General features: G+C 60.8%; 119 protein-coding genes and 7 pseudogenes (1 of these 126 only partly in view). 68 read left to right on the top strand and 58 right to left on the bottom strand.

Annotated elements, in window-relative coordinates:
• Both ACTORR_RS00630 and ligD read right to left on the bottom strand, forming a co-directional pair.
• Positions 1-676, bottom strand: the 5' portion of a protein-coding gene (locus tag ACTORR_RS00630) for an acyl-CoA dehydrogenase (protein WP_441343424.1). 368 nt of this gene lie to the left of the window's left edge; only the first 676 of its 1044 coding nucleotides appear in the window; its start codon is at positions 674-676; its stop codon lies off the left edge, out of view.
• A complete protein-coding gene (gene ligD / locus ACTORR_RS00625) occupies positions 673-3153 on the bottom strand; it encodes a DNA ligase D (RefSeq protein ID WP_313364452.1) in 2481 nt (826 codons plus the stop codon). The genes ACTORR_RS00630 and ligD overlap by 4 nt, the downstream gene beginning before the upstream one ends.
• Before the next feature lie 128 nt (positions 3154-3281).
• Between ligD and ACTORR_RS00620 the strand changes: the two genes are divergently transcribed.
• Together ACTORR_RS00620 and ACTORR_RS00615 are read left to right on the top strand one after the other, a co-directional pair.
• Positions 3282-3749 carry a phosphotransferase system, HPr-related protein gene (locus tag ACTORR_RS00620; RefSeq protein ID WP_313364451.1) on the top strand — a complete coding sequence of 156 codons (468 nt, stop codon included), beginning with the start codon at positions 3282-3284 and terminating at the stop codon, positions 3747-3749.
• Entirely contained in the window at positions 3746-3976 is a 231-nt protein-coding gene (locus ACTORR_RS00615) for a metallothionein (protein WP_054884505.1), read from the top strand. The genes ACTORR_RS00620 and ACTORR_RS00615 overlap by 4 nt, the downstream gene beginning before the upstream one ends.
• Before the next feature lie 20 nt (positions 3977-3996).
• Here the strand turns inward: ACTORR_RS00615 and ACTORR_RS00610 are convergent, their stop codons facing one another.
• From ACTORR_RS00610 to ACTORR_RS00590, 5 genes are read right to left on the bottom strand one after another with little or no spacing between them, the layout of a single operon-like run.
• Positions 3997-4413 carry a hypothetical protein gene (locus ACTORR_RS00610; RefSeq protein WP_313364450.1) on the bottom strand — a complete coding sequence of 139 codons (417 nt, stop codon included), beginning with the start codon at positions 4411-4413 and terminating at the stop codon, positions 3997-3999.
• A gap of 18 nt (positions 4414-4431) precedes the next feature.
• On the bottom strand, positions 4432-5379 hold the full coding sequence (locus tag ACTORR_RS00605; RefSeq protein WP_441343423.1) for a lysylphosphatidylglycerol synthase domain-containing protein: 948 nt from the start codon (positions 5377-5379) through the stop codon (positions 4432-4434).
• Positions 5379-6581 (bottom strand): cardiolipin synthase ClsB, encoded by a 1203-nt coding sequence (clsB, locus tag ACTORR_RS00600; protein WP_313364448.1) that lies wholly within the window; start codon positions 6579-6581, stop codon positions 5379-5381. Before clsB ends, ACTORR_RS00605 begins: the two co-directional genes overlap by 1 nt.
• The gene (locus ACTORR_RS00595; protein WP_313364447.1) at positions 6578-7363 is read right to left on the bottom strand and encodes an endonuclease/exonuclease/phosphatase family protein; all 786 of its coding nucleotides are present in this window, start codon (positions 7361-7363) and stop codon (positions 6578-6580) included. Before ACTORR_RS00595 ends, clsB begins: the two co-directional genes overlap by 4 nt.
• Positions 7360-8277, bottom strand: a complete 918-nt coding sequence (locus ACTORR_RS00590; protein ID WP_313364446.1) for a DUF72 domain-containing protein — start codon at positions 8275-8277, stop codon at positions 7360-7362. Before ACTORR_RS00590 ends, ACTORR_RS00595 begins: the two co-directional genes overlap by 4 nt.
• 171 nt (positions 8278-8448) lie before the next feature.
• Here ACTORR_RS00590 and ACTORR_RS00585 point away from each other — a divergent pair, with 171 nt between their 5' ends.
• Entirely contained in the window at positions 8449-8823 is a 375-nt protein-coding gene (locus ACTORR_RS00585; protein ID WP_054884499.1) for a low affinity iron permease family protein, read from the top strand.
• A 22-nt stretch (positions 8824-8845) separates the two neighbouring features.
• Positions 8846-9397, top strand: a complete 552-nt coding sequence (locus ACTORR_RS00580; RefSeq protein ID WP_099814952.1) for an ATP-dependent Clp protease proteolytic subunit — start codon at positions 8846-8848, stop codon at positions 9395-9397.
• A 12-nt stretch (positions 9398-9409) separates the two neighbouring features.
• Here the strand turns inward: ACTORR_RS00580 and ACTORR_RS00575 are convergent, their stop codons facing one another.
• Both ACTORR_RS00575 and ACTORR_RS00570 read right to left on the bottom strand, forming a co-directional pair.
• Positions 9410-9808, bottom strand: a complete 399-nt coding sequence (locus ACTORR_RS00575; protein WP_054884497.1) for an NUDIX hydrolase — start codon at positions 9806-9808, stop codon at positions 9410-9412.
• Between the two features lie 82 nt (positions 9809-9890).
• A complete protein-coding gene (locus tag ACTORR_RS00570; protein WP_313364445.1) occupies positions 9891-13655 on the bottom strand; it encodes a CheR family methyltransferase in 3765 nt (1254 codons plus the stop codon).
• A gap of 324 nt (positions 13656-13979) precedes the next feature.
• On the opposite strand from ACTORR_RS00570, the gene ACTORR_RS00565 reads away from it, so the two are divergent.
• On the top strand, positions 13980-14192 hold the full coding sequence (locus ACTORR_RS00565; RefSeq protein ID WP_054884495.1) for a general stress protein: 213 nt from the start codon (positions 13980-13982) through the stop codon (positions 14190-14192).
• A 147-nt stretch (positions 14193-14339) separates the two neighbouring features.
• On the top strand, positions 14340-14609 hold the full coding sequence (locus tag ACTORR_RS00560; RefSeq protein WP_054884494.1) for a DUF6555 family protein: 270 nt from the start codon (positions 14340-14342) through the stop codon (positions 14607-14609).
• A 4-nt stretch (positions 14610-14613) separates the two neighbouring features.
• Here ACTORR_RS00560 and ACTORR_RS00555 read toward each other — a convergent pair whose 3' ends face one another.
• Positions 14614-14784 carry a hypothetical protein gene (locus tag ACTORR_RS00555; RefSeq protein WP_156351914.1) on the bottom strand — a complete coding sequence of 57 codons (171 nt, stop codon included), beginning with the start codon at positions 14782-14784 and terminating at the stop codon, positions 14614-14616.
• A 151-nt stretch (positions 14785-14935) separates the two neighbouring features.
• Entirely contained in the window at positions 14936-15550 is a 615-nt protein-coding gene (locus tag ACTORR_RS00550) for a response regulator transcription factor (protein WP_313364444.1), read from the bottom strand.
• Positions 15551-15675: 125 nt separating this feature from the next.
• Between ACTORR_RS00550 and ACTORR_RS00545 the strand changes: the two genes are divergently transcribed.
• Positions 15676-17337, top strand: a complete 1662-nt coding sequence (locus ACTORR_RS00545) for an ATP-binding response regulator (RefSeq protein ID WP_099814956.1) — start codon at positions 15676-15678, stop codon at positions 17335-17337.
• Here the strand turns inward: ACTORR_RS00545 and ACTORR_RS00540 are convergent.
• Positions 17324-17623: a hypothetical protein gene (locus tag ACTORR_RS00540; protein ID WP_054884491.1), complete on the bottom strand. Its 300-nt coding sequence runs from the start codon at positions 17621-17623 to the stop codon at positions 17324-17326. The two genes, ACTORR_RS00545 and ACTORR_RS00540, sit on opposite strands and share 14 nt — an antisense overlap.
• Before the next feature lie 429 nt (positions 17624-18052).
• Between ACTORR_RS00540 and ACTORR_RS00535 the strand changes: the two genes are divergently transcribed.
• Complete coding sequence (locus ACTORR_RS00535) at positions 18053-18367, top strand: hypothetical protein (RefSeq protein ID WP_099814957.1); 315 nt, start codon at positions 18053-18055, stop codon at positions 18365-18367.
• 3 nt (positions 18368-18370) lie between these two features.
• Here ACTORR_RS00535 and ACTORR_RS00530 read toward each other — a convergent pair whose 3' ends face one another.
• The 10 genes from ACTORR_RS00530 to ACTORR_RS00485 form a co-directional block, all read right to left on the bottom strand.
• Positions 18371-19966: an ArnT family glycosyltransferase gene (locus ACTORR_RS00530; RefSeq protein WP_441343422.1), complete on the bottom strand. Its 1596-nt coding sequence runs from the start codon at positions 19964-19966 to the stop codon at positions 18371-18373.
• A complete protein-coding gene (locus ACTORR_RS00525; protein ID WP_441343421.1) occupies positions 19963-21336 on the bottom strand; it encodes a UDP-glucose dehydrogenase family protein in 1374 nt (457 codons plus the stop codon). The genes ACTORR_RS00530 and ACTORR_RS00525 overlap by 4 nt, the downstream gene beginning before the upstream one ends.
• Positions 21333-21746, bottom strand: a complete 414-nt coding sequence (arnF, locus tag ACTORR_RS00520) for a 4-amino-4-deoxy-L-arabinose-phosphoundecaprenol flippase subunit ArnF (RefSeq protein WP_054884488.1) — start codon at positions 21744-21746, stop codon at positions 21333-21335. Before arnF ends, ACTORR_RS00525 begins: the two co-directional genes overlap by 4 nt.
• On the bottom strand, positions 21743-22087 hold the full coding sequence (gene arnE / locus ACTORR_RS00515) for a 4-amino-4-deoxy-L-arabinose-phosphoundecaprenol flippase subunit ArnE (protein ID WP_099814959.1): 345 nt from the start codon (positions 22085-22087) through the stop codon (positions 21743-21745). The genes arnF and arnE overlap by 4 nt, the downstream gene beginning before the upstream one ends.
• Complete coding sequence (gene arnT / locus ACTORR_RS00510) at positions 22084-23733, bottom strand: lipid IV(A) 4-amino-4-deoxy-L-arabinosyltransferase (protein WP_441343420.1); 1650 nt, start codon at positions 23731-23733, stop codon at positions 22084-22086. Before arnT ends, arnE begins: the two co-directional genes overlap by 4 nt.
• The gene (gene arnD, locus ACTORR_RS00505) at positions 23730-24614 is read right to left on the bottom strand and encodes a 4-deoxy-4-formamido-L-arabinose-phosphoundecaprenol deformylase (protein ID WP_054884485.1); all 885 of its coding nucleotides are present in this window, start codon (positions 24612-24614) and stop codon (positions 23730-23732) included. Before arnD ends, arnT begins: the two co-directional genes overlap by 4 nt.
• Positions 24614-26620 (bottom strand): bifunctional UDP-4-amino-4-deoxy-L-arabinose formyltransferase/UDP-glucuronic acid oxidase ArnA, encoded by a 2007-nt coding sequence (arnA, locus tag ACTORR_RS00500; RefSeq protein WP_441343419.1) that lies wholly within the window; start codon positions 26618-26620, stop codon positions 24614-24616. Before arnA ends, arnD begins: the two co-directional genes overlap by 1 nt.
• Positions 26617-27639, bottom strand: a complete 1023-nt coding sequence (gene arnC, locus ACTORR_RS00495; RefSeq protein ID WP_441343418.1) for an undecaprenyl-phosphate 4-deoxy-4-formamido-L-arabinose transferase — start codon at positions 27637-27639, stop codon at positions 26617-26619. Before arnC ends, arnA begins: the two co-directional genes overlap by 4 nt.
• A complete protein-coding gene (arnB, locus tag ACTORR_RS00490; protein ID WP_441343417.1) occupies positions 27636-28784 on the bottom strand; it encodes a UDP-4-amino-4-deoxy-L-arabinose aminotransferase in 1149 nt (382 codons plus the stop codon). Before arnB ends, arnC begins: the two co-directional genes overlap by 4 nt.
• Before the next feature lie 370 nt (positions 28785-29154).
• Positions 29155-30705 carry an ArnT family glycosyltransferase gene (locus tag ACTORR_RS00485; RefSeq protein WP_441343416.1) on the bottom strand — a complete coding sequence of 517 codons (1551 nt, stop codon included), beginning with the start codon at positions 30703-30705 and terminating at the stop codon, positions 29155-29157.
• Positions 30706-30972: 267 nt separating this feature from the next.
• Between ACTORR_RS00485 and ACTORR_RS00480 the strand changes: the two genes are divergently transcribed.
• The 5 genes and pseudogenes from ACTORR_RS00480 (at position 30973) to ACTORR_RS00460 (ending at position 36084) form a co-directional block, all read left to right on the top strand.
• Positions 30973-31809, top strand: a complete 837-nt coding sequence (locus ACTORR_RS00480; RefSeq protein WP_441343415.1) for a hypothetical protein — start codon at positions 30973-30975, stop codon at positions 31807-31809.
• Between the two features lie 464 nt (positions 31810-32273).
• Positions 32274-32822 (top strand): annotated as a pseudogene (locus ACTORR_RS00475) (TetR/AcrR family transcriptional regulator); the annotation flags it as partial.
• Between the two features lie 460 nt (positions 32823-33282).
• Entirely contained in the window at positions 33283-34563 is a 1281-nt protein-coding gene (locus ACTORR_RS00470; protein WP_441343414.1) for a tyrosine-type recombinase/integrase, read from the top strand.
• 68 nt (positions 34564-34631) lie between these two features.
• Entirely contained in the window at positions 34632-34862 is a 231-nt protein-coding gene (locus tag ACTORR_RS00465; protein WP_313365074.1) for a hypothetical protein, read from the top strand.
• 319 nt (positions 34863-35181) lie between these two features.
• Positions 35182-36084, top strand: a complete 903-nt coding sequence (locus tag ACTORR_RS00460; protein WP_313365073.1) for a LysR family transcriptional regulator — start codon at positions 35182-35184, stop codon at positions 36082-36084.
• 63 nt (positions 36085-36147) lie between these two features.
• Here ACTORR_RS00460 and ACTORR_RS00455 read toward each other — a convergent pair whose 3' ends face one another.
• Together ACTORR_RS00455 and ACTORR_RS00450 are read right to left on the bottom strand one after the other, a co-directional pair.
• The gene (locus tag ACTORR_RS00455; protein ID WP_441343413.1) at positions 36148-37431 is read right to left on the bottom strand and encodes an OprD family porin; all 1284 of its coding nucleotides are present in this window, start codon (positions 37429-37431) and stop codon (positions 36148-36150) included.
• A gap of 80 nt (positions 37432-37511) precedes the next feature.
• Positions 37512-37814 (bottom strand): annotated as a pseudogene (locus ACTORR_RS00450) (3-(3-hydroxy-phenyl)propionate transporter MhpT); the annotation flags it as partial.
• On the opposite strand from ACTORR_RS00450, the pseudogene ACTORR_RS00445 reads away from it, so the two are divergent.
• From ACTORR_RS00445 to ACTORR_RS00395, 11 genes and pseudogenes are all read left to right on the top strand, one after another.
• A pseudogene (locus ACTORR_RS00445) lies at positions 37812-38636 on the top strand (OmpA family protein); the annotation flags it as partial. The pseudogenes ACTORR_RS00450 and ACTORR_RS00445 sit on opposite strands and share 3 nt — an antisense overlap.
• Positions 38637-38780: 144 nt before the next feature.
• Entirely contained in the window at positions 38781-39299 is a 519-nt protein-coding gene (locus ACTORR_RS00440) for an Hcp family type VI secretion system effector (protein ID WP_054886875.1), read from the top strand.
• Between the two features lie 95 nt (positions 39300-39394).
• Positions 39395-40492: a type VI secretion system protein TssA gene (tssA, locus tag ACTORR_RS00435; protein WP_054886876.1), complete on the top strand. Its 1098-nt coding sequence runs from the start codon at positions 39395-39397 to the stop codon at positions 40490-40492.
• Positions 40493-40650: 158 nt separating this feature from the next.
• Positions 40651-43158, top strand: a complete 2508-nt coding sequence (gene uvrA, locus ACTORR_RS00430; protein ID WP_313365070.1) for an excinuclease ABC subunit UvrA — start codon at positions 40651-40653, stop codon at positions 43156-43158.
• 185 nt (positions 43159-43343) lie between these two features.
• The gene (locus tag ACTORR_RS00425; RefSeq protein WP_262109216.1) at positions 43344-45098 is read left to right on the top strand and encodes an L-lactate permease; all 1755 of its coding nucleotides are present in this window, start codon (positions 43344-43346) and stop codon (positions 45096-45098) included.
• A 155-nt stretch (positions 45099-45253) separates the two neighbouring features.
• Entirely contained in the window at positions 45254-46903 is a 1650-nt protein-coding gene (locus ACTORR_RS00420; RefSeq protein WP_313365614.1) for an MFS transporter, read from the top strand.
• Positions 46900-48042, top strand: coding sequence for an HlyD family secretion protein (locus tag ACTORR_RS00415; protein ID WP_313365615.1), 1143 nt, complete (start codon positions 46900-46902; stop codon positions 48040-48042). The genes ACTORR_RS00420 and ACTORR_RS00415 overlap by 4 nt, the downstream gene beginning before the upstream one ends.
• Before the next feature lie 111 nt (positions 48043-48153).
• Entirely contained in the window at positions 48154-48786 is a 633-nt protein-coding gene (locus tag ACTORR_RS00410; protein WP_313365616.1) for a hypothetical protein, read from the top strand.
• Between the two features lie 321 nt (positions 48787-49107).
• Complete coding sequence (locus ACTORR_RS00405) at positions 49108-50406, top strand: MFS transporter (RefSeq protein ID WP_262109210.1); 1299 nt, start codon at positions 49108-49110, stop codon at positions 50404-50406.
• A gap of 110 nt (positions 50407-50516) precedes the next feature.
• Complete coding sequence (locus tag ACTORR_RS00400) at positions 50517-50822, top strand: hypothetical protein (protein WP_099814071.1); 306 nt, start codon at positions 50517-50519, stop codon at positions 50820-50822.
• 48 nt (positions 50823-50870) lie between these two features.
• Positions 50871-51422, top strand: coding sequence for a YbhB/YbcL family Raf kinase inhibitor-like protein (locus ACTORR_RS00395; protein ID WP_313365617.1), 552 nt, complete (start codon positions 50871-50873; stop codon positions 51420-51422).
• 122 nt (positions 51423-51544) lie between these two features.
• Here ACTORR_RS00395 and ACTORR_RS00390 read toward each other — a convergent pair whose 3' ends face one another.
• Complete coding sequence (locus ACTORR_RS00390; protein ID WP_262109209.1) at positions 51545-52477, bottom strand: LysR family transcriptional regulator; 933 nt, start codon at positions 52475-52477, stop codon at positions 51545-51547.
• A 124-nt stretch (positions 52478-52601) separates the two neighbouring features.
• Between ACTORR_RS00390 and ACTORR_RS00385 the strand changes: the two genes are divergently transcribed.
• Positions 52602-52862, top strand: coding sequence for a DUF2790 domain-containing protein (locus ACTORR_RS00385; RefSeq protein ID WP_054885797.1), 261 nt, complete (start codon positions 52602-52604; stop codon positions 52860-52862).
• Between the two features lie 192 nt (positions 52863-53054).
• Here the strand turns inward: ACTORR_RS00385 and ACTORR_RS00380 are convergent, their stop codons facing one another.
• Positions 53055-54065, bottom strand: a complete 1011-nt coding sequence (locus tag ACTORR_RS00380) for a tyrosine-type recombinase/integrase (RefSeq protein ID WP_077747747.1) — start codon at positions 54063-54065, stop codon at positions 53055-53057.
• A gap of 186 nt (positions 54066-54251) precedes the next feature.
• On the opposite strand from ACTORR_RS00380, the gene ACTORR_RS00375 reads away from it, so the two are divergent.
• Positions 54252-55301 carry a DNA-binding protein gene (locus ACTORR_RS00375; protein WP_011154388.1) on the top strand — a complete coding sequence of 350 codons (1050 nt, stop codon included), beginning with the start codon at positions 54252-54254 and terminating at the stop codon, positions 55299-55301.
• Positions 55302-55436: 135 nt separating this feature from the next.
• Complete coding sequence (locus ACTORR_RS00370; RefSeq protein WP_033979952.1) at positions 55437-55706, top strand: hypothetical protein; 270 nt, start codon at positions 55437-55439, stop codon at positions 55704-55706.
• Positions 55707-55742: 36 nt separating this feature from the next.
• Here the strand turns inward: ACTORR_RS00370 and ACTORR_RS00365 are convergent.
• The 8 genes and pseudogenes from ACTORR_RS00365 to cadR form a co-directional block, all read right to left on the bottom strand.
• Positions 55743-56503 (bottom strand): annotated as a pseudogene (locus ACTORR_RS00365) (OprD family outer membrane porin); the annotation flags it as partial.
• Between the two features lie 159 nt (positions 56504-56662).
• The gene (locus ACTORR_RS00360) at positions 56663-56995 is read right to left on the bottom strand and encodes a DUF2790 domain-containing protein (RefSeq protein ID WP_033979951.1); all 333 of its coding nucleotides are present in this window, start codon (positions 56993-56995) and stop codon (positions 56663-56665) included.
• Positions 56996-57309: 314 nt separating this feature from the next.
• A pseudogene (locus ACTORR_RS00355) lies at positions 57310-57506 on the bottom strand (IS3 family transposase); the annotation flags it as partial.
• A gap of 308 nt (positions 57507-57814) precedes the next feature.
• A complete protein-coding gene (locus ACTORR_RS00350) occupies positions 57815-58681 on the bottom strand; it encodes a sterol desaturase family protein (protein WP_024015049.1) in 867 nt (288 codons plus the stop codon).
• A 68-nt stretch (positions 58682-58749) separates the two neighbouring features.
• Positions 58750-59496 carry a helix-turn-helix transcriptional regulator gene (locus ACTORR_RS00345; RefSeq protein WP_024015048.1) on the bottom strand — a complete coding sequence of 249 codons (747 nt, stop codon included), beginning with the start codon at positions 59494-59496 and terminating at the stop codon, positions 58750-58752.
• The gene (gene lspA, locus ACTORR_RS00340) at positions 59496-60005 is read right to left on the bottom strand and encodes a signal peptidase II (RefSeq protein WP_003452327.1); all 510 of its coding nucleotides are present in this window, start codon (positions 60003-60005) and stop codon (positions 59496-59498) included. The genes ACTORR_RS00345 and lspA overlap by 1 nt, the downstream gene beginning before the upstream one ends.
• Positions 60002-60349, bottom strand: coding sequence for a DUF3703 domain-containing protein (locus tag ACTORR_RS00335; RefSeq protein WP_024015047.1), 348 nt, complete (start codon positions 60347-60349; stop codon positions 60002-60004). The genes lspA and ACTORR_RS00335 overlap by 4 nt, the downstream gene beginning before the upstream one ends.
• 130 nt (positions 60350-60479) lie before the next feature.
• Positions 60480-60887 carry a Cd(II)/Pb(II)-responsive transcriptional regulator gene (gene cadR, locus ACTORR_RS00330; RefSeq protein ID WP_024015046.1) on the bottom strand — a complete coding sequence of 136 codons (408 nt, stop codon included), beginning with the start codon at positions 60885-60887 and terminating at the stop codon, positions 60480-60482.
• 100 nt (positions 60888-60987) lie between these two features.
• Here cadR and ACTORR_RS00325 point away from each other — a divergent pair, with 100 nt between their 5' ends.
• The 4 genes from ACTORR_RS00325 to ACTORR_RS00310 all read left to right on the top strand — a co-directional run bounded on the left by ACTORR_RS00325 (position 60988) and on the right by ACTORR_RS00310 (position 63084).
• A complete protein-coding gene (locus ACTORR_RS00325) occupies positions 60988-61881 on the top strand; it encodes a cation transporter (protein WP_033902376.1) in 894 nt (297 codons plus the stop codon).
• A gap of 170 nt (positions 61882-62051) precedes the next feature.
• The gene (locus tag ACTORR_RS00320) at positions 62052-62315 is read left to right on the top strand and encodes a type II toxin-antitoxin system RelB/DinJ family antitoxin (RefSeq protein ID WP_020303033.1); all 264 of its coding nucleotides are present in this window, start codon (positions 62052-62054) and stop codon (positions 62313-62315) included.
• Complete coding sequence (locus ACTORR_RS00315; RefSeq protein WP_011282522.1) at positions 62302-62583, top strand: type II toxin-antitoxin system YafQ family toxin; 282 nt, start codon at positions 62302-62304, stop codon at positions 62581-62583. Before ACTORR_RS00320 ends, ACTORR_RS00315 begins: the two co-directional genes overlap by 14 nt.
• Positions 62584-62799: 216 nt before the next feature.
• Positions 62800-63084 (top strand): hypothetical protein, encoded by a 285-nt coding sequence (locus ACTORR_RS00310; RefSeq protein WP_425311902.1) that lies wholly within the window; start codon positions 62800-62802, stop codon positions 63082-63084.
• Positions 63085-63139: 55 nt separating this feature from the next.
• Here ACTORR_RS00310 and ACTORR_RS00305 read toward each other — a convergent pair whose 3' ends face one another.
• Together ACTORR_RS00305 and ACTORR_RS00300 are read right to left on the bottom strand one after the other, a co-directional pair.
• Positions 63140-63844 (bottom strand): methyl-accepting chemotaxis protein, encoded by a 705-nt coding sequence (locus ACTORR_RS00305; RefSeq protein ID WP_370588167.1) that lies wholly within the window; start codon positions 63842-63844, stop codon positions 63140-63142.
• 228 nt (positions 63845-64072) lie between these two features.
• A pseudogene (locus ACTORR_RS00300) lies at positions 64073-64183 on the bottom strand (hypothetical protein); the annotation flags it as partial.
• Between the two features lie 1596 nt (positions 64184-65779).
• On the opposite strand from ACTORR_RS00300, the gene ACTORR_RS00295 reads away from it, so the two are divergent.
• From ACTORR_RS00295 to ACTORR_RS00285, 3 genes are read left to right on the top strand one after another with little or no spacing between them, the layout of a single operon-like run.
• On the top strand, positions 65780-65992 hold the full coding sequence (locus ACTORR_RS00295) for an NTP-binding protein (protein WP_024015044.1): 213 nt from the start codon (positions 65780-65782) through the stop codon (positions 65990-65992).
• Complete coding sequence (locus ACTORR_RS00290; RefSeq protein ID WP_003465063.1) at positions 65989-67206, top strand: TniQ family protein; 1218 nt, start codon at positions 65989-65991, stop codon at positions 67204-67206. The genes ACTORR_RS00295 and ACTORR_RS00290 overlap by 4 nt, the downstream gene beginning before the upstream one ends.
• 60 nt (positions 67207-67266) lie before the next feature.
• Positions 67267-67881 (top strand): recombinase family protein, encoded by a 615-nt coding sequence (locus ACTORR_RS00285; RefSeq protein ID WP_000904941.1) that lies wholly within the window; start codon positions 67267-67269, stop codon positions 67879-67881.
• A gap of 52 nt (positions 67882-67933) precedes the next feature.
• Here the strand turns inward: ACTORR_RS00285 and merE are convergent, their stop codons facing one another.
• From merE to merT, 6 genes are read right to left on the bottom strand one after another with little or no spacing between them, the layout of a single operon-like run.
• Positions 67934-68170, bottom strand: coding sequence for a broad-spectrum mercury transporter MerE (gene merE, locus ACTORR_RS00280; protein WP_001087809.1), 237 nt, complete (start codon positions 68168-68170; stop codon positions 67934-67936).
• On the bottom strand, positions 68167-68532 hold the full coding sequence (merD, locus tag ACTORR_RS00275; protein ID WP_003465059.1) for a mercury resistance co-regulator MerD: 366 nt from the start codon (positions 68530-68532) through the stop codon (positions 68167-68169). The genes merE and merD overlap by 4 nt, the downstream gene beginning before the upstream one ends.
• 16 nt (positions 68533-68548) lie before the next feature.
• Positions 68549-70195: a mercury(II) reductase gene (gene merA / locus ACTORR_RS00270; RefSeq protein WP_441343412.1), complete on the bottom strand. Its 1647-nt coding sequence runs from the start codon at positions 70193-70195 to the stop codon at positions 68549-68551.
• Positions 70192-70437: a mercury resistance system transport protein MerF gene (gene merF / locus ACTORR_RS00265; protein ID WP_000654684.1), complete on the bottom strand. Its 246-nt coding sequence runs from the start codon at positions 70435-70437 to the stop codon at positions 70192-70194. Before merF ends, merA begins: the two co-directional genes overlap by 4 nt.
• Positions 70438-70439: 2 nt before the next feature.
• A complete protein-coding gene (merP, locus tag ACTORR_RS00260; protein WP_000735441.1) occupies positions 70440-70715 on the bottom strand; it encodes a mercury resistance system periplasmic binding protein MerP in 276 nt (91 codons plus the stop codon).
• A gap of 15 nt (positions 70716-70730) precedes the next feature.
• The gene (gene merT / locus ACTORR_RS00255; RefSeq protein ID WP_441343411.1) at positions 70731-71081 is read right to left on the bottom strand and encodes a mercuric ion transporter MerT; all 351 of its coding nucleotides are present in this window, start codon (positions 71079-71081) and stop codon (positions 70731-70733) included.
• 71 nt (positions 71082-71152) lie between these two features.
• On the opposite strand from merT, the gene merR reads away from it, so the two are divergent.
• The 7 genes and pseudogenes from merR to ACTORR_RS00220 form a co-directional block, all read left to right on the top strand.
• On the top strand, positions 71153-71587 hold the full coding sequence (merR, locus tag ACTORR_RS00250; RefSeq protein WP_000429838.1) for an Hg(II)-responsive transcriptional regulator: 435 nt from the start codon (positions 71153-71155) through the stop codon (positions 71585-71587).
• A 370-nt stretch (positions 71588-71957) separates the two neighbouring features.
• A complete protein-coding gene (locus tag ACTORR_RS00245) occupies positions 71958-72314 on the top strand; it encodes a cupin domain-containing protein (RefSeq protein WP_003465043.1) in 357 nt (118 codons plus the stop codon).
• 254 nt (positions 72315-72568) lie between these two features.
• A complete protein-coding gene (locus ACTORR_RS00240) occupies positions 72569-72895 on the top strand; it encodes a hypothetical protein (RefSeq protein WP_003100858.1) in 327 nt (108 codons plus the stop codon).
• Positions 72892-73392: a hypothetical protein gene (locus ACTORR_RS00235; RefSeq protein WP_003100856.1), complete on the top strand. Its 501-nt coding sequence runs from the start codon at positions 72892-72894 to the stop codon at positions 73390-73392. Before ACTORR_RS00240 ends, ACTORR_RS00235 begins: the two co-directional genes overlap by 4 nt.
• A complete protein-coding gene (locus ACTORR_RS00230; RefSeq protein ID WP_003100853.1) occupies positions 73389-73760 on the top strand; it encodes a hypothetical protein in 372 nt (123 codons plus the stop codon). The genes ACTORR_RS00235 and ACTORR_RS00230 overlap by 4 nt, the downstream gene beginning before the upstream one ends.
• Positions 73754-74311, top strand: coding sequence for a recombinase family protein (locus ACTORR_RS00225; RefSeq protein ID WP_003100847.1), 558 nt, complete (start codon positions 73754-73756; stop codon positions 74309-74311). The genes ACTORR_RS00230 and ACTORR_RS00225 overlap by 7 nt, the downstream gene beginning before the upstream one ends.
• Positions 74278-74775, top strand: a pseudogene (locus tag ACTORR_RS00220) (ABC transporter ATP-binding protein); the annotation flags it as partial. The gene ACTORR_RS00225 and the pseudogene ACTORR_RS00220, both read left to right, overlap by 34 nt.
• A gap of 4 nt (positions 74776-74779) precedes the next feature.
• Here ACTORR_RS00220 and ACTORR_RS00215 read toward each other — a convergent pair.
• From ACTORR_RS00215 to ACTORR_RS00205, 3 genes are read right to left on the bottom strand one after another with little or no spacing between them, the layout of a single operon-like run.
• Complete coding sequence (locus tag ACTORR_RS00215) at positions 74780-76102, bottom strand: aspartate aminotransferase family protein (RefSeq protein WP_016487050.1); 1323 nt, start codon at positions 76100-76102, stop codon at positions 74780-74782.
• The gene (locus ACTORR_RS00210) at positions 76099-77166 is read right to left on the bottom strand and encodes a phosphotransferase (protein WP_016487049.1); all 1068 of its coding nucleotides are present in this window, start codon (positions 77164-77166) and stop codon (positions 76099-76101) included. Before ACTORR_RS00210 ends, ACTORR_RS00215 begins: the two co-directional genes overlap by 4 nt.
• A 53-nt stretch (positions 77167-77219) precedes the next feature.
• Positions 77220-78251 carry an ABC transporter substrate-binding protein gene (locus tag ACTORR_RS00205; protein WP_060501537.1) on the bottom strand — a complete coding sequence of 344 codons (1032 nt, stop codon included), beginning with the start codon at positions 78249-78251 and terminating at the stop codon, positions 77220-77222.
• Positions 78252-78479: 228 nt separating this feature from the next.
• Between ACTORR_RS00205 and ACTORR_RS00200 the strand changes: the two genes are divergently transcribed.
• The 8 genes from ACTORR_RS00200 to ACTORR_RS00165 all read left to right on the top strand — a co-directional run bounded on the left by ACTORR_RS00200 (position 78480) and on the right by ACTORR_RS00165 (position 85087).
• Positions 78480-79214 carry an SDR family NAD(P)-dependent oxidoreductase gene (locus tag ACTORR_RS00200; RefSeq protein ID WP_016487047.1) on the top strand — a complete coding sequence of 245 codons (735 nt, stop codon included), beginning with the start codon at positions 78480-78482 and terminating at the stop codon, positions 79212-79214.
• A gap of 69 nt (positions 79215-79283) precedes the next feature.
• Positions 79284-79961 (top strand): GntR family transcriptional regulator, encoded by a 678-nt coding sequence (locus tag ACTORR_RS00195; RefSeq protein WP_016487046.1) that lies wholly within the window; start codon positions 79284-79286, stop codon positions 79959-79961.
• Positions 79962-80042: 81 nt separating this feature from the next.
• Complete coding sequence (locus ACTORR_RS00190; RefSeq protein ID WP_003465041.1) at positions 80043-80633, top strand: TetR/AcrR family transcriptional regulator; 591 nt, start codon at positions 80043-80045, stop codon at positions 80631-80633.
• Positions 80634-80723: 90 nt separating this feature from the next.
• Complete coding sequence (locus ACTORR_RS00185) at positions 80724-81425, top strand: cysteine hydrolase family protein (RefSeq protein WP_003465039.1); 702 nt, start codon at positions 80724-80726, stop codon at positions 81423-81425.
• Between the two features lie 54 nt (positions 81426-81479).
• Positions 81480-81704 (top strand): DUF2798 domain-containing protein, encoded by a 225-nt coding sequence (locus ACTORR_RS00180; protein ID WP_003465037.1) that lies wholly within the window; start codon positions 81480-81482, stop codon positions 81702-81704.
• Positions 81705-81984: 280 nt separating this feature from the next.
• On the top strand, positions 81985-83037 hold the full coding sequence (locus ACTORR_RS00175; RefSeq protein WP_441343410.1) for an ABC transporter substrate-binding protein: 1053 nt from the start codon (positions 81985-81987) through the stop codon (positions 83035-83037).
• Between the two features lie 325 nt (positions 83038-83362).
• The gene (locus ACTORR_RS00170; protein WP_003465031.1) at positions 83363-84292 is read left to right on the top strand and encodes an ABC transporter permease; all 930 of its coding nucleotides are present in this window, start codon (positions 83363-83365) and stop codon (positions 84290-84292) included.
• Entirely contained in the window at positions 84293-85087 is a 795-nt protein-coding gene (locus ACTORR_RS00165) for an ABC transporter permease (RefSeq protein WP_003465028.1), read from the top strand.
• A 349-nt stretch (positions 85088-85436) separates the two neighbouring features.
• On the opposite strand, the gene ACTORR_RS00160 is transcribed toward ACTORR_RS00165, so the two are convergent.
• The 10 genes from ACTORR_RS00160 to ACTORR_RS00115 form a co-directional block, all read right to left on the bottom strand.
• The gene (locus ACTORR_RS00160) at positions 85437-86468 is read right to left on the bottom strand and encodes a methyl-accepting chemotaxis protein (RefSeq protein WP_075723273.1); all 1032 of its coding nucleotides are present in this window, start codon (positions 86466-86468) and stop codon (positions 85437-85439) included.
• Positions 86469-86504: 36 nt separating this feature from the next.
• Positions 86505-87533, bottom strand: a complete 1029-nt coding sequence (locus ACTORR_RS00155; protein ID WP_441343409.1) for an IS30 family transposase — start codon at positions 87531-87533, stop codon at positions 86505-86507.
• 24 nt (positions 87534-87557) lie between these two features.
• Positions 87558-88184 carry a DNA methyltransferase gene (locus tag ACTORR_RS00150; RefSeq protein ID WP_003465024.1) on the bottom strand — a complete coding sequence of 209 codons (627 nt, stop codon included), beginning with the start codon at positions 88182-88184 and terminating at the stop codon, positions 87558-87560.
• 348 nt (positions 88185-88532) lie between these two features.
• Positions 88533-91154, bottom strand: a complete 2622-nt coding sequence (gene traN / locus ACTORR_RS00145) for a conjugal transfer mating pair stabilization protein TraN (RefSeq protein WP_441343408.1) — start codon at positions 91152-91154, stop codon at positions 88533-88535.
• Positions 91155-91295: 141 nt separating this feature from the next.
• Positions 91296-91493 carry a hypothetical protein gene (locus tag ACTORR_RS00140; protein ID WP_013100883.1) on the bottom strand — a complete coding sequence of 66 codons (198 nt, stop codon included), beginning with the start codon at positions 91491-91493 and terminating at the stop codon, positions 91296-91298.
• A 142-nt stretch (positions 91494-91635) separates the two neighbouring features.
• On the bottom strand, positions 91636-91767 hold the full coding sequence (locus ACTORR_RS00135; RefSeq protein WP_255311629.1) for a hypothetical protein: 132 nt from the start codon (positions 91765-91767) through the stop codon (positions 91636-91638).
• A 1-nt stretch (position 91768) separates the two neighbouring features.
• Positions 91769-91975 (bottom strand): hypothetical protein, encoded by a 207-nt coding sequence (locus ACTORR_RS00130; RefSeq protein ID WP_011077965.1) that lies wholly within the window; start codon positions 91973-91975, stop codon positions 91769-91771.
• 271 nt (positions 91976-92246) lie between these two features.
• Positions 92247-92381 (bottom strand): hypothetical protein, encoded by a 135-nt coding sequence (locus ACTORR_RS00125; protein ID WP_262384244.1) that lies wholly within the window; start codon positions 92379-92381, stop codon positions 92247-92249.
• Between the two features lie 431 nt (positions 92382-92812).
• Positions 92813-93985 (bottom strand): group II intron reverse transcriptase/maturase, encoded by a 1173-nt coding sequence (ltrA, locus tag ACTORR_RS00120; RefSeq protein WP_441344112.1) that lies wholly within the window; start codon positions 93983-93985, stop codon positions 92813-92815.
• A protein-coding gene (locus tag ACTORR_RS00115; protein WP_441343407.1) for an IS3 family transposase occupies positions 93963-95131 on the bottom strand; the annotation gives its coding sequence in 2 pieces (ribosomal slippage) (positions 93963-94870 and positions 94870-95131; 1170 coding nt in all). The genes ltrA and ACTORR_RS00115 overlap by 23 nt, the downstream gene beginning before the upstream one ends.
• A gap of 566 nt (positions 95132-95697) precedes the next feature.
• On the opposite strand from ACTORR_RS00115, the gene ACTORR_RS00110 reads away from it, so the two are divergent.
• Positions 95698-96579 carry a prohibitin family protein gene (locus ACTORR_RS00110; RefSeq protein WP_060763796.1) on the top strand — a complete coding sequence of 294 codons (882 nt, stop codon included), beginning with the start codon at positions 95698-95700 and terminating at the stop codon, positions 96577-96579.
• 73 nt (positions 96580-96652) lie between these two features.
• The gene (locus ACTORR_RS00105) at positions 96653-96883 is read left to right on the top strand and encodes a hypothetical protein (RefSeq protein WP_441343406.1); all 231 of its coding nucleotides are present in this window, start codon (positions 96653-96655) and stop codon (positions 96881-96883) included.
• 503 nt (positions 96884-97386) lie between these two features.
• Here the strand turns inward: ACTORR_RS00105 and ACTORR_RS00100 are convergent.
• The gene (locus ACTORR_RS00100) at positions 97387-97737 is read right to left on the bottom strand and encodes a hypothetical protein (protein WP_441343405.1); all 351 of its coding nucleotides are present in this window, start codon (positions 97735-97737) and stop codon (positions 97387-97389) included.
• A gap of 425 nt (positions 97738-98162) precedes the next feature.
• Between ACTORR_RS00100 and ACTORR_RS00095 the strand changes: the two genes are divergently transcribed.
• From ACTORR_RS00095 to ACTORR_RS00065, 7 genes are all read left to right on the top strand, one after another.
• A complete protein-coding gene (locus ACTORR_RS00095; protein WP_441343404.1) occupies positions 98163-98906 on the top strand; it encodes a hypothetical protein in 744 nt (247 codons plus the stop codon).
• 313 nt (positions 98907-99219) lie between these two features.
• Positions 99220-99675: a hypothetical protein gene (locus ACTORR_RS00090; RefSeq protein ID WP_441343403.1), complete on the top strand. Its 456-nt coding sequence runs from the start codon at positions 99220-99222 to the stop codon at positions 99673-99675.
• A gap of 104 nt (positions 99676-99779) precedes the next feature.
• On the top strand, positions 99780-100091 hold the full coding sequence (locus ACTORR_RS00085) for a hypothetical protein (protein ID WP_169715572.1): 312 nt from the start codon (positions 99780-99782) through the stop codon (positions 100089-100091).
• Positions 100060-100386, top strand: coding sequence for a hypothetical protein (locus ACTORR_RS00080; RefSeq protein ID WP_441343402.1), 327 nt, complete (start codon positions 100060-100062; stop codon positions 100384-100386). Before ACTORR_RS00085 ends, ACTORR_RS00080 begins: the two co-directional genes overlap by 32 nt.
• A gap of 66 nt (positions 100387-100452) precedes the next feature.
• Positions 100453-100806 carry a hypothetical protein gene (locus ACTORR_RS00075; protein ID WP_441343401.1) on the top strand — a complete coding sequence of 118 codons (354 nt, stop codon included), beginning with the start codon at positions 100453-100455 and terminating at the stop codon, positions 100804-100806.
• Positions 100807-100920: 114 nt separating this feature from the next.
• Positions 100921-101178 (top strand): hypothetical protein, encoded by a 258-nt coding sequence (locus tag ACTORR_RS00070; RefSeq protein ID WP_441343400.1) that lies wholly within the window; start codon positions 100921-100923, stop codon positions 101176-101178.
• Entirely contained in the window at positions 101175-101621 is a 447-nt protein-coding gene (locus tag ACTORR_RS00065) for a hypothetical protein (protein WP_441343399.1), read from the top strand. Before ACTORR_RS00070 ends, ACTORR_RS00065 begins: the two co-directional genes overlap by 4 nt.
• A gap of 15 nt (positions 101622-101636) precedes the next feature.
• Here ACTORR_RS00065 and ACTORR_RS00060 read toward each other — a convergent pair whose 3' ends face one another.
• On the bottom strand, positions 101637-102356 hold the full coding sequence (locus ACTORR_RS00060) for a hypothetical protein (RefSeq protein ID WP_441343398.1): 720 nt from the start codon (positions 102354-102356) through the stop codon (positions 101637-101639).
• A gap of 121 nt (positions 102357-102477) precedes the next feature.
• Here ACTORR_RS00060 and ACTORR_RS00055 point away from each other — a divergent pair, with 121 nt between their 5' ends.
• The 8 genes from ACTORR_RS00055 (at position 102478) to istB (ending at position 107269) form a co-directional block, all read left to right on the top strand.
• Complete coding sequence (locus ACTORR_RS00055; protein WP_169838420.1) at positions 102478-102978, top strand: hypothetical protein; 501 nt, start codon at positions 102478-102480, stop codon at positions 102976-102978.
• Positions 102979-103031: 53 nt separating this feature from the next.
• The gene (locus ACTORR_RS00050; protein ID WP_033045051.1) at positions 103032-103271 is read left to right on the top strand and encodes a hypothetical protein; all 240 of its coding nucleotides are present in this window, start codon (positions 103032-103034) and stop codon (positions 103269-103271) included.
• Between the two features lie 13 nt (positions 103272-103284).
• Positions 103285-103569: a hypothetical protein gene (locus ACTORR_RS00045; RefSeq protein ID WP_102685589.1), complete on the top strand. Its 285-nt coding sequence runs from the start codon at positions 103285-103287 to the stop codon at positions 103567-103569.
• A 14-nt stretch (positions 103570-103583) separates the two neighbouring features.
• Complete coding sequence (locus tag ACTORR_RS00040; protein ID WP_033045049.1) at positions 103584-103859, top strand: hypothetical protein; 276 nt, start codon at positions 103584-103586, stop codon at positions 103857-103859.
• 12 nt (positions 103860-103871) lie between these two features.
• Positions 103872-104222, top strand: coding sequence for a hypothetical protein (locus tag ACTORR_RS00035; RefSeq protein ID WP_169838419.1), 351 nt, complete (start codon positions 103872-103874; stop codon positions 104220-104222).
• A 58-nt stretch (positions 104223-104280) separates the two neighbouring features.
• Complete coding sequence (locus ACTORR_RS00030; RefSeq protein WP_441343396.1) at positions 104281-104889, top strand: DUF4942 domain-containing protein; 609 nt, start codon at positions 104281-104283, stop codon at positions 104887-104889.
• Between the two features lie 84 nt (positions 104890-104973).
• Positions 104974-106473, top strand: coding sequence for an IS21-like element ISPst3 family transposase (istA, locus tag ACTORR_RS00025; protein WP_024012635.1), 1500 nt, complete (start codon positions 104974-104976; stop codon positions 106471-106473).
• Entirely contained in the window at positions 106466-107269 is an 804-nt protein-coding gene (gene istB / locus ACTORR_RS00020) for an IS21-like element ISPst3 family helper ATPase IstB (protein ID WP_010454871.1), read from the top strand. The genes istA and istB overlap by 8 nt, the downstream gene beginning before the upstream one ends.
• Positions 107270-107464: 195 nt before the next feature.
• On the opposite strand, the gene ACTORR_RS00015 is transcribed toward istB, so the two are convergent.
• Positions 107465-109003 carry an IS3 family transposase gene (locus tag ACTORR_RS00015; protein ID WP_039615185.1) on the bottom strand — a complete coding sequence of 513 codons (1539 nt, stop codon included), beginning with the start codon at positions 109001-109003 and terminating at the stop codon, positions 107465-107467.
• Positions 109004-109048: 45 nt separating this feature from the next.
• On the opposite strand from ACTORR_RS00015, the gene ACTORR_RS00010 reads away from it, so the two are divergent.
• Complete coding sequence (locus tag ACTORR_RS00010; RefSeq protein WP_441343395.1) at positions 109049-109441, top strand: molybdopterin-dependent oxidoreductase; 393 nt, start codon at positions 109049-109051, stop codon at positions 109439-109441.
• The coding region (locus ACTORR_RS00005; protein ID WP_441343394.1) for an FAD-binding oxidoreductase at positions 109434-109794 on the top strand (361 nt) is incomplete at its 3' end. The genes ACTORR_RS00010 and ACTORR_RS00005, both read left to right, overlap by 8 nt.

Here is a 109794-nt window from a genome sequence, read left to right as displayed (position 1 = left end):
AATCCGCAAGAGCTTCCGCTGCACCGTACCAACAGGCGGCAATACCGGCGCCGCCATGCCAGAACCCCGGGCGCGACAAGTATTGCCCGGGGCGGCCGATGGCAGTGCCAGGGGAGTTGTCGAAGGTCACTTCGATGCTGGCGGTAGTGCCCATGCCCACTGCCTGCCAGCTTTCGATGTTCAGGCCCTGGCTGGGTTGCGACAGTTCGATGGCCACCAGCTGCGGCTGGTCACCCTCGGCCCAGGCGGTGATCAACGCCCGGTCGATCTGCAACGCACCTGAACACCAGGCCTTGCGGCCGGCCAACCGCACGCTGTCACCCTCACGCGCCACGATCTGCGCGCGCGCTTCGGGCGGCTCAGCAGCCCAGACGCCCCATATGCCGTCGGCGACAAGGTGGGCGGCCCCGCATTCGGCCAATATCGCCATCGCGTCGGTATGCCCTTCATACAACTTGGCCAAGGCCAGGTCGCACCCTGCCACCCGGGCCAGGGTCTGCCAGCGCTTCAAGGTGCTGCCCTGACCAGGCAATGGCAGCAGGTCCAGCTGATCGGCGCGTAACGCCTGAATCAGTTGCGGCAGCTGCGTGTCGAGGTTCAAGGGTTGTGGTCGCTCGCAGAAGTCGCGAAGCAAACGATCGAGGTTGTTCAGGTCGAAATCCTGGATGATGCTCATGCCAGCCCCATTTTCTTGCGCATGCCTGCGGTGATGGTTTGACGGGTCTTGCCCATCTGCGCCCATGGGTCGTCCACCTCGGCCAGGCGTTCGCGCAGGTTGCCGATGTGCCATTGGTTGGCGCCCTTGAGCAGGCCCAGTTCCTCACGCCAGATCGGTACCGAAACCGGCAGCCCCTCCCGCGCCCGCAACGAGTAGGCGCAGACGGTAGTGGCACCCTTGCCGTTGCGCAGGTAGTCGATGAAGATCTTGCCGACCCGATTCTTGGGCCCTGATACGGCACTCAAGCGGTCGGGGAACAACTTGGCCAGGTAATTGACGATGGCGTGGCTGAAATCCTTGACTTCATCCCAGCCGGCACGCCGTGTCAGCGGCACCACCAGGTGCATGCCTTTGCCGCCGCTGGTTTTCAGAAAGACCTTGAGCCCGAGCTCGTCGAGCAGGGTGAGCGTCAGTTGCGTGGCCTCGAGCATGGCTTTCCACGGCAGCGCAGGGTCGGGGTCGAGGTCGAGCACGAAGCGGTCAGGCTTGTCGAAGTCCTTGTCGGTACCGTTCCAGGTATGCATCTCCAGCATGTTCATCTGTACGGCGCCGAGCAATGTGTCGGGGCGATTGATGACCATTGCCGCCTGGCCAGCCTCGGCCTTGTCATAACTGACCACGTTCGGGATGTGCAACTGGCCGGCGTTTTTCTGGAAGAACAGCTCGCCGCCCAGGCCATCGGGGGCGCGCACCAGTGCGACCGGGCGGCCCTTGAGCTGCGGCAGTATCCACTGGCTGACTGCCGCATAGTACTCGGCGACCTGGCGTTTGGTGGCACCCACAGTGGGGTCGATGACGCGGTCAGGGTGGGTCAGGCGCAGTTCACCGAGGTCGTCCGGCAGCTCGGCTTGCTTGCGTTTGGGTACGCTCTTGCCAGGCATGGCGCGCTCCAGGTCGATGTCGGTGGCTGGCTTGTCGTCGCGCAGCCCGTGGAATACCGAATGGCGCACCACGCCGTCGCGGGTCATCTGGGCATAGGCAACTTCAGCCAGCAACTGTGGCTTCAGCCAATGTACGCTGCGCGCCTCGGCCCCGGTAGGCGGCTTGGGCAGGGCAGGCTTGTCGATCTCCAGGGGTTTGAGGCGGGCAAGGATGCTGTCCAGGGTGGTGGCGCTGAAGCCCGTACCGACCTTGCCGGCGTAGCGCAACTCGCCGCTGTCGTCGTCATGCAACGCCAGCAACAACGCGCCGAAGCCGGTGCGGCTGCCCTTGGGGTCGGTGTAGCCGACAATCACGAATTCCTGGCGTTGCTTGCACTTGAGCTTGACCCAGTCGGCACTGCGCCGGCCGACATAGGGGCTGTCGGCGCGCTTGCCGATGAGGCCCTCGAGTTCCAGCCGACAAGCGCTGTCGAGCAACGAGTCGACAGGCTGGTCGAAATCCTGCGAGTACCTGAGCAGCTCCGATTCACTGTGCTCGAGCAAGCGGCGCAAGGCCTCACGCCGCTCCTGCAAGGGCACCTTGCGCAGGTCCTGATTGCCTAGATACGGCAGGTCGAAAACGTAGTAGCAGATCTGTTCATCACGCTCGGTATCGAAGGCGTTCTGCAGGGCCTGGAAGTCGGCCTTGCCGTTTTCGTCGTTGACCACCATCTCGCCATCGAGCCAGGCGCGATCCACCCCCAATGCCCGCAGCGCCGCGACTTGCCCAGGCATCTTGGCCGTCCAGTCGTGGCCATTGCGGGTGAACAGGCGGACATCGTCACCGTCTATCCGGGCAAGTATGCGATAACCATCGAATTTCACTTCATAGTGCCAGTCACCCGCTGGCGGCGAGTCGACCAGGGTTGCCAGCTGGGGTTGCAATCGATCGGGCAGCGTCGCCTTGGCCGCGTTGCCGGCGCGCTTTTTGGCCGGCTTTGCAGGCGCAGCACGCGGATGCAGGGTGCGGTCGCTGATGACGCTGTCCGGTTGCGCCTCGACGATGCGGTAGTCGTCTTCGCTGCGGGCTTCGCCGTCGTGGGACTTGACCAGCATCCATTGCTCTTTCTTGCCCGCCAGGTGGGTGCGAAAGAGGTTCCATACGCCCGCCAGCTTCTCACCCTGCAAGCGAAAGCGCAGCTTGCCCTTGGCATAGGCCTGCCGAGGATCGCCTTCGGGCTCCCATACCCCGCGGTCCCAGACGATGACATCGCCGGCACCGTAGTGCCCCTCCGGGATATGCCCCTCGAAGTCGGCATAGTCCAGCGGGTGATCCTCGACGTGAACCGCCAGGCGCCGCACCTTTGGATCGAGCGAAGGGCCTTTGGGTATCGCCCAGCTCTTCAGGGTGCCGTCCAGTTCCAGGCGGAAGTCGTAGTGCAGGTGGCTGGCATCATGCTTTTGTATGCAGAACTGCAATGCGTGAGCGCGTTTGCCTCGGCCTCCCTTGCCGCTGGGCTCGGGCGTGGCGTTGAAATCGCGCTTGCGCTCGTATTCTTCGAGAGGTTTGGCCATGGCGGGCTCCGAATCATCCCCTGTCTGTAGGTTGGGAGATGGCCAGTCGCCCGGTAGTTCAAAAAAACTCTGAATCATCCGCAGCTTGGCGCAGTCGACCGCAGGTAAGCCACAGAAGGAGAGCCGATATGTCCGGACCAGATGACCCCAAGCCATACACCCCGACTGAGATCGATGACACGCAAGACCGCATGGGCAGTGTCCATGAGCTGGACTTCAGTGACCGCAACGACGACCGCGTGGGCCGGGTAGGTGACGAGCGGCCTGCACAGGAGGTCGACCAGGAGTTTCCCCCCCGGCGCGTTGCCGAAAGTGGCATGAGCGGAGGGGAAGCGTTGAGCGACAGCTTGCACGAAGACAATGTCACCTATGACGACCTGAGCCCTGACACGCTGCTGGACGAAACCGTTGCCCGCGACCCCCATGAACCGGGTGATGGCAGCGGGCCTGCGGACCAGACCCTGCGTCATGTGGATGCCGAGGAGATCGGCGGTGGCATTGGCCTCGATGAAGCGGAGCTGGCGCGCTCCGCGCCGTTGGACGGCGAGCCGTGGACAGACGACGTCATAGACGATGAACAGGGGAAAACACCATGAACGAGCAACGTTGTGCCTGCAACCATTGCAGTTGCACTGTCGACGCCAACGCCGTGCAGCAGGGCGGCAAAGCCTACTGCTGCGAAGCCTGTGCCAGCGGCCACCGCAATGGCGAGCCCTGCCGGATGGCCGATTGCAAATGCGGCGATATGGAGCAGCCGAAGGAGACCAACGTCGACAATGCCCTGGATGAGACCTTTCCGGCCAGCGACCCGATCTCACCCTGACAGGCGGGTCAATGGGTTTGTCAGATGCCTGCGTTACGCTCGCAATCGGCCCGGGCCTGGCCAAGGCTCGGGGTGTCGTAATAGTAGGTAATCACCCTGGCATCCTTGGGCAGGGCCGGCCTCGATGAAGGCTGGTCCTGCCCGGCCGCTTTGGGATTGGCCAGGGTTTCCTGGGTCAACGGCGCAATGCAGCTGCCCACGCTGCCATCGGCACAACGCGCCACCTTGTGTTTTTCCGTGCTGAGCATGTCCTTGCTCTCGTTGCTGCACGACCAGTTGATGGCTTCGGCGGGCATGTTGCTGAAGCTGTAGCAGGTACGCTGCTCGACGGGCTTCACCGCCTCGCTGGAAGAGCGGGTCAGCACATCGCAAGCCTCTGCGAAGGCTTCGCCGTTGGCCAGGCTGACGAGCATCAGCATCATTGCAGGAACGCGCATGATTACCTCCCAGGCCCTCTAGGCCGGTTTGTCGCGCTGGCGCATGGCCTTGGCGCGCTTTTCCAGGATCAGGTAAGTGAGTACGGCTGCCACCAGCGGGATCAGGTAATACAACGTCCGATAGCCCAGCAGCGCCGCCACCAGCGTGCCTTGGCCAAGTTGCCCGTGCAGCAGCGCAAGGAACACCGTCTCGAGCACCCCAAGGCCGGCGGGTATGTGGGCGACCACCCCGGCCACGCAGCTGATAAGCAGAATGCCGAGGATCGATGGGTAGAACGCCTCGCCAGGCAGCAGCCAGAAAATCAGCAAGGCCATCATCGCCCAGTTGCTGGCGCCCAGCGCAACCTGGCACAGGGCCAGACGCAGCGAGGGCAGGGTGACTTCATGCTCACGCCAGCGCCAGGTGCGCTTTTTCGCCAGGCCGCAGGCCAGCAGGTAGCCGATCGCGATCGCCAACAACAGCACGCCGATCAACCGCAGGCCGCCGGCCCCGACCGCCCAGTCAGCCGGCAGCTTGACCAGGCCCAGGGCGAACACGCTACCGGCCAGCAGCATATAGCCCATCCAGTTGGTCAGCAGGCCCAGGGTGAGGATGCGGGTGATGGTTGGTGTATCCAGGCCCAGGCGGCTGTACAGGCGGTACCGCAAGGCCACACCGCCTACCCAGGTGGTGAAGTTGAGGTTGAAGGCATAGCACACGAAGGCTATCGGCAGCACCTGGCGGGCGGGCAACGAGTGGCCGGTGTAGGACCGGGCCAGCAGGTCGTAGCTGGCGAAGATCAGGTAACTGCAAAGCGCCAGGGCCAGGCCGATGGCCAGCGTGCTCGGCTTGTAGGCCAGCAGTGAATGGCGCACCTCGTTCCAGTCAAGGTTGCGCGCAAGCACGTACAGCAGCACCGGTATCAGGATCAGGAATGCCACGGTGAACAACCGCTTGCCCCAGATTTGCCAGTTTTTTCGCGCCATCAGGTGTTGCCCTCATGCAGATCGCCTTCGGCCTCGACTTCCGGCTGCAGCGAATGCAGGCGCTGGCGGTGGGCGGGAAACCAGCCAGCGATCCGCGGAAAATGCCGGATAACGTGAAAACACACGAAGATCAACGGTGCCCGCCACCAGTAGCCACGGATCATGCGCTCCAGCGTCACCGGCTTGCATTGCTCGTCTGCCAGTGCCTGCAGGTGTTCGTACAATTGCTGGTTGAATGCCGGGTCGCGGATGAACAGGTTGGCCTCGAGGTTGAAGGAAAGGCTCAGGGGGTCGAGGTTGCTGGAGCCGACCGTGGCCCACTCGTGGTCGACCAGCGCCACTTTGCCGTGCAGTGGTCGCTGGCAGTATTCGCGAATGCGTACGCCGTCGCGCAGCAAGTAGTTGTAGAGCAGGCGCGACAAGGCGCGTACCCAGCGCATGTCGGGCTGGCCCTGAAGGATCAAGGTGACGTCGACCCCACGGCGGGCAGCGTTGCGCAGTTCTCGCATCAGGCGGTAACCCGGGAAGAAATAGGCATTGGCCACCACCACCCGCTGGCGCGCCGAGCGCAGGGCTTGCAGGTAGTGGGCTTCGATGTCGGTGCGGCGCAGGCGGTTGTCGCGTTCCACCAGCACCGCCTTGCTCGAGCCGGTCGGTGCCGTCTGCGGCCGTACCTCGCTGGGCGGCTCCAGCACCGGAGCCATCAGCCTGCGGCTGGCGGCATGCACCTGCGCCACCACCGGCCCGGTCACCTCCACGGCATAGTCCTGCTTGGCCATGGGACCAAAATCGCCCAAGTGGTCAGCGCTGTAGTTGATCCCGCCGATAAAGGCCCGCGCACCATCGATCACCACGATCTTGCGGTGCAGGCGCCGGAACAGGTTGGTGCGCATGCCGGCGACCCTGGGTTGCGGGTCGAAGGCGTGGAAGCTGACACCGGCATCGGTCAGTGCTGCCACGAAGCTGTCAGGCAGGTCGGCGGTACCGTAGCCGTCCACGGCGACCTCTACCCTTACGCCGCGCCGGGCGGCATCGATCAGCACGCCCTGCAATTGCTGGCCGACCTTGTCGTCGAAGATGATGAAGGTTTCCAGCAAGATTTCTTCCTGTGCCTGGGCCATTGCCTCGAATACACGGGGGTAATACTGCTCGCCGTTGATCAGCAGTTCGATACGGTTGCCATCGAGCCAAGGTCGGTTCACAGGTTGATCTCCGCAGCCAGTGGAGCATGGTCGGACAGATGCGACCAGGGATACATGGACAGCACTTGAGCCTTGGTCGGCATGGCATTGCGCAGGTAGATGCGGTCCAGGCGCAGTAACGGCAGGCGCGCCGGGAAGCTGCGGGCAGGGCTGCCGAAGTGTTCGCCAAACGCCTCCACCAGGCGCCGGGAGAGCACTGCGTCGGCCTTGAGCCGCCAGTCATTGAAGTCGCCGGCGATGATCACCGGCGCTTGTGCCGGCAGCCGGTCGAGCACCTGCAGCAACAGCTGCACCTGGCTTTGCCGGTGCGCTTCGCGCAGCCCCAGGTGCACGCAGATGGCGTGCACCTGCTCGTGCCCCGGCACCTCCAGGCGGCAATGCAGCAAGCCGCGCTGTTCGTTGCCCTGGATCGACACGTCGAGGTTTTCATGGTGAGTGATCGGGAATTTCGACAGCAGGGCATTGCCATGGTCACCATCCGGGTATACCGCGTTGCGGCCGTAGGCGAATTGCGGCCACATGCTGTCGGCGAGAAATTCATACTGCGGCGTCTCTGGCCACGCAGGGTGGCGCAAGGCGTGCTGCTGATGGCTGCCATGGACTTCCTGGAGAAACACCAGGTCGGCATGGGTGGCGCGCACGGCTTCGCGCAACTCGGGGAGGATGAAGCGGCGGTTGAACAAGGTGAAGCCCTTGTGCACGTTGATGGTCAGCACGTTCAGCCGGTGCACGGCGGTGACCTTGTCGATGATGCAGCGCGGCGAGGGCAGGGTCTTGTTCACAGCGCCACCTCCGGCTCGACGCCTGGCTCGGTGAGCAGGTGGTAATCGAGCTTGAGCTTTTCCAGCAGGCGCCGCGCATCGTAGGGTGCGTGGACTTTCTGATCGTTGTCGAAGTAGCAGTAGACATCGCGCGACGCCCGTTTTGGCGGCGCCTTGGCCACGACCAGTTGCGCATCTTGCACCTGGCCACCTGCGGCCCAGGCCTGGATGCGCTGCTTCCAGCGCTTCAGGGCACGCGCCGTGTAACCACTGCTGTAGAGTTCGACGTCACCGTGCAGGCGCATGTAGACAAAATCGGCGGTCACATCCTCGACATAGGGCCACTTGCCTGCGCTGTCCGCCACGACCAGGGCGACGCGGTGCTTGCGCAGCAGTTTGATGAAGCGCTCGCAGAGAAAGCTCTCATGGCGGATCTCCACGGCGTGGCGCAACCGTGCATTGCCCTTGATCGCCGTGCCACCGTTATCCTTCAGGCGCTCGGCACAGCCTTGCGCGCAGGCGCGAGCAGCCTTGCGATCCTTGGGCAGCAACTCCAAGAAATGGCTGAACCGTGCTTCGTCGAACTTCATGTTGGGCGGGAATTGCCACAGGAACGGCCCCAGTTTGTCCCCCAGCAGCAGCGGGCCGGACGCGTAGAAATTGGCGATAGCCTCTTCGATCTCCTTAAGCCGTCGCACATGGGTGATATAGCGCGGGCCTTTGACCGAAAAAACGAAGTCCTCCGGTGTTTCGTCACGCCAGTTCACATAGCGCTCAGGGGTTTGCAGGCTGTAGAACGAGCCATTGATCTCGATGCTGTTCACGGCTCGCGACGCAAACGCCAGCTCGCTGTCCTGGCGCAGGCCCTTGGGGTAGAAGTCCTTGCGCCAGGGGCCGTAGCGCCATCCGGAAATACCGATGCGGATATCGCTCACGCTGTTCTCCTCATAGCCTGCTCCATTGCACGTCACTTGAATGTGCGACCGGGGCAGCGCGGCAAGGGTTCAGCTCAGATGATCGAAGGCAAGCCGGGCGCCCTGAGTTGAACTTTGCCGGCCTGGGCGATTCCACCGCATAGCAGATATGCAGCACAGGAGTCCGTCGGTATGAAATTCGACCGTTTCTGTCAGGGGCTGGCCAACTGGACCGGTCGGCCGCTGACGTTTGGCATCGCGTTCCTGATGATTCTGGTGTGGGGCATCACCGGGCCGCTGTTCCACTTCAACGATACCTGGCAACTGGTGATCAATACCTCGACCACCATCATCACCTTCCTGATGGTGTTTCTGATCCAGAACACCCAGAACCGCGACAATGACGAACTCCATATCAAGATCGACGAATTGCTGCGCACCACCCAGAAGGCGCACATGGCATTGCTCGACCTGGAACACATGGACCCGGCCGAACTGCATGCCTTGCGCAAGCAATACCAACAGATGGCGGAGCGCGACGACGAAGGGCAGAGCCCCAAGGAATGACCTGCCAGAAGCGGAGGCAAGCATGGCCAGACATATCATTCACTTTACCGGACCGATCAACTCATCCACCTGCGGCAACCTGATCAACACCTGCTCGCGCGCCATGCAGCAGGGCGCCGACGTGTTGCAGCTGAACATTGCCACCATGGGCGGCGAGTGCAGCTACGGCTTTACCCTGTACAACTACCTGCGCGCCTTGCCGATCAGCGTGCACACCCACAACCTCGGCACCGTCGAGTCCATGGGCAATATCCTGTTTCTGGCGGGCGAACACCGCACGGCGTGCAGCTACAGCAAGTTCCTGTTCCACCCGTTTCACTGGACGCTGCATGGCTCAGTGGATCATTCACGCATGGCCGAATACGCCATGAGCCTGGATTACGACCTGCGCCTGTATGCGCAGATCGTCGCCGAGCGCACGGAGGGCAGCAGCGAAGTGCTGGATGTACCCCGTTACCTCATGGCCTACCCGCGTATCCTGGGCCCCAGGGAGGCGCTGGAGAGTGGCATGATCCACGCCATCGACGAAATGCCGATTGCCAGCGAGGTCTGCCAGTGGAGTGTGCATGCCTGAAGCCGGGCATGTTCAGCGTACCGACGCGGCGACCGTGCGGTCGCACGCCAGCAGAGAGCGGATCACTGTTTTGATCTCGGCGTTGATGGCCGACATCTGGTCCAGGTGCTGAAAGCAACAGTCGGCGATCTCGTGGTCGGCGGTCGGCTTCGGCGCGTGGGCGAAGTCGGCCTCGAACACATAGTGCATGCGCTCACCGGTTTCAAAGCGCATGAGCAAGGTCAAGGTTTCGGCCTGCAAGCCCGTCTCTTCCCGTAACTCCCGCTCGGCCGCCTGCACCGGTGTCTCTCCCGGCTCGATCTTGCCGCCGGGCAAGGTCCACGGTGCCTTGGGTTTTCTCACCCACAGCCATTTCTGTGATTGCTTGCCATGCCGGCAAATGATGGTGGCGCGGTGTTTGACTGGCTTCATGCAGCCTCCTGCGGCAAATCCCTGGTTCATATGGGTTTGTCCGCAGGCGTGCAATGAACGTTCTGTTTAACTGGCTAACGGTTCAGCAGGGCACCGAGCCGCTGAGCGCCTCGATGGTCTCGACCAGCTCGTCATAGCCCACCGGCTTGTTCAGGTGACGATCGAAGCCGGACTGGCGCGATTTGTACTGGTCGGCACTGGCACCGTAGCCGGTGAGGGCGATCGCTGGCGTATGACGCAGGTGGGCGAGGCCGCGCAAGGCCTTGATCAGTGCGTGACCGTCCATGCCTGGCATGCCGATGTCCGAGATGATGACGTCATAGTCGCCACTGGCTGCGGCCTCCAGCGCCATCAGCGGATCGCTGTACGCCGCGACCTCGGCGCTTTCCATCTCCAGCAACGCCTGCATCACTTCCAGCACTTCGGGTGAGTCGTCGACCAGCAAGATCGTCGTGCCTTGCAGCCGTCCTTCACTGACAGGCTCTGCAGCGTCTGGACGCAATTGCACACCTGGGTCGCACAACGGCAGGCGTACGGTAAAGGTGCAGCCCTTGCCGAGCCCCGCCGAGCTGGCTTCGACACTGCCGCCATGGGCTTCGGTCAGCTGGCGCACGAGTGAGAGGCCGATGCCGAGGCCTTCACGGCCATGGCTGGCCACCTGCGGCGCCGCCTGGCTGAACAGGTCGAAGATATGCTCCAGGTTATCGTGGCTCACGCCCACGCCCTGGTCGATCACCTGCAGGCGTGCCTGTGTCTGGTCGTGGCTCAGCACCAGGCGAATTTCATTGCCCGCCGGGCTGAACTTGAGCGCGTTGTTCAGCAGGTTCCAGATGATCTGTTCCAGGCGCGTCAAGTCGCCCTCGATCATCAGCGGCTGGGCGTCGGCTGGCATTTCCAAGCGTACCTGGCAAGGGTGCTGTTCGCTCAGCACCACCGCATGGATGCCCTGAACAATGGCGCCGAGGTCCACGGGTTCAGTCTTGAGCTTGAGTTTGCCGGTGCGAATACGCGCCACATCGAGCAGGTCATCGATGATCCGGGCCTGGCTGGACACCGCTTCGCAGATGGTGCCCACGGCCTTGCTGGCGGCGCCGATGCTCTTGATCGACGGCAGCCGGCGAAGGATTTCGGCATTGAGCTGGATCAGGTTGAGCGGGTGTTTGAGTTCATGGGACATCACCGCGAAAAACTCGTCCTTCATGTGGCTGGAAGTCTGCGATTCGGCCAGTTGCTTGCTCAGGCGCTCTTCACCCAGGCGCACGCGCTCTTCGGCGGCGCGGCTCTTGCTGATGTCGATGAAGGTAAGCACGGTGCCGTCGATCTCCTGCTCGCTGGAGCGATACGGCAGCAAGCGTGCCAGGTACCAGTGGTTGTCCTGGGCGCCGATCTCGCGCTCGATGATGGTTTCACCCTTGGCCACGGCGCGGGCGTCATCGGCCAGTGCCGGGTAATCGAGGCGGTGGGTGATGTCCAGCAGCGAGCGGCCGGTGTCCATCGGCAGCATGCTGAACAAGTCGGTGGCGCGCGGGGTGAACCAGCGAATGCGCAGGTTGCGGTCGACGAACACCGTGGCGATGTCGGTCGAGGCGATCAGGTTGCTCAGGTAGTCGTTGACCTTGTCGGTTTCCTCGACCTTGTTCTTGAGCTCGTAGTTGACGGTGAGCAATTCCTCGTTGATCGATTGCAGCTCTTCCTTGCTGGTTTCCAGCTCTTCGCTGGCCGAACGCAGTTCTTCGTTGATGGCCTGCATTTCTTCGTTGGAGGCGGTCAGGGCTTCGCTGGAAACCTCCGACTGTTCGATGGTTTCCTGCAGTTGCTGGCGGGTACGCTGCAGTTCGCGCTCCAGGTTGTTCAGCACCATGCTGTCGGTCTGGCGGATGACCCCTGGCAGCGGCAAGGACGGGTCCGGCGCACGCTCTTCGAACACCACCAGCAGGCACTCGCCGGTGCTGAGTTCGTCCTTGAAGGGCTGCACGGTGATCTCGGCTTGCTGCCTCTGTTCACCTTCGCCAAGGTCGACCGGCCGCGAGGTGACGGCCTCGGTGCCCTGGCGGGCCTGGAACAGGGTAGTGCGCAAGGCCAGGCGCAGGCTCGGCAGCACCAGGTTGAGCAGGTTACGGCTCGGCTCGCCTCCTGCCAGCTGCAGGTAGCGCCCGACGCCGTCGCTCATGTGCAGGATATTGCCGTCGCCGTCGATGATCAGGCTTGGCGGCGTGCGCCGGGCCAGGGCACGCTGGTGCATCTCGGCATAGGACGGCTTGCGTCCGGGCTTGGCCTTGGCCTGAAGGTCCTGGGCGATGCTGGTCATGTTCGCCCCGGGCAGCTGCCGGCCTGAGCGACGGCCGGCCGGGCTGACGTCACGGGCGCGGAAGATGCGGTTGCGCTTGTCTACCGGGGCGAACAGTTCACCGGCTACATCGGCCGATTCTGAGGTGCCGAGGAACAGGTAGCCACCGCTGCGCAGGGCATAGTGGAACATCTGCAGGATATCGTGCTGGACTTCGCGGTCGAGGTAGATCAGCAGGTTGCGGCAGACGATCAGGTCGATCTGCGAGAACGGCGGGTCGGACAGCAGGTTGTGGCGGGCGAACAGCACCTTCTCGCGCACCTCCTTGCGCACCCGGTAATGCTGGTCTTCCTTGACGAAGAACTGGCGTAGCCGGGTGGGTGGCACGTCGGTAACGATCGCCTCGGGATAGGAACCCGCGCGGGCAATACTGATGGCGCGTTCGTCGAGATCGCTGGCGAACACCTGGAGCTTGCGTGCGCGCTGTTCCAGGGCCAGTTGCTCACACACCAGCATGGCCAGGCTGTAAGCCTCTTCGCCGGTGGAGCAGCCCGCTGACCAGATGCGGATCTCGCGGTTGTCCTCGCCTTCGCTGGCCAGTTGCGGCAGCACGTGACGTTCCAGCGATTCAAAAGCCTCGCGGTCGCGGAAGAAATTGGTCACACCGATGAGCATGTCGCCGAGCAAGGCAGTCGCTTCGCTGCCGTGTTGCTCCAGATAGTTCAGGTAACTGCCCAGGTCGGTCTGCCCGGTGACATGCAGGCGGCGCTCGATCCGTCGTAGCACGGTGGCGCGCTTGTAATGCTGGAAGTCGTGGCCGGTGGCGGTGCGCAGTTGCAGCAGGATTTCTTCGAGCAATGGCTCGGCGGCCTGGGCATCGCCGGCCCGGGTGCCCAACGGCGGCGGCAGGGTATCGTCTTCGATCTCAGGTAATTTCACCTGCCGCGCCGTACGCCACAGTTCCGTCAGCTTCTGCGGCATCTCGGCAGCCGGCAGCACCAGGTCGACCATACCGGTCTCGATGGCGGCGCGCGGCATGCTGTCGTACTGGGCGTCGTCCGGGGTCTGCGCCAGGGTCACGCCGCCTTGTTCCTTGATCCGCGACAGACCCACCGCGCCGTCGGCACCGGTGCCCGACAACACCACGCAGAAGGCGTGGTCCTTGTGCACGTCGGCCAGATCGCGGAAGAACAGGTCGATGGCCACATGGTCGCCGCGTCGGCGGTTGGCCGGGGTGACGCGCAGGTAGCCGTCGTTGGTGGAAAGACGATTGGCCGGCGAAATCACATAGACATGGTTGCGTTCGATCGGCACTGGCTCGGTGACTTGGCGCACCGGCATCGGCGTGGCTTCCTGGATGATCCTGTCGGCCACGCTCTGGTGGTCGGGCGACAGGTGCAACACCACCACAAAGGCTGCACCGCAATCACCGGGCATCTGCTGGAAGAAGGTGCGGATGGCCTCCAGCCCTCCAGCCGACGCACCAATACCGACCACCGGGAAATCCAGGTGGCTTGGGCTCAGCGCGGGGTTTTGCGGCGATGCGGGTTGCTCAGTCATGAAGATGCCTTGTGCAGACCTTGAGGATGGCCCTTTGAAGCATCGCCGGGCAGATGAGCGAGCATTATAGGCAGCTCGTCGGTTCTGCTGCGAGGCTTGCCAGTGGTAGGCCGTTTGCAGTTGTGACCATGCAAGTGTGACCCTTGAGCAGGAGAAAAATTGCCCGTCCAAAACCCGCCACACGATCATTTGCCGCGGGGGCCTTTGGCGCCACCGGTCAGCCACTTGCAATCCGATTGAGCAGTGCCTGGCATCGCCTGTTCGGAACCTAGGCAGGGCACCGTTTCATTCGCCCAACCCATCCGCATGGCAAGGAGACAGGACATGGCTGGTGATCAACAACGGACCGGACAACGTGGCGGCACAAAGGAGACCAACCCAGGCAACTTCGCCAATGACCGCGAACGTGCCTCCCGGGCTGGCCACAAAGGTGGCCAGGCGTCGGGCGGCAACTTCGCCAACGACCGGCAGCGGGCATCGGAAGCCGGCCGCAAGGGCGGGCAGAACAGTCACGGAGGGGGCCGCCAGCAGCAATGACAAGGGGCTCGCCGAGGCCCGCCGGCATCAGGGTGCCTGGCAAGGACCCTGATGCATCCCTTTGAATTGTTCGACAATCTTTTTGAATCTTTCGCGGACGGCATCACTCAATGAATAGTCATCCATGGAGAAGAGGAGGGCCGCGTGATGCCTAGTCCCCAGCTATACATTATCGATTACCTGCTGCACGGCCAGCCGCGCAGTTTCATTATCCGGCTCGAGAAAATCGATAACGCCGAGGCTTGGCACTGGGCCAGTTGTGATGCAGGGATCGGCATCATCCCGAAGTTCGGCCGGGAGAGGATCAAGAAAGTGAGCCGGCCAATGGCCGAGCGTTACGGCATAACCGCAGTGACCTGGCGGCCGTCAGGCAGCAAGCCCAGCCAGACGGTCAGCGACTCAAGTATGACCAGCTGATCCTTCATGCACCGGATTCGGGGTCGCTCGCAGGCACTCCGGGCCGGTTCTGCTCGTCCTCAGTCAGATCAGGATCGGCGTCCGGGTCAGCTGCCCGGTCGTTGCGTTCTTCTGGGTCCAGTTCGGGCCAATCGTCCTGAGCGCTACCTCCGCCCATTTGCAGTATCTGGTTCATGATGGCGCCCTCGCTTGGCGAAAAAGGCCCACCCGAGGGTGGGCCAAGCACAGGAGTGATGAGCGATGATGATTGACCACCGTTCATGGATTGAGAGTGCCGGGCGCCCCCGCATGATCAGTTGCATTGCCATCGGCACCGACCGACGGTATCAGGTTCCGCTGTACTTGACGGCCGCGGCCGTGCGCGAGGTGACATTCAGCGCCTTGAGCAACGATGACACGTGAATACGGACGGTGAACGGCGATATGTCCAGGGCGCGGGCAATTTCCTTGTTGGTCTTGCCTTGGGCGATAAGGCGCAGTACCTCGTGCTGGCGGTGAGTGAGGTGTTCCAGCTCGTTGCCGCTGCCCAGGTTCGGCAACAGGCCTGAAGGGCTGTACTTGACCAGCACCTCGCCGTCCCGGATCGCCAGGATCGCTGCGCCGAGTTCATCAGGGGCGATGCTTTTACCAATGAAGCCATCCACGCCGCTGGCCATGACGTGTTCGATCAGCGCCGGCTCGTCGACCATCGACACGATGATCAGGGTAGTGCGGCGTAACAGCTGGCGCAGTTCGGTCAGGCGTTCGATGCAATCGAGCCCGGGGAAGCGCAGGTCGAGTATCAGCGTGTCCGGCACCTCGCCCTGGCGGGCAAGCGCCAGCACCTGCTGCAGGTCCCCGGCCTCTTCCAGTTGTGCTTGCGGCAATACCCGCTGCACGGTACGGACCATGGCCTCCCTGAACAGCGGATGGTCGTCCGCCACGATGATGCGGCACGTCACGATCTGGCACTCCCTGTGAACGGCGTTGTTGCCACCATGCTAACTTAGCAGCCTGCTGCCGCAAACGCCCGTAAGCGCTGCGCCAGGCAGGCGCCTATGCGGCCCCGTGCACAAGGACGTTTACCATGGACTACAACAAGAACAACGAGCTCGACCAGGCCAACCTGCGCGTCATCGTCGCCAGTTGCGCGCTGGTCTACATTACCGTTCTGGGTTTCCTGCCGGGTGAATCGATCGCCAGCTACCTGCCGGTGATCTACTACATCATCAGTTTCATCCTGCTGTCGATCGGCCTGCGCCAGGCCATCGCCCGCTGGCCTGGACACTACCCATGGCGTCGGGTGCTGGGCATCGTGCATGACTACACCGGCACCTGTTTCGGCCTGGTGCTGGGCGGCGAAGCGGCGTTGCCGCTGTACGCGGTGATGGTCTGGGTCAACCTCGGCAACGGCATGCGCTTCGGTACCCGCTACCTGGCCATTGCCACGGTACTGGCGCTGACAGCGCTGGTCGCGGTGTACCAGCTCAACCCCTACTGGCAGGCCAACCCGTTCATGGTACTGATGCTGCTCACCACCAGTACGGTCATCCCGCTTTACGCCCACATGCTGCTTGAGCGCACGCGCAAGGCCTCGGAACTGGCGATGGCGGCCACCCAGGAAAAGTCGCGTTTTCTGGCCCAGGCCAGCCATGACTTGCGCCAGCCGATCCACTCCATCGGCCTGTTCACCGCCTGCCTGCGCGAGGCGCCGCTGGCCGAGCAGGAACGGCGCCTGGTGGACAGCATCGACCGCTCGCTGCTCAACGTATCGCAGCTGTTTCGTTCGATCCTGGACCTGTACACGCTGGACAACGGCAGGGTGCAACCGAAGTACGAGGCCTTCGCCCTGCACGAGTTTCTCGCCGAACTGCTGCGGCAGAACGCCGAGGCGGCGCGCTGGGCTGGCGTCGAGATGCGCTTGCGCCCATGTGCCTACTGGACCCGCGCCGACCGCGGCATGCTCGCGACGATGGTGCAGAACGTGCTGTCCAACAGCTTCAAGTACGCAGCCCAGCGGCCGCTGCTGATCGGCGTGCGGCGTCATGGCCAGGCGCTGGCCATCGTGGTCTATGACCAGGGGCGCGGGATCGATCAGGTGCACCTGGGTCTGGTCTTTGAAGAGTTCTACCGGGTACGTCAGGTGCGTGACAAGGATGTCGAAGGCGTTGGCCTGGGCCTCTCGATCGTCAAGCGCCTGGGGCATTTGATGGGCATGCAGGTTCAGCTGCGTTCGCAGCTGGGGCGCGGTACGGCGGTGAGCCTGCAAGGCTTGCCGCGCCTGGCGGCGCAACCGGTCGCCCGGAGCAGTGAACAGCAGGTGTTGCAAGGCGCCATGTTCGGCGGCCTGAAGGTGTGCCTGGTGGAAGACGATCACAACGTCCTGCGCGCCACCTCGGCGTTGCTGCAGCGCTGGGGCTGCGAAGTTGAAGCGCATGGTTCCCCCTTGGGGCTGGTCAGCGAATGTGACGTGATCGTTGCCGACTACGACCTGGGCCAGGAGGCCACCGGCGTCGATTGCATCGAGCGTTTGCGGGCACAGCGGGGCTGGGAGGTACCGGCGTTGATCATGACCGGGCATGACCTGGAGAAGATCCAGGCGATCGTCCAGGGGCGCAATATCGCGCTCTTGTCCAAGCCGGTGCGCCCGACGGAGTTGCGTGCAGCCCTGCGGGAACTGCGCGAGGTGCCGGCGGCGCCGGGAACAGAGGTCGGCGCCGACGGCAGAGGCAGCATCACTGCAGGATGATTGCCTGGCCTTCCTTCAGGCAGGACGGGGTGGGCTCATACAGGCCCATGCTGCCCACGGCAACGATGGCGCCGCTGGGCATCTGGCAGTTGTACTCGCCTTTTGCGGTGGTGGCGGTGTAGTAGGTGATGGTGCTGTCGCTACGGACGTTGGCGACCTTGCTGACCGGAGTATTGAGGGCGAACTCGGCGCGTTCCTTGAGGGTCTGCTCGGAGGGTTTGATGGTCTGGCAACCGGCGACGGTGAACAGGACGGCGGCGCTCAGCAGGAGCTTGGCGGGTTTCATGAGGGTGGGCTTCCTTGGCGTGGGGGGGTGTTGAATGGCCGGACTATAGCGCCGAGGAGCGGGCAGGGCATTAGGGCGGATGTGCGAGGTGGCCTTGTGCCTTTGTCTGGCGCCTGTACCGGCCTCTTCGCGACTAAAGCCGCTCCCACAGGTGCTATGCAGGTCTCAGGCCTGAGGCGATGTCCCCAGCCAGCCCAGTTCGCTCAGCTCCGCTTGGCCAGCTTGTGCGCCATGAACTGATGCGCAGGCGAAAACAGCCGGTTGTAGGAATTCTGCGGGCCTTTCAATGGTGAGGTTCCTTGACGCCGAATAGAAAAAGGTATTTTAAGCAGTCCAGGTCACAAGGTCAGGTTTTTTTGACAGAACTTTCACTTTGAATGGCTTAAATCAGCGCTAACGCAATACGCATATTGAGCAGGGCTGCCCATCATGCACACATCGATGTTTGGTCATCACTTATTGTTTCTGGCGTTGTTCATTGCCTCTGTAGTGAGCTGGCTTTACCTGTGGTTGGTAGGCTTTCTGCATCCTTCGGTGGCAAGCAGCGATTGCCCGGTACTCAAACCGGATGCCTTGACGGTGGTCGGGCTGTTGTTGACCCTGGGCTGCGCGGTGCTGGAATTCTTCAGCCCGTTCGAGGGGGTCACGTTGTTGATCGTGCTGCTGGTGATCGGCCTGATCATGCCCTGGGGCGGCGCATTGGGCGGCCGCTATCACGAGCGCCTGCGCGCACGCAGATCCTGATCTTCAGCGCCCGAGATACACCAGCACATAGTCGTTGTTGTCGAAGCGCCCGCTCAGTTGCGGCTGCAGCGCCTGCATCGGTGTGCCTTGCAGGGCCTGGAAGTCGTGCCGATCCATCATCAGCCACGCCGGACCCTGCACGGCCTGCAGCTGCTCGGGAGTCTCGGTGAACTGCGGCCGCAGGTCGTAGTCAAGGTTGACCATGAACTTGATGGCCTTGGCATCCTGGCCCAGGCGGTACAGCACCAGCGGGGCAGGTTGCTGCGCGACCTTGGTGACTACGGCCTGGGTAAAGCTGCGGGTGTCATACAGGCGGCGCTCCACCGGCTCGAACACCGCGACATACACCAGCCACAACGCCATCACCGCACAGCCGGCAGTCACCTCGGCACGCCAACGTGACTGCACCAGCCGTGACAGCGCCCACAACTGCAACGCTGCCAGCACCACCATCAGCACTGTGATGGAGCCGGTTTCCTCGGGAAAACGGCGCTGAGCCATGAGCAAGGCAATCATCATCAGCCCCGGCATCAGCAGCCATAGCCCCTGAATCACACCGCGCAGCCAGGCGAACAGCCGCCCCTGTGCGACCTGGAACGGGTAGGCGGCAATGATCGCCACCATTGGCAGCATCGGCAGCAGGTAGCGGGCCTTCTTGGCCAGCGGGATGGACAGGCCGAGCATGACCAGCAGTGCAGCAGCCGCGCAATAACCGACCAGGCGCAACGCCGGCCCCTGCAGCTGCGCACGGCCCAGCCAGGCGGCAACCAGGGCCAGCAATGCCAGAGGGTAGGCCAGCGCATAGTTGCCCAGCGCGCTGGTGAAGTAATACAGCGGGCTACTGGCACCTTCGCTACCGTCCATACGCCCCAGGAACTGCATGCGTATCACGTCATCCAGAAACGCCTGGCCACCGCTGGCCTTGGCCAGCCACAGCAGCAGGCAGACACTGGCGACCAGCAGCAGGCTGGCGAGTACACCAAACAGCAGCATCCTCCGCCATTGGCCGGTCAGCAGGTAATAGCTGCACAGCATGCCGGTCGGCACTACCAGGCCGATCGGTCCGCGAATGCCAAAGCCCAACAGCAACAGGGCGAACACCAGCGGCCAGCGCCGCCCGGCAGCCCGCTGGTCGTGGGCGTAACCCAGGTAGAACACGCTGAAGGCGACGGCCGCCAGCATGAGGTCCTGTGACACCGCGCGGACTTCGCTGACGAAGGTGGCCGTCAACAACAGCAGGGCAGTGCTGCTCCACGCCCAGCGCAGCGAGAACGGCGCCAGTAGCCGGTACATCAGGGCCACGATCACCGCGCCAGCGATGGCACTGGGCAACCATGCGCTCAGACCGTTGACCGTCCCGAATGGCAGTGACGCCAGCCAGATGAACAAGGTCGAGAGCGACGTGTAGTCGGCATAGGGCTGCCCGTAGGTGGTCGGGAACACCGTTGGCCCATGGCGCAGCATCTCCTGGGCGAACAGCACGAAGCGCGAATCGAAACCGATCGGCGCCTGCCCGTACACCCCGGCGCAGAACAGCAGCAGTGCCAGCAGCCCCGCGACCAGGGACTGCCGGCGAACGGTGACGGACAGTGCCTTCACGCCGCTTTCGAACCCTGGCGGGGTAGTTGCGGGGAGACCGGCAACTGGCAGGAGTCGCCACGGCCGATCGGGAAGTATTTGAACCCTTTACGCGACAGGCGCTCGGCATCATAAAGGTTGCGCCCGTCGAAAATCACTGGAGCTTTCAGGCGTTGCTGGATCAGGTCGAAATCCGGTGCCTTGAACTGCTGCCACTCGGTACAGATGATCAATGCATCGGCGCCGTACAGCACCGATTCCGGGGTGCCCATCAACATCAGTTTGTCTTCATCCGGATATAGGTGCTGGGTTTCCTGCATGGCTTCGGGGTCAAAGGCACGCACGCTGGCGCCGGCTGCAAACAGCGACTCAAGCAGTACGCGGCTGGGGGCATCGCGCATGTCGTCGGTGTTCGGTTTGAACGCCAGGCCCCACACGGCAAAGGTCTTGCCGGCCAGGTTGCCGTTGTAGAACGCATTGATGCGTTCGAACAGTTTGTGCTTCTGGCGTTCGTTGATCGCTTCGACCGCCTGCAGCAGGTCGCTGGAGCAATGCACCTGCTCGGCACTGTGGATCAGCGCACGCATGTCCTTGGGGAAGCATGAGCCGCCATAGCCGCAGCCTGGGTAGATGAAATGGTAGCCGATGCGGGTATCGGCACCGATGCCCTGGCGCACCGATTCGATATCGGCGCCCAGGTGCTCGGCCAGCTCGGCGATCTGGTTGATGAAGCTGATCTTGGTGGCGAGCATGCAGTTGGCGGCGTACTTGGTCAGCTCGGCGCTGCGCAGGTCCATGAACATGATGCGGTCATGGTTACGGTTGAACGGGGCGTAGAGGTCGCGCATGACATCGCGCACGTCTTCACCCTCGCACCCGATGACGATACGGTCCGGCCGGCGGCAATCGGCAACCGCCGAACCTTCCTTGAGAAATTCCGGGTTGGAGACGATATCGACGCGCAGTTCACGGCCCGCGAGCGCGGTATTGATGTGGGCCCGCAGGGTGTCACCGGTGCCGACCGGCACCGTGGACTTCTCGACCAGGATCAGCGGCTGTTGGCGATGGCGAGCGACTGCATCGCCGACCGACAGCACATACTTGAGGTCTGCCGAACCATCCGGGCAGGAGGGGGTGCCAACGGCGATGAAGGCGACCCGGCCATGTTCGACGGCAAGCTTTTCATCGGTGGTGAACTGCAGGCGGCCGCCATCCAGGCCTTCGCGCACCAGGCTGGAAAGGCCCGGTTCGAAGATGCTGACATGGCCTTGGCACAGCAACTCGACCTTCTTCTCGTCGATATCCATGCACACCACATCATGGCCGACCTCGGCCAGTACCGCGGCTTGCACCAGGCCGACGTACCCGCTACCAAACACTGTAATTTTCATGGAGCACTCCTTAATGCGGGCGAACGGGCCGGACGCGTGTTGATCGTAATGACGCCGAGCATGACCAGTGCCACGCCCAGCGATTTGCTCAAACTGAAGGACTCGTCGAACAGCGGCAGGCTGGCCGCCAACAGGTAAACCAGGGCGTAGCTGAGGCTGAGCAGCGAGTAGGCGCGGCCCAACGGCAGGTCGCGCAGGGCCAGCAGCCAGCAGAGCATCGACAGGCCATAGGCGGCGATCGCAGCCAGCACCACGGCCACGGCAACGGCATCCACGCCCTGGCCGGTCAGTGCCGTCAGCCACTGGCCGGGTTGCGGCAAGCGGGTCATGCTCCAGCGCATGGCCAGTTGGGCAGTGCTGACCAGCAGCACGCTGCCCAGGGCAAAGCTGATACCCAGGCGCTGGTTCATGCTTGCTGCCCCAGCAGGGCGACACCGGCGATGACCAGGGCCACCCCCAGCCAGTGACGGCGATCGACCGGTTCATGGAAGCCGAAGCGGGCGATCAGGGTGATCACCACGAAGTTCAGGCTGAGCATCGGATAAGCGACGCCCACCTCCATGCGCTGCAGTACCAGCAGCCACACCAGCAAGCCACTGCCAAGTGCGAGGAGGGCCAGCCACAGCCAGGGCGAACGCAACTTGTCCGTCCATGGCCCCGCTTGCCCGCGCCAGCCTTCCACGGCGAACTTCTGCGCCACCTGGCCCAGGCAAGTCAGCAGGCAGGCCGCGACCAACAGCAGCCAGCTCATGGCGATACCCGGTGGAGAATGAGGATCACCATCTTGCCCTGGTGATAACGGGTGCCATCGTCGGGCAGCAGCGCCAGTTCACGCTGCTCATCCTCGCCCTTTACCCGCATCACCACGGCGACCGTGCCACTGCGGCGGGCATCATCGACCCATTGGCGAACGTTCTTGTCGTTCAGCCGACGACCTTGGCCTTCCGGGGTCGCCAGGCCGTACTTCAGTTCGCCAACGGTGTTGTAGAACGCCACGTTCGGTTGTTTTAGGCGCCAGGCCAGTGCCGATGCGGCGCCGAGGTCGTTGCTCATCAGGTGCGTGGCACCTGCCAGTTCGTCGAGGTGCTGCAGAATGAACTGGTCGGGCATCTTGTTGCCTTCCACCGATTTGGGCAATGCCGCCGGCAGCAGGGCCATCAGCAACAGGCTGCCGAGCACCGGGGCGGCCCAACGGCGCACCGGCGACAGGGCCTGGGCCAGGCTGGCGAGTGTCCACCCGGTCAGTGCCACGCACATCAGCAGCAGGCCGGTCGGCTCATGGCCGTACACGGGCTTCTTCAACTGCAGCCAGGCCAGTGCGATCAGGGCAAGCGCGCCCATCACCACGTTGAGCCAGCCGTTGATGCGCAACGCGCGACCTTGATGCAGGCGCAGGCGGTCTTCGACTGCATGGCCGATCAGCAGGGCCAATGGCAGCAGGCACGGGAAGATGTAGGTTGGCAACTTGCCCTTGCTCAGGCTGAAGAACAGCAATGGCATCAGCAGCCACAGCAGCAGGAACACGACCTTGGCCTGGGCAAGGCGCTGCCAGGCCTGTTTCAGCGCCAGTGGCAGGAGGGCGATCCAGGGCAGGCTGTAAGCCACCAGCAGTGGCAGGTAGTACCAAAAGGGCGCGCTGTGCTGGGCATCGTCACCGGCAAACCGGCGAATGTGCTCATGCCAGAAGAAGAACCGCCAGTAGTCGGGTTCCTGCACATGCACTGCCAGCACCCAGGGCAGGCTGACGACGATCGCCACCACCACGGCCACTGGCCCGTACACCAGCAGTTCACGCCAGCGCTTCTGCCAGAGCATCCACGGCAGCGCGATCAGTACCGGCAGCAGCCAGGCGAGAAAGCCCTTGGTCATGAAGCCCATGGCGCAGGCCAGCCCCAGTACCGCCCAGGCTGCCAGGCGCTGGCCCTTGCCGTGGCTGTCGATGGCGAACCACAGGGCCACCAGGCTGAGGTTGACCCACAGGGTGAACTGCGGGTCGAGGTTGGCATAGACGGCCTGGCCCACCATGACGCAGAAGCTCATGTAGACCAAGGTGCAGATCAGGCTCTTGCGCGGGTCATTCCACAGGCGGCGTGCCACCAGGTAGCAGAGGATCAGGCTCAGGCCGACGCTCAGCGCCGAGGCAAAGCGCACGCCGAACAGGTTCTGGCCGAACAGCCCCTGGCTGAGGGCGATCATCCAGTAGCCGGCGGCGGGTTTTTCGAAGTAGCGCAGCCCCATGAAGTGCGGCGAGACCCAGTTGCCGGTCAGCAGCATCTCCTGGCTGACCTGGGCGTAGCGGGTTTCGTCGGGGATCCACAAGCCATGCCCGCCCAGTGGCAGCAGGAAGGCCAGCACGAACAGGCCGAGCAGCAGCGGTAGCGTCCAGCGTCTGTTCATGAACCTTGCACTCCCAGCCAGCCCTCACGGCCTTGCAGGGTGCCGCGTTGCACACGGGCAACGGGCAGGGTGTCGAGCGAGGCGGGGAGCAACTCGCCCAACGGTTTGAACGCAATCTCGCGCTGGCGTGCATCGGCCAGCAATTGACGGAAGTCCTGGGCCATCAGAATCCCTTCTACCTCTGCATGGATGGTGTAGACGTTGAGTGCCTGCGGGCGGAATTGCCCGAGCATGAATGCGTTGAAGTGCGCGGCAGCCACTTGCGGGCCGACGACCTCGTCGAAGGTCGGCATGTCCACCGGAATCTGCGGCGTCCCTGGCGAGCCGTCAGCCAGCCGGGGGCGGAACAGGTTGCTACCCCGGCAATCGCTGTTGTAGCGGAAACCGAAGGCCTGCTTGGCCTCGACCACCCGTTCGTCGGCGCGCCAACCGGCGACTGCCGAGCAGTCGACCGGTGCACCGAGGATGTCACTGAGGGTGTCGACGCCCCGACGGATCTGCTCAGTCAGTTGCGCCATGCTCCAGCGCCCGGCATTGGCCTGCCAGCCGTGGTGATCCCAGGCATGCAGGCCGACCTCGTGGCCGGCGGCGCGGGCCTGACGCATCAGGTGCCCGAGGTCGCGGCCAATCGGTTTCCCGGGCCAGGCGGTGCCGGCCAGGAGGATGTCCCAGCCGTACAGCCCGGCGGCATTGGAGCGCAGCATCTTCCACAGGAACTGCGGGCGAATCAGGCGCCACAAGTGGCGCCCCATGTTGTCTGGCCCGACACTGAAGAAGAACGTCGCCTTGACCTGCGCCTCGTCGAGCAACTCCAACAGGCGCGGCACACCTTCGCGGGTGCCGCGGTAGGTATCGACATCGATGCGCAACCCTGCCTGCATCAGTGTGCTTCTTCTGCCGGACGGGCCTCGATCTCGCGCATCGCTTCACGCAGGAAGAAGTCCAGGGTGTTGCCGATGGTTTCGCGCATCTCCACGGTCGGCTCCCAGTTCAGCAGGCGTTTGGCGTTGGCGATGCTCGGCTTGCGGTGGGACACGTCCTGGTAGCCGCCGCCATAGAACGCCTTGCTCTCGACGTCGCGGAAGCCGGCGAACGGCGGGAAGTGGCTGCGCAGCGGGTGGGCTTCGAACTGGCGCAGCAGTTCTTCGCCAAGCTGGCGGATGCTGGCTTCGTTGTCCGGGTTGCCGATGTTGATGATCTGGCCGTTGCAGGCATCGTTGTCGTTGTCGATGATCCGTGCCAGGGCCTCGACGCCGTCGGCGATGTCGGTGAAGCAACGCTTCTGCGCGCCGCCGTCGAACAGGCGGATCGGTGTGCCTTCCACCAGGTTCAGGATCAGCTGGGTGATGGCCCGGGAACTGCCGATACGCGCCGAGTCCAGGCGGTCCAGGCGTGGGCCCATCCAGTTGAATGGGCGGAACAGCGTGAAGTTCAGGCCTTTCTGGCCATAAGCCCAGATGACCCGGTCGAGCAGCTGCTTGGACACCGAGTAGATCCAGCGCTGCTTGTTGATCGGCCCGACCACCAGGTTGGAGCTGTCTTCGTCGAAGTTCGTGTCCTGGCACATGCCGTAGACTTCCGAGGTCGACGGGAAGATCACGCGCTTGTTGTACTTGACGCAGTAGCGCACCAGGCGCAGGTTTTCTTCGAAGTCCAGCTCGAACACGCGCAATGGGTTGCGGGTGTACTCGATCGGCGTGGCAATGGCCACCAGTGGCAGCACCACGCCGCACTTCTTGATGTGGTACTCGATCCACTCGGAGTGGATGCTGATGTCGCCTTCGACGAAGTGGAAGCGGGGGTGGCTGCGCAGGCGCTCGATGGCGTCGGAGCCGATGTCCAGGCCGTAGACTTCGTAGCGCTCATCGCTGAGCAGGCGCTCGGACAGGTGGTTGCCGATGAAACCGTTGACGCCAAGGATCAATACACGGGTGCGGCGCGCACTGCGGCGGGCGTCGGCGCCACGCAGCAGCGAGCCTTCGACCAGGCCCAGCTCGTTGGCCAGTTGCGGGCCGCTCAGGTACAGGCCGTTGTCGTTGCGCTGGCCGGCGCTGATCATCAGCGAGTCCTCGCCACAGGCGATGCGCAGCGGGTCGGTGCTGATGACCCGGCCTGGGGCCAGGCCTTCGTTGCCCTTGACGACGTCGGCGCTCCAGACGATCAGCTTGTGCTCGCCGACCTGGCAGAAGGCGCCAGGGTAGGGCTGGGTCACCGCGCGCACCAGGTTGAACAGGGTTTCGGCAGGCGCTTGCCAGTCCAGGCGGCCATCGGCTGCGGTACGGCGGCCGAACACGGTCGCCTTCGATTCATCCTGTGGGGTTTCGCTGACCTTGCCCTGGCGCAGGTTCGGCAAGGTGTCACGCAGCAGGTCGGCGGCGGCGGCGCGCAGCTTGCCGTGCAGGCTCAGCGCGGTGTCGCTGCGTTCGATGGCCACACGCAGCTGGGCGACGATGGCGCCGGCATCGGCGCGCTTGACCATGCGGTGCAGGGTCACGCCGGTTTCGGTTTCACCGTTGACCAGCACCCAGTTGGCCGGTGCGCGGCCGCGGTAGCGCGGCAGCAGCGAGCCGTGCAGGTAGAACGCGCCGTTGCGGCCGGTGGCAAGCAGCGGTTCGCTCAGCAGGTTGCGGTAGTAGAACGAGAACAGGTAGTCGGGGTCGAGCTGGCTGATGCGCTCGACCCACAGCGGGTGGTTGACGTCCTCCGGCGCATGCACCGGGATGCCTTTGCGGGCGCACAGCTGTGCGACCGAGGCGTAGAAGGTGTTTTCCTTGGGATCGTCGGCATGAGTGAACACCGCTGCGATGTCATAACCGCTGTCGAGCAGGGCTTCAATGCCGGCGCAGCCGATATCGTGGTACGCGAAGACAACCGTTTTTGCACTCATGAGTGAACCTGACCAGAAGTAGAGGAATTGAAACCATCAACGGTGACGCTTGCTGCAGGTGCAGGCGGGGGGCCGCTGCGCAGCACTCTTTCGATGAAGAACCGCGGGCGGGCGCGCACATCGCTGTACATGCGCCCCAGGTACTCGCCGAGCAGGCCCATGCCGATGAACTGGCCACCGGTGAACACGAACAAGACGGCGAACAGCACGAACAGGCCGTTGCCGGCCCAGCCCGGGCCAAACGCCAGGCGCAGCACGACCAGCCCGAAGGCGAACAGCACGCCGAGTGCGGCCATGCTGAAACCGACGATGCTCAGCAGGCGCAATGGCGTGGTGGTCATGCAGGTGATCAGGTCGAACATCAGGCTGATCAGGCGCATCGGGCTGTATTTCGAATCGCCGTGCTCTCGCTCGGCGTGGGTCACCAGGATCTCGGTGGTGTGGCGGGCGAAGCTGTTGGCCAGGATCGGGATGAACGTGCTGCGCTCGCGGCAGGCGAGCATCGCGTCGATCACCGTGCGCCGGTAGGCACGCAGCATGCAGCCGTAGTCGCTCATGGCGACACCGGTGGAGCGCTTGACTGCGTAGTTGATCACCTTCGACGGCCAGCGGCGCAGGGCCGAGTCCTGGCGGTTGCTGCGTACCGTGCCGACCACGTCGAAGCCACGTTCGGCTTCGGCAACCAGCCGCGGGATTTCTTCCGGCGGGTTCTGTAGGTCGGCGTCGAGGGTAATGACCACGTCGCCCTTGCACTGCTCGAAACCGGCCATGATCGCTGCGTGCTGGCCGTAGTTGCGGTTGAGGATGACCGCGACGAACGGGCTGTTCTCGGCTTGGGCGGCGGCCTCCAGGATGTGCGCGGAGTCGTCGCGGCTGCCGTCGTCGACCAGCACGATTTCATAGGGGTGGCGCAGTTGCTCGCAGGCTGCGCCAGTACGACGCAGCAGCTCGGGCAGGCTTTCCTGCTCGTTGTAGACCGGGATGACGATGGACACGCAATGGATCGGGTAAGGTCTCACGAGCGATTTCCCACAAGCTGTTCTATGGCGGTGACGACGCGGTCGAGGTCCTGGTTGGTCATGTCGGGGAACAACGGAATGGAGCACAGCCGCGCTGAGTTCCATTCGGTGTTCGGCAGCGACAGCTGCGGATCACGCTGGCGGTACCAGGTGTGCAGGTGGGTCGCGATGAAGTGGATGCCGGTGCCGATGCCGCGCTCCTGCAGGCCTTTCATGAAGGCTTCGCGGTCCAGGCCGCAGCGTTCGCTGTCGATGCGCAGGATGTACAGGTGCCAGGCGTGCTGCTGTGGGTAGTCCGGCACGGCCAGGGGCTGCACCGGCAGGCCTGCCAGGCGTTGCTGGTAGCGCGCGGCCAGCTCGGTACGGCGGGCGTTGATCGCATCCAGACGCTCCAGTTGCACCAGGGCGATGGCGGCGTTGATGTCGGCGAGGTTGTACTTGAAGCCGGGCTCGATGACCTGGGCCTGGGGCTTGCGACCGTGGGTCATGCGGTCATAGGCATCGACACCCAGGCCATGGAATTTGAGCATGCGCACGCGGCTGGCCAGGGCTTCGTCGTCGCTGACGAACATCGCACCTTCGGCGCAGGTCATGTTCTTGATCGCATGGAACGAGAAGATCGCCGTACCTCGAGCCCCTATGTGGCGGCCCTTGTAGCGGGTGCCGGCGGCATGGGCGGCGTCTTCGATGACGGCGATGCCGTGCTTGTCGGCAAGGGCGTACAACGGGTCGAGGTCAAAGGCAGCGCCGGCATAGTGCACCGGAATGATGGCCTTGGTCCGCGGTGTGATGGCGGCTTCGATGCGTGCCGCGTCGGTCATCAGGGTGTCCCGATCAACATCGACAAACACCGGTGTGGCGCCGAGCAGCGAGATCATGTTGGCCGTGGACACCCAGGTCTGCGATGGGGTGATGACTTCATCCCCGGGGCCGATACCCAGTGCCAGCAAGGCAATATGCATACCGCCAGTGGCCGATGACAAGGCTACCGCATGGCGGCAACCGACGTACTGCGCGAACTGCTCTTCCAGGGCTTGGTTCTGCGGCCCGGTCGTGATCCAGCCCGAACGCAGGACTTTTTCAACAGCCGCTATTTCTTCTTCGCCCATACTCGGACGTGAGAAGGGGAGAAACGCCTCACTCATGAGCACCTCGGTGATACAGGAAAAGTGACAGAACCCATTGATTTCATTGGTTCAATTGCCAGCGTAGACGCAAAGAAAAGTTTTGCATCCCGTGCACAGGCTAAAAGTTGCTGCGTTGCGCTAAGTCAAAGTTTTCTGCGGGGCTCAGTCATCCATGCCGTAGTGATGGTCAAGGGCTTATCCAGCCAAAGGGTATGCTCGATTTTGTGAAAGAAGTATAAAAAAAGGGTCGCGTTATCATTACATTGCACAGGCAGACAGCTGAGGTTCAGGTTGCCGGCCAAGTGTGAAGCTAACAATAATTTTGAAACCCATAAACATCCATTTGGATGGCTGTGAAACTGTACTTTAGTTGCCTGAATAGAGGCTGTTAGTTGTCGCTTGGCAGCTTTGCAAGGGGCGTGTCTGGGCCTTGGGGAATATAAGCCACACTTTGATCATCATGGCTATGTAACCACTGCTCGCCACGACTGGGTCGGGTGGTGACCACCTGATGATCGTTGTGCAAGTAGTCAAGGGGAGGCGTCTCGCCACGGCGGTAATGCGCGACGATGATCGTGCGCTGCGGGTCCCAGTGCTTGCCGCTGGTGCGCTCCAGCCAGGCCATCAATGTCGCGGTGTTGCCTGTGCGGGGATAATTGTCGGTCTGCGCCACATAGTAGAAGGGGGCACCACCCGTTTGCAGGTACATTGGCACCTTGTTGTCCACCTCGACCATGACCATCTGCCATTGCGCCAAGGGAGCCTGACGGCTCGCCTGTTCGCGCACCGCCTCGCCGAAGCGGATCACGCCGCCGCCGCCATTGCTCCAGGGCACCAGGATGCCCAGCACCGCCAACAGCAACACGGCGGTAACCGCGAAGCCGGCCTGCAGATGCTGCCCGGCGGACTCGCGCTGGGCCACGCGACGGGTGATCCACCAGGCACCGAGCAGGTGCGCGAACGGCACCAGCGGCAGCACATAGTAGCTGCGCCTGCTGCCGCTGGCGGTGAAGAACAGCATCAGCAGGCCAAGCCCCTGAAGCAGCCAACGGGTATCCGGCTCGATCTGCCGCCAGTGGCGCAGGGCAACCCACACGGCGATGATCCAGCAGGGTGCCCAGGGTAGGGTATAGACCGGCAGGTATACCAGGTAGGTGTAGATCGGCCCGAGGTTGTCGAATGGCTGGAAGAACCGCACCACGTTCTCCCGCAGTACCAGCCCCAGGCCACTTTCGCCGTAGTTGGGCGCGCCGTACAGGTGCGAGAGTAGAAACGGCAGCATGTACAGTGCTGCGGCCAGCAACAGCGCAGCCAGCAGGCGCAGGTTCAGGTGGCGGCGCCAGCGGCCTTCGCGCAGCAAGTGCGGCAGCAACACCAGGCCAGGCAGGATGAAGCCGATCAAGCCCTTGAACAGCGACGTTAGCGCCAGTAGGCCGAAGAACCCGACGTAGCGCCAGAAGCGGGTATCGTCCGGCCCGCGGCAATACCACCAGACCGCTGCCAGTACGCCGCATACGGTAAGGATGTCGGCAGTGGCGACCCGTGCCCAGAACACGAAGTAGAAGGTCGTGGCCAGCATCCAGCCGGCGACCAAGCCGGTGCCCTTGCGGAACAGGCGCTCGCCCAGCAGATAGGTCAGCCAGACACTCAACCATGCCGCGACCACCGAGGACAGGCGCAGCGACCAAGGCCCCAGGCCACCGGAAAGCCAGGCGCTGGCCGTGATCAGCCAGTAGGACAGCAGGGGTTTGTCGTAATAGCCGCCGCCTTTGAGGTAGGGGTCAAAATAATCTCCGCTTTGTAACATCTGCAGGGAAATGTTGGCCCAGCGAGTTTCTGCTCCCCATAACTCGCGACTGCCCAGGCCCAGCGTCAATAACAAGGCGGTGACGGCCAGCAGTAGCAGCAAGGCGCGTTGGTCGGTTGTTTTCAGATTCATCACTGGCTCTGCGGGTGGGCAAATTGTCGGCGAATCCTAGGTGGAGAAAAGTGCGGGGGGAGTGAAGGATTGGTGAAAAAGTTGCTGTTTGCGCTGCACAATCATATAACTACACTAAATGAATATTTAGTTGAGTTATGCCTTTGTGGAATATTATAAGGGCAGGGTACCAGCCCATTCGTTGATATGCGAGTCATAGCCTGTTGCTACTAGCAACAGCTCCAGGCTACTTTCATGCGAATCCATCCTGAATCAACGGAGCTTTTCGTGAGAGAGAACGGTGATACCGATTATTCGAAAGAGCTTGCTGAAGTCCTGTCGCCGTATGCAAAGCAATTCTTCAACGCTTTTTTGCCTGTAGTGGACGTTATCGTTTCCACTGTCATACCTAAGACATTGGAGGCTCTTTCACGTTTGCCCGAGGATTGGCCAGCTCGGTTTAATCAGTTGGCCACTCTTTCCACCAGGTCTAAGCAAGCGATGCAGCTCGCATTGGACAGGGGTTGGTTTTTCGGATGGCACGTCTCGTTGAGGGAGGTCCTCACGCTCGTAAAGGCCATTGAGGATCTAGAGCCAGGTGACCTCGATGCCTACATGGCGGACTATTTTCGTGAAAGCTTGAATGCTTTTGCCTGCGCTCTGATCGAAAAATATCCTGATCGAGAAAAGCCCATTTCTGCAGCTGTGCATGCTCATCAGGAGCTAGGAGATGATGGCTACTTACTTTCCATACCGGTTTTTATTGCTCAGGCTGACGGGATCTGCGCTGAATGGCTTGGCATTGAGCAACCGTTATCTAAATCGAAAGGACCAGGCGCCTCTATACGCGCAGCTACTCATGCGCAGCAAGTAATTCAGGGGGATTCTCACTCGGCAGAGCTCTTGCATCCGCTTTTCGAGCTGCATAACTCTGACTTTCTCAAGGGAAGCAAGCAGCGAGGCGCTGGTACTTTTGACGCTCTCAACCGTCACCAGGTGATGCATGGAGAAACCTCTGACTATGGTTCCGAGGTGAATAGCCTGAAAGCGTTTTCATTCCTTGTGTTCGTGGGGCTTCATCTTCCATCTGTTCTTGAGCGAAATTCGGCTAGCAGTCACCCTTAGCCGTCGGTCGTTAGTCGTCAAAAGGTGTATTTAGATGACCAACGACCAGCGCCGCGGCTGTGCACCAGGGCAACCGTTGGGTGTTGCTACTAGCAACACTTGGTGCTGGCCAAGCAGGCCATTTTTCGCGCCCGCGAAAATCTCAGTACGATCTGGCTGCAGGAATTTCACCGTGAAAACCCTGGTGCCAAGCAGTGTGCAGCGACTGGCCTTAGGTCTGCTGAGTGTTGCTAGTAGCAACACCTGGGCCGATCGAGCAGGTCGATTTTTTCGCGTCCGCGAAAATCGCAGTGCGATCTGGCTTCCGATCTGGCCAACCCACGCCCCGGCAGCTCCATACGAATGTGCGCATAATGCATATTATGTTAAATCTGATAATGAGCTTACCCGGCCTGTGCAACCAAGTCCTATTCACGGCTGCGACTTACAAGCCTTGGTTGAATCATTATTTGCTCAATGTTCTGATGCACCTCCCTACCGATGAGCGCTTGCTCAAAGCGCTGGCCGACGCGATCGTCCTCCACCCCCGTGCCACCTTGAAAGAGCTGGCTGAGGCGGCGGGCGTGAGCAAGGCGACCCTGCACCGTTTCTGCGGTACCCGTGACAACCTGGTGAACATGCTGGAACGCTATGGCGATCAGGTCCTCTCCCATGTCATCGACAACGCTGACTTGCACGGCAGCGACCCGGCCGCAGCCCTGCATCGCCTCATCGTCGAGCATCGTGAGATGATGATCTTCCTACTCTTCCAGTACCGCCCGGACTCGTTCGACGACAGCGAAGCGAACCGCCCATGGCGGGCCTATGCCGACGCCCTGGATGCCTTCTTCCTGCGTGGCCAGCAAGCGGGCGCTTTCCGTATCGATATCAGTGCGGCGATCTTCACTGAAATGTTCCTGAGCATGGTGTACGGCATCGTCGATGCAGAACGACGCGGACGCGCGGCCAGCGCAACATCCGTGCACACGCTGGAACTGCTATTTCTCGATGGCGCTGCGGCACCTGCTCGGGCCGATTCCTTGCGTGCCTCGGCCAGGCTGAGACCGGAGTACGCGGCAGTAAAAATTGGTACAAATCGTGAAGTAATTGGCTGACAGTGGCTCTCTATGCCTTGTCAATTTCTTGCTCCGAGTTAGATTTCCCCTTGTGTGCGATCTGACTCCATGTCCAATAGTTGGTTAAATCTGCGCCCTTGTCTTCTTTTTGATTTAGTTTGATTCCTTGTCAGATTATTTGTGATGTTCACTGCCACTCAAGCTCAGCGTGGTGAGACTTACGCAGCCTCGCCAACCCCAGCCCGTTATCGATAGTTAGTAATATCCTTATTGTTGCCCGAAGCTCGCACGGCTGCGTTGCGCGGTTACGGCCTTGCCGGTAACATCAATAGGTTGAGGCTACCCTGAAAAATTCCTCAGACTTCCGATTACTGTCATAACTGGAAGTCTATTGTCTTCAAAATCTGGCTGGTATTCCATGGCGCGCGCACCCCAACCCTTGTTCGAAACCTACGACAACTTCATCGAGCAAGACTTCAGTATGTACGGCTCACCGTTGGCCTGCGTCGCGTCCTTCTTGAATGAGTGTGAAGCTGCGTTGGAACCTGACCGGGGCTACGCGGCGGTGCGTGCGTTCCTGCGCGCGTTTTCCGACAACGCGCAGACGTTCAATTCGTACCGCAGTCATACCGAGCGCTTGTTGCTGTGGGCACTGCTGGTCCAGGGCAAGCCGCTGAATCATTTGAAGCGCCAGGATGCGCAAGACTATCTGGATTTCTGCCGAAACCCGCCAGCTGACTGGGTCGGTCCGGTGACCCGCAGTCGTTTTCTGAACAACCCGAGCGCGGTGGATGCACGCGAAGCCTGGATGCCTAATCCCAAATGGCATCCCTTCAACATGAAGTCCAGCAAGGCGATGGCTGCAGAATCTCTTGGCACCCAGCACTATCAAGCGGCGAACGGCACATTAAATCAGGTGTACACGGTCTGCAGCCGGTTCTATGAGTTCCTCATTGAAGATGGCTTCACCCAAGCGAATCCTTTTCGACTCCTTAAAAAAGGCAACCGATTTTCCACGCAAGAACTCGAAGTTGCTTCTTCGCGGGCGCTCACGCCGCTGCAGTGGGACTTTGTCCTGGATACCGTTGAGGACATGGCGAACGCCGAGCCGGAGCGGCATGAGCGAACCTTGTTTATTGTTGCCACGCTGTTCGCCATGTACCTGCGGGTTTCAGATCTCGCCGGTCGAAAAAATTGGAAGCCCACCATGGGAGACTTTCGCTTAGATGATGAAGGCAACTGGTGGTACTTCACGGTGGGTAAAGGCAACAAGGCGGCCAAGATTGCCGTGCGGGATGTTTACGTAGAGCGCTATTTGAAACGTTATCGCCGATTCCTGGGGCTTTCCGAATTACCTTATCTTGGGGAAAGTACGCCGCTGATCAAAACGCTCAAGGGTCGCGCAGGTTTGTCTGACCGACAGATCCGCGCCCTCCTCCAGGCTGTTTTTGATAAAGCCGTAGAGAAGATGCGCAGCGAAGGCCGCGCGAACCATGAGATAGAAAGTCTGCGCTGTGCGTCTGCGCACTGGCTGCGACACACCTCTGCCACCTTTGACGCGCCGCTGCGCAATCCTAAAGACCTGCAGGAAGACCTGCGGCACAGCAACCTCAGTACGACCCAGAACACCTATTATCACGCGCATGATCAGGAGCGCGCGCATTCGGTTAAACGCATCGGCATGCGCGACCGCGGTTGAGCTCGGATCGCCTGCCGATTCCCAGCCTAGCGATCCACAGGATCGAAGCCTTTTTCTAGGAGCCAAGAGTGAAAATTACCGGGCGAGTCGAGATTGAGGCCATTACTGATGTCACGTGTGACGTCTGCGGTATTTCTACGCGCATGGCTGCGGGCAGTTACCAGTACGGAACCCTGCAAGCCCACTGGGGGTATGGCAGCGACCACGATGGTCAGCGCTTTGAGGTACACCTCTGTGAGCACTGCTTTTTTCAGACCCTGGCGTACGTGAAGCAAGAGCGACGTGTTCAGCACCTGTAAGGCTTATGGAGCGTTTTGCAGAATGCGTGGATTCCGAAAGGCGAGCAATGCCTCCCGCCGAGAGGCCATTCTACAGTCCAAGGCCCAATCGAGGATCATGGCCAGCGGAAACTGGCTCACCTGGCCAGAGCTACATGCGCTGTTGCCCGCATCGGTTAAGGGGCGAAGTGACAGCTGTCCTGACCGACTTCTGGAGGGTGCGATCTTTTCTATTAGCTACGAAGGTGTGGAGTATTTCCCGCGTTACGCCATTGAATCAGGCGGCTTGGCTGTAGCGCAGCGGGGAATGTAGCGCGTTATCGCTGCGCTGGCCACCAGGATGAGTGGCTGGAGCATGGCTTTATGGTTTGAATCATCCAATTCGTATTTGGCGGGTCAGCTGCCGAAGGATCTGCATCTGAGCCAGCCCGCAACCAGCGCGGCTCTCGCCCGCTTGCGCGATTATTTCGAAGACGACTTGCTGGTCCAGGTGGGCCGCAAGATGATTCGCACCCCGGTAGGGGATGGCCTGGCGCTTCCGATACGCGAATTACTCATTCAGATGCGCGCCACCCTCGAGAACCGTGCGCTGTTCAAACCCGCAGACTCAAACAGAAAATTCAGCCTGATCGTGTCTGACTATGTCGGCACCGTGTTGATGCCTGAGGTGAGCCGCAGAATCAATCAGGCGGCGCCGCTATGCTCAATCGAGATGTTCCCGCCACATAATGCGCCCACCGAGCAAATCGAAAGAGGAGAGATCGATCTTCTCTTGTTACCCGATTTACAGACCACGACCCAGCACCCGTCTCAGCCACTTTTCCAGGACGAATTCGTTTGCGTGATGTGCCAGGACAATCCACTGACCGAAGCCACTTTAGACTTCGAGCGGTTCAGGCTCAGCAAACACGTGTTGGTACGCTGGGGCGAAAAGCGGATTCCTACCGTTGATGAATGGTTCTTGAACAAGTTCGACGTGGAGCGGCGTTATGACGTGGTCACCAACACGTTCAACAGTGTGCCCTCCTATCTTTTCGGTACCGACCGGTTGGCAACCATGCATCGACTTCTCGCCGAACGCTGGGTTGGCTACTTGCCGTTGAAAATCCTGCCACTGCCATGGGGAGCACCGCGTCTGACTATTGCCATGCAGTGGAACAAATACCAGCAGCACAACCCGGGGCTCATCTGGTTGAGAGGGCTGGTCGCCGAGGTAGCCAACCGCCTGAGCGTGTCGGCTTGACTCTCCTCGACAGTGTATCGGACGACTCAGCCCATGGTGCTGCTTGCCCAACGACCGGATGGCCTACCAAAGCTTGACCGTGTAGTCCACATTCACCCGCAGCTCATTGTCATTCCGGTGCGTGGCACCGGGCAGGAAGTCGTTGCGGTACCAGGCATGCCGCAGGCGCAGCGCCACGCCCTTGAACGTGCCCTGCTGCACGGTGTACGAAACTTCTACGTCCTTTTCGCTTTCGCTCAAGCCTGTACCACCCAAGCGGGCCAACTCGATGTTGTCGCCACGGACATCGCGCAGCATACCCTTGAGCCCAGGCACGCCGAACGGGGCGAAGTCCTGGTCGAACTTGACCTGCCAGCTGCGCTCCTTGGGGTTGATGAACTCGGAGCTGAGCGTGCCTTCGGTGATCACCAGCGGCTCGGTGCCGTACAGGTAGGGCATCGCGGTATCGCCGTCGAGCTGCATGTAGCCCAAGCCCAGGCTGCGGCTGGCCCAGGAGTAGGTGAGCATCATCGCGATGTTGCGGTTGTCGACCGGGCCAGCCTTGGCGGCGCCGTCCTCGCCGGTGATGAACAGGCGGAAATCGCTTTTCAGGCGGCCCGGTCCCAGCTTGCGGTCGTCGACGAAACCGAAATAGTCCTTGCGATACAGCTCGTCCAACTCCGCGTGGTAGTAGCGCAGGGTCAAGGCATCGGACCAGGCGTAGTCGCCACCGAGGAAGGTGAAGCGGTCGGAGGTGGCGGCGCCGTTGAAGCGGCCGTTGGGCGCGGCGACGCTCATTTTCTGGTAGTCGGTGGAATCGCGCAGGTTGATGCGGTCGAGCCAGCCGGCGTGCAGGCTCAGGCGCTCGATGTCGCTGGAACGCAGGTAGGCGCCGCGGAAGGTCTGCGGCAACAACCGGGTGGGGCTGGCGAAGGCGATCGGCAGGAAGGTGCTGATGGTGCCGCCTTGCAGCTCGGTCCGCGAGATGCGCATCTTGCCGGTCAGGCCCAGCTCGGAATAGTTGTCGGCGGGCTCGCGGGTGGCCGGGTCGAACGGCAGCAAGCCAGTGCCGGTGCGGTCTGGCGAGGAGTCGAGCTTGACGCCGAGCATGCCCTTGGCGTCCAGGCCGAAGCCCACTGGGCCTTCGGTGAAACCGGAGCTCACGTTGAGGATGAAGCCCTGGGCCCACTCGCGGGCGGCCGATTGTGGCGTCTCGCCCACGTAGTTGCGGTCGAAGTAGTAGTTGCGCAGTACCAACTCGGCATGGCTGTCCTCGACGAAGCCGGCGGCGTGGCTGGAGTTGGCGCAGAACAGGCCGATGGCCAGGGCCAGGGCCAGGGCCAGGCAGGTATTTTGGGCCTTGTGCATGGTCACTTCACTTTCTTGTAGTTGTAGGAAGCCCTGCCGCGGACGCAGCAGGGAGCACAGCAAGGTCGAACAGCGGGGAATCAGGCCGGGCGGCGGCCGATCAGGCGGAACAGCGCCAGGGCGGCGATCACCACGCCGGGCGCCGAGGCCATCAGCACGCCGGCGGAACCGGCGCCCAGGGCCAGCAGCTGGCCGGCCACCAATGGCCCACTCATCGCCCCAAGGCGCCCGACCGCCACCGCCGCGCCCACGCCGGTGGCGCGCACTCGGACCGGGTAGAAGTGCGGCGCCAGGGCATACAACACGCCCTGCCCACCGGTGGCGAAGAAGCCGGCGAAGAACCCAGCGACGAGCATCGCCGGCAATGCGCTTGCCAAGCCCAGGCCCTGTACCTGCTGACCACGCTCAAGGTCTACCAGCGCAACGCCCGTGAGCTGCAGCCGGTGAGCGGGGTCGACAGCGTCCAGGTCGAAGCGCTGCCGCATGACAACCGCGCCCAGTCGATCGCCGACTTCGGCAAGGCGACCCTGGACACCTACGTGATGCTGTCGCCAGCCCAGCGCGAGAAGGCCGACCCGGCGTTCCTCAAGGCACGGCTGCCGGACTACTGGTACCCGGCCATTGCCCGCCAGACTGGCAAGAGCATGGCGGCGTCCGGCAGCGAGGGCGGCAACCAGGACTACCTGTACGCCAGCCGCCAGATCGACTTCTACAGCGACCAGATCCGTGAGCCGGACGTGCCACGCATCCTCGACAACGCCTTCCTGATGTCCAGTTCGCGCAACTACATCGACAGCCTGCGCGCCCAGTCGCTGCGCTCGATCGAGACCATCACGCTGGAGTCCGACACGCTGTTCGCCTTTGGCCGCGCCGACTTCCAGAGCCTGAAGAACGAAGGCCAGAACCAGCTGAGCGCCATCGCCAGCAAACTGCTCAATACCCCCAACATCGGCAAGATCGTCATTTCTGGCCACGCCGACCAGCTCGGTGACAGCCAGGGCAACCTGCAGGTGTCCAGGCAACGGGCACAGACCATCCGCACCTACCTGGTCGGCAAGGGCGTGCCCGCCGAGCTGGTGGTCGCCCAGGGTGAAGGCAGCCGCAAGCCGCTGGTCAACTGCGACATGCAGCAGCCACGGGCGCAGCTGATCAAGTGCCTGGAGCCCAACCGAAGGGTGGAAATCGAAGTGCGCGGGCTCAACTGAGGCCGCGTCGCAAGAACCGGCCACCCGGGCCTCACAGGAGGAGGCCCGGAGGGCGGCAAGCTACCTCTGCCGACGTGTTCGGCGAGGTCAAAACCAAGGGGTGCATGAGCAACCCTTCAAATGATGTTAATGGAGAGTTTCACAATGGCTTTTGACGCGTATATCCAAATCGACGGCATCCCAGGCGAAGTACTGGACGACAAGCACAAGGACTGGATCGAAGTGCTGGGCTACGAGTACGGCGCCACCCAGGCCACCTCGGCTACCGCCAGCTCCTCGGGTGGTGCGTCCTCCGAGCGTGTTGCCCTGAGCGACTTCAAGATCCGCAAGGCAGTCGACAAGGCTTCGGCCAAGCTGTTCGAACACTGCTGCACCGGCAAGCACATCGCCAAGCTGAAGCTGAACGTCAACCGTGCCGGTGGCGACAAGGTCACCTACCTGACCATCGACATGGAAGAAGTCGTGGTGTCGTCGGTCAAGTTCGTCGCCGGTGGCAACCAGAACGGTGAAGACAAGTCGGTGAGCGACCTGCCGGTCGAAGAGATCAGCTTCAACTTCGCCCGCATCAAGACCACCTACACCCAGCAGAACCGCACCGACGGCCAGGCTGGCGGCAACATTGTCGGTGGCTGGGACCGCACCAAGAACAAAGTGTTCGCCTAAGTACTTGCTTGCCCATGGGCCGCGCAGGCGGCCCATGTTCCGCAGCGTGCCGGCTGGCCCGGCGCGCTGCTTCCCTCCCCTGACCAGAGTGTTTTATGCCTGAAATCCTCAATGACCTTTCGCTGGCCGAGCTGGCCGCACCGATCGACGGTGGCAGTGGCGAAGACTTGAGCTTCTCCGCCTTGTTCGACCAGATCAAGGAGGCGCGCCGGGCAGACCCTGACTACCTGACCCAGGGCGACTGGCAGACCGACCTGAAAACCGCCGACTGGGAACAGGTCATCGCCCTTTCGGCCCAGGGGCTGGCGCAACAGAGCAAGGACCTGATGCTGGTCGCCTGGCTCTGTGAAGGCCTGGCCCAACGCGAGCATTTCGAAGGCATCAGTTTCGGCCTGGAGCTGACAGAACGCATCCTCGACACGTTCTGGGACAGCGTCTATCCGTCGCTCGAAGACGGCCTGGAGGAGCGCGCCGCGCGACTTTCCTGGCTCAAGACCACGCTCACCGACATTGCCGGTGGCTTGCCCATTACCCAGGGGCAGAATTTTGGCGTGCTGCGCTATGACGAATCACGCCATGTAGAAAACCTCGCCTTGCAGAACCCCAAGGCGATGCAGACCGCGCTGAACGAAGGCAAGATCAACGCCGAGATCTTCCAGCGCTCGGTCGCCCTCAGCGATACCGAGCACTTGCGCGCCAAGGCCTTGCAGATTGCCGCCAGCCTGCAGGCCTGCAACCGCCTGCAGGCCAGCACCGACCGCCTGTTCGGCCACGAAGCCCCAAGCTTCGCCAGCCTAGCCGACATGCTGTCGCGTGCCAGCCAGCTGGCGGAAAAACTGCTCAAGGACCGCGGCGTCGAACTGCACCCGGTTGTCACCCCGGCCGCAGAACCCGTCGCCACCGTTGCCCCCTCCAGCGAAGCAGGTGAACCGATGAACACGCCCGTCCAGGCCACCGCGCCTGCGCCCATGCGCACCACGCCCCTGACCCGCGACGAGGCCTTCACCATGCTCGCGGGCATTGCCCAGTTCTTCAAGCAGAGCGAGCCGCAAAGCCCGGTGCCCTACCTGATAGAACGCGCCATCAAGTGGGGCAACATGCCGCTGGAAGGCTGGCTGAGCGACGTGATCAAGGACAGCAATGTGGTGGACAACATCCGCGATGTGCTTGGCACCCGCGAGCCAAGGTCCTGATCCTGTGCAAGGCTTACGGGCCTCTTCGCGGGCAAGCCCGCTCCCACAGTCTGAAACCTGTGCAGTACGTGTGGGAGCGGGCTTGTCCCGCGAAGAGGCCGGCACAGCCAGCATAAATACTGCTACCTTGAGCGCTCTTCACTGCCAAGGACCGCCCCATGTTGCACACTCCCCCCGGCTTCATCCGCGTCCGTGGCGCCCGCGAGCACAACCTCAAGAACATCGACGTCGACATCCCCCGCGACGCCCTGGTGGTGTTCACCGGGGTGTCCGGCTCGGGCAAGTCTTCGCTGGCCTTCTCCACCCTCTACGCCGAGGCCCAACGCCGCTACTTCGAATCGGTCGCCCCCTATGCCCGGCGCCTGATCGACCAGGTCGGCGTGCCGGATGTCGATGCCATCGAAGGCCTGCCCCCGGCCGTTGCCCTGCAGCAGCAACGCGGCACGCCCAGCGCGCGCTCGTCGGTGGGCAGCGTCACCACCCTGTCCAGCTCGATCCGCATGCTCTACTCCCGCGCCGGCAGCTACCCGGCCGGGCAGCCGATGCTGTACGCCGAGGACTTTTCGCCCAATACCCCGCAAGGCGCCTGCCCCGAGTGCCATGGGCTGGGGCGTGTATATGAGGTGACCGAGGCGACCATGGTCCCCGACCCGTCGCTGACTATCCGCGAGCGCGCCGTGGCGGCGTGGCCGATGGCCTGGCAGGGGCAGAACCTGCGCGACATCCTGGTGACCCTGGGCTATGACGTCGACATCCCCTGGCGCGACCTGCCACAGGCACAGCGCGACTGGATTCTCTATACCGAGGAGACACCGACGGTACCGGTGTACGCCGGCCTGACACCGGCACAGACCCGCGCAGCGCTCAAGCGCAAGCTCGAACCGAGCTACCAGGGCACCTTCAGTGGTGCCCGACGCTACGTGCTGCATACCTTCATGCACTCGCAGAGCGCACAGATGCGCAAGCGCGTGTCGCAGTACATGCGCCCCAGCCCGTGCCCGCTGTGCCAGGGCAAGCGACTCAAGCGTGCGGCGCTGGAGGTGACCTTCGCCGGCCGCGACATCGGCGAGCTGTCGCGGCTGCCGTTGCAGGCATTGGCCGAGGTGTTCCGCCAGGTTGCAGCGCCGGGCTACCTGGAGCAGCACGACGACAACCTGACCCTGGAAAAGCGCCTGGCCGCACAACGCATCGCTCATGAACTGCTGGAACGTATCGACACCCTGATCGACCTGGGCCTGGGTTACCTGGCACTGGAACGCAGCACGCCGACGCTGTCGTTCGGCGAGCTGCAACGCCTGCGCCTGGCCACCCAGCTCAACTCGCAGCTGTTTGGCGTGATCTACGTCCTCGACGAGCCTTCCGCCGGCCTGCACCCGGCCGACAGCGAAGCGCTGTTCGATGCCTTGCAGCGGCTCAAGCAGGCCGGCAACTCGGTGTATGTAGTGGAGCATGACCTGGACACCATGCGCCGCGCCGACTGGCTGGTGGACGTCGGTCCCGCCGCGGGCGAGCATGGCGGGCAGATTCTCTACAGTGGCCCGCCGGCCGGCCTGGCACAGGTCGAAGCCTCGCGCACTGCCGCCTACCTGTTCACCGAGCAGCAGCGCCATGCGCGCACGCCACGCCAGCCACACGACTGGCTGGTGCTGGAAGGCATTACCCGCAACAACCTCGACAATCTCAGCGCCCGCTTTCCAGTGGGCTGCTTCACCTCGGTCACCGGCATTTCCGGTTCGGGCAAGTCGAGCCTGGTCAGCCAGGCTCTGCTGGAGCTGGTCGGCGCCCACCTCGGTCATGCCGGGCAGAAGGCCGAGGCTGACGAACAAAGCCTTGAAGACGAACCCGAGCAGTACAGTGCCGGGCGTGTGACTGCCGGGCTCGACAGCATCAAGCGGCTGGTGCAGGTGGACCAGAAGCCGATCGGCCGCACGCCACGCTCCAACCTGGCAACCTACACCGGGCTGTTCGATCATGTGCGCAAGCTGTTCGCCGCCACCGAACAGGCCAAGGCCCGCGGTTTCGATGCCGGGCGTTTCTCGTTCAACGTGGCCAAGGGCCGTTGCGAGAACTGCGAGGGCGAGGGCTTCGTCAGCGTCGAACTGCTGTTCATGCCCAGCGTCTACGCGCCCTGCCCGGTCTGCCACGGCGCTCGATACAACCCCGAGACGCTGGCGGTGAGCTGGCAAGGCATGAACATCGCCCAAGTGCTGCAACTGACAGTCGAGCAGGCGCTAGAGGTGTTCGCCGAGCAGCCGGCGGCGCGGCGTTGCCTGCAGGTGCTGCAGGATATCGGCCTGGGCTACCTGCGCCTGGGGCAACCGGCTACCGAACTGTCCGGTGGCGAGGCGCAGCGGATCAAGCTGGCCACCGAGCTGCAGCGCGTGGCCCGTGGGGCGACCTTGTACGTGCTGGACGAACCGACCAACGGGCTGCACCCGCAGGATATCGACCGCTTGCTGGTGCAGCTCAATCGGTTGGTCGAGGCCGGGCACAGCGTGGTGGTGGTCGAGCATGACATGCGTGTGGTGGCGCAGAGTGACTGGGTGATCGACATCGGGCCGGGGGCTGGAGAAGCCGGCGGTCGGGTGGTGGTCAGCGGTACCCCGCAGGCGGTGGCTGGGTGTGGGGAGAGTCGTACTGCCGAGTTTCTGGCTCGAGCCTTGTAGCGCCAGAGCCGGCCTCTTCGCGGGCACGCCCGCTCCCACAGGGATGGTGTGGATCCTGTGGCAGCGGGCGTGCCCGCGAAGAGGCCGGCGCAGGAGAAAAATTCCTTCCTATACTCCCCTTGGCATCCTTGCATGCCGTCTGCCCAAAAATCGCGATACCTCAATAACAACAAACGAGGTGGCAAATGGTCTGGCAGCAAATCTACGATCCGTTCGCAAGCCCCGTGCTCTCGACGCTGATGGCCGCCGTACCGGTGGTGGTGATGCTGGCGGCATTGGCCTTCTTCCACATCAAAGCGCACATCGCTGCCCTGCTCGCCCTGGGCTCGGCGCTGCTGATCTCGATCTTCGCCTTCGGCATGCCGGCCAGCATGGCAGGCTCGGCGGCGTTGTACGGCGCGGCCAACGGCCTGCTGCCGATCGGCTGGATCGTGCTCAACATCATCTTCCTGCACCGGCTGACCACCGAGAACGGCTCGTTCAAGGTGCTGCAGGATTCGCTGGCGCGCATCACCGACGACCGCCGCCTGCAACTGCTGCTGATCGCCTTCTGCTTCGGTGCCTTCTTCGAGGGGGCGGCCGGCTTCGGCACGCCAGTGGCGGTGACCGGGGCGATCCTCATCGGCCTGGGCTTCTCGCCGCTGGCCGCGTCCGGGCTGGCGTTGATCGCCAACACTGCGCCGGTGGCATTCGGCGCGCTCGGCACGCCGATCATCACCCTGGCCAAGGTTACCGGGCTGGATGAAATGGAGCTGTCGGCCATGGTCGGTCGGCAACTGCCCTTCTTCTCGGTGATCGTGCCGTTCTGGCTGATCTGGGCCTTTGCCGGCTGGCGCAAGATGCTCGAAGTATGGCCGGCGATCCTGGTGGCCGGGGTGACGTTCGCAGTGCCGCAGTACCTGGTGTCGAACTTCCACGGGCCGATGCTGGTGGACGTGATCGCCGCACTGATCTCCATGGCCTGCCTCACCGGCTTCCTGCGGGTGTGGAAGCCGGCCAGCGTGCATACCTCGGCGGCGCTGACCGGGCGGGTCGACAATTCCAAGGTCGAAGACGACGGCAAGGCCGCTGCCGCGACGACCTTTACCCAGAGCGGGCAGCGCAGCGTGTTCAAGGCCTGGTTGCCCTGGATCATCCTGACCGTGTTCGTGTTCGCCTGGGGCACGGCGGGCTTCAAGAACCTGTTCGACACCCGCCCGGCACTCGACCCGGCCAGCGGCACGGCGATGCTCGACCCGCAGGGCAAGCCGCTGCGTGAAGCCAACCCGGTGTTCGCCCCGGTGTTCACCTTCGACTCGATCCACCAGCAGATCGAGAAAGTGCCACCCGTAGTGCCCGCGCCGAAGAAAGAAGACGCCCAGTACAAGTTCACCTGGTTTACCGCCACCGGCAGCGGCATCTTCCTCGCGGCCATCCTCGGCGGATTGCTGATGGGTTACTCGCCTCTGGAGCTGGGGCGGCAATATTTACGCACGCTGTGGGTGGTGCGCTATTCGCTGATCACCATCGTCGCCATGCTCGCGCTGGGCTTCCTCACGCGCTACTCGGGGCTGGACGCGACCATGGGCCTGGCGTTTGCCGCCACAGGCATCTTCTACCCGATGTTCGGCACCCTGCTCGGTTGGCTCGGCGTGGCGCTCACCGGCTCGGACACGGCCTCCAACGTGCTGTTCGGCGGCCTGCAGCGGGTGACGGCGGAGCAGCTGGGGCTGAGCCCGGTACTGATGGCGGCCGCCAACAGCTCCGGTGGGGTGATGGGCAAGATGGTCGATGCCCAGTCGATCGTGGTGGCCTCCACCGCGACCCGCTGGTACGGGCATGAGGGCGAGATCCTGCGTTATGTGTTCTTCCACTCGATCGTGCTGGCGGTGCTGGTGGGTGGGCTGGTGACCTTGCAGGCCTATGTGGCGCCGTTCACCGCCATGGTAGTCGGTCACTAGGCCATTGTAGGAGCGGCCTCGTGTCGCGAAAGGGCTGCGAAGCAGCCCCAGCAATCTCTGCGTTCATGCTGATATCTTGGGGCCGCTTGGCGGCCCTATCGCGACGCAAGGCCGCGCCTACAAAAAACGCTTAAGGCAGTGCTAGAGTCAGCCCCATGGACAAATACACCCCACGCCAGTGGCTCCCGCACGAGAAGCCCAGCCTCCCCGGCTCCCCTTCCACGCCCCTGCACACGCCGGCCAAGCGCCTGGCCTATGGCGTGGTCGGCCTGCTGGTGGCCATTACCGGTGGCCTGGGTAACGCACTGGTCACCGCCAACCTGGTATTCCTGCAAGGCGCGTTGGGCGCGACCAGCGCCGAGATGGCCTGGTTGCCGGCGGCCTATGTGATGACCAACGTGTCGATCAACCTGCTGCTGGTCAAGTTTCGCCAGCAGTTCGGCCTGCGCGCCTTCACCGAGGTGTTCCTGGTGCTCTACGCCCTGGTCACCTTCGCCCACTTGTTTGTCAACGACCTCAACTCGGCCATCGCCGTGCGCGCCGCCCATGGCATGGTCGGCGCAGCGCTCAGTTCGCTGGGCCTTTACTACATGATCCAGGCATTCCCTGAGCGCTGGCGGCTCAAGGCCATGGTGCTGGGCCTGGGTGCCTCGCAATTGGCCCTGCCGCTGGCGCGAATCTTTTCCGAAGACCTGCTGCAGATCGCCGAATGGCGCGGCCTGTATCTGTTCGAACTGGGCCTGGCACTGGCCGCGCTGGGCTGCGTGTTGCTGCTCAAGCTGCCACCCGGTGACCGCTTCAAGACGTTCGAGCCACTGGACTTTCTCACCTTTACCTTGATGGCCGGCGGCGTCGCCCTGCTGTGCGCCGCGCTGTCGCTCGGGCGTATCGACTGGTGGCTGGAAGCGCCCTGGATCGGCGTCGCCCTGGCCGCTTCGATCGCCTTGATCTTCACTGGCCTGGCGATCGAGCACAACCGCCAGAACCCACTGCTGATGACCCGCTGGCTGGGCAGTGGCGCGATCATCCGCCTGGGCCTGTGCGTCATCCTGATCCGCATGGTCACCTCGGAGCAATCCACCGGCGCCGTGGGCTTTCTGCAGCTACTGAACATGGGCAGCGAACAGATGCGCTCGCTGTACTGGATCATGCTGCTCGGCGCCGTGGCGGGCCTGGCCACCAGCGCATTGACCATCGACCCCAGGCACCTGGTGATCCCGCTGTTCATCTCGTTGTTGGCGATGGCCACCGGGGCGTTCATGGACAGCAGCTCGAGCAACCTCACACGCCCGGCACAGATGTACTTCAGCCAGTTCCTGCTGGCCTTCGGCAGCACCTTCTTCCTCGGCCCGTCCATGGCCCTGGGCATCAGCCACGTGCGTGCCAACCCACGCAACCTGGTGAGTTTCTCGGTGCTGTTCGGCATCTGCAACAACCTCGGTGGCCTGATCGGCGCAGCGCTGCTGGGCACCTTCCAGACCTGGCGCGAGAAGTTCCACTCCAGCCACCTGATGGACCGCCTCAGCTACCTCGAACCGCTGGTCAATGCCCGCGTGCAAAGTGGCGGCGCCGGTTACGCCGGGGTCCTCGCCGACCCGGCATTGCGCAGCGAGGCCGGCCTGCGCGTGCTGGCCAGCGCCGCCACCCGCGAGGCCAACGTGATGGCCTACAACGACGTGTTCGTACTGATTGGCAGCATCGCCGTGCTGACCATGATCTGGATTACCCTTCGCGGCTCCTGGCTATGGTATGTCGCCCGCCAGGCTGCTTCATCCGACTCCACCAGCGGTACTGCCAACCGATGACCGAACAAACCCGCACCACGACTACCACCGCCATCGCCGAAACCCCGGAAGGCAGCACACCGCCCAGCGAACCGACCAGCCCGGTGCGCACACGGCGGGTGCGCATCCTGTCCTCGATCAGCTTCGCCTGTGTGGCCCTGGCCGGCATCCTGCTGGTGCTCTACGCCTGGAACCTGCCGCCCTTCAGCAGCACCATCGAAAGCACCGAAAACGCTTTGGTCCGCGGCCAGGTGACGATCATCGGCCCGCAGCTCAGCGGCTATGTCGTCGACGTGCCCGTGCATGACTTCCAGTTCGTCAAGGCCGGCGACCTGCTGGTGCAGCTGGACGACCGCATCTACAAACAGCGCCTGGCCCAGGCCATCGCCCAACTGCAACAGCAGCAGGCGGCGCTGGCCAACAACCTGCAGCAGCGCAACAGTGCCGAAGCCACCATCGCCCAGCGCCAGGCGGCGATCGGCGATGCCGCGGCCCAGGCGACCAAAGCCAAGACTGACCTCGGCCGCAACCAGGCCCTGGTCAGCGATGGTTCGGTGTCGCGCAGCGCGCTGGACCCGGCCCGCGCCAGCGAGGCTGCCGCCGTCGCCAGCCTGGCCCAGGCCAAGGCCGCGCTGGAAATCGCCCGCCAGGACCGCGAAACGGTGATCGTCAACCGCGCCTCGCTGGAGGCCTCGGTGGAAAACGCCAAGGCCGCCGTCGAACTGGCCCGCATCGACCTCGACAACACCCGCGTCACCGCCCCGCGTGACGGCCAGCTGGGGCAGATCGGCACGCGCCTGGGGGCCTACGTCAACTCGGGCGCGCAGCTGATGGCGCTGGTGCCCGATACCCTGTGGGTGATCGCCAACATGAAGGAAACCCAGATGGCCGACGTGCGTATCGGCCAGCCGGTGAGCTTCACTGTCGATGCCTTGAACCACCTCAAGCTGTACGGCCATGTGCAACAGATTTCGCCGGCCACCGGCTCGGAGTTCGCCTTGCTGCAGGCCGATAATGCCACGGGCAATTTCGTCAAGATCGCCCAGCGCATCCCCGTGCGTATCACCGTCGACCCCGACCAACCGGATGCTGCGCGCTTGCGCCCGGGGATGTCGGTGGTGGTCAGCATCGATACCCGGGAGCCGCCAGGGCATCATTGAGCGCAGCTTTGTGAACCCTGTCCAGATGCCGTACTGCCATGATTGCGCCGCTCTAGCCCGTGGGTTCTAATGCCGCCCACAGGTTAACTTGCCTCCCAAGGACGCTTGATCATGTACAGGACGATCGCACCGCTGGCGCTGCTGGCCACCCTGGCCGGCTGCTCGGACACCCATAACGCCAACGAGGCCAATTTCCGCAAGGCGGCCCAGGCTTACCTCGATACGCAGTATCCCCATTGCTTCGTGGTCACTGACTTCCCCACCAAGACCCAGGACTTCGACGTCACCGGCACCAACAAGGCGCTGCATGCGCTGGCCGGGGTCGGAATTGTCAGCGAGAAGGAAATCGCCCGCGTCGAAGTGCCGGAGCGCCTGTGGCAGCCGGCCCGCACCGATATCTACTACGCCTACGACCTCACCGATGAAGGCCGCAAGTACTACAAGGCCGGAGCCCGGAAGATGCTCAACGGCCAGAGCCGCGGCGGACTGTGCTTCGGCAGGGCCGAGGTCACGGCGATCGAGCAGTTCAGCGAGCCGGGCCAGATGCGAGGGCACACCGTTTCCGATGTGACCTATGCCTACAAGGTCACCGGGTTGCCTGAGTGGGCGGCCAATGACCAGGTCAGGGCCAGCATCCGTGATCTGGGTAATGCGCTGGCGACCCATGAAACGCCGGCGCGGGAAAAGCGCGTGATGGTGCTGACCAACAACGGTTGGGTGCACGAACGGCTGTTCGAGCAATAGCCCTGCGGCGTCTCGTCGCAGGCCCTGGCCCCTTGGGCAAATCGGTCGCAAGCCGTAGAATCGCGCTTCCTTTTCGCCCGTCGCCTTGAACGGTGGCAACCGGCAGCAACGACAGAGTCCAGGCCTGAACACATGACGCCCATGTGAACTAGGCTCAACCGACCCCGCCTGGCCCGGCTCTTGAGGGCCCAGCGGTTGAGTCTTGCCCAGGTCGCATCCAGCCCAGGCACATCCGTGCACCTTCCTCTGCCCTCGACGGGTCGGTCTGGCGTGCGCGCTCGAAAAGGCGTTTTCCGACCGCCACTCCAACTTGAGGTACGTATGTCTCCGCGTTTGCTGGCCATGGCGCTGGCGCCCCTGCTCGGGCTGTTCATCATTGCCCTGGGCAACGGCTTCATGTCTTCCCTTACCACCCTGCGTCTGGACGCTGCCGGCGAATCGGCAACGACCATCGGTATCGTCTCGTCGACCTATTTCATCGGCCTGACCCTCGGCGCCATCTTCAACGACCGGCTGATCCTGCGCATCGGCCATATCCGCGCCTACACCAGCTTCGCCTCGCTGATCGCCGCGACCATTCTGCTGCAGGGGCTGTTCTATGACGCCACCTGGTGGTCGGTACTGCGCCTGATCAATGGCTGGGCAGCCGTCGGCGTGTTCCTGGTGATCGAAAGCTGGCTGCTGCTGGCCGGTGACGCGAAGATCCGCGGGCGCCTGCTGGCGCTGTACATGATTGCCTTCTATGGCGCCGGTGTGATCGCCCAGGCCGGCCTTGGCGAGATCACCCACCTGGGCGACAGTGCCCCGTTCATGCTGGCCGGCATGCTCGCTGCGTTGTCGGTCCTGCCGATCGTGATCCTGCCACGGGTGTCGCCGCTGCTGGACCAGGTCGAGCCGCTCAAGCCCCGCCAGCTGCTGGGCGTGGCCCCGTCGGGGCTGGTCGGCTGCTTCGGCTCCGGTGTGGTGATTGCCGGCATCTACGCGCTGCTGCCGCTGTACCTGCAGCGCATCGGCCTGGATGTCGGTGAAGTCGGCAACATGATGGCCTGGGTGATCCTCGGCGCCATGCTGCTGCAGTACCCGGTGGGGCGCTGGTCGGACCGCAAAGACCGCCAGGATGTGCTGATCGCCCTGGCTGCGCTGTGCATGGTGCTGTCACTGGTCACGGTGTTCCTGCCTTCGGGTTCGGCCCTGCTGCCGGCGGTGATGTTCTTGCTCGGTGGCGGCGTGTTCGCGCTGTACCCGGTGGCCGTGAGCCATGCTGCCGACCGCGCCCCGTCCGATGCCCTGGTGCCGATGATCCAGGGCCTGCTGCTGATCAACTCGCTGGGCTCGGCCATGGCGCCGCTGGCCATCTCGCCGGCGATGACCGAATTCGGCGAAGTGGGGCTGTTCTGGGCCTTTGCCGTGGTCAACCTGGGGATGGTGTGCTTCTTCCTCTGGCGGCGCGGCAAGCGGCCGGCCGCAGAACACCCGGCACCGTTCACGGCGTCGACCACGTTCTCGCCGACCGGCGCGGAACTGCGGGTGACCGAGGACCTGATGCATGCAGCGCAGGAGCATCCGCCGTTGGAACCGGTAACGCCTCACGCGCCGAGTGCGCAACCAGAAGGCAAGTAATGCAAGGGCCGCAGTCGCGGCCCTTTTTTCGACCGTCCGTCGCCCGTCGGGCACCCTGCCCGCCTCGACGAGCCAAACGAATGACAGATCATCCCTCCAGGAGACGTGCCATGATCCGCATTCACTCGCTGTTGCTCGCCCTTGCCTTGGGTACCGCCGCTGCCACCAGTTACGCGGCCACGGACACCACCCATACCGACAGCCATCCGCAAACCGATCAGCGTGGCGGCAAGACTGCCGGCGAAGGCAGCAGCGTCAACAGCCCGGGCAGCGGCCGCGCCAATGACAGCAGCGACACCGGCAGCAATTCGGACGCCGCCGATGGCGCAGCCGGTGGCTCCAATAGCACCGGTGAAGCCACAGGCTCAGGCGCCGGGAGCACCGGGGGCACCGCCGAGGATCAGGACAGCCGCTGACCCTCAACTGGTCTACACTGCGGCGCATGGCCTTGCCGAGGAATCGCCATGAACCTCACACCCTGGCTGCTCGCCGCCTTGCTGCCCTGCACCGCCCTGGCTGCAGGTGGCGACTCTGCCGCACTGTCGATCAGCTCGTCGTCCTTCACCGATGGCGGTGTCATCGGCCTGCAGCAGGTCGGCCCGGACCCGGCATGCGGCGCCGGTGAGGGGCGCACACCGCAGCTGAGCTGGAAGAACCTGCCTTATGGCACGCAATCACTGGCCTTGGTGATGTTCGACCCGGACGGTGGCAAGGGCGTGGGCGTGGTGCACTGGGTGGCCTATGACATTGACCCGGCGCTCAATGGCCTGGAGGAAGGCGCCGGCTGGAAGACCAGCGAGGCGCTGATCGTCGGGCGCAACTCGCACGGCACCATGACCTATCGTGGCCCTTGCCCACCGGCCGGGGACAAGCCGCACCACTATGCACTGACCCTCATCGCCACCGACCTGCCGCTGGGCACCTTGCCGCAGGAACTGGATCGCGGTGGCTTGATGGAGTTGCTCAAAGACCATGCGCTGGGTGCGCAGAGCCTGGTCGGGCGTTATGGACACTGAAGCGTGATGCCTAGGCTACCGGCCTCTTCGCGGCTAAAGCCGCTCCCACAGGTACGGTGCATTGCTTGAAATCTGTGCGGTCCCTGTGGGAGCGGCTTTAGCCGCGAAGGGGCCGGCACAGGCTATAGCCAGTATTGTGGGTTATCGACAATCTTCGCATGCCCTTCGAACAGTGGCGGCAGCTGCTCCTTGAGGTAATCGATCCAGGTCCGCACCTTGGCATCCAGGTAATGCCGCGACGGGTAGATCGCATACAGCGCATTTTCACGTAACCGGTACGGCGCCAGTAACCGCCGCAGGCGCCCCTGTTCGATGGCCTGGCTGGCGGTATAGAACGGCAACAAGCCAATGCCCATGCCCAGTTCGCTGGCCACCAGCATGGCGTCGGCGACATTGGTCAGGAAGCTGTCACGCGGGGCGATCACGCACTGGTCCAGGCCTTGGGGGAATACCCAGTCCCCTTCATGCATCGGGTAAGCCATGCGCAGGCAGCGGTGCTCGTGCAGGTCTTGCGGCCGCTCGGGCACGCCATGGGTTTCGAGGTAGCTGGGCGCTGCACAGGGAATGCTGAAGATGGTGCCCAGCGGCACGGCAATCAGCTGCGAATCGGGCAAAGCCTCGTCCACGGTAATCACCACGTCGTGCCCCTCGGCAAGCGGGTCGGGGTTGCGCTGGGACAGCGTCAGCTCGATGGCCACTTCCGGGCACAGCGCGTTGTAGCCGGCCACCAGCGGCATCAGCAACAGGCCCAGGCCATGCGGGCAGTGCAGACGCAGGCAGCCTCGTGGCGTGAGGTGGGCACCGCGTGCTTCATCCACGGCCTCGTCGGTCAGCGCCATGATCTGCCGCGCCCGCTCCAGAAAGCGCTCGCCCGCTTCGCTCATCCGCAAACGCCGCGTGGTGCGATGCAACAGGCGGGTCTGCAGCTGGTTCTCAAGCTCCGCAACGATCCGCGACACCTGCGCCGCGGAAATATCGAGGGCATTGGCGGCAGCGGCAAAACTGCCGCACTCCACCACCCGGGTAAAGGTACGCATTGCGTGCAGCATGTCCATGGCGCTGGGCTCCTTCAGCACTCTTATTCGTGCGTTGCAGGCAGGAATCTATCACGACTTAGCCCATTTATTGAGGATCACCATTGAATACATCATTGGTAAAACATCGAAAAAGGAGCCTGCCATGAAACGTTCGATCGCTTTTGTCGCCCTGTCTGCCGCCCTTGCTTCGTTCGGCGCCTTCGCCGATGCGCCGGCCGGCCAGCCCGTCGCCAGCCACTATGAATACGGCATGCCGCTGGATGTGGCCAAGGTCATCTCGATCACCCCGGCCATCAACGCTGCCGACTGCCAGGTCGGTACCGCGCACATGGTGTATGTCGACCATCAGGGCCAGAAGCGCGAAATCGAATACCGCGAAATGGGCAACTGCTCGCAGCAGTGAATCAGCCCAGCACCTCGTTGATCCAGCCAATCTGCCGGGCGAAGTCGGGGGCGTGCCGAGATAAGCCAAAAATTAGGACATTCGTTCTGTAAGTAACTGTTTTTAAGGGAACTGCTCATGTGCTGCGGAAGGACGGTCGAGAATAGAGGGTGGCCACTTGGGATTCTAACCAGCCCTGCTTACAAACCTTGGCTACGGTTTGCGTCGTAATAACGAGCCAGCCGCATTCTCCTCGAAAGCTCCAGCTTCCTCGATATAGCCGTGTACGGTGCCATCGTGCCGCCAGCCACCCTGTCGTTTGATCTCAAGGAAATCCGCCCCAGCCCGATGCGCACTGGTAGCCAGTCCCCGACGCAGACTGTGGCTGCTCAGTTCGGGCACATACAACAGCCCTGCGGCTTCGGCACGTGCCGTCAGGATGGTATTCACGCTGCCCTCGTGCAGTGCCACCTCGCCGAGTACGCCCCAGCGGCTGATGCGCCGGAACAGTGGCCCCTGAACGATCTGAGCCGCGTCCAACCACCGGCGTAGCGCTGTCGCGGGGCAGCAGATGCTGTCGCCGTATGGGATCGCCTTGTCGAGTCCCTCGCCCTCCTGATCGGTCTTGGAACGGGGCAGCGTGATCCGTAGACCTTCCTGCTCCCACTCGAGGTATTGCATCTCCAGCGTGACCAATTCGCTGCGCCGGAACGCACCAAAATACCCGACCTGGAGCAGTGCACTGTCCCGCAGTGTCGCCAGTCCGTCGAGCGTGTTCAGGTGCACCACGATGCGTTCGAGATCCTCTAGGACCAGGGCCTTGGCTTTTTGTCGAGGCCGCCCGTTCACCCGCTCAATACCGCGCAAGGTTTTGCCCACGGTGGCGCTGGCGGTAGGGTCAGGAAAACCCTGATAACGGTGCCATTGCGACAGCGCCGTGAGGCGCAGGGCCAGGGTGCGCGGGTTCAATACTTCCGCAAAAGACAATAGATAACGAATCAGCGCGGCTTCATCGCACGGCAGCACGCCGCCCCAGGCGAGAAAGTGGCGAATGGCCGAGCGGTAGGTGCGCCGGGTGTTGTCGGTTGTCGCGGCGGCGAGAAAACGCTGATGTTGCTCAGCCAATTGTTCGGGGGTGGTGAGCGTACCGGGGGTACGCGCAAGTACTGTCGGCTCTTCGTGCCGCCTGGTGGGGAGGTTTTCGTCATTATTGCCGGCTGTCATCACGAAGCGCCTGTTTAGGCCATGTGTACCGCAGATTATAGACACAACCCTCGATCGCGATGACTTAACTCACGATAACCGCGCTTATCGTGGGTCAACTGACGGTCTCAGTCGGCTGAACTATTCTGTAATTAAATCGAGGTATTACGTTTTCCATAATACGGTACGAAAAAATCCGAGGTGTTCATGGCCCGTTCCGGCGTCCTCTACCTGCATGTTGCCCAGGCGGCCACCCAACTGGTGGCTGCGGGCCACAACCCCACCATTGACAGCATCCGCGTCGCCCTGGGTGGGACGGGCAGCAAAAGCACGATTGCTCCGTTGTTAAAGCGTTGGAAAGCCGCGCATCCCGGCACGCTGGCCCAGGCCGAACTGGGATTGCCCGCGGAGCTGGTCCTGGCGCTGAAAGGACTGTACGAAAAAGTTCAGGCGGAGGCGGCCGTCCAACTCCAGCAGGCCGTAGCGGCTCACCAGGCAGAGGCCGACGCGTTGCAGGAACAGTTGCAGCAGGCATTCGTCGAGCGCGACGCGCAACTCAGCGTTCAGGAGCAGCAGGCCCAGGCACTTGCCGTAGCCACTACGCGCAGCCAGGGGCTGGCTGACACCCTGCAGCGTCAGGAGATCGCCCTGGCCAGCCTGGGCAGTGAAAAGACCGGGCTCGAACAACGTCTGGCTGACCGCGCCGCCGAGGCGGCCGCACTGACCCGGCAACTGCAACAAGCGCGGGAGCAGTTTGAGCACTACCAGGCATCGGTCGCGCAACAACGCAGCGACGAGCGCCAGGCCACTGAGCAACGCCAGCAGCGCCTGGAACACGAATTGGCAGCGCTCCGGCAGCGTCTGCTCGCGCAGCAAACCCGCCTGGGCGAACTGCAGGCGCAGGAACAACGCCTGGTGCAGGACCATGATCGTCTAGAGAGCACCCTGCTCACGACGCAAGCGACGCTCGCGCAGAGTCAGATTGCGCATGAACACGTCTTACTTCAATTCACCGACTTGCAACAGTCGCATCAGGCACTGGAGCAGCGCCATGGCCAAGGTGAGCAGCGTTTGGCTGAGACGCGGACTTACCTGGCCGTCAATGAACGGGAGCGAAGCCTGCTGGCGGAACGCTTAAGCCAAACTGAAAGCCAATTGAGCCAGTTGGCCACAGAAAAGCAGCTTCTCGTGCAAGACAACGCGGTGCTGTCAAGCCAGCTCGCAGAGTCCAGAGCGATGAAGCCGAAGACTTGTTGACCGAAAAAGGCGCCTACCTCAGGCGCCTGAAACCATCCTCCAAACCAAAGGAGCCAAACAGGAGGACAGTGGAGCAATCAACTCTTCAATACACAGCCTGGCTGGAAACCAAGGTCGTAGATGAGGAGAGTCGCCATGCGTAACGCCATTACCTACACCGTCCTTGCTACCTTCATAGCCCTTGGAACTGTTGCCACGGGATTTGCCGAACAGGCCAAAGCCCCCGCCCAAAGCAGTGCCGAGACAAATAAGGGTGAGGACATGCACATGATGGACGGCAACCATATGCCGATGATGGACATGCAGGAAATGTCCAAGATGATGAAAAACTGCAATACAATGATGGAGAACATGAACCAACACATTGGAATGGAGTCCCCGAAGGGCGATAGCAAGGCACAATAGCGATCTGGTTCACGTCGGCCGTCTCCGTCCCTCGCCGGTGTGCGCCCCGACACGGAGGCCGACCTTGCCGCTCCAGATATCGTTCTCAAAACTGCCGAGGAGCTGCTTCCCCTCATCGACGGCCTTGTAGTAATTCAAACCACCGACCAAGGCGACATCATCTGCAAGCGGGTAGCTCCAGGTAGTGCCGGTATAGTATTGGTTTCAGGCATCCTTGAGACAACTGGTGTAAAGGCTGAAGCCAAGGTTGTCGTTGGGTGTGTAATCACCGCCGACTATCCACGGAGAGCCGACTTCGCCTGCGTAGAAGGTTGCAAAATCATCCCGCATGCTGCTGGAGCTGGGTTGGCTCATCGCGTGCAGGCGTCCGCCCTGTAGCACCAAGCCCTCGACACTGGTGTTGTATGCGGTGACGCCGCGGAAGCTTTCCGGAAGCAGTCGCGAATCGCCGTACTGCACGACAGGCGTGACAGGGAAGACATCGCCTACTTTGATTTCAGTGTCCAGGAAACGGGTCTTTACGGCGCCGCCGAGCTTGGAGTAATTGTCCTCGGCCTGGCCGAGCCCGACTCGAATCGGCCTATGACTCCGTGGGCCCATTCTTCCGAGTAGCCATTTCCTGTACTGCTGGACTGGCCTTTGCGAAAATCACGGTTGAAGTAGAAATTTCGATTGAGGATGCTCAGGCTGCTGCCTTCGATGAATCCCTCGCCTTTTTCCTCGGCGGCCATTGCAGCCTGCGCAGCGCTGATGCTCAAGACGATCTGAGAAAGTCCCAACAGGGCCTTGTTGTTCATAAACGCTCTTGATGTTTTGGCAGATTTTTCATTGTGCGGTTGTGTATATGCCGAAGCGCGCCGGGCATAGCCGGGTGCGCTTCTTACATACTTCCACATGCAAAATAACGTCAGGGTGACGTGAAAATTACTTTTCCGTCAGCAACACGTCAACAATGCTCAGTGCTGGCTCCTGCAGTCCGTTCCTGATACGCGGTACTCCAGAATATGCAGGTTTCCGCTCGAATCCTCGTAGGTCATTTGCGCAGGCATCACATCGCAGTTGCCATTGGTCGACGTGACGTGAATGACCTTGGCGATGTCGAGCTTCATGCCATAGCGGTAGTGAGTGACTTCTGGCGGGTTCTTGCCTTGGGCGCTAGCGTATTCGCGCATGGATTGCTCGTTGGCCTGGATCATCTTACCGTACAGGCGATCGGAACTGCCATCGGCCCATACGGTGGATGACAGCAGAGTCGCACTCACTATCAGCAGCAGTCTTAGGTGTTTCATAACGGCGATCTCCTCTCGGGTTTTCGATCCACGATTCAACTCTACCTCCGTAGTTAAGTACGGAATCAAGGAGGGAGGAGATGAAGGTCCTGGTTTATGGCGCCGAGATAAGATGGTAGGGCTTAAGTACACTTTCGTCGGGTAACAGCAGCGCATTACTGCGCCACCGCCCCCAAAGAACCGGGCATGAGAGTCGCGCCTCATCCGGCTCAAGTCTTTCGTCAGCACCATGGTCTAGTACCGGGCAATCAATCCACGTCTATCGCAGCTCGACGTTGGGCAAAGTAAGACGACCACGCAGGATCACAGGGATTGGCCAAGTTACGTAGTGCCGTTTCTCGATCCGGCTTAGGTATGTGCGCCACGTAATCACGCTTGATCGTCTTCACGAAGCTCTCGGCCATGCCGTTGCTCTGCGGGCTGCGAACTGGGGGGTCACCGGCTGCAAGCCGATCTGTCGAGCAAACAGGCACGTCTGGTCGGCGGTGTACGCCGAGCCGTTATCGCTTAGCTGTAACGGCTTGCAAACGAAAACGTCCCGACCTGCAATCAATACGATTTTCGACCGGAATTAACTGCGACTGACCGGCCCGGCAAACCAGTATTAGCTGCGAATGAACCTGCATTTATCCGCGCTGACCTGCATTCCATGGCTACCAACCAGCATTAATTGCAAATGACGGGGCTTATAGGTAGTGAATCGATTGCCTCGTTAGAGCGCATGTCTGCTTGGCATGCGGGAACATCTAGTCTCTTCCGCCCACGAGCCAGATCATTCCAGGCAAACACATGGGGCCTACAGCTTTGAGGCCCACTACGCTATGTGCGGGCTCGGTCTCGCCCAAAGGGTTCGGTCAACTGACCAAGGTAACCCTTGGGATAGTCCCTCTCACGCAAGCCGACATTGGCGTCGCCCTGCTTTCCTGTACTGTCGTAGAACGTCCCGAATAGCCGATCCCACACCATCAGAAATTCGCCGCAGTTCACCTGGGCATCTTCGAAGTCGCGCTTGTGGTGCCAACGATGAATTTCAGCCACCCCGATGACATGGCGCAGCCAACCCAGCCGGTAATCCAGGTTCGAGTGCTGAAAGCCCAAGTGAACGGTCAGAATGCCGAACCAGGTGGCAACCACTGCCGAAGGCGCGCCGGATGCAAACAGCAGCACCAATCCCGGGCCAGCCATGAGCATCGCATGTAGGGGATGCCGGCGCTCCCCATTCATCCAGTACAAGCGCTCGGCGCTGTGGTGAATCATGTGAAAACGCCACAGCCAGGGTACGTGGTGGCTGATGCGGTGCATGGCATACAGGCTCAGATCGAGCACGACGGCGACCAGCAGCAGCTGAACCCAAAGTGGACTCTCGACTGGGAAGAGACGAACTGTAGCCGGCACTGCATCGCCCAGCCTGGCCAGGATTTCGGCGGTGAACTGGATGACGGAAAGATTCACCAGCATATGCACCAGGTCGGTCAGGGTGTCCTGGTGATCCTCCAGCCAGCCCTCCCGGAAAGGCTGGATACGCTCCAGCCCCGCGACGGCCAATAGACCGACTGCGGCTACCAAGGGTGTGCTGGGCCAGTACGGCACCCCGGCGTACAAGGCCCAGACCATGAAGGCGGCGCTGCCACCAAACACGAGCGGATAGCTCAACCAGCGTAGGGCGAATCGAAGAGAAGTGGACATCGCTCAGCTCCTATGTAGAGAGCCTTCACGGTAGGTGCAGAGGACGACGTTCGACTTGAACGAAAGAGCTATGACTTCTGGAGATCGACCGCAGCCAGGGCGGAGGACGGATCGATGCCCAGCAGCGCCCTGAATGTCCGGGAGAAATGCGCCGAGTCGGAAAAACCTGCCGCATGCGCGGCTTCGGTCAGCCGTCCCCCTTTGGCCAGGTGTTGCAGGGCTTGGGTGAGGCGCAGCCATTTGACATAGCTGCGCAACGGCAGGCCGGTTTGCTCCACGAACCAATGGGAAAAACGCGTGGGTGACAAATGCACCAACGCGGCCATTGCCTCACGCCCCATTTGGCCTTCGCGCAGCGCTGCGGTGACCTTGGTCAAGCGCGGATCAGGGATTGGTGGATCGGCAAGCCGCAACAGCCGACGTACCTGCGCCTGCAACTGGACAGGCGAATGCCCCGACGCCCTCAGTGCCTCGACCATCGCAGCAATATCGGCCGCTACGATCTCCATCAGCCTCACGGCTCCGCTCACCCGCAAGGCACGCGCCTCATCGGACAGCACATCCAGGTAGATCGACAGGACATGCCCAGCACTGAGCCGGTGCTTCAAGCCTGCCGGAATCAAGATGGCAGCCCCAGATTGCCCACCCAACGGCGTTTCAACCGTTATCGCGGCGTCGAGCCCCACTGCAATTTGATGTGCTTGATGATGGTGCCAATCCTGGTGGGCGGCATGGCCGAGAAAGACGCCGATACCGGGGCCGACCCAGGCATGGCCTGACCAGCGAGCCACTTCTGCGGCATCCGAGCTTCGCATTATCTGCCCCGGTCCAGTTCCGCGCTTGGACTCAGCACACTGCTCAGGAGCAACATGGCGGCACCGCCCACGATGCCGATGTCCGCCAAGTTGAATGCAGGCCAATGCCAGGATTGCCAGAAAAAATCCAGATAGTCGATCACATGGCCTCGGAAGCTGCGATCGATCAGATTCCCCACTGCCCCTCCCAGTATGAGGCTATAGCCCAGCGCTTCGAGCTTGGCCCTGGGCTTACGCAAGAGCAACGCGAGCCCAATCGAAACAACCAGTGCGAGGAGAATGAAGAAGTAGCGCTGCCAACCGCCCGCGTCAGCTAGGAAGCTGAACGCTGCGCCGGTATTCCAGAAATGGACCAGATTGAAGACTGGGGTCAGAGGAACCACGGCGCCGACCGAGAGCGAACCCTCAATTACATATTTGATCGCCTGGTCGGCCAGGGCAACGGCTAGCGATAGCGTCCACCAGAGCCCGGGAGTGATACGGTGCGCCATTCCAAGTGGCGATTTCATTGTTTCGCTCCCTGAAACAGTCGCTGCAATCCGGGTGAGACGGGCATCGGCGCGAATGCACTGATCCTCGCGCGTCCGGTATTGCCGAGCGGTACCCAGATCTTCGAGAACAACACGGCAGCGATGATCCGTGGTGCTTGGCCGAACATTTCCCGGTAGTCGCGCAACTGCCAGCCAGCCCTTAGCATCAACCAATGGCTCCGCGCATGCAGGACGGGCATGTGCTGGCTCAAGATGTGGGCGCGCTCGAGCCAGGGGAATGCCTCGGTTGGCGCCTTTTCACGGAGTGCTGTCCTTGCCTGGAAAAAGGCTTCATCGATGGCATTGCGGAGGGCGGTATTCATCTGGAACTCACTTGCGCAGCAGTTGGAAGGCCATGATTCTGGGCCGATCGTGCAAGTGAACACCCTGTAGCCGCTATAGGGTCAAGCTCTACGCTTTGAGCAGAAGCGAATGGCACTTTTCTAGCGCGCCTTATGGAAGCCGTTTGCCTCCCTCCACTAGACCCGAAAGTATTCCGCAGTCCAGGCTTTGTCGTTCGTCATCGCAGCAGCTGCGTAACGTCACCAACTGGTTTTCCAGGGCTTGCAAGGATGCGATCTGGGCCCTGACCTGGGCGATATGGCTATCAAGCAGCGTATTGACCGCCGCGCACGGTTGCTGCGGCTGTGCTTGAACGCTCTGCAAAACACCAATTTCGTCCAACGACATGCCAAAGGACCGGCAACGGCGGATGAACAGCAGTTTCTCCACATGATCCGCTTCGTAGGCTCGGTAGCCATTTGCCTGGCGATTGGGCGATGCAAGCAGGCCCTGGCGCTCATAGAAACGAATGGTCTGAATGTCCGCTCCCGTCAGCTGTGCAAGTTGACCAATGCGCATAGGCTGCTCCTCGATAAACAGCCAGTATATCCAGGCTTGACCCTATACCTGCTATATGGTTTTCAATTGCCAGAATTGAACCTGATAGGAGAGGCGGATCATGAGCTCGTGTGAAAAATCCTGTGGCTGCGGTTCAGTGTCAGCGCCTGCTGAAGCAGCGAGCGCGCCCTCGACCGAAGGAGCCTGGGTCAGCCATTTTTCTGTACCCAAGATGGATTGCCCTTCGGAAGAGCGAATGATTCGGCTCGCGCTGAATAGCTTGCCTGAGCTTCGTTCGTTGTCCTTTGATCTGAGCAGCAGGCAGGTACTCGCTTTCCATGACGGGGCGGTTGACCCAATCACTACCAAGCTGGAGTCCCTGGGTCTAGGGGCAGCGCTACTGGGGACTCAACCAGCTAGTCAGGAAGCAGCCTCGACCAATCGCGCTGATGAGGAATTAGCGGCGTCGAAAGAGGCGAGCACCCTGAAAATTTTGCTCGGCATCAACGCTGCCATGTTTGTTATCGAGATGGGCGCAGGGTTGATCGCTCAGTCGACGGGCCTTATTGCCGACTCGCTGGACATGTTTGCGGATGCTGCCGTCTATGGCTTGGCTCTCTTTGCCGTCGGCCGCAGTGCACAGCTGCAAGTTCGCGCTGCGCACCTGGCGGGTTTCTTTCAGATCCTGTTGGCACTGGGCGTACTCGTGGAGGTGGCTAGACGCTTCCACTATGGCAGCGAACCTGAGTCGATGCTGATGATGGGGATTGGCTTAGTTGCACTCGTCGCAAACGCCAGCTGTCTCTTGATGATCTATGGCCATCGCGAAGGCGGTGCACACATGAAAGCGAGCTGGATTTTTTCGGCCAACGATGTGCTCGCGAACATTGGCGTTATCGTCGCCGGCGCGCTGGTTGCGTGGACGGGCTCTCCCTACCCAGACTTGGTGATTGGTACGGTCGTTGGCCTCATCGTATTGAACGGTGCGCGCCGAATCCTGGCATTGAAAGCCTGACCAACCGATCCTGTATTCCATCGCGATGGGCTCACTTTCTACAAGTGAACATCAATGGTACGGACAGTCCAATAAACCTTCGTTTGATAGACGCCTCTGGCGAGGTGTGCTGGGTGCACTCCTGGAAGGATTGAGCTACAATGTAGCTCATCAATCTGGAGGATCAAACCATGTCCGCAAATGCTGTAGTCCGTGCCCGTATCGACGAGCACATCAAGGAAGAGGCGACCGTCGTGCTGGCAGCGATGGGACTCACCGTGTCTGACGCCTTCCGCATCATGTTGACCCGAGTCGCCCGCGAGAAAGCCTTGCCGTTCGAGCCGCTGATTCCGAACGCCACCACCATCGAGGCGATGAAGGAAGCGCGCCGTGGCGGCTTGAAGTCGTTCGCTTCCGTCGAGGATCTGATGGCGGATCTGAATGCGGACGATTGAACAGACCAGCCGGTTCAAACGCGATTATAAACGCGAAGCCAAAGGCCCGCATCGTCAGACGCTGGCGAGCGATTTCATTGCCGTCGTCACAGCCCTGGCGAATAACCAGCCTCTGGCCGAGAAGCACCGTGACCACGCCCTCACCGGCGACTGGAAAGACCACCGGGACTGTCACATCAAGCCCGACCTGGTGTTGATTTACCGCAAGCCGGATGACGCCGTGCTGCAACTCGTGCGTCTCGGATCGCATAGCGAGCTTGGCCTGTAACGCCGGGGTCTGCCCAGGACAAGGAAAGAAGCTACATGACAATCAGCATCACCGACGACGATTGGAACGAACTGACTCCCGAGAGTTTCGATACCACCGCACTGCTGCGGGCAGTCGATGCCGTGGACGAGCTGCGCGGCGATTGAGTGACAACGCAGACGGCGGGCCTCCGCAACTGCGCACCGACCTGTTGAAGCTGCATCAACTGGCGATGAGGTGATCCAGGTGCGGATTCGAGAGCACGTCATCGCCACCAATGACATGCGTCTGTTCGGTCTGCACCTACTGGGGCAGGCGTCGCTGCGCATGGAGCAAGCGCTGTGGCCAGAAGAATATGAGCGGATGACCCGCGAGGTCGAAGAAGCTCTCCGTGAGGCCGACGACCCCAACGCCAAGTCGTACACCCACGAGAAGTCATGCAGGCGATGCAGGAACGAATCGACCAAGCACGAGACAAGCCATGTTGATCGGCCCTGCCCCAACTCCCTCGAACTCGGATGAGTCGGACCTAGCAACGTGGTGACACCGATCATCTAGGGCCGGAGCAGAGCCTGTGTCAGCCCGCGAGGCGGTGCGTCACTTCGCTGAGCTGGGCCGACAGCGTATGCAGGTTCTGGCTGGCTGCCTCGGTACGCTCGACATTGTCCTGGTTGGTGGTGGCGATGGCGGTAATTTCGGTCAGATTGCGCGAGATATCTTCCGCCACGGACGTCTGCTCTTCGGCAGCGGTAGCGATCTGACGGTTCATGTCGCGGATCGCTTCGACTTCTTGGGTGATGCGCTGAAGCATGCTGCCCGCTTCCGTAACCTGTTCGACACCTTCGTTGCTGCGGGTTTGTCCATTTTCAATCGCACGCACCGCATCCACCGCGCCGGTCTGCACCGTGTCGATAATCTGATGAATTTCAGCGGTGGAGTCGGCGGTGCGCCTGGCCAGCGTGCGCACCTCGTCGGCAACGACGGCAAACCCGCGTCCGGCATCGCCCGCGCGGGCGGCTTCGATGGCTGCGTTTAGCGCCAGCAGATTGGTCTGGTCGGCGATGCCGCGAATAACTTCCAGCACCTTGCCAATGCGACCGCTATCGGTCTCCAGACGGCGTATTACCTCGGCGGTGTTGCTGATCTCGCCGCGCATGTGGGTAATGGTCTGGATAGTCGAACGCATCATGGTCTCACCCTGCTGCGCCGAATGATCGGCCGCATCCGCTGCACGCGCGGCTTCGGCGGCGTGACGGGCGACTTCCTGCGCCGTAGCGGACATTTCATGCATGGCGGTAGCGACCTGATCGGTGCGCGAGAACTGCTCGCGAGTGCCTTGGCCCATCAGTGCGGCGATGGCGCTCAATTCACCACTGGCGCTGTCCAGGTCCGAGGTGTTGCGTTGCAGGAGGGTGAACGTATCGGCAAGGAAGTCACGCAGGATATTCGCGGCAACTGCCAGACGTCCCAATTCGTCAGCACGGGACGCATCGACGCGCTGTGCAAAGTCGCCCTGGCTGAGCTTGGCGATGTGGTCGATCAGGTGACGGATGGGGGCGATCAGATTGCGGTTTACCAACCATAGGCTGAGCAAGGCGATGAAAACGCCAGCGGCTAGCATTACCAACGAGCCGACGACTATTTTACGATCTGCGGCTTCGCTGATGGTTTCCGAACGATGCAGCGCCGAATCGCGCTGCTGGATGACCAAACCACTGAGCTGTTCGCTGGTGGCACGGTCGATGCCTTGAACCGCCTCGTCGCCGGCGAATGGATCGTTTCCGCCGGCGATGTAGGCCGCACGGCCCGCGCGGTAGGCGGCGCCGAGGCGCCGGTGCTCCTCGTGCAGGTCGCGGAGCTGCTTTGACAGGGCAGGGTTGTGCTCGCTTCGCTCAACGAGTCTGCCCAGGATGTCCTGGACCTTTCGTTCCTGGTTCTCGAAGCTTTGCCAGTACTTGCTCAAGGCTTCAGGTGATTTGCCACGCAGCAAGACGTTCTTCCACTCCTGCACCTGCACTTTGAATTCCACGTTGGCTTCGTCGATCAGGCGCGACGTTTCGATCGGACCCTTGAGTAGTTGTTGATACTTGGAAATGTCATCCGACAAGAAGGAAAAACTGGCGAAGGCGATCAGCAATATCACCAACAGGCTGCCGCCGATCAGTGTGAGCAGCTGAGCGCGCAGGGATTTTTTCAAGAGCATCTGGGCGGTCTCGTATCGAAAGGGGGGCGCTTGAGTCATACGCAAGATTGAGCGAGCGGTCAGCCAAATGACCGTTCGTTCGCCCCCTTATGTCGGCGTACCGCTGCGATACTTGAACGCTTTCAGACCAGACGCAGATGGTTGTCCCAGAGCCCTGCCGGCAATTGCAGCGCGGTGCTGACGAAGCCCCCGCTGGCGGGGTCGACCGTTAGGACAAGATGTCCGATCCGCGCTCATCGAAGCCTCCGCGCCTGGCCGGGGCACTTCTACCCGTGTGTTCGCGCAGTTGCGACAGCCAACCCGCAGGGAGTTTTTGCGGTTCATCCGCGTGGCTTGAGGAGACCAAGTTTCCGTCGCGGTCAAATAAGCTCATGCGCTTGAAAACCGGGTCCTCGGCGAGCATTCGCGCGGCTCGTCTCTGGTTTGGCCTTAAGCTACCGGCGCCCCTATCTGCCTGGTCTGCACTCTTTACTATACCGAACGACGAATGTCAGATCGAGCGCTCGGCGATCGGGAATATTTTTCGCCAAGCAAGGGCTACGCATGTCGCGAGATTCCAGCGCCTACGACTGGTGTTTAGAGTCGGCCAATACTCCTGTCCGGCCGGTCAGCCATGCGTCCTTGAGTCGTCGTGAATCCTGGCGGGATCGGACCTGGGCCCACAACCGTTCCCACCGAACATTTTCCCCGCCGGCGAGCGGCTTTCTCGCGCAACAAATTGTTCGGAGCTCAAGGTCCTTCTCTACGTTTCGGCTGCATTGGCAGTGCGTTCGGCCCTCACCCGCCGATCGGCTCACAACAAGGACGCGATGGGCGCGACCATGAATCCGAAAGGAGAACACCATGGCCATCATCGGCATCTTTACCACCTCTAAAGACGGGGCTAGTTGCAGTTAATGTGAGTAGGGAACGATGGAATGCAAGCCGGCGCGGCTGAATGCAAGCTCGCTCGCAAATAATCTGAGCCAGACGGCTCCGTCAGTCGCAGTTAATCTGAGCCGGAAATTGCGCTGATTGCGAGCACGGCCGTTTTCGATTGCAAGCCGGTACAGCTACCTGCTCACCCGGAGCGAAGGCACCATCGGCGAGCTTGCACATCTGCTGGTGGCGGCGGCCGTCGCCGCCGTGGAGAGTGGCGAGGAAGCGATCAACCACCGCACGCTCAGCATGGCCGACTACATCGGCCCCAGTGAGCGGCGGCGACAGTTCGAGCGGGAACTGATGTGAAGTCCGCGCCGCGCTGGCCGCTGCATCCGGCACCCAAGGAAGGCGAAGCCCTGTCCTCATGGCTCAACCGGGTCGCCGCCTGCTACCAGATGGACGTGCACGAGCTGCTGGCCCACGATCTTGGTCACAGCCAACTTGATGACCTGGATACCGCACCATCCTTGTCGTTGCTGACGGCGCTCTGCCAGCGCAGTGGCGTCGAGCTGGAGCGGTTGCGCAGCATGAGTCTTGCAGGCTGGGTGCCGTGGCTGCTCGACAGTCTCGACGATTCGGTACCAGCAGCCTTGGAAACCTATACATTCCAATGCGCGGTGCTCCTGCCCAAGCGCACCCGCAAGGTGCGGTCCATCACTCGCTGGCGTGCCTGGCTACCGAGCCAGACGATTCGCCGGGCGTGTCCGCAGTGTCTGAACGATCCAACGAATCAAGCTGTGCTACTCGTCTGGCAGCTCCCCTTGATGCTGAGCTGCCCGCAGCATGGCTGCTGGCTGGAGTCCTACTGGGGCATGCCCGGCCGGTATCTTCAGTGGGAAATCGCCGATGCTGCGCCGCGCCCTGCCGATGACGCAATCGCCTGCATGGACCGGCGCACCTGGCAGGCGCTGACGACGGGTTTTGTGGAGCTGCCGCGTCGGCGTGTCCACGCCGGCTTGTGGTTCCGGCTGCTGCGCACCCTGCTTGATGAGCTGAACACGCCGCTCTCGCACTGCGGCAGTTGCTCGGCGAGCATCCGCCATGTCTGGGAGCGCTGCGGCCATCCGCTGCGCGCCGGGCAGAGTCTGTGGCGTCCCTACGAGATTCTGGCCCCGGCGGTGCAGTGGCAGATGCTGGAGGCGGCGGCCACCGCCATCACGCTGATCGAGTCAAAGGCGCTGATCCCGCGCGGGGAACAGGCCGCGCTGTTTCAGACGGAGCCGCACACTGGTTTCACCAACGGCCTGCCGGCGAAGGTGCCGAAGCCGGAACCCATCAACCACTGGCAACGAGCAGCCCAGGCCATCGATGAGGCCATCATTGAAGCGCGACACAACCCGGAGACGGCCCGCTTGCTGTTCACACTGGCGTCCTACGGGCGACGCGACCCCGAATCCCTGGAACGTTTGCGCGCCACGTTCACCAAGGAGGGCATCCCGCCGGAGTTTTTGTCACATTACGAGCCTGAATGGCCGTTTGCAGGTCTTAGACTAAATGACGGGTTAAGTGACAGTTTTTGACGGCGAGAACTTTCTGGCTCACACTGTCACATAATCGAACGTATATGTGACAGGTACGACATGCTGATAGGCTACATGCGGGTATCGAAGGCGGACGGCTCCCAGGCTACCGATTTGCAGCGCGACGCGCTGATTGCCGCCGGGGTCGATCCAGTACATCTTTACGAGGACCAGGCATCCGGCATGCGCGAGGATCGGCCCGGCTTGACGAGCTGCCTGAAGGCGTTGCGAACTGGCGACACACTGGTCGTGTGGAAACTGGATCGGCTCGGACGCGACCTGCGACATCTCATCAACACCGTGCACGACCTGACTGGGCGCGGCATCGGCTTGAAGGTATTAACCGGGCACGGCGCGGCCATCGACACCACGACCGCCGCCGGCAAGCTGGTCTTTGGCATCTTCGCCGCCCTGGCCGAGTTCGAGCGCGAGTTGATCGCGGAGCGCACGATTGCCGGCCTAGCCTCGGCCCGCGCGCGCGGGCGGAAAGGCGGCCGGCCGTTCAAGATGACCGCCGCCAAGCTGCGGCTGGCGATGGCGGCAATGGGTCAGCCAGAGACCAAGGTCGGCGACCTGTGCCAGGAACTTGGCGTCACGCGGCAGACCCTGTATCGGCATGTTTCACCCAAGGGTGAGCTACGTCCAGATGGCGAGAAGCTACTCAGCCGAATTTGATGCCGGCATGAGGCAACGTAGCGACAGCGTGGTTTGTCTCAATGGGAAGCGCTCATGATCGATCTTTGAAGGCCCGCAGCAGTCGTGTCACAGACAGGACGAACAAACCGGTCAGCGTGAGGGCTGCGATACCCCAGTACTCTCCGATGAACGCGCCGGCCGTCGTGCCGGCCAGCACAATGGCGAGAATCGGCAAATGGCAGGGACAGGTGAGCACGGCCAGCGCGCCCCACAGGTAGCCGGTGATCGGTTTGTGCGTCTCGGACGGCAAGCGCTCGGGGCTGTTCATGGCAGACTCTCCGCGTGCTGTGCCGGCTCGGTCGGCATGGTGGCCAACTGCACCTCCAGATCGGCCAACGCTTCGCGCCGACGCTCGACGAACTGGCGCAGAACGGCAAGCTGCGCGGCCGCTTCATCGCCGTCCGCAGCATCCAGCGCCCGGCACAGCCGCGCCAGCGCGTCCAGGCCGATGCCCGCCTCGAAGGCCGCCCGCACGAAGCACAGCCGTTGCAAGGCGGCATCATCGAACAGGCCATAGCCGCCCGGGGTGCACGCCACCGGACGCAGCAATCCGCGCAGCAGGTAGTCGCGCACGATATGCACGCTCACCCCGGCATCAAGGGCCAGCCGGGACACGGTGTAGGCGCTCATTGAAAACCTCCTTTTTTTATCCAGCGCAGCAGGAAAGCTGCTTCACGTCCTTGTTGAAGGTCTGCGCCGCAAGCTTCAACCCCTCGACCATTGTCAGGTAGGGGAACAACTGGTCGGCCAGTTCCTGCACCGTCATGCGGTTGCGGATGGCGAGCACCGCCGTCTGGATCAGTTCGCCCGCTTCCGGGGCCACCGCCTGCACGCCGATGAGCCGTCCGCTACCTTCCTCGATGACCAGCTTGATGAAGCCGCGTGTGTCGAAGTTGGCAAGCGCTCGCGGAACGTTGTCGAGTGTCAGCGTGCGACTGTCGGTCTCGATGCCATCGTGGTGCGCTTCCGCCTCGCTGTAGCCCACGGTGGCGACTTGCGGGTCGGTGAACACCACTGCCGGCATCGCGGTCAGATTGAGGGCTGCGTCGCCGCCGGTCATGTTGATCGCGGCACGGGTGCCGGCGGCCGCTGCCATGTAGACGAACTGCGGCTGGTCGGTGCAGTCGCCGGCCGCGTAGATGTTCGGGTTGCTCGTGCGCATGCCTTGGTCGATAACGATGGCCCCTTGCGCATTGACAGTGACCCCCGCCGCGTCCAGCGCGAGGCTGCGCGTATTCGGTGCCCGACCGGTGGCAACCAGCAACTTGTCAGCGCGCAATTCACCGTGTCCGGTGGTCAGCACGAATTCGCCGTTCACATGGGCGACCTGGCTGGCTTGCGTGTGCTCCAGCACCTCGATGCCCTCGGCGCGGAAAGCGGCTGTCACGGCCTCGCCGATGGCCGGGTCTTCCCGGAAGAACAAGGTGCTGCGTGCCAGGATCGTGACCTGGCTGCCGAGCCGGGCAAAGGCTTGCGCCAGTTCCAACGCCACCACCGACGAACCGATCACGGCCAGGCGTGCGGGAATGGTGTCGCTGACAAGCGCTTCGGTGGAAGTCCAGTAGGGTGACTCTTTCAGGCCCGGAATCGGCGGCACGGCCGGACTGGCACCGGTGGCGACCAGGCAGCGGTCGAACGTTACCTCGCGCTCGCCACCCTCGTTCAAACGGACGACCAGGCTCTGGTCGTCCTTGAAACGCGCTTCACCGTGCAAAACGGTGATGGCTGGATTGCCGTCCAGGATGCCTTCGTATTTGGCGTGCCGCAGTTCATCGACACGGGCCTGCTGCTGGGCCAGCAGTTTGCTGCGGTCAATCGCAGGCACAGTTGCCGCAATACCGCCGTCGAACGGACTTTCCCGGCGCAGATGGGCAATATGGGCAGCGCGGATCATGATCTTGGACGGCACACAGCCGATATTGACGCAGGTGCCGCCGATGGTGCCGCGTTCGATCAGCGTGACCGTCGCGCCTTGCTCGACGGCCTTCAGCGCCGCCGCCATCGCGGCCCCGCCGCTGCCAATGATGGCGATATGCAAACCGGCGCCCTCAAGTGCATCACGGATTTTTGGTTCATCTTTGAAATCACCAACCCGGATCGAGCCTTGATAACCCAATGCGGCGATGGCGGCCAGCAGTTGGTTGTGGCTCACGGCGGTGTCTGCCATGACTTGCGCGCGGCTTTCTGGATAGGACACCACAGCGGCATTCACGCCGGGAATCTTTTCCAAAGCATCTTTGACATGGGTGGCGCAGGATGTGCAGGTCATGCCATTCACGGTGATTTCGGTCATTTTTTTACTCCATTGAATTTCGGGGTGCAGCAGGCATCGGCTTGGCGTTTTCGTTGGATGGCGTAGATGGTCAAGCCGATGAAAATCGCCAGCGCAGGCAGCAGCACATAGTCCAGATAGCCGGTCAGCGCGGACAAGCCGACCACACCGAGCAAAATGACCAGAACAGGGGTGAAGCAACACAGCGCCACGAGGGTTGTGCCAATGATGCTGACCCGCAGCAGTGTCTTCGGGTCTTTCATGATCAGTTCTTGACTGATGATGGGTAGCCCGCATCCTCGGTAGCCTTGGTCAGTTTCTGCACGCTGGTCTTGGCATCATCGAAGGTGACCACCGCTTCGCGCGTCTCGAAGGTCACGTCAACTTTACTGACGCCATCGACCTTGGAAATCGCCTTCTTGACAGTGATCGGACAGGCCGAGCAGGTCATGCCCGGTACGGACAGCGTAACGGTCTGGGTGGCGGCCCACACGGGGGCAACAACGGCAGCGAGGGCAAGGGCGGAAAGCAGCTTTTTCATGGTGAACTCCTGTGATCAATAGAAAAATGGCACGACGTAGGGAAATCCGAGCGCGACCAAAACCAGCATGGCCACGCCCCAGAAAATGAGCTTGTAAGTAGCTCGCACTTGGGGAATCGCGCAAACCTCACCCGGTTTGCAGGCGGCTGACGGCCGGTAGATGCGCCGCCAGGCGAAGAACAACGCCACCAGCGCCACGCCGATAAAGATGGGGCGATAGGGTTCCAACACCGTCAAGTTGCCGATCCAAGCGCCGCTGAACCCCAAGGCGATCAGAACCAGCGGCCCGAGGCAGCAAGCCGAGGCGAGGATGGCGGCCAGCCCGCCAGTGAAGAGCGCGCCGCGCCCGTTTTGAGGTTCAGACATACGTTTGTCCTTTCGAATCTGAATTGGATAGCTTAAGCTTACTTCCGTAGTTATGTACGGAGTCAAGCGATATGGAAAACAATTTGGAGAACCTGACCATTGGCGTTTTCGCCAGGACGGCCGGGGTCAATGTGGAGACCATCCGGTTCTATCAGCGCAAGGGCTTGCTCCCGGAACCGGACAAGCCTTACGGCAGCATTCGCCGCTATGGCGAGACGGATGTAACGCGGGTGCGCTTCGTGAAATCAGCCCAGCGGTTGGGCTTCAGCCTGGATGAGATCGCCGAGCTGCTGCGGCTGGAGGATGGCACCCATTGCGAGGAAGCCAGCAGCCTGGCCGAGCACAAGCTCAAGGACGTGCGCGAGAGGATGGCTGACCTGGCGCGCATGGAGGCCGTGCTGTCTGATTTGGTGTGCGCCTGCCATGCGCGGAAGGGGAACGTTTCCTGCCCGCTGATTGCGTCACTGCAAGGGAAGAAAGAACCGCGCAGTGCGGACGCGGTGTAGCCCGAGGGAACTACGCCTTAGCGTGCTTTATTTTCCGTTTTCTGAGGCGACTCCAACGTCAGAAAAGACCGTGCGGTCGACTTTTGATATTTCGTGCTGTCGCCTTCTGAAAGTGACAGCGCGGCACGGGAATCAAGGCATTGCGATTCTCGAAAATAGTTCTTGAAATTCTATTCTTGATTGCATATCATCTCAACGAGTTTCGATAAGAAAGGATGCGCATGCGACCGTCTGGTTCGCTGGTGGGCAAGGAGGCAGCAGCCGACACGCTCATCGGCAACTGCACGACCGCACGACCAGCCTCCCGTTCAAATTCGAGTTAGAACTCATATCCAGCCTGTCTGGGGGCACTGTGAAAGAGGGATCTCCGATGACTGTTGAATCGAGAATATTTTCTGTAGCCGAGTATGTTCAGCCGTCCGAAGGCGAGCCTATTCGTTCCGTTGTGCTTGAAACCCGAGACTCAATTATCGTGGTTTGGCATGTCCATCCCGGGCAGGAAATTGCGGCTCACATTCATCCTCACGGCCAAGACACGTGGACTGTTTTGTCGGGAATGGCTGATTACTTTCAGGGCAATGGGATTGTTCGTGCCCTCAGGGAAGGTGAGATAGCCGTGGCAAGACCGGGCCAAGTGCACGGGGCGCGAAATACAGGTACCGAGCCATTTGTGTTCGTCTCGGTTGTGGCATCAGCCAATGCCGGTTTCGTATTGGCTGAGCGATAGAGCCCAATCTCTGGAGTTGGTCCAATGAGCGGTCGGGGAGATAGGTAACAGACATGCAGCGGACACGGCTGCTAAACCAGGTCGCAAACCTCCTTGCGTCGCAGCGTGCCGCAAGCGACGCGATCAATCGAATGGGGTCGGCATGAGACTGAACACCATCCAGTTCCCGACCGCGTAGCCGCCTGTCCTGCCGATCAGGTCTTGACCATCGACGCCTGGGATCAGTCCTGAATGTTCTTGGAGACCACTACGTTATGAGCCGCAGCCGCCGCAAAACACCCATCGTCGGGCACACGACCTGCGGCAGCGAGCGCGAGGACAAGAAGCTCTGGCATCAGCGCTGGCGCACCCGTGAGCGCACGGCGCTGACCAGCGCGTCGCCCGAAGCCCTGAGCGCCCATCTGCCCCTGCTGGAAAACCAGGCCAGCAGCGTCTGGTCGATGGGCAAGGATGGCCGCTCCTACTGGCCCGTCAAGCGCCAGGCCGCCACGGCGGATCGCATCGCCAATCACAAGGGACGCAACCCGCAAGAACGCGCCTCCCTGAAAAAGCGCCTGCTGCGCAAGTGGATGAGCAAATGAAGCTCTCCTTCCATCAGCACATTGCGCTGTTCTGGATGATCGGTGCTCCGGGCGTCTTCGCGCCCGTGATCGAGAACGCCAAGCGGCCCGATGCCGGCGCCGTCATGGCGTGGGGTGTCGCGATCGTGGCGGTGATGATCCTCTTCACCCCTTTGCTGCTGCGCTGTCCACCATTCCGGCGCTGGTATGGCCGGACGGATGCGCTGTCGGAGCGGCAGCGCCAGGCGCTTGCCGAGCGCGGCCTGCGCCGCTACTACCAGACCGCTTTCGATGACGGCTACGTGCCCCGCGTGATGCCCTACGTGTGGCGCATCATCTGGACGGTCGGCGGGTTGATGGCTGTGACCGCCGTACTGCCTACCAACACCGGACGGCCAGCCTTCGATGCCTTGGTGGTCTTCTCGACCTGGTATCCGATAGGCGTGATGCTGCTGGTTTTCGCGTCGAGGCCCCTTGGCCGGTTGATTCGCCAAAGAGCACAGGAGCGGCGGAAATGAGCACGTCAACCATCGAGGCGCTGGCCAGCGCCTGGGCAAGGATTGCCGAGGAAGCGGAATTCCCCGCTGACTACGAGGGGACTGCCACACCACAAGCGCATCGGGCTAGCGAAGCTATTCAGGAGCAGATTCGGGAGCGCATCGTCGCCACCAACGACATGCGGCTGTTCAGCCTGCTGCACCTGCTGGGTCAGGCGTCGCTGCGCATGGAGCAAGCGCTGTGGCCGGAGGATTACGAGCGGATGACGCGCGAGGTTGAGGAAGCCCTGCGGCAAGCCACCGACGCCAACGCCAGATCGTACACCCACGAAGAAGTGATGCAGGCGATGCAGGAACGCATCGACCGGGCGCGAGACAAGCCATGTTGATTGGCTATGCGCGCGTCTCGACGCAGGATCAGAACCTGGAGCTGCAACGCGAAGCCTTGAGCAAGGCCGGATGTAAAAAGGTCTTCGAGGACAAGGTGAGTGGCACGCGGGCAGACCGGCCTGGCTTGGCCAAGACGCTCGAAATGCTGCGCGAAGGCGATACTTTGGTCGTCTGGAAGCTCGACCGGCTGGGCCGGTCGGTCAAGCAACTGGTCGATCTGGTCGGCGATCTGCACAAGCACGGTGTCCAGTTCAGGAGCCTCACCGACTCCATCGACACCGGCACACCATCCGGGCGGTTCTTCTTCCACGTCATGGCGAGCCTTGCCGAAATGGAGCGCGAGCTGACCGTCGAGCGCACCCGCGCCGGGCTGGAAGTCGCCAAGCAGCTCGGCCGCAAAGGCGGCCGCAAGCCGAAGATGACCGACAGCAAGATCGAGTCGGCCAAGAAGCTGCTGGCCAGCGGGGTGCCGCCCAAGGACGTGGCCAAGAACCTCGGCGTGTCCATTCCGACGCTGTACCGCTGGGTGCCAGCCTCCACGCACGCTTAGCGTGCTTTATTTTCCGTTTTCTGAGACGACCCCTGAAACTGGTCGATGAGATCCTCGACGCCCTGGGCATTACGCCGCTGTCATTCCGCAACCTGGGTGAACTCAGCGGCGGCCAGCAACAACTGGTCTCAATCGCCCAGACGCTGGTGCGCGAACCGCAGATCCTGCTGATGGACGAGCCCACCAGCGCCCTCGACATGCACCGCCAGGTCCAGGTGCTGAACTTCATGCGCGACCTGGCGCGAAAGCGCGAAGTCATCGTGTTCATCGCCATCCATGACCTGAACCAGGCCTTGCGCTTCGCCGATCAGGTGCTGGTCATCGCCGATGGCACCGCTCAGGGCAGCGGCCCGAGCCATGAAGTGATCAACGAGCAGATGCTGCGCGCGGTGTACAAGGTCGAGGCGCGCATCGAACGCTGCAGCCGTGGGCAGCACCATATCCTGATCGACGATATCGTCTGAACCGCTACGGCTGCAGCCCTTCCAGCGCCGTGCCGACCGCTTCCAGTAGCAAGTGCGCATGCTCCTGTTCGAAGGCCAGCAGCGGGCGAATCTTCAGCACGTTTTCCAGCGGCCCGGCAGCACTGATCAATACGCCCTGCTCGCGCATCGCGTTGACCACCTGACGGGTCTGCGTGGCGGCAGGCGCTTTTGTGGCGCGATCGGTCACCAGCTCGACCCCCAGGAACATCCCGGCACCGCGCACATCGCCGATGATCGGGTAACGCTCGGCCAGCTCCCGCAACCCCGTCAACAGACATTCACCCAGGGTGTGCGAGCGCTGCTGCAACTGTTCGTCACGGATGACGTCCAGCACGGCCTGCCCCGCTGCGCAGGACACCGGGTTGCCGCCAAAGGTGTTGAAGTAGCGCATGTTCTGGCCAAAGTGATCGACCACTTGCGCTCGACCGACCAGGCCGGCGATGGGGTGGCCGTTGCCCATCGGCTTGCCCAGGGTCAGGAGGTCGGGGCGCACGTCGTGCCGCTGGAAACCCCACATGTTCAGGCCAGTGCGGGCGAAGCCGGACTGGACTTCATCGGCGATGTACAACAGGCCTTCGGCCTGGGCCAATGCGATCCCTTCGGCGATGCAGCCGGTTGGGCCCGCAAAGACGCCATCGCTGGCGAAAATGCCGTCGAGCAGGATCGCCGCCGGACGAATGCCGTGTTTGCGCAGGTCATCGATGGCCGCACGGACGTCAGCCACGAAGGTCGAGGCCACTTGATCCGCACCCAGCCGATAAGCATCGGGGGCGCGAACGGTGCGCACGTGGGGTGGCAGAACCATGCTCGGGCCGAGCGACGGAGAAAGCTCGGCGATATCACCCGTGACGCCATGATACGCGAAGCGGGTGATGATCACGCCGGTGCCGCCGGTAAACTGTTTGGCGATGCGCAACGCCAGATCGTTGGCCTCGCTGCCGGTGCACGTAAACATGACCCGCTCGAGGTACTCGGGAAAGGTGCCCAGCAGTTGCTCGGCGTAATCGAGCATGCCCTCCTGCAAGTAGCGAGTGTGGGTGTTGAGTTGCCCGGCCTGCCGGCTGATCGCCTCGACCACCCGGGGATGACAATGCCCCACCGACGCCACGTTATTGTAGGCATCCAGATACCGCCGGCCTTGTTCGTCGTACAGCCACACGCCCTCGCCGCGCACCGTGTGCAAGGGGTGTTCGTAGAACAGTCGATAGGCCGGGCCGAGCAACCGTGCCCGGCGTTCGACAAGGCGTTTTTCCTTGTCTGACAGGCGATCGGCATCTTCAGAAGTGAAACCGTTGATCATGCTCATGCGCCAACCTCCTGGGTGCAAGCGGCAAGGATTCTGTCGTGGATCTCGGCGGGTGCCATTGCGGACAATCCCGCCAGGGCATCCTGGGCGCGGTATGAGTTGCGCAGGATGTACTCGCGATTGTCCGGGTGCAGGTCGGCCCGCCAATAATTGATGCACAACGACAACGCCAGGCGTGTGGAGATCAGCACCGGCAGCAGTTGCAATTCTTCGCCGGTGAGGGGATTGACCTGGTGATAGGCGCGGATCATGTCCAGCGCCGGGGCCAGGACGTCGCCCGCCACCCCCAATTGGTACGATGCCGCGACCGCGACCTCGTTGACCAACGGCGCGTGGACCATGTCGCCAAAATCCAGGATGTTGCGCAACACATCGGGCTGATCCGGATCGACGATGATGTTGTGCGGGTTCATGTCGTTATGGATCACCTGGTGGCGCAGCGTGGCGCACTTGCCCAGTACCTGGGATTCGAAGCGGTCCAGGCTGTGTTCGATCCGGTCGCGACGAACGCCCGGCTCGATGTGTTTCAGCCGGGGCCTGAGGCGCTGGGCGTGTTGCATGTCCCACAGCAGGACGTGCCCGGCAGCGGGATGGCTGAAGCCGTCCAGGGCCAGGTCGAACCGGGCGAGCGCTTGGCCCAGGTTCTGCCTGAAATTCACCGATGTGTGGGCGACGCGGTGCAGCGGCAAGCCGTCAACGAAGGACAGGAGACGGACCAACATGCGCTGGCCTTCGATTTCGACCGGCTCCACGAATCGCCCGCCGAGTGATGCAAAGACACGCTGCACCGGCAACGCCGGATCGTTACGCTCGATCTGGAGCATGGCCTGGTTATGGAAGTCCACGACCTGCGGGTTTTCCAATGGATGCGACAACTTGAACAGACGCGACGTACCGTCCGCGAGCATGACCCGGAAATTGAGGTCGCGCTCGCCGCCCAGTTGCTCGAGTTTTCCGCTGATCGCGTAGTGCTGCGCAAGGACCCCAAGGACCTGCCCGTCACTGACACGGGCAGGGGCCGCCTCCAGCAGACAGGGTTGCGCCGATACTTTCTCAAGCGGCATTGTTCATGACTCCTCGCTTCGGTGATGTGGCCTGCTCGCGCAGGCCCCTTGCATTACTTGTTGGCCCAAGCGATGAAACGCTCTTCCAGGTCTTCGCCGTGGTCGATCCAGAACTCGGCATCCGTGGCCCGGGCGTTCTTCAGGTTATCCGGTGAAGTCGGCAGTTTGCTGCCCACCGCCTCATCGACCAGTGCCACGGTTTTGGTGTTGCTTGGCCCATAAGGAATGGCCTCGACAAAGTGCTTCTGCTGAACCGGTGCACTGGCAAACGCGATGAAGTTTTCCGCCAGGGCCTTCTTCGGCGAGCCTTTGACGATGGCCCAGTGATCCAGGTCGTACAGGCTGCCATTCCACTGCATTTCAAACGATTGTCCCTCCGCCTGCGCCGAGGTGACACGCCCGTTATAGGCCGAAGTCATCACCACGTCGCCTGCCGCCAGCCATTGCAACGGCTGCGCGCCGGATTCCCACCACTGGATGTCGGGCTTGATCTGATCCAGTTTGCGGAAGGCCCGCTGCACGCCCTCCTCGGTGCCGAGCAAGGTGTAGACATCTTCCTTGGCCACGCCATCGGCCAACAGGGCGAACTCCAGGGTGAACTTGGCGCCACGGCGCAGGCCGCGCTTGCCGGGGTATTTCTTCACGTCCCAGAAATCCGCCCAGCCCTGTGGCGCGCTGGCGAGTTTTTTCGGGTCGTATGTCAGAACGGTAGACCAGATGAAGATACCCACCCCGCAATCGCTGACGGCGGCCGGGATGAAATCTTCTTTCTTGCCGATGCGCGACCAGTCCAATGGCTCGAACAGGCCTTCGCTACAACCGCGCAACAGCTCGGGGGATTCGACCTCGACCACGTCCCAGCTGGTTTTCCCGGTGTCGGCCATGACCCGGATCTTGGCCATTTCGCCGTTGTAGTCATCGGCCGTGATCGCCACTTTCTTTTCCGAGGTGAAGGGTTTGTAGAAGGCTTTTTCCTGGGCCTGGCGGTTGTTGCCGCCGAAGGACACCACGGTCAGTTTTTCAGCGGCGCTCAAAGGGCCGGCAATCATTCCAAGCATCAGTACAGTTGCGATTTTGCTGTTCATGCGTCTCTCCGAATTCGCTACGTGCGTGAGCGGCAGCTAAGGGATGGCAGGTGGTTTTTTTGTTTTTGGCAGCAATATTTCGGTCAGCGCCGGGTGTCTTGCACCTGGTGGCCGGCGCACGGCGATGATTCCGAGGCGCAGCTCATTAGTAACATATTTAGAATATGATGCATCATAATTTTTACTGGTATAGTCTCACCACTCCACCCCTTCCTCAGGAGCGCCTGCATGACCGAGCAACGAACCCTCCTCCTCACCGGTGCGAGCCGTGGCATCGGCCATGCCACGGTGAAGCACTTCAACGCTGCGGGCTGGCGCGTGTTTACGGCCTCGCGACAGAACTGGACCGAAGGCTGCCCCTGGGCTGAAGGCGAGTTGAACCACATCCACCTGGACCTGGAAGACATCGACGAAGTGCGCCGCAGCCTGCCATTGATCCGGGAGAAACTCGGCGGACGCCTCGATGCCCTGGTGAACAACGCCGGCATTTCACCCAAAGGCGAAGCCGGCGCACGATTGGGCGTGCTGGAATCCGATTACGCCACCTGGCTCAGCGTGTTCAACGTCAACCTGTTTTCCACGGCGTTACTGGCCCAAGGGCTGTTCGATGAGCTCAAGGCGGCGCAAGGCTCGGTGATCAACGTCACCTCGATTGCAGGTTCCAGGGTGCACCCGTTTGCCGGGGTCGCCTACGCCTGCTCGAAAGCTGCACTGGCCGCACTGACGCGGGAAATGGCCCATGATTTCGGGCCACACGGTGTGCGGGTCAATGCGATTGCACCGGGTGAGATCGAGACGTCGATCCTGTCTGCCGGGACCGAACTGATCGTCGATCAGCAGATCCCCATGCACCGCTTGGGCAAGCCGGAAGAAGTCGCATCCCTGGTGCATTTCCTCTGCACCCGAGGCGCGTCGTACATCAACGGTTCGGAGATTCATGTCAACGGTGGTCAGCACGTCTGAAATAATCTGGAAATCCCGGCCGGAAACTTCCATCATTCGGGCCGGGCATCCGCCGCAGATGAGCGATCAATGAGCAACCCCTACCCTATTCAAACCCTCAATCACTCTTACCTGGGCAGTGGCATCTACGAGTTGCTGCGCGAGGCACTGATCACCGGGCGTTTCCAGCCCGATGACCGCCTGCGCATCCGCGACCTGGCCGAACAACTGGGCACCAGCGTCACACCGGTGCGCGACGCGATCCTGCAACTGGCCAAGGAACAGGCGCTGATCCTCAAGACCCCGCGTGACATCCGCGTACCCATCCTCACCGCCGCGCAATACGGCGAGATCCGCAGCATCCGCCTGGCGCTTGAAGGCCTGGCTGCGGAGACGGCCGCCGCGCTGGTGACCGACAGCGAACTCGCAGACCTGCAAGCCTGCATCGAAAACAACATCGCCGCGATCAACGCCCAGGACTTGCAAGCCGCTCTCAAGTGCAATCAGCAATTTCACTACGCGCTGACCACCATCGCGCGCATGCCGGTGCTGGCGGGTTTGCTCGATAGCCTGTGGATGCGCACCGGCCCACTGATCGCCCGTGCCTATGGCAACTTCAACGAGCGCATGGCCATCGACCATCACTGGGAAGTGCTCGACGCACTCAAGCGCCGCGATGGCGCGGCGGCACGGGCGGCCATCTGCCGTGACATTCTCGATGGCAACGAGAAGATGCTCGAGTACATCGAGATGGCGCAGGCGGACTGATTGGCAGTCAATTCGACTGTTGACGAAACATAGATGACCAGTTAGTTTATTAAAACTTTCTCATCACTGGATGTCTCTGTCATGGCTCGCCCGGTCAACCTCGAAGTCAGATCCCGTTTGCTGTCGATTGGCCGCCAGGTGGTTCACAACCGTGGCTTCAACGGCTGCGGCGTCCAGGACATCACCGCCGCTGCCGAGATTCCCAAGGGCTCTTTCTACAACTACTTCGCCAGCAAGGAAGACTTCGCGGCAGAGATCCTCGAGGAATACTGGACCTCGATCGAAACCCGCCACGGGCCGATCTTCTACGACGCCCGGGTCAAGCCGCTGGAGCGCATCGGCCAGTTCTTCCAGGCCCTGGTGCTCGAGCACGGCGAGCATGAATACAGCCTGGGTTGCCTGATTGGCAACCTGTCCCTGGAAATGTCCAATGGCAGCGAACAAACCCGCAAGCGTCTGGCCGATGTGCTGGCGCGCTGGGAAGGTTTGCTCGCGAGCTGCCTGCGTGAAGCGCAGCAGCGCCGCGAACTCTCTGAAACACACGACGCCGAAGCGCTGGCCAGTGTCATCGTCGAAGGCTGGGAAGGTGCGGTCATGCGCGGCAAGGTCCTGCGCGACGGTGCACCTCTGCAGCGTTTCGTATCGATGGTCTTGCCTCGGCTATTGGAGTGAGTTTTTTTTCCTCATTAATAAGACGACTGGTCATTTATATAAAGCAACATTCACGTCTCATCCACGCAAGCACCCAAGAGGTAAATCGTCATGAGCCATCTGTACGCCGACCCCGCCGAACCCGCACTGCCTGCCACTGGTTTCAAGCTCGACCTGAGCAAAGCCGCCCTGGTGGTCATCGACCCACAGAACGACTTCCTCAGCCCTGCCGGCGCCAGTTGGGCGGTGTTCGGTGAGAGCATCGTCGAGAACAACACCGTCGAAAACCTGGAAAAACTGTTCAAGGCCTTCAAGGCTCACGACCTGCCCGTGGCCGTGTCGCCACACTATTACTACCCGCACGACCACGACTGGCATTTTGGCGGTCCGCTGGAAAAGGTCATGCACAGCATCTGCATGTTCGATCGCAAGGGACCGAACACCCTGGAAAACTTCGAAGGCTCCGGCGCCGATTTCCTCGAGATCTACAAGCCGTACATTCTCGACGGCGAGACCATCATCGCCTCGCCGCACAAGGTCTACGGCCCGGAAACCAACGACCTGGCGCTGCAATTGCGCAAGAAAGGCGTGTCGCAGATCATCCTCGCCGGCATGGCGGCCAACCTTTGCGTGGAATCACACCTGCGCGAACTGCTCGAACAGGGCTTTGAAATAGTCGTGGTACGCGACGCCACCGCCGGCCCGCGCCTGCCGGATGGCGACGGCTACCTGGCGGCCATCATCAATTACCGCTTCCTCGCCCACGGGCTGTGGACCACCGAAGAGACTATCGCGCAACTGCAACCGGCTTGATCGTGCCCGAGCGGCCGGGCATCGCGCCCCCCCGCTCTTTCTCGAGAACCCCCGATGAAAATCCCCGCCCGTTATGAGCATTTCGTTTTCGGCGTCGTTCAATCCGGCCTGACCTGCGCGGTCGCGGCCGCCATCGCCACCACACCCCATGCGCTCGACCTGGCCTTTGCCGGCCGCTGGTTGAACGCGTGGGCGCTGTCGTGGGTATCGATGTTGCCGGTGGTGGTGCTGGCGGCGCCGATGATTCGGCGCGTGGTGAGGCGGATGACGGTGGGCTGAATGACTTGGCTATGACTCACCCAACACACCGCCATCGCGAGCATGCTCGCTCCTACCGGGGGCTTCGGGGCTGCTCGCGACAGGCGCGCAAGCCCGCACCCGACGCACGAAATACTGTGCCCGTTCGCATTTTCGCAATAAACCACTTTTCATCCGCGCATTTGTAGCCGCTTCGTTCACGGACAAGCCGGTACATTAGACCTCCATGGTCCCGCAGAGCGACCGACAACAAAACCTACAGCTCGCCCAAGAAAATCTGCCAACCATTCGGAGTCTTTCCATGAGCACATTGCGCACTACAGCTTTCCAACTCGCGAGTCTGGCCCTGTTCATCGGTAGCGCCACCCAGGCCATGGCCGAGGACATCACGTTCGTATCCCAGGGCGGTGCTTATCAGGAAGCCCAGAGCAAGGCGATCCTGGAGCCTGCGGCGAAAAAGCTCGGTCTGACGCTCAAACAGGACAGCTCGCCCAAGGCCTACCCGATCATCAAGACCCAGGTCGAGAGCGGCAAGGTCACCTGGGACGTGGTGGACCTGCCCACTGGCGACTGCATCCGTGGCGAAGCCGAAGGGCTGTTCGAGAAGCTCGACCTTGCGCTGATTCCCAATGCCGCGCAAATACCCGGCAGCCTCAAGGACGAATACAGCGTCGGCTACATCAGCTACTCCACGGTGCTGGCGTATCGCACGGACGCGTTCAAAGGCGCGGACGTACCCAAGACCTGGGCCGACTTCTGGGACACCAAAAAATACCCGGGCCAGCGCTCCCTACGTAACCTGCCACGTCCAACCCTGGAAATCGCGCTGCTGGCCGATGGCGTGCCGATGGACAAGCTCTATCCGCTGGACGTCGATCGCGCCTTCCGCAAGCTTGAGCAGATCAAGCCCGACATCGCCACCTGGTGGACGTCCGGCGGGCAGTCGGCGCAGCTGATCAGCGACGGCGAAGTGGACATGATCCAGGCCTGGAACGGCCGTATCACCGCCGTACAGGCCGCCGGCGCACCCGTGGCATTCGACTACAACCAGGGTGTGCTGGAAACCAACTCGTTGTGCGTCCTCAAAGGCTCGCCGCACAAGGTGGCCGCCATGAAATTCGTCAACGAGGCCATCGATGCCAAACTGCAAGCGGCGTTGCCGATGATCATCGACTACGGCCCGCTCAACCCCGAAGCCTTCAAGACCGGGGTAATCCCGGCCGAGCGCGAGGCCAAGCTGCCTTCCGCACCCGGCAACATCTCGCGCCAGGCCCTGCTCTCGGCGCAATGGTGGGCCTCCGAAGCCGGGGTCAAGGCCGAAGAACGCTGGTTGTCCTTCGTCCAGAAAAAATAGCCATCGGCCGTTGCTGCGCCGCAGGCCAGAGGCCTCGGCGCAGGACATGCCGTCTGCCCCCGCGATTTCGACATAAAGCGCTTGCGCACCGGTCAATTGCGTCCACTTCATTCGTTGGCATCCCGGTACATTAGGCCTGAGGGACCCGCAGAGTGACCTGTGCAGACAACTCGCGCTCGCCTCAAGTACCTGCCCACCATTGGGAGTTCTTCACATGACATTACCCGAGCACCGCACCCTGCTGTCCGCCAGGACGACTGCCACCGCCAGCGCTACCCGTCAGTGCTGGATACCCTCCAGCACTGCGCAGTGACGAGAGGTCATCATGTCCAACGCCTATCTCGCCAAATCCATGCCCGACTCCAGCGACCAGCAGCACCAGCCGCCCATGACCAGCGAAGACGCCCTGGCCCGTGAAGAACGCAAGGAGCACACCTCCATGCTGTTGCTGCTCACCCCGGCGCTGGTCATGGTCGTGGTGCTGTTGATCATGCCGCTGTGCTGGCTGGCCTTTCAGTCGGTCCAGACCGAGGAAGGGTTTTCCCTGGCCAACTACATCCGGATTTTCCAGGAAAGCATTTACTGGGACACCTTCGCCCTGACCTTCAAGATCAGTTTCCTGGTGACGATCCTGTCGATCGTCATGGGCTTCCCCATTGCCTACGCCGCTTCGCGCCTGCAGGGTTTCTGGGCCAACCTGATTCTGATCTGCGTGATCTTGCCGTTCTGGACCAGCGTGCTGGTGCGGGCCTATGCCTGGCTGGTGCTCCTGCAACGCCGCGGACTGGTCAATCAGACGCTGATGGACCTTGGCATCATCGACCAACCCCTGACGCTGATGCACAACACCACTGGCACGGTAATCGGCACCCTGCACGTCATGCTGCCCTTTATGGTCCTGCCGCTGTATTCGGTGATGAAAAAAATCCCCCAGGACCTCATGCAAGCGTCCGAGAGCCTTGGCGCCAAACCCTTCTACACCTTCCGCCGGGTCTTCCTGCCGATGGCAGCGCCGGGGGTCATGGCCGGTTCCATCCTGGTGTTCGTCATCTGCCTAGGCTTCTTCATCACCCCGGAACTGCTCGGCGGTGGCCGCACGATCCTGGTGTCGATGCTGGTGCAACGCAACGTCGAGCTCTATCACGCCTGGGGCGCAGCCAGCGCAGTCGGCCTGGTGCTGCTGTTTGTGGTGTTCCTGATCTTCTGGGGCATCAATCGCTTCATCCCCATCGAACGCATCCTGGGAGCGCGCTAAATGAACCTGCTTGCCAACCTGCGTCACCTTCGCCTGTCCCACGTGCTGTTCACGGTGCTGGTCGCGGCGATCCTGCTGTACCTGATCATCCCGGTGCTGATCGTGGTACCCATGTCGTTCTCCGAGGCGCGCTTCCTGCAATTCCCTCCCAAGCAATGGTCCTTCCACTGGTACGAGGCGTTCTTCAACAGCGTGGAGTGGATGTCGGCGGCGCGGGTCAGTCTGATCACGGCATTTTTCACCATGGCCATCAGCCTGCCGATTGGTATGGCGGCCGCCTACGCCATCAACAACTCCAGCCTGAAGGTGGTGCGTACGCTGCAGATCATCCTGCTGCTGCCGATGATGGTGCCCATCATCCTGATCGCCGCCGGCGTGTTCTTCGTTTACGCCCGGGTCGGCCTGATCAGCACGCTGACCGGCCTGGTGCTGGCGCACATCATGCTCGCCTTGCCCTACGTGATCATCGCGCTGCTGGCCGGTCTGCGTAACTTCGACATGTCCCAGGAAATGGTGGCGCGCAGCCTGGGCATGAACCGCTTTCGCGCCTTCATGGCCGTGACCCTGCCGCAGATCAAGCCCAGTGTGGTCTCGGCGACACTGTTCGCCTTCATCACCTCGCTGGATGAAACTGTGGTGGCGCTGTTCATCTCCGGCGGCGACAACCAGACTCTGACCAAGCGCATGTTCACGGCGCTGCGCGACGAGATCGATCCGACCATTGCCGCTATCAGTTCGATCCTGATCCTGGCGTCGCTGATCCTGGTGGTGATTGCCGGTCGCAACAAACAATAACCAACAACGCACTCCCCCTCTGCAAACACACTTGCCCGCCATTGCGGGCGAGTGTGTTTTTGCGTCCTGACCACGCACGCCCATGCCGACGTGCAGCCCAGCACAGCCTGCCGTCACACGGCTTAATTCAGCATCTATCACCCGTGTCCAGGCCCATCTCGGGGGAACCGCAGAATTCGGAAAAAATCGTACGCTAAGCTAACGGTGTTCTCGTGACAGCTCTTTGACTAGGCTTTCTAAGGCCATTCTGATAGCCCTGACTTCCTGAAAAGCCATGGCTAAAATTTGTGCGGCTAAAAGGGATAACCGATGGTAAAGTAAGTTATCCCTGTCGAGATACTGAAAAGCGTTATCCTCGTTTTTCCCAAAACTGTTTTGCCAGTTCGCTCAGAGCGCTAGTTAACTGAGCGACAGATTTCGCCCTTTGCAAATTATTCTGCCCGGTCTGTACATTGGTATCAGCAGCATCGCGTATATTGATAATACTGCGGTTTATGTCTTCACTTACTGCTCCCTGCTGCTCGACCGCAGTCGCTATTTGCGCGTTCATGTCGGTAATTTCGTTAACGCGTTGGCCAATTCCATCAAGAGCTGTAGCTGCTTCCTCTGCGTGAGCTACACTCGTGTGCGCTTGCCGACTACTTTGCTCCATGACTGTAACAGCGGATTGCGCTCGCTCTTGTAGAGCGCTGATCATGCTTTGAATATCCGTTGTCGATTGCTGTGTGCGAGCAGCAAGACTGCGAACCTCATCGGCGACAACAGCAAAACCACGCCCCTGCTCACCAGCACGCGCGGCCTCAATTGCTGCGTTGAGTGCCAACAAATTCGTTTGCTCGGCGATCCCTCGTATAACGTCAAGAACTTTTGATATCTCGTTACTTTGACCTTCAAGCTCATGAATAACCTGAGCGGCTTGCCTAATTTCACCTTCAAGGGCAGTGATTGACTGGCTTGTGTGGGCTACCAGACGCTGGCCAGATGCCGTCTCAGTGTCTGCTCTTCCGGCCGCATCTGCAGCATGCTGTGCATTGCTCGCAACCTCTTGAATGCTTGCCGCCATTTGGTTTACTGCCGTTGCTATTTGATCTGTCTCTGCCTGCTGCTCAACTGTAAGTACATTGCTTGACTCAATATCCTTTAGTAGGCCTCGGGTGTGTTCGCTAAGCCGATTTGATGCATCACCTATGCGACCTACTATGGCGCCTGTTTCAGCTTGCATCATTCGTAAAGCAAACTCTATTTGGCCAAACTCATCGGTGCGCCCAGTGTAGAGGGATTGACTTAATGGGTTATTGGAAATATTCCTGGCTCTTTCAACCAGTCTTCCAAGAGGAGAGAGAATAGCCAAAACACTAACAGAGCTTAAGCTTCCTGACATTAAAGTGGGCGGTTACAGGAGCTGAGTGCAACACGGTTATTGAATTGAAGCTGGAGCATCATGCCGCATAGCCATAGCTTCCTGCATCACCTCGTCCATAACCTCGATCGGACACTTGAAGTCGAAGCGCTTACGGGGGCGCATGTTCAGTTGCAGTGCGATGGCATCCAGTTCCTCCTGGCTATGCACCGACAAGTCCGTGCCTTTGGGCAGGTACTGGCGGATCAGGCCATTGATGTTTTCGTTACTGCCGCGCTGCCAAGGGCTGTGCGGGTCGCAGAAGTAAATCGCCACCCCGGTCTGCTGGGTGATTTCAGCATGCCGCGCCATCTCTCGGCCCTGGTCGTAGGTCATGCTCTTGCGCATCGCCAGCGGCATGCCATTGAGCGCTGCACTGAAGCCTTCCATCGCCGAGGTCGCCGTCGCGTCGTTCATCTTCACCAGCATCAGGTAGCCACTGGTGCGCTCCACCAGCGTACCTACAGACGAGGCGTTGGCCTTGCCCTTGATCAGGTCGCCTTCCCAATGCCCTGGCATCAGTCGGTCTTCGATCTCCGGCGGACGTACATGAATACTGACCCTCTCAGGGATCTGACCGCGCCGATCCACGCCGCCAGAGCGCGGCCTGCGCATCGTCTTGCTTTGGCGCAGGCAGATGATCAGCTCTTTACGCAGCTCGCCGACTGGCAAGGCATAGATCGCGTTATAGATCGTCTCGCGACAGACGTAGGCATCTCTGAGGCTGGGAATATTCATGCTGCGCAGCTTGCCGGCAATCTGCTCGGGAGACAAACGCTCACGCAGCATATGCGCCACCAATTCGAAGCGCTCGCTACCCGGCAACAGCTTTTGCTTCGGTCGACACACCTGACGGCGGGCCTGCATCTGCTGCTGGGCCACGCGGGCCGAGTAGCCGCGACAGGCATCTCGATTGCGGCGCAGCTCCCGGCTGATGGTCGAAGGGGATCGGTTGATCAAGCAGGCAATCCCGCGCAGGCTGAAACCTTGGGCATGACCGATTTGAATGGTGGCGCGCTCTTCAACGCTGAGTTCGGAATAAGACATAGGGACAGCACCGTACCGGAAAGGTCAGGTGTTGCACTCAGTTTTCGCCGCCGCCCCCTTATTATCACTGCGAGGTGAATAGCTTTTCTGCCAATTGATTATGCCAATGCGATTCTCTTCGCCGAAGATTTCGTCCATGAGCATGCCAAGTCTAAATAGTTCCCTATGATCAATACAGATAGCCATAACCCCGCCTGGGGTTAGCATCTCACGCATCATCCAGATTCTGGGTGTCATGAAGCGCAACCATTTGCTGTGCTTGGACCCATCATCTTTAGGAACTACATCGCCGAGATCTGGATCGTTTGGATCCTTGTCCCACTTGTCGTTATAGCGGAAGTCCTCGCCGGTGTTGTACGGCGGGTCTGTTACTACAAGATCAACTTGACCACGATATTTATAGAGCGTGACCATCGCAGAAAGGTTTTCACCGTCCCAGATCTCATTCTCTGACTGGGCGGTTTCCTCTCCAAAGGATACTTTCTTGATAATACGATGCAGCTTCGGCTTGACCTGGCGGATGATCTGCCAGGGAGCAGCCCGCCCGGTGTAACTCATAACGATGCCATTCTTGCCAGCATCGGCAAGCGCCGCATCATGCTCCTGCAGCATACGGACCAAGGCGGCCCTCGGCAGTTGTTCGTAATCCATGCTTGCCCCTTGAATTCGTGCGGCGGCACCGAAAAGCTGAAAATTCTAGTACCGCTCGTGGATGCTTCACCATCCCTAGGGTGGCGAGTGTACTTGTGAACGTATTGTCCCTTGACCACAAGAGCTTCGCGGTTTTATGCCCGCTCGCCCTGGTCGGCTTCGCCTTGTATCCGGTTCTTGTACATCGGCTCGCGGTTTCGATTCACGCTTCCTCCCCACACTCGGTCGCCCTCATGCAGTTGCGCTTCACTTCGTTCGCTGTGGTCAGCTTACGGCGGGACTTTCACCCACAAGATTGCGCCCATGCTGGGCGCACATAAAAAAAGCCCCGCCAGCGCGGGGCTTGTTTTATCGCAGCCCTTCCTCTGCCTTTCTCTTTACCGCGTCTACATCGAAATTCTCAAGCCTCTGTAGGTTTCTATCTAATGTGTTCAGACGCTTTTCTCCATCTGTTGTCTGAAGTTTACTACCACTCCCGGTAATATCCTCCAGGGAAACTGTATTAGCGGTAGGAAGACGCCCTGCAAGATTCAGCATGCCGATCCACTCAGACAGATCCACACGCGACCAATCCATCTGCGCCATCTGAGCTGGCGTAATTCCTTCGCACGTAGGCGACTTTACGTCACCCCATCCCAACCCCAGTTGTTCACGGGCTGACTCTTGAATGATGCGCGCTACAACCGAGCCAAAGCAGCAATAGGCCTCTCGCTTTTCAACGCATGACCCAAGTGCTTCGGATGCGCAGTAGCTGCCAACAAAGTGGCATTGCCGGGTTTCCTTTTTCGCACCAAGCTCGAACTCCTTCTGCTCGCACTCCCAAATAATGTTGATCAGCAGATCCACAATCACATAGACCATATAAACCCAGCCGATGATATTAACTACCATCGCAGCGTTGGCGCTTAGTCCAGTAACAGTACCCTGGGTCGCGGTGCCTTCTGCACCTGTAGCGAATACCGCATTTGCAGCAGCAGAGGCCCCCATTTCAACCATTGCATCATAGGCCTGCTGCATCAGCCATTGCTGAATCTGTCCCATCGCTGCACCTTGGAATCCCTCATTGAACGCAGCAGTGGCGCTATCGACAATGGTGCCCCACTGGCCCTTGATAACCGAGGAGCCGACAGACATGGCAGCTTCAGTGCCCGCGGCCCAGTATCCCGGCGCAAAGAGATTTCCTGTCCTGCTCAATGCCTCAAGTGAGCTGGTCATCTTGAGAGTGTTCATGGTCAGGTTTACATAGTCGAAGATGCTTACGCTTTCCGGCGCTTCGCAGCAGTCAACATAGCCCCCGAGCGCCTTCTTGCACTCCATAGCCTCGCCTTTGAACACCTTGCAGTCATTGGCCTCGTTGATATCGGTACCATCACCACCGCAGTCCAGGTCGTGCTCAGCAAACTGAGCAACCTGAAGCATGGCCACCGCATAGGCAAAATCGCCGCTTTTCGTGTTCGACGAGTCGAAACACTCACTGCCCATGCAGCGCGCCCCACCAGGGCATTCGATTTGGGCCCCAGTGTTCACGATAGTTTCGTAGCTGGTGTCATAACCGCAGTCCCAGACCTCCTCGAAGGCATAGCAAGAGCCTGTCTCGCCTTTTGCGCCATCAATACAACCTTGAGAGATAAAACCGCAGCTGGGGTTCTGCTCGTACTGGGTGCAGGTATTCAGGTTACCGCCATCATTTGAGGGGCACCGCTGCACACCCTGGGCGTCCGTGTAGCAATCCATACTCCCCTTGTAGTAGGAACACTCGGCGCTTACCTGGGCTTTCTTGCAGAGTGGATCGATGCTCGGGTGCGGGGATGGCGGCATGTCAGAGCGGCAGATCCGAACGCCATTGGTTTCCGTACAGCCATTGGCGTCCACCGCCGGCATAGACGTGCACGACATCTGAGCGTTGGTGCAGAACCCATCCTCGATCATGTCGAACATGGGCAGGCGCTCTTCCGGCCCCCAACCATTATCGACAAACGCCTTTGCCGGGTCATAAATGATCTTGATGCGGGCGTAACCCTCACCACCACCGGTAACCGAGGTGCGGGTTTTGAACGTGATCACGTCATCATCACTACCGAACTTGTCAGTGATCACCTTGTTCGGAGCTACGTTCCAGCTTGTTCCGCGTTCACAGCTTCCAGCCGTTTCCGGCGGGAAGACACCAGGTGTGTGCGTCCAAAGCATTTCGTCATTGAAAAGGATTTGGAAATAGTCGTCGAAAACAGCCCTGTCGATGGTTGCTGAAATGATGGCGTCCTTGGCTATCACGCGGAATCGGGTGTACTCCTCATAGATTTTGCAGTTCCCGCTCCAGTAGTTGTCCCCTACCGTGCCGACCCAGATATACAAGCAGCCGCGGCCGCATGACTGAAAGTTTGGCTGCCCAGAAACGTATTCGATTACACCTACCTTGTAGTCATGCAGGAACTCGACATTTCCGCCTTGATCCACGACGCGCTCACATGTTTTGTAATTGGCAACATGGGCGTTTTTCGTCACGTTCTCAAAAACTTCGGTAGAGGTGCAGTCCGCAAAGTTCTGCTTAAACCCATCCATGAAGTCAGGGGAGCGAACCTTATCAGCCTGATTGAGCATAGGGTCGTTGGAGAGGTCTACGGACATGCGGTTGCCGCTGTCGATCAGGGTTCGGTATGCCTCTCCCTCCGAGGACGATTCCGCCTGAAGACGGGTGTTTGCTCGCAACCCGAGATCGATCGTCTTCACATCGTCGCCGTAGACGTTCTCGAGCGAGGCAGTGTCTCCAGTTTCAGGGAACAGGTCCTGAAGCGTGACCGAGGCGTCCCCGCCATCGAACACCTGAAGTACCTGCTGGCCTACAGATTGCCCGGCCGAAGACCCAGCGGTCACAGCGTCGGCCCAGGCGTTGAAGGTCATGCTGTTGAGATACAGGCCGATCACGGTCACGTTGACCAGCCGTCTCAGCGTTATTTTGAGTGGTTGTCGCATCGATCGCATGTCCAAAAATGGGGATGCTTCGATGCTATGGGAAGGGTGAGAAATGATGGCGCGGTTTCAGGCAACAAAATCGCCTGAAAAAGCAAAGCCCCGGCTGGTGGGGTCACCGGCCGGGGCTCGCTGTGTTTTTGATCATGCCTCAGGCACTACTAAGACCTGGCCATCACTCGGGATCAAGCGATGAATCACCGCCCATGATTTAACGAACCGGGTATCCGGATCGGAGGACGAAACAGTTCTGGCGATCTGCTCGGGGACTTTGAACACCCGTCCAGATTCGACCATCAGTTCTTTGAGTTCTTGGCAGAATAGTGCGTTTGCTGCGGTCATGTTCAACTCTCCAGGTGTGGGTGATCCCCAGAGCCCTTCACACGGAAGGGCTCTGGTGGATCACCCACGGAGGGTGACCACGCAGCGGTCTAGCCGAAGCTAGACTTGAATCCGTTCACTGGGCCAACCCCTGAGGGAAGGCTCAGTGGGCCTTGATGTTCGTGCCGTGCTTCTTGTCGAGACGGTCAGCGACCACATAACCGATCACGCCGGTTAGGGCCAAAGCACCGACAACGCCTACGATTGCGTAAACAAGCATCTGCATCGAGTCCATTTCATTCTCCTTTCGGATTGCTCATCGCTGTAATCAAGGATACCACCAAATCGGCGATCATCATTACCACGCCAAGCACCAGACAGAACGATACGACAAGCGGATGCGTCCCTGGTGTAACGATGGAAACAAAAGCGGCTGCCAACAAGCTACAGCCAACGCCCATAAGTGAAGCCTTAATCCAGTCGAATAGTATTTTCTTGTACATCTTTTTTACTCCTCAAAAAGACGAGGAGTCCCAACGGGATTCCCCGTCAGGGTTTAATTATTTCCAACTCCGAGCCGTTCGGCTGGGTTAGAAGAACAACAATAAAGCCATTTGCCTGCGAATAAATCGCATAGGCAAAGTTCGATTTTTCTGCCAACGATGATGCGCTGCGAACAGCGTCAATTGCGTTTACATGAAACATCGGGACGACCTCTTACGAAGCAAAGACTTCCAGTAAAACCGAAAGCTTTTTGCCAAGAGCCTTATTGAATCAAAGCGCGTGACGTGCCTTGATCATTTCTGCGGTGTGAGACTGCTGAGCAGTTTCAATGCCTGCATCGAACGCCTTGAAGCCAAGTTGAATGCCACCAACAACAAGAGCGGTAAGGACGATGAGAGTTTTCATGGTGTTCTCCGTTAGCAAAAGATGCAGACGGAGAACCACCCTGGCGGGAAGTAATCTCCCCGCTGCGGGTTTTTTATGCACGCAGAAAAACCAATATCCAGTTGCCTGGATGTCGATAATTTGAGTGCTATTTTTAAGCCGGTTTGAAAGCGTGGCTCTGCTTTTTGTGACTCATCACATACATGATGAGAACACTGCCTGAACGCATACACGTTTCAGGCCTTGGCGGACATGCTCATGCATGGCGCTAAGTTCTAAGCACAGAGGGCTCTGTGCTGGAGGGGTTCTTGAGAGCTCGACCTGAGGTCCGCTCTATGCCTGCGATGATACCAAACCGATGCCCTTTAACAAGATGGCGAAATCGAGTAGGAGGCGGCTTCACAGCCGCCGTCCTCTCACACCACCGTGCGTACGGTTCCGTACACGGCGGTTCAGGTTATGCGGCTAAGCCGGTTAATTGTATCCAGTATCGAGACCAGTCCGAGTCTAGCCCATAGTTTCTTCGGTAGCGCCTGATTCACGTGAGATGCCCCCGAATTCCACCACGGGCCTCGGCCATTGAAGGCCGATTTATAGGCACGTTCCTCGCTCAAGCCCAGGCGCATCAGGTTGCGCGCCCTCGTTGAGGGCCGTTTCCATTGGCGCCAGATGACGCAGCGAAGTTTGTGCCTGACCCAGCCGTCCATTTTCTCAAGTGGGCGTTTGCTCTGGCTGAGCTTGAAATAGCCAGCCCAGCCTCGCAGGACAGGGTTGATTCGCTCGATGACAGTCGCCACTTTGCGGGCCCTTACACTGCGCAGCAATATTCTGAGTCGGTCGCGTAAGCGCCCCAGGCTCATCGTTGCCACGCGCAGCCTTGGTTGCTGGTGCATGCTCATCCCGTAGCCCAAATAGTCACACTTCCAAGCCTCTGCCACTTGGCTCTTCTTCCGGTTCACCGTCAATTTCAAACGTTGGCACAGAAAGCGCTCGACGCTGGCCAGCACCCGCTCACCAGACCGAGGAGTGCGGACATAAATGTTCGCATCATCGGCGTAGCGCACGAAGCGATGGCCCCGACGCTCCAGCTCGCGATCGAGTTCGTCGAGCAGGATATTCGACAACAACGGCGAGAGCGGGCCGCCTTGCGGCGTCCCTTCCTGCCGCTGGCTGACGATACCGCCCGACATGACACCGGCTTCGAGGTAGCGACGGATCAGCCTGAGCGCGCCCTTGTCTTCAATACGGCGCTCGATGCAGGCCATCAGGATGTCGTGGTTGACCCGATCAAAGAACTTCTCAAGGTCGAGTTCCACGCACCAGCGATACCCCGACGCCACATGAGCGCGGGCCATCCCGACGGCTTGGTGAGCGCTTCTGCCCGGACGAAAGCCGTAGCTGTAGTCCGAAAACAGTGGATCGAAGATTGGCGTAAGCTGTTGCTGCAGGGCTTGCTGGATCAGGCGATCTACGACGCTGGGGATTCCCAGTTGCCGTGTGCCGCCCTGCGGTTTGGGAATTTCAACCGCTCGCACTGCTTGAGGATGGTATTCACCGGCCATCAACCTGGCCTTGAGTATTGGCCAATACTGTTTGTAGTGGTCAACAATTCCCGGACACAGAATTGAGTTTTTCTTCCGCCACCGCCGGCGGTACGAAGCCGTTGTGCTGATGCGGCCTTATCCAGTTGTACCGCTGCATGAGGTAACGGCCGATGTCCTGCTCGGCCAACGCTGTCGTCATGTAACCCACTGTCGGCACCCACTCCGTTTTCAGGCTACGAAACAGCCGCTCCATGGGCGAATTGTCGTAACAATTTCCCCTTCGGCTCATGCTCTGGGTCATCCGATAGCGCCAGAGCCGCTGGCGGAAGCTACGGCTGCCATATTGGCTGCCCTGGTCGCTGTGAAACAGCACGCCTTGTGGTCTGCCACGCATCTCGTAAGCCCTGTCGAGCGCTTTGACGACCAGTTCCGCATCAGGCTTGGCGGACATCGCCCAACCCACCACTCTGCGGCTGCACAAGTCCAAGACCACCGCCAGATAGCTCCATCGACCCTCTGCCCAGATATACGTGATGTCGCCACACCAGACCTTGTTTGGCGCAGCCACGGTGAACTTGCGATCAAGCACATTGGGAATGTCGGGGCGCTCGACCGTGGCCTTCTTGTACGCATGAGAGCCGGGCTGTTTGCTGATCAGTCCTTGTTCCTTCATCAATCTTCTGACTCTGAAACGCCCGACGTTAACGCCTTCATCCCGCAGCATGGCAACCAGACTGCGACTGCCCGCTGAGCCACGACTTTGGTTGAACAGCTCGTTGACACGACTGCGTAGGTTCACTCGGCGGACATCGATATGACGCCGCCGGGCCAAGTGGGCGTAATAACAAGACCGGGGTAGCTCGAAGACTGAACACAACAGTTGAACAGGGTAGTGCTTTGCCAACTGCCGAATCGACTTCAACGTCTGCGCCCGTGTTCCTCGGCCATCAAGAGCGCAGTGGCCTCCTTTAATATTTTCTTCTCAAGCTCCAGCCGGTTGATACGGGCCTGAAGCTCCTGAATGGTCTGCTGCTCCGGCGTGAGCGCCTTGGCAGTGGGCGTAACGCCCCCGCGCTCCAGCTGCAACTGGGTAACCCAGCGGCGCAATAAGCTCTCACCTACATCGAGAGATCTGGCGGCCTCGGGACAACTGTAGCCCTGGTCGAGCACCAGGCTGGCAGCCTCACGCTTGAAAGTCGGGGTGAAAGTACGTCGTTGTCTGCTCATCGAACACCTCTGTATGGCGAGCATTCTCGCCTAAAAAGGTGTCCGGGGTTAGTAGACCACTACAGACACATCACCTCGAGCACGAGCGCTTTGTAGTGCGGGATATCTCTGACCAGTATGAGGCTCCGACCTTTGACCTGATTTTCCGAGACCAAGAGCACGGAGTTGAGCGTTGCTCCGACAGCGTGTGGAGTTCGCACGAGCAAGCCTCGGTAGCAGCGGAGGCACTGGAAAAGGCGGATCGCCGTCCAGTTCACTGGGGTGTGTTGAAGAGCCTCTAAACGGAGGCCCATAGAACTCAGGCGACCATTTGTGTCGCCTTTTTTTTCGCGCTGTCAGCCCCTACGACTCAATCAGCCAGGTAGACGGCCGTATCGAGGTGACTTGGGTTTTTCAGCCATGCCTATAGCGTGGCCAATGCAACTCGACCGAAACCGAGGAGAAAAACACCGCACAACCGCAAACAGCATAGCCCGCTTTCAGGCGATAAAACCGCCTGAAATCGGGACATCCTTCAGCCAATACCTAACAAACTATCCGCCGACCAACCACCAAGGATCATCAGTATGCAATTCAACAATTTCTCATCCTCTTCCAGATCTCCCCTGGCTCTCGGCTCGATTGCCGTTGTGGCCGTTATTGGTGTGGGTCTGCTGCTGGGTTCGTTTTATACCGTCGACGAGAAAGAGCGCGCAGTCGTCCTGCGCAACGGTGCCTTTATGGAGGTGGCAGATCCTGGGCTGCATTGGAAAATCCCCTTCATCGACAGCGCCAAAGCGATCTCGATACAGAACAACGCCACCAAGTGGGACGGTTTGCAGGCGTACAGCCGTGACCAGCAGGCTGCAACGCTGTCGGTCTCGGTCAGCTGGCACGTGCCGGCAGGCGAGGTCGCGGATGTCTACAAGGGCTACGCCGATCTGGAAGGCCTGCTGACAAGGGCGATCAGCCGCCATGTCCCGACACAGGTAGAAAACGTCTTCGGTCAGTACACCGCCGTCAACGCGGTACAGCAACGCGGCAAGCTGGTTGCCGATATCGCCGCCGCAATCAAGGGCGCAATCAGTGGGCCGGTGGTGATCGACAGTGTGCAAGTCGAGAACATCGACTTCAGTGACGCCTACGAGAAGTCGATCGAAGAACGCATGCGCGCTGAGGTTGCCGTGAAGACTCGTGAGCAGCAACTGGCCACTGAGCAGATCCAGGCGCGGATTGTCGTCACCCAGGCCCAGGCTACCGCGGATTCGGCACTGGCCGCCGCACGTGCCGAAGCGGAAAGCATCCAGCTGCGCGGTGAAGCGGAAGCAAAAGCCATCGACGCCCGCGCCCGCGCCCTGGGCAGCAACCCCGGTCTGGTCGAGCTTACCAAAGCCGAGCGCTGGAACGGCGTACTGCCTACCACTGTACTTCCAGGCGGAACCCTGCCGTTCATCGACGCCAAGAAGTAATCCATCCTCCCACACTAGAAGCTCGCAAGCCTGATCAGCTCGCGGGCTTTGTCATTGAAAAAGGGATCTACCAATGTCCACAGAAATACCCTCTTCCGATATGCCCAAGCAGGCCCTGCTAACTCAGGCTGAAAAGCTCATGAGCATTGTCATCGCGACGGCTGGCTTGCTGATCTTCGCGTGGCTGGCGATCTGCGTCCTCGCATCCGCCTGGTTGACCTTCCAGGTGCCAATCACCAACGAAGATATGCGGAACGCATCGTTCCTCAGCCCTCGAGTTGGTCTTTACTGGCATGGCTCCTAATGGGGGACTACTTGCGCTGTATGGGCTAGGACAACTGCTAAGCCTGCGCGTGGCCGGCTTCTTCCTGCTCGCGCCAGGCATGTCCTTCATCTTCGCAACGTCCGAGGTAAGTGCTCTGCGTCAAGGCATCTTGGACGGTGATATGAAAATCGGCTGTTTCAGCTACGAGTCACTGGAGTGTCGGAAAATGCTCAAGCTGCCAGAGGGCGACGGCCAGTCCATCTACCGCAATCCGAGCCAAAAGAGAGAGGGTGGTTACGCGCCATGGTATGAGCCGATCCGGCACATTTGCATACCAAGGTTACGGCGCTGCTGCCAAACACCATTCCCGGTGTTGCTTTTCTTCAGAGCCCGGTCATTGCCGCGTTTCATGTCGGCAAACTACAGAACGTAGTGGAAGCCCAGCGCAGCGATGTATCGAAATTCAGGGCCTCGGTAACCCAGTAGACATGCCGGAGGCAACGGAGAGAAAAATGCACCGAACCATACCCAGTTGCACCTTCTTATCGCGCAGCGAGGCTGAAGCATACTCGCCAGGCCCTGACTGCCATCTGATATCGATATCTGATGGCCTTGAAGATCAGGCTGGCATCCACGAAGCACGCTGGAAGAGCGTGAGCTACCACCACTTCATTGATGCTGGCTTTGACGAAGAAGTCATTGAGATATACGGGCCAGATTTTGAGCGGAATTACGTCGATTACCTGCTCAGCAGCAAGGCTGACGTGCTGCGGGAGCGCATCCGGGAAATTGCAGATCGAGGGGAAAATATCGCTGTCAATTGCCAGGCCGGCCGATCCCGCAGTGCCGCGGTTGCTTTGTATATCAGCAAACATCATGGGTACCAGCTGCATAAGCCGACTCCAGACGCAAACCAGTGCGTCTACCGGATGTTGGCCAACGATGTTCACCTGATGGCAGCCTACCGCGCGGCAAGCACTCCAGTGAAACCAGAAGCGCCAAAGCGGAAGCCTTCTCTCGGCAATCAAATCGCTGTTCTCCTGAGAGAGCAGAAGACCGCAGCGAGTCATGGTAAATTAGGCCCTGGGCAGCTTCATGGTAGAAGCTACGCTCCCAAGGCACTCCTCCCCCCCTCCTGTCTCGTCTGTGGTGTCGCTGAACTGGGGCCCGTTTTATTACCGGAGCCCGCCAGGCTTACCCTCGGCGGGCTTTTCTTTGAGCAACGCACTGTCGCTCAACCAGCCATTGGGTTTTCGGCTAGCCGCAGTACGCTCATAGCTGAATCTTTTGTCACCCACATGCAGTCAAGGAACGGATCATGAATGTTGAAACAACGCGAGCGGCTTACATCGAAGAACGCCGGCAGACAGAGGCCGAGCGCAAGGCCCGTGCCGCCGAAAAGCTCAAAAATCACCAGTACACCTGCCTGGTGAAGCAGCCCGACGTTGAGGTCTGGCGTTGCAAGGCCGAGAGCACCACCGCCTATGCCTTCGACATCATGATGACCCGGTTCGGAATCGCTGTTGTCGGCGATATCGGCGACCTGACGTTCAGTGTCGGCCTGGGCTATGGCATATCGTTCCTTGCGGGCGATGACGTCACCTACTACCTGCACACCAAGCTCAACGAGTCCCACAAAAAGCAGGTATTCAGCACAACCCTGTTCCGCCAGGTGCTGGTGTCGAGCATCTGCCGGGAACTGCACGACAACTGCTCCGAGGAAATTTGGGACGCCCTGCCAGCCTGGGCGCAGGATGCGGACCTGGTTCGGGGTGAGCATTGGGGGGAGTTCCGCGCCCTGACCGTGACCAATCGCCGCGATCTGGAGAATGGCGATGATCGCTGGATGCACTGGGACGACCTCTTTGACCTCGCTGAGAACATCGGTTTCACCGAAGAGGCACACCAGTTCATGCGCGACAATGCCGAAGTGCTGTGCTTAGGCGAAGAGTGGTACGAGCACTGTGTCACCGAGACGTGCGACAGCCTCTACGCGCAGCTTTACATGATTAACCATGCTGCCAAGGCGATCATGTCTCAGGCCGATCAAGCGGCCGCTTGACGGAAAACGCCCAGCCCCCCAAGCCCCGACTTCGCCGGGGCTGAGCCAGTAGAAGAGCCTAATCCAGAGGATGAGTCATGGTTACAGCAGCACACTATGTCGCAAATGCGAAGGAACTGTTGACCGATTTTGGCGTGCACCAAGTCGCTGAAGGCGTGTGGTCATTGACTGACGTGCAAACGGCCAGTGAAGCCTACATTCACCATTCCCAGCAGCCGGCAGCTCTGGCCGCATACGCAGCTGGAACCCTATGTTTGCTGCTGGTCGGTTTCCAAGCTACGCCCTAGTTGATCTGGTCGACAAGATCCCGAGCATGGATTACGCAGAGTATGCGGCACTAGCCATCGTATGCGGTGCGCAACTGCCATCCTTCGATGGTTCCGATGCTCGAGCACGCATCTTCGGTCATGCTGTTTGGGGCATCGTCGACAAGTATCAGCTCCAAGGGTGTTTTGAGCGGCACGATCAAAAATACCCAAGCAATGGGGATCACTACAGCATGCGTCCCCGTGGCTATGACTGGGCCGGTGACTGGAGTGCGATCCCGGATGCACTCAAGGCCATGCGCAAGTCCTATCGCTCCATGACTCCTCTCCAGCAAGTGATGACGCTGACAATCATGCACCTGTACCGCCAAGGGAAGGACAAGATGTTCCTGACTGGCGGCTGCCCCACAAAGATCCACGCGGCCGAGGCACTGAAAATTCTTCGCGAGCATTCGGCTCTGTCCGACTGGGGTCACCTGGTCACGAACTACGCCGGCTGGTAAGGAAAACCGCACCAGGTACCCCCCAAGCCCAGCCCTAATCGAACTGGGCCGAGGCAGCTGAGCGAGGCGCGATTTTCGCGCCCGCGAAAGTGAAGGAAAGGAATATGGCCGCCAAAGCATCTGATACCCACCATCCACTGATCGACGGCCCTTGGCAGGGCGGGACGATGAGTTTTCGCCGAAATACCTTTTGCGTCGATATCTGCGAAGGTGTGGAAAATCTCAATGATATGGCACTCCCAGGCACAGTGATTCAGCAGGGCTGCACTCGCCATCGGTATTACCTTCAGCAACAAGAAGGACGTTCGGTCTGGAGTGTCATCGAGCCGCCCAATGCTGAGGCTATGGCAGCGAAGGAACTGGCAGATTTTCAGGCGTTTCTTGATGCACCCGAGCACGCAAAGGCGTATTGGTGACGCAACCCTTCAAGTGACCGCAAAACCCTACCAAGACATGCTTGGCCAACTGCACGTTACTGGTCGGTCCGTTTCTCCCCACTGCTGGATCGAGGTTGGGCTTTTCCGGATCGACTACCGCGCCCGGATGTGGCTCGGCACCGATCCTGAAATTCCCCACAGCGTTTTTCCTCTGGATGGGAGGCCTTCATCCCAATACACCGGCATCAAGGTGCTAATTGATCCCCTGCCCCCTTCTGTCTACGGAATCCTGATCATGCCGCCGTTTGGCGTCGGCCCTTCCGTGACTCGTTGAGTCTGGTTGGGATTCCCGGCTCCTGCCGTAGCCTGTTGGCATCTCCTCGACAACTCGGATCGCCTTATGTCTTACGCCACCGCCACCATCAACGAACTGTTTGGTCTACGCGAGAAGGTAGGCCTTTCAACCGCTTCGGGCTTCAAAGCACGTGTGCGCTTTGTTCAGCTGGCCTACCGCCACAATCTCGTGCATGAGATCACCAGCTACCAGTTGTGGGATCGTGGGTTTGAAGGACTGGGCGAGCGTACTTTTGATACCTGCTTCGAGATGGGAGACAGCCCCGAAGTTATCGCAGAGCTGATCCGTGACGCGCGCGCCCACGGCTATGCCGGAAACATAGAGATGGAGGTGGGAAATCCCGACTGTTTCGCCCGTTGGTGCGGCTACGCAGACCGACAGCAAGAACTTGCATTTTGAGGACAAGCACATATCGCAATCTCAGCCCGGTTCGCCGGGCTTTTTGTTGGCTTGGGATATTGCGGAATGGAAATAGCCTGAGGGCATCCCCCAATGACAACAAGGAGTTGCCTCATGCAGTCCCCTACTTTCAAGTCGAGCTATTTGCCGGAATACCTTGCATGGCTCATGTTCCTAGCCGGGGTGGCCAATGCCACGCTGATCTGGTCTGGGGTGTTCGCAGCCGCGCCTCAGGCCTTCCTGCTGCTTTTGGGCGGGCTTTTTGGCACCGCTGGCATCGCCCTCCTCGGCTTACTCATGTTGGCCACCTGGTGTGCTCTGGGATTGCTGCTGGCCGCTCTTACCCGCCGGGCGCTGGAGTGTCGGTCATGAGATTCAAGAAGTACCTGCTTCGTCAGGAAAAACGCACTGTCACAGAGCGAATGAAGAAGGCCTTTGAGCGCAAACAGGCGCGGGAAGCTGAATCACTGCCACTTTTCGGCGATCAGATTCGCGAGATCCAGCACAGCTGGGAAGAAGAAAAGCGTCTGCGTGACCTTTACGAGGGCAAGGTCACCGACCGTATGCGTCAGAACCATGCCGCCGTGTGGCGTAAAGCACGAGCTGCGTATTTCGCCTTGAATGCAGAGACCCGAGCCAAATGCCGTGCAGCCTGGAACGCCTGGGTAGGCCCGAGCGACCCGCTGTACCTGATCTATGTCGTTAACCAGTTCAACGGCGTAGGTGCCGCCAGAGAGGCCAGGATGGCCGAAGACCGGCAGGCCTTGAACAACCGAATCATGACCCGCCTTCAGGCTCAGCCTGAATTGCTGTGAGAAGGTTTGCTGTGGCTACCTGCCGGCCGGCTTCTTCTTGACGGGCAATCTCTCTACGTTGGCCGAGTGCTCAATCGCTATTTGACGATGGACAAACTCCAGGAACTCCTGCGCCGTCCGGTGTTTTGGCTTCCAGCTTTCACACAAGCTAAGTGCGGCCGCAATGTCCGCCTTTGGACTCCCACTCTGCCGATAGTCGAGGGTTTCAGATAATCCGCGCACGATGTCTGTATGAGCGTAATCGACGTAGCCACCCAGTGCCTTTTCCTTGAGCGCTCGCTGTAGTCGCTCCTGGTACTGACTTATCATTGTTGGGACATCATAGAAATCCAGGATGAATTTCTCGTGGTGAAGCGCCATCGCCAGCGTTGTAATCCGTATTGCGTCCTCCGCCGTTGCCTGTGGCCTCGGGAATGCAGCTCTAACCTCGGCGTCAATCAGGGCCTTGCGAGCCTTAATCCGGGCCTCCCTCTGCTTCTCCTCCCGGCGTTTGATCTCTTTGGCGTGCTCAACTCGAATATTGAGCGAGCGGACGATCTCTCCGGCCTTTCGGATCGCGTCAGCCTCTTCCGGCTCGAGGAGTTTATGCAGTGGGCCTCCCAACAATTTCTCAAGCTGGGTCGCCGTGCCAGAAAGCGCCGTTTGTTGGGCTTTCAGGCTAGCGGCGTTGTAATACTCCAGAACGGCCAGGACATCCTCCGCGCTGATTCTCCAGTGAATTTTATCTTTTCCCATTTTCACTCTTCGCTTGTCCGGGCAGCCAGTGCGTTCAATCCTGCTTCAGGCCAGGTGCTTGGGTTGTGCCTGGCAAGTGGGATAATCCATACATCTTAGTAGCTCTCCAACAGGAAAACCTATGCGCAGCGGGCTAGATTCGGCTGAGGATGACTTCAAAAAATGGCTCAGCCCTTCCGTGGTGGTTGACTCCTCGGGTTCTCCTTTGCTGCTGGAACATCGAACCAATGAGGAGTTCGACACCCTTGATCCGTGCAAAACGGTCGACGGTGGGCTTCATTTTGGTACCTCAGCACAGGCCTCTATGCGTGCAGGCAAGGGTTCCCGTGTCATCCGAGCCTATCTGAAGGCGAAGAATATTCGCCGAAGCAAAGATCGCGGCGGTAACTGGAAATCCATTATCGCGAGCGCCAAACGTGCGGGGATGGATGCAATCGTCTATCTCAATCGCTACGAAGGGCTCACCACTGAGGTGATTGAGCGGCTAAGCGCTAGTGGCGACCTCAGTCGGCTCGACGACATGACAGATGCGCAGTTTAGAAAGGTAGTGCCCGAGGCTCGGGACAGTTACATCGTGTTCAGTCAGGATCAGCTTTGGATTGAACGCGAACGCTCTGAATAGACACCCCAAACCCAACCGATAGCGACACCCAACCACAGAAGGAGAATGACCAAATGGCCGATCAACTGGATTACCTCGACGCATTGGCGCTGCGCGTGGCCAAGGGCGACCTTGACTGTGTTGGTGCCCTGAGTCGTGGCGAATACCTCTATGTCGCACTGGCCGCGAACAGCGCCGAGCTGCTGAACCAGAGCAATGACACTATCGCCGAAGCACTGGCCCGCCTGGGGCCTGAATGGACTGCGGCGCTGATCGAGCGCTGGCAGTACAAAGGCAATCCAGCCCGCTACTGAGGGAACTCGCCCCATGCGTGCCGACCTGCTAGACCGCTACATTGCCCGCCTGTGCGCTGAGTCGGCGGGCCTCGATTCGCTGCATATTGACGTGCCCTATATGGCCGGCCGCAAGCGCTACGAAGCCGGCAGGCCCTGGCCCAACCCGCTCGGCCTGGTCTACCGCGCGCAGCGTATCGCCCGCCTGGGTTATGCCGACGCCGCGCACGGCCGCCCGGTGCGGAAACTGCGCGACAGCGCTGCGCCGGTTACTAACGTGACCTACCCAGCGCCTGACCCCGTGACCGTAACGAACTGAAAGGAACCCGCTCCATGCGAACCCTGACGCTGCCACTCAAAGGCGAGTATTTCGACGCGATCAAGGCTGGCGTCAAGCCGGAAGAATTTCGGGCTGCCACACCCTATTGGCGTCGGCGTTTGGAGGGGCAGAGCTTCGACCAGATAGAGCTGACACGTGGCTATCCGAAGCGCGGAGATGACGCACGAAGACTTGTGTTGCCCTGGAAGGGCTATCGCTTGACGACGATCGTTCATCCGCACTTTGGGGCAGATCCAGTCGAGGTTTTCGCCATTGATGTTTCGCGCTAAGGAAACGGTTCAGTGAATCCGATCAAGCAGCACTACCGACTGAAAAAACCATGTGCGAATTGCCCGTTCCTGAAGGAGGGAGCCATTCCGCTAAGCCGCGGGCGCTTGGAGGGGATTATTTCTACCCTGATCGAGGATGATCACTCGACTTTCCAGTGTCACAAGACCGTGCATTCAAAACGGGGTGGCAACTGGGACGATGAGGGGAACTATGAACCCTCGGGGCACGAGTCGATGTGCGCAGGCGCTGCGGCATACCTCATGAAGAAAGGCAGGCCGACCGTGGGTATGAGATTTGCCTTTGCCACTGGAGATGCTGCCCCCAGCGACTGGGATTCAGCGAGAGAAGTCGTGATCGACTGACAGCTTGGGATTCTTCGGGACAATGAGAAGTTGGTGGAAACCAAGGAGGTTTTCACTTATGCAGCTTTTCGAGAACGACCGTCATTCCAGTGCAGTCATTCATGGCGATGTCATCGACCAATTTTTTGCCCCCGTTCAGTTTGACGCGCTGACGTTGCTAGCCGGCGATTACGAGCGCGAGAAAGCCCGTGTCATTGAGGTACATGGGATCATCACCCAGGAAAAGGTTTCTGGTGTGCTGGGTTATTTCTTCGATGGTAATGGCAATGACCAGTACGGTCGTAGCGCAAGCATTCGCCATACCAGCGCCTTCGGCGAAATATTCCAGCTTGAGGGCGCGCTGAACGAGTTGACCGCAGCCTATTGGCAGCGTGCGCTCAATCAAACCGACCTTATGGAGCACATGCCGCAGGCCCGCCGTAGCCAATGGCACAAAACCCTGAACGCCTGGCGCGACCACAAATACAAACGTGGCGAGAACCCTGAGCTGGATATGCCAGAGTTCAATCTCGACAACCTGCGTGCAACGATTCAAAGCCTCCTCTCCCGCCGTGTTGAATTCTTGGCCGAGCGTGTTGATGGCATCTTCCGAGCCCTGTCGCGCACCCATGTGACCAATCAGCCAGAAGGCTTTTATGTTGCCGCTGACCGAAAACTGACCCAGTAGAGGCTGTTCTGCCGACTGAAAACTGACCCAGGTGTTCAACTGCTTCTGCTCAATTTTTGAGCAGGAGAACACAGGGTGATCAGTATGGAAATGATGGGCAAAATTCGCCGGATGTATTTCCGCGACAAGCTGTCGCTGCATGAGATAGCCAAGCGCACCGGGTTGGCGCGCAACACGATTCGCAAGTGGGTCAGAGCACCTGAGGCCAAGCCGCCGGTCTACCAACGCCGCGCGATCTTCAACAAACTCAGCCCTTTTCACGCCACGCTGGAGCAGGCGCTAAAAGCCGATTCGCTGCGGCCCAAGCAACAGCGGCGCAGTGCCAAGGCGCTGTTGGCGCAAATCAAAGCCGAAGGTTATGACGGTGGCTACAGCCAGCTCACCGCGTTTATCCGTGCCTGGCGAGGGGGACAGGGCAAGGCGTCGCAGGCCTTTGTGCCGCTGACCTTTGCTCTTGGCGAGGCGTTTCAGTTTGACTGGAGCGAGGAAGGCTTGCTGGTCGGCGGCATTTACCGGCGTATGCAGGTGGCACATCTGAAGCTGTGTGCCAGCCGTGCGTTCTGGCTTGTGGCGTATCCGAGCCAGGGCCATGAGATGTTATTTGACGCCCATACACGCTCGTTCGGCTCCTTGGGCGGCGTGCCGCGCCGGGGCATCTACGACAACATGAAGACCGCCGTCGACAAGGTCAATAAGGGCAAAGGCCGGGCGGTGAATGCGCGCTTTGCGGTGATGTGCGCGCATTACCTGTTCGATCCGGACTTCTGCAACGTCGCCGCTGGTTGGGAAAAGGGCATCGTTGAAAAGAACGTGCAAGACAGCCGCAGGCGTATCTGGCTAGACGCCCAGGACTGCCAGTTTCACTCCTTCGAGGAACTCAATGCCTGGCTGGGCCAGCGCTGCCGCGCGCTTTGGAACGAGCTGACGCACCCTCAATACAGCGGGCTGAGTGTGGCCGAAGTGCTGGAGTTGGAGCGCGCTGAACTGATGCCTGTGCCAGCGCCATTCGACGGTTACGTCGAGCGGCCTGCGCGGGTCTCCAGCACCTGCCTGGTCAGCGTCGGGCGCAACCGCTACTCGGTGCCGTGTGAGTATGCGGGTAAGTGGGTCAGCAGCCGTTTGTATCCGACGCGAATCGAGGTGGTGGCTGACGACGCGCTGATCGCCAGCCATGTCCGCTTGCTGGATCGCGACCAGGTCAGCTATGACTGGCAGCACTACCTCCCGCTGATCGAACGCAAGCCCGGTGCGCTGCGCAACGGCGCGCCCTTTGCTGATCTGCCGGCGCCGCTGCGTCAGCTTAAGCACGGTCTGGGGCGTCATGCCGGCGGTGACCGGATCATGGCGCAAGTTCTGGCTGCCGTACCGGTCGCCGGGCTCGATGCGGTGCTGGTGGCTGTTGAGCTGGTACTGGAAAGCGGCAGCCTGAGCGCCGAACACATCCTCAATGTCGTGGCGCGCCTGGCCGCGACCGAACCACCACCCAGCGTCGAAACCCACTTGTCGCTCAAGGAAGCCCCCGTCGCTAACACGGCGCGCTACGACCGCCTGCGTGGCCAGACCGAGGAGATCGGTCATGCGTGATTTGATGGCGGAACTCAAGGAGCTGCGCCTGCACGGCATGGCCACGGCCTGGGCGGAGTTGACTGCGCAGGGTGAGTCGAACACAGCCTCGTCCAAGTGGCTGCTCGAACACCTGCTGGAACAAGAGCACACAGATCGCGCCATGCGCTCGGTGAGCCACCAGATGAACATGGCCAAGCTGCCGATGCACCGCGACCTGGCCGGCTTCGACTTCAGCGCCTCCAGCGCAGACGCTCGTTTGATCAGCGAACTGGCCAGTCTGGCCTTTACCGACACCGCGCAGAACGTGGTGCTGATCGGTGGGCCTGGCACCGGTAAAACCCACCTGGCCACTGCGCTGGCCGTGTCCGGCATCACCCGGCACGGCAAGCGCGTGCGCTTCTACTCCACGGTCGATCTGGTCAATCTGCTGGAGCGCGAAAAGCACGACGGCAAAGCCGGGCGGATCGCCCAAGCTCTGCTGCGCATGGATCTGGTCATCCTCGACGAGCTGGGTTATCTGCCCTTCAGCCAGGCCGGCGGTGCGTTGCTGTTTCACCTGCTATCCAAGCTGTACGAACACACCAGCGTGGTGATCACCACCAACCTGAGCTTCGCCGAATGGTCGAGCGTGTTCGGCGACGCCAAGATGACCACCGCCCTGCTGGATCGGCTGACCCACCACTGCCACATCGTCGAAACCGGTAACGAGTCCTATCGCCTGCAACACAGTAGCTTGGCGGCCCAGGCCAAGATCAAATCACGGGAGCGAAAGCGTAAGGGCGGCCAGGAACCGGAGGACGATGAGCCGTTCTGATTTCATGGCGACGACGGCCTGCTACATGGCTGCGTGTGGCAGGTCTTAAACAACTGAACTGGGCTAGCGAAGGAGTGGGGGCAACAGCAGCTGCGCTGGTAGACTTATCCACAGTTGCTGGTAACAAAATCAGCAATCCGCCCTGGGTCAAATTTCAATCGGCAGGGTGGGGATGCGGACAAAAACTTGGACTGGTTATGCCGCTAAGCCCAGGCTTTCACGATACTCAATGGGACTGAGCGCGCCGAGGGAAATCTTTATACGTTTTTCGTTGTACCAGCGAATGTATGAATCCAAGGCCTGAATGAACTGCTCGATGCTCGTTGACTGCCAGTTGCGAGGATAGAACAGTTCCGTTTTCAGTCGGCCGAAGAAACCTTCACAAGCCGCGTTGTCTGGTGAGCAGCCTTTGCGCGACATCGAACGAATCAGCTTCGCATCAGCGATGCGCGATAACCAGCCGGGCCAGCGGTAGTGAGCGCCACGATCGGAGTGAACAACAGGCCGTTTATCGTTACTGGCCACCGTTTCGATAGCTGCATCCAGCATCGTGTTCACAAGCTCGGCGTCGGGACGCGTGCCGATCGACCAACTGATTACCTTCCCATCGAAGCAGTCGATCATGGGGGACAGGTACACCTTGCCTGCCGGGATCTGGAACTCCGAGATGTCGGTCAGCCATTTCTCATTCGGAGCTAGGGCCGTGAAGTCGCGGTTGAGGAGGTTTTCCGGCGCCGGACTGATCTCCCCGAGGTAGGAACCGTATCGACGCCGTTTCGGCTTGGCGACGACTAGGCACTCCTGCTTCATCAAGCGCTGCACCACCTTCTCTGAAAGGCGCACACGCTGCCTGCTCAACGAAGCTCGCATCCGACGGTAGCCATAGCAACGATGATTGCGCTCGAATATGTCCGCCATGGCACGACGCACTTCGGTGTACTTTTCCGCGACCTGCATTCGGGCTCGATGATAGAAATAGGAGCTTCGGGCCAAGCCCAACGCGTCAAGCAGCTCTAGCAAGGAGTACCTATGCCTAAGGGCATCAGCCAGCAATGTCTTCTCCCGATTGGTCAGGACTTGCCGGTTGATGCCCGTCTCTTTTTTTATGAGTTCATTCGCCCTCATCAACAGGTCATGTTCAAGCTGCAAACGGCGAACATCGAGCTGGAGAGATTCGAGTTGCCGCTGCAACTCCTCTCGTTCCGGTGACGATGAGGGTTCAAGTCGACACTTCATGGATGGGGATACCTCTGGGCCGAGTAGCTGGTTTTTCCAGTTGTACAAGGTCGGCCTGCACACGCCCAGCTTTTGAGCCAGGGCTTTCGCACTTTCTTTTCGCGTGCACAGCGCGATGACCGCTGCCTGCTTCACCGCTGGCGGCCGGGCTAACCCGTCTGATCGACTGACAACACGCGTATGCAACTCGGGGTGCATTTCGTAAATCCAGGCACGCAAAGAATCCCGCGCGGGGTAGCCCAACGCCTTGATGGTAGCGGCGATGTTGCGACCGTATTCGAGATAGTGCTCGACAGCCTTTTCCCTTTGGGCCGGTGAGTACTTCGACTTCGAGTTCTCGTAGCAACGCGGCAGGTCGAGGCATCGCTCATACTCTGCGTGCCAGCTCTTCAAAGAGTTCTTCGTCGGGTAGCCCAACTGACGAATAGTTGCCCCGGTTCGCTTGCCCAGTTTGATGTAGAGCTTGACCGCTCGGATACGGTCTTCGTATGAATACATGAACTACCTCCAGGTAGTCCAAGATTTCCGCCGCATCCCCCCCAGGTGACAAAGGATATTCACTGCGTCACCTCTTGGTCCAAACTGGATACCGTTTGGGAGGGTGTACTCATTGAAGACATCCTTGCAGATGCAGAGCTTGATCGGCCTACCGATTTCGTCTTGGCGCACTGCTACGATAATTATTCGACAAACGTCCCTCTGACGGATCTGCTTTCCGGGAAAGCGATGGTCGCCCTCAGTTATGCGGGCAAGCCACTTTCCCGCGATCATGGGGGGCCGGCGCGTCTTCTAGTGCCGCACCTTTACTTCTGGAAATCCGCCAAATGGGTGAATGCGCTGCAATTCACGACGCGTGACGAGGCCGGCTTTTGGGAGCTGCACGGCTATCACATCTACGGCGATCCGTGGCGCGAACAACGATACACCCATGACTGAAAACGAAGCGCAAGTCCGTTCGTGGCAATCATGCGTGATCGACGACATCATCCAGCAAACACCGAGTATCAAGAGCTTCTTCCTTCGGTTGAGCAAGCCGTTCGCGCACACCGCAGGTCAGCACGTCGATATCCGGCTGACCGCGCCCGACGGCTACAGTGCAATGCGCAGCTACTCGATCGCGTCATCGACAGTTTCGACCCCGATCGTCGAGATAGCTATCGAGCGCATGCCGGATGCCGAAGTTTCGCCGTTTTTTCACGACATCGCGGCGATTGGTGACGAAATCGAAGTTCGCGGTCCGCTCGGTGGCCATTTCCTTTGGCCTGAGCCTGCCATAGATCCGGTTCTGT

The sequence above is a fragment of the Pseudomonas sp. SAR267 genome (assembly GCF_052077595.1).
Taxonomy (GTDB): Bacteria; Pseudomonadota; Gammaproteobacteria; order Pseudomonadales; family Pseudomonadaceae; genus Aquipseudomonas; species Aquipseudomonas vlassakiae.
The sequence above is the reverse complement of the archived record's forward strand: the minus strand, read 5'-3'. Positions and strand labels throughout refer to the sequence as shown.

Bases quoted from the DNA above. Each gene is read 5' to 3' on its own strand.
- ACTORR_RS00415 (WP_313365615.1), top strand. From the start codon at position 46,900: ATGACCGAACAAACCCGCACCACGACTACCACCGCCATCGCCGAAACC.
- ACTORR_RS00130 (WP_011077965.1), bottom strand. From the start codon at position 91,975: ATGTACAAGAAAATACTATTCGACTGGATTAAGGCTTCACTTATGGGC.
- ACTORR_RS00620 (WP_313364451.1), top strand. From the start codon at position 3,282: ATGTCCGGACCAGATGACCCCAAGCCATACACCCCGACTGAGATCGAT.
- ACTORR_RS00360 (WP_033979951.1), bottom strand. From the start codon at position 56,995: ATGAAACACCTAAGACTGCTGCTGATAGTGAGTGCGACTCTGCTGTCA.
- arnD (WP_054884485.1), bottom strand. From the start codon at position 24,614: ATGCAGGCAGGGTTGCGCATCGATGTCGATACCTACCGCGGCACCCGC.
- lspA (WP_003452327.1), bottom strand. From the start codon at position 60,005: ATGAAATCGCCACTTGGAATGGCGCACCGTATCACTCCCGGGCTCTGG.
- ACTORR_RS00125 (WP_262384244.1), bottom strand. From the start codon at position 92,381: ATGAAAACTCTCATCGTCCTTACCGCTCTTGTTGTTGGTGGCATTCAA.
- ACTORR_RS00200 (WP_016487047.1), top strand. From the start codon at position 78,480: ATGACCGAGCAACGAACCCTCCTCCTCACCGGTGCGAGCCGTGGCATC.
- ACTORR_RS00085 (WP_169715572.1), top strand. From the start codon at position 99,780: ATGGCCGCCAAAGCATCTGATACCCACCATCCACTGATCGACGGCCCT.
- ACTORR_RS00485 (WP_441343416.1), bottom strand. From the start codon at position 30,705: ATGAATCTGAAAACAACCGACCAACGCGCCTTGCTGCTACTGCTGGCC.
- ACTORR_RS00410 (WP_313365616.1), top strand. From the start codon at position 48,154: ATGTACAGGACGATCGCACCGCTGGCGCTGCTGGCCACCCTGGCCGGC.
- ACTORR_RS00525 (WP_441343421.1), bottom strand. From the start codon at position 21,336: ATGAAAATTACAGTGTTTGGTAGCGGGTACGTCGGCCTGGTGCAAGCC.
- ACTORR_RS00185 (WP_003465039.1), top strand. From the start codon at position 80,724: ATGAGCCATCTGTACGCCGACCCCGCCGAACCCGCACTGCCTGCCACT.
- ACTORR_RS00580 (WP_099814952.1), top strand. From the start codon at position 8,846: ATGGCCAGACATATCATTCACTTTACCGGACCGATCAACTCATCCACC.
- ACTORR_RS00170 (WP_003465031.1), top strand. From the start codon at position 83,363: ATGTCCAACGCCTATCTCGCCAAATCCATGCCCGACTCCAGCGACCAG.
- ACTORR_RS00345 (WP_024015048.1), bottom strand. From the start codon at position 59,496: ATGCGAAGCTCGGATGCCGCAGAAGTGGCTCGCTGGTCAGGCCATGCC.
- ACTORR_RS00400 (WP_099814071.1), top strand. From the start codon at position 50,517: ATGATCCGCATTCACTCGCTGTTGCTCGCCCTTGCCTTGGGTACCGCC.
- ACTORR_RS00075 (WP_441343401.1), top strand. From the start codon at position 100,453: ATGTCTTACGCCACCGCCACCATCAACGAACTGTTTGGTCTACGCGAG.
- istA (WP_024012635.1), top strand. From the start codon at position 104,974: ATGGAAATGATGGGCAAAATTCGCCGGATGTATTTCCGCGACAAGCTG.
- ACTORR_RS00135 (WP_255311629.1), bottom strand. From the start codon at position 91,767: ATGGACTCGATGCAGATGCTTGTTTACGCAATCGTAGGCGTTGTCGGT.
- tssA (WP_054886876.1), top strand. From the start codon at position 39,395: ATGCCTGAAATCCTCAATGACCTTTCGCTGGCCGAGCTGGCCGCACCG.
- ACTORR_RS00040 (WP_033045049.1), top strand. From the start codon at position 103,584: ATGCGAACCCTGACGCTGCCACTCAAAGGCGAGTATTTCGACGCGATC.
- ACTORR_RS00540 (WP_054884491.1), bottom strand. From the start codon at position 17,623: ATGAAACCCGCCAAGCTCCTGCTGAGCGCCGCCGTCCTGTTCACCGTC.
- ACTORR_RS00320 (WP_020303033.1), top strand. From the start codon at position 62,052: ATGTCCGCAAATGCTGTAGTCCGTGCCCGTATCGACGAGCACATCAAG.
- ACTORR_RS00375 (WP_011154388.1), top strand. From the start codon at position 54,252: ATGGCCCGTTCCGGCGTCCTCTACCTGCATGTTGCCCAGGCGGCCACC.
- ACTORR_RS00015 (WP_039615185.1), bottom strand. From the start codon at position 109,003: ATGTATTCATACGAAGACCGTATCCGAGCGGTCAAGCTCTACATCAAA.
- traN (WP_441343408.1), bottom strand. From the start codon at position 91,154: ATGCGACAACCACTCAAAATAACGCTGAGACGGCTGGTCAACGTGACC.
- ACTORR_RS00030 (WP_441343396.1), top strand. From the start codon at position 104,281: ATGCAGCTTTTCGAGAACGACCGTCATTCCAGTGCAGTCATTCATGGC.
- ACTORR_RS00150 (WP_003465024.1), bottom strand. From the start codon at position 88,184: ATGGATTACGAACAACTGCCGAGGGCCGCCTTGGTCCGTATGCTGCAG.
- ACTORR_RS00110 (WP_060763796.1), top strand. From the start codon at position 95,698: ATGCAATTCAACAATTTCTCATCCTCTTCCAGATCTCCCCTGGCTCTC.
- ACTORR_RS00050 (WP_033045051.1), top strand. From the start codon at position 103,032: ATGGCCGATCAACTGGATTACCTCGACGCATTGGCGCTGCGCGTGGCC.
- ACTORR_RS00380 (WP_077747747.1), bottom strand. From the start codon at position 54,065: ATGACAGCCGGCAATAATGACGAAAACCTCCCCACCAGGCGGCACGAA.
- ACTORR_RS00560 (WP_054884494.1), top strand. From the start codon at position 14,340: ATGCCTAGTCCCCAGCTATACATTATCGATTACCTGCTGCACGGCCAG.
- ACTORR_RS00230 (WP_003100853.1), top strand. From the start codon at position 73,389: ATGAGCACGTCAACCATCGAGGCGCTGGCCAGCGCCTGGGCAAGGATT.
- merT (WP_441343411.1), bottom strand. From the start codon at position 71,081: ATGTCTGAACCTCAAAACGGGCGCGGCGCGCTCTTCACTGGCGGGCTG.
- arnE (WP_099814959.1), bottom strand. From the start codon at position 22,087: ATGAGCTGGCTGCTGTTGGTCGCGGCCTGCCTGCTGACTTGCCTGGGC.
- ACTORR_RS00545 (WP_099814956.1), top strand. From the start codon at position 15,676: ATGGACTACAACAAGAACAACGAGCTCGACCAGGCCAACCTGCGCGTC.
- ACTORR_RS00235 (WP_003100856.1), top strand. From the start codon at position 72,892: ATGAAGCTCTCCTTCCATCAGCACATTGCGCTGTTCTGGATGATCGGT.
- ACTORR_RS00335 (WP_024015047.1), bottom strand. From the start codon at position 60,349: ATGAATACCGCCCTCCGCAATGCCATCGATGAAGCCTTTTTCCAGGCA.
- ACTORR_RS00565 (WP_054884495.1), top strand. From the start codon at position 13,980: ATGGCTGGTGATCAACAACGGACCGGACAACGTGGCGGCACAAAGGAG.
- ACTORR_RS00570 (WP_313364445.1), bottom strand. From the start codon at position 13,655: ATGACTGAGCAACCCGCATCGCCGCAAAACCCCGCGCTGAGCCCAAGC.
- ACTORR_RS00245 (WP_003465043.1), top strand. From the start codon at position 71,958: ATGACTGTTGAATCGAGAATATTTTCTGTAGCCGAGTATGTTCAGCCG.
- ACTORR_RS00370 (WP_033979952.1), top strand. From the start codon at position 55,437: ATGCGTAACGCCATTACCTACACCGTCCTTGCTACCTTCATAGCCCTT.
- ACTORR_RS00205 (WP_060501537.1), bottom strand. From the start codon at position 78,251: ATGAACAGCAAAATCGCAACTGTACTGATGCTTGGAATGATTGCCGGC.
- ligD (WP_313364452.1), bottom strand. From the start codon at position 3,153: ATGGCCAAACCTCTCGAAGAATACGAGCGCAAGCGCGATTTCAACGCC.
- ACTORR_RS00165 (WP_003465028.1), top strand. From the start codon at position 84,293: ATGAACCTGCTTGCCAACCTGCGTCACCTTCGCCTGTCCCACGTGCTG.
- ACTORR_RS00285 (WP_000904941.1), top strand. From the start codon at position 67,267: ATGCTGATAGGCTACATGCGGGTATCGAAGGCGGACGGCTCCCAGGCT.
- merA (WP_441343412.1), bottom strand. From the start codon at position 70,195: ATGACCGAAATCACCGTGAATGGCATGACCTGCACATCCTGCGCCACC.
- istB (WP_010454871.1), top strand. From the start codon at position 106,466: ATGCGTGATTTGATGGCGGAACTCAAGGAGCTGCGCCTGCACGGCATG.
- ACTORR_RS00045 (WP_102685589.1), top strand. From the start codon at position 103,285: ATGCGTGCCGACCTGCTAGACCGCTACATTGCCCGCCTGTGCGCTGAG.
- ACTORR_RS00575 (WP_054884497.1), bottom strand. From the start codon at position 9,808: ATGAAGCCAGTCAAACACCGCGCCACCATCATTTGCCGGCATGGCAAG.
- ACTORR_RS00470 (WP_441343414.1), top strand. From the start codon at position 33,283: ATGGCGCGCGCACCCCAACCCTTGTTCGAAACCTACGACAACTTCATC.
- arnB (WP_441343417.1), bottom strand. From the start codon at position 28,784: ATGAGTGAGGCGTTTCTCCCCTTCTCACGTCCGAGTATGGGCGAAGAA.
- ACTORR_RS00225 (WP_003100847.1), top strand. From the start codon at position 73,754: ATGTTGATTGGCTATGCGCGCGTCTCGACGCAGGATCAGAACCTGGAG.
- ACTORR_RS00405 (WP_262109210.1), top strand. From the start codon at position 49,108: ATGTCTCCGCGTTTGCTGGCCATGGCGCTGGCGCCCCTGCTCGGGCTG.
- ACTORR_RS00425 (WP_262109216.1), top strand. From the start codon at position 43,344: ATGGTCTGGCAGCAAATCTACGATCCGTTCGCAAGCCCCGTGCTCTCG.
- ACTORR_RS00605 (WP_441343423.1), bottom strand. From the start codon at position 5,379: ATGGCGCGAAAAAACTGGCAAATCTGGGGCAAGCGGTTGTTCACCGTG.
- ACTORR_RS00065 (WP_441343399.1), top strand. From the start codon at position 101,175: ATGAGATTCAAGAAGTACCTGCTTCGTCAGGAAAAACGCACTGTCACA.
- ACTORR_RS00180 (WP_003465037.1), top strand. From the start codon at position 81,480: ATGAAAATCCCCGCCCGTTATGAGCATTTCGTTTTCGGCGTCGTTCAA.
- ACTORR_RS00095 (WP_441343404.1), top strand. From the start codon at position 98,163: ATGAATGTTGAAACAACGCGAGCGGCTTACATCGAAGAACGCCGGCAG.
- ACTORR_RS00140 (WP_013100883.1), bottom strand. From the start codon at position 91,493: ATGACCGCAGCAAACGCACTATTCTGCCAAGAACTCAAAGAACTGATG.
- ACTORR_RS00395 (WP_313365617.1), top strand. From the start codon at position 50,871: ATGAACCTCACACCCTGGCTGCTCGCCGCCTTGCTGCCCTGCACCGCC.
- ACTORR_RS00615 (WP_054884505.1), top strand. From the start codon at position 3,746: ATGAACGAGCAACGTTGTGCCTGCAACCATTGCAGTTGCACTGTCGAC.
- ACTORR_RS00460 (WP_313365073.1), top strand. From the start codon at position 35,182: ATGAGTGGCTGGAGCATGGCTTTATGGTTTGAATCATCCAATTCGTAT.
- arnA (WP_441343419.1), bottom strand. From the start codon at position 26,620: ATGAGTGCAAAAACGGTTGTCTTCGCGTACCACGATATCGGCTGCGCC.
- merF (WP_000654684.1), bottom strand. From the start codon at position 70,437: ATGAAAGACCCGAAGACACTGCTGCGGGTCAGCATCATTGGCACAACC.
- ACTORR_RS00215 (WP_016487050.1), bottom strand. From the start codon at position 76,102: ATGAGCATGATCAACGGTTTCACTTCTGAAGATGCCGATCGCCTGTCA.
- merP (WP_000735441.1), bottom strand. From the start codon at position 70,715: ATGAAAAAGCTGCTTTCCGCCCTTGCCCTCGCTGCCGTTGTTGCCCCC.
- merE (WP_001087809.1), bottom strand. From the start codon at position 68,170: ATGAACAGCCCCGAGCGCTTGCCGTCCGAGACGCACAAACCGATCACC.
- ACTORR_RS00100 (WP_441343405.1), bottom strand. From the start codon at position 97,737: ATGCAGCTGGTACCCATGATGTTTGCTGATATACAAAGCAACCGCGGC.
- ACTORR_RS00105 (WP_441343406.1), top strand. From the start codon at position 96,653: ATGTCCACAGAAATACCCTCTTCCGATATGCCCAAGCAGGCCCTGCTA.
- ACTORR_RS00385 (WP_054885797.1), top strand. From the start codon at position 52,602: ATGAAACGTTCGATCGCTTTTGTCGCCCTGTCTGCCGCCCTTGCTTCG.
- ACTORR_RS00390 (WP_262109209.1), bottom strand. From the start codon at position 52,477: ATGGACATGCTGCACGCAATGCGTACCTTTACCCGGGTGGTGGAGTGC.
- ACTORR_RS00325 (WP_033902376.1), top strand. From the start codon at position 60,988: ATGAGCTCGTGTGAAAAATCCTGTGGCTGCGGTTCAGTGTCAGCGCCT.
- ACTORR_RS00080 (WP_441343402.1), top strand. From the start codon at position 100,060: ATGCACCCGAGCACGCAAAGGCGTATTGGTGACGCAACCCTTCAAGTG.
- ACTORR_RS00175 (WP_441343410.1), top strand. From the start codon at position 81,985: ATGAGCACATTGCGCACTACAGCTTTCCAACTCGCGAGTCTGGCCCTG.
- ACTORR_RS00535 (WP_099814957.1), top strand. From the start codon at position 18,053: ATGCACACATCGATGTTTGGTCATCACTTATTGTTTCTGGCGTTGTTC.
- ACTORR_RS00585 (WP_054884499.1), top strand. From the start codon at position 8,449: ATGAAATTCGACCGTTTCTGTCAGGGGCTGGCCAACTGGACCGGTCGG.
- arnF (WP_054884488.1), bottom strand. From the start codon at position 21,746: ATGAACCAGCGCCTGGGTATCAGCTTTGCCCTGGGCAGCGTGCTGCTG.
- ACTORR_RS00155 (WP_441343409.1), bottom strand. From the start codon at position 87,533: ATGTCTTATTCCGAACTCAGCGTTGAAGAGCGCGCCACCATTCAAATC.
- ACTORR_RS00160 (WP_075723273.1), bottom strand. From the start codon at position 86,468: ATGTCAGGAAGCTTAAGCTCTGTTAGTGTTTTGGCTATTCTCTCTCCT.
- ACTORR_RS00055 (WP_169838420.1), top strand. From the start codon at position 102,478: ATGCGCAGCGGGCTAGATTCGGCTGAGGATGACTTCAAAAAATGGCTC.
- merR (WP_000429838.1), top strand. From the start codon at position 71,153: ATGGAAAACAATTTGGAGAACCTGACCATTGGCGTTTTCGCCAGGACG.
- ACTORR_RS00555 (WP_156351914.1), bottom strand. From the start codon at position 14,784: ATGAACCAGATACTGCAAATGGGCGGAGGTAGCGCTCAGGACGATTGG.
- ACTORR_RS00240 (WP_003100858.1), top strand. From the start codon at position 72,569: ATGAGCCGCAGCCGCCGCAAAACACCCATCGTCGGGCACACGACCTGC.
- ACTORR_RS00060 (WP_441343398.1), bottom strand. From the start codon at position 102,356: ATGGGAAAAGATAAAATTCACTGGAGAATCAGCGCGGAGGATGTCCTG.
- ACTORR_RS00455 (WP_441343413.1), bottom strand. From the start codon at position 37,431: ATGCACAAGGCCCAAAATACCTGCCTGGCCCTGGCCCTGGCCCTGGCC.
- ACTORR_RS00610 (WP_313364450.1), bottom strand. From the start codon at position 4,413: ATGCGCGTTCCTGCAATGATGCTGATGCTCGTCAGCCTGGCCAACGGC.
- uvrA (WP_313365070.1), top strand. From the start codon at position 40,651: ATGTTGCACACTCCCCCCGGCTTCATCCGCGTCCGTGGCGCCCGCGAG.
- cadR (WP_024015046.1), bottom strand. From the start codon at position 60,887: ATGCGCATTGGTCAACTTGCACAGCTGACGGGAGCGGACATTCAGACC.
- ACTORR_RS00070 (WP_441343400.1), top strand. From the start codon at position 100,921: ATGCAGTCCCCTACTTTCAAGTCGAGCTATTTGCCGGAATACCTTGCA.
- merD (WP_003465059.1), bottom strand. From the start codon at position 68,532: ATGAGCGCCTACACCGTGTCCCGGCTGGCCCTTGATGCCGGGGTGAGC.
- ACTORR_RS00195 (WP_016487046.1), top strand. From the start codon at position 79,284: ATGAGCAACCCCTACCCTATTCAAACCCTCAATCACTCTTACCTGGGC.
- ACTORR_RS00190 (WP_003465041.1), top strand. From the start codon at position 80,043: ATGGCTCGCCCGGTCAACCTCGAAGTCAGATCCCGTTTGCTGTCGATT.
- arnT (WP_441343420.1), bottom strand. From the start codon at position 23,733: ATGAACAGACGCTGGACGCTACCGCTGCTGCTCGGCCTGTTCGTGCTG.
- ACTORR_RS00305 (WP_370588167.1), bottom strand. From the start codon at position 63,844: ATGTCCGCTACGGCGCAGGAAGTCGCCCGTCACGCCGCCGAAGCCGCG.
- ACTORR_RS00315 (WP_011282522.1), top strand. From the start codon at position 62,302: ATGCGGACGATTGAACAGACCAGCCGGTTCAAACGCGATTATAAACGC.
- ACTORR_RS00420 (WP_313365614.1), top strand. From the start codon at position 45,254: ATGGACAAATACACCCCACGCCAGTGGCTCCCGCACGAGAAGCCCAGC.
- ACTORR_RS00210 (WP_016487049.1), bottom strand. From the start codon at position 77,166: ATGCCGCTTGAGAAAGTATCGGCGCAACCCTGTCTGCTGGAGGCGGCC.
- ACTORR_RS00350 (WP_024015049.1), bottom strand. From the start codon at position 58,681: ATGTCCACTTCTCTTCGATTCGCCCTACGCTGGTTGAGCTATCCGCTC.
- ACTORR_RS00090 (WP_441343403.1), top strand. From the start codon at position 99,220: ATGGATTACGCAGAGTATGCGGCACTAGCCATCGTATGCGGTGCGCAA.
- ACTORR_RS00440 (WP_054886875.1), top strand. From the start codon at position 38,781: ATGGCTTTTGACGCGTATATCCAAATCGACGGCATCCCAGGCGAAGTA.